This window comes from Fundicoccus sp. Sow4_F4 (assembly GCF_052116145.1).
In the GTDB taxonomy this organism is placed as follows: domain Bacteria; phylum Bacillota; class Bacilli; order Lactobacillales; family Aerococcaceae; genus Fundicoccus.
This window is the reverse complement of record NZ_JBQKLQ010000002.1, coordinates 288,357-372,545: the sequence shown is the minus strand read 5'-3', so window position 1 is coordinate 372,545 and position 84,189 is coordinate 288,357. Positions and strand designations below refer to the sequence as shown.

Genomic DNA, 84,189 nt, shown 5'->3' with positions numbered 1-84,189 from the left:
GACACATTAAAGCTGGATTTACCAGTAAGATTAAAAACTCGAGTGAAAACAAGTCACCCTAACTAATTTTCACCATTCAATTCTCATACAAGTCAAAATTCTGATTTTTATATGCCGACTGACGCGTTGAGTCGACAGTCTCCCCCCTCTATTGTGCCGACTGGCGCGTCGAGTCGACACATTAAAGCTGGATTTACCAGTAAGATTAAAAACTCGCGTGAAAACAAGTCACCCTAACTATTTTTCACCATTCAATTCTCATACAAGTCAAAATTCTGATTTTTATATGCCGACTGACGCGTTGAGTCGACAGTCTCCCCCATCTATTGTGCCGACTGACGCGTCGAGTCGACAGTCTCCTCCATCTATTGTGCCGACTGACGCGTTGAGTCGACACATTAAACCTAAATCGACTACTCCACTCATCTGCCCCTCCAACAATAATCTTTAAATAAATTTACAGGCTCAGTTTAAGCACTACCAAAGCCCGTCCTATCAGTCGTAAGACCAATTGACCACAAGGTAGTCAACTTGTCATCCGCTGCTCAAAATGGTATGTTAGAGGTACTGTTTACAAGAAAATTCATATTAGAAAGTGGATATTATGCAAGTCAAAACGATAGATAACATACAATTAAACACACCAGAATTAATTCGTACAGATCAACTGAGCTTTTCTATTTTAGCAAGTGGAAGTAGCGGTAACTGTACCTATATTGAGACCAGCGGCCAGAAAATTATAGTTGATGCAGGCCTCAGCGGTAAAAAAGTTCAAGGTCTGTTAGCGCAAATTGATCGTAAGATGGATGACATTGATGCGATTTTTGTCACGCATGAACATTCCGACCACGTGCAAGGTGTTGGCATCTTGTCGCGCAAATTTAACCTACCGGTTTATGCCAACAAAGAAACGTGGCTAGCAATGGACAAAAACATCGGAATCGTTAAAGAGGAGAATCGACGTTATGTTCAACCAGATGAGATGTTGAGTTTAGGTGATTTAGACATCATGACTTATAGCGTTAGTCACGACGCCATTTCGCCTCAGTTTTATGCCTTTCAGAAAGGTAAAAAGCAATTCGTCATGTTGACGGACACAGGTTATGTTAGCCAAAAGCTCCGTAGTTTACTCGTGAATGCGAATGCTTACTTGATCGAAAGTAACCATGAAATCGAAATGCTTCGCTACGGCAAATACCCGTGGTCGCTTAAGCAAAGAATACTCAGCGACAAAGGTCACTTGAGCAACGAGGACGGCGCCTTGGCGATGATTGATTTAATCGGTGAGAACACGAGCGATGTCTATTTGGGGCATTTAAGCCGCGATAATAACACCAAGCAGCTTGCCATGCATGCCATGGAGGATATCTTGAACCAGCACGATATCGATATTCAAAAGCAAATTAAATTACACATGACCGATCCAGAAATCGCAAGCCCGTTGAAACATCTCTAATTTAACAAAATATGACTAATCGCCGTCTGCTTGAAATAAACAAGCAGATGGCGATTCTTGCTATTTTGTCCAAAAAGAATAAAAACGGTTGCATTTTAAAAAAAGTGTCGCTATAAGGATTGTTACTGGTCAAGCAGGCAAAACCTAAATATACGTAAGTGAGCTAGGGAAATTGCGCCCGTTTATTTATGTATGTTTAGGTTTTTTATTATTTTTAAGGAGGCGGACCATGCTTATTCAAAAAGTTCTCAATAATAATGTCGTTCAAGCTACAAATGAGAACGGTGAAGAAATGGTAGTTATGGGACGAGGCATTGGTTTTCAAAAAGGAACCGGCGATGCGATTGACTCGAGTAAAATTAATAAAACATTTGTACTCAAAGCAGATGACGCGATGTTTGATGACATTTACCAACAGTTGACGACAGAGGAAATTGATACTGTCTTTGCGATTGTCAAACTGGCCGAGGATCGTTTAGAACAAGAGTTTCAAAGTCATGTTTATATCACTTTGGGCGATCACTTGCGTTTCGCCTTAGAACGCCACCGCAATAATTTGCCGCTAACGAATCCTTTAGCTTGGGAAGTCCGCCGTGTTTACAAGGCTGAATATAAAGTTGGCCTCGAAGCGCTCGATCTAGTCGAAGAAAAAACCGGCACCCGTCTGGAAGAAAGCGAAGCCTCATCAATTGCTTTGCATTTGATTAATGCTCAAAAAGAAGGACAGATGATTGAACAAACCATGCGGATGTTGAAAATTGTCCAAGACATTCTACATATTCTGCGATTGCATTATGGAGTGAACTTTGATGAAGACTCGATTTCTTATCAACGGTTTGTGACCCATTTACAGTATTTCTCCCAGAGAGTGACTAATAAATTACAACAAGGATCGAATGATTCCTTCCTATATGAACAAGTGAAAGAGACGTATCCGAAGGCTTTTGCCTGTTCAGATAAAATTAAACAATATATCGAAACAACCTACGATTTTCCAGTAGGACGTGAAGAACAAGTGTATCTAACCATTCACATTCAAAGGTTAGCAACAACTAAATAACCCATCCATTATAGGATTGTTACTGGTCAAGCAGGCAAAACCTAAATAGATTGTATGAAACGATAACTTTTTAGAAAAAGGTATATTTGCGTTCGTCTAATCTATTTAGGTTTTTTCTTTTGATCAAATAAAAAAAGAAGGAGGGAGTTGCCAAGGGATTAAGCAGATAGTTGATGGCCAAGAAATAAATAAAAGCTTAAGAGAAGGGAAGAAATAAAATGGCGAAAAATTATGATGAATTAGCAAGAGATATTGTAGCACACGTAGGTGGCGAAGATAATGTGAGTGATTTAAGACACTGTGTCACACGTTTGAGATTTAAATTAAAAGACGAAAGTAAGGCAGATACGGATTACTTGAAGAAACGTGATGGCATTGTCACGGTTGTTCAAAGTGGTGGTCAATATCAAGTGGTTATCGGAAACCATGTACCAGACGTTTACAACACAATTGTTGAGCAAACCTCAATCAGTGGAGAAACAAGTGGATCGCAAGATGACGGACCAAAGGGGAATATCTTTGAACAATTCATCGATTTAATGTCAGGTTTGTTCCAACCTTTCCTAGGTGTTTTATCAGCAGCCGGTATTCTTAAAGGGGTTGTTGCTTTACTAGGTGCGGTAGGTATGACGTCAACCAATGGATTTTATGCCATCTTAAACGCAGCCGGCGATGGTCTGTTCCAATTTTTACCATTCATGATTGGTTTGGCAGCAGCGAAACGCTTTAAGATGAATCAGTATACAGCAATGGGTGTAATTGCCGCGATGTTGTATCCAGCATTAAATACTTTAGGTGAATTACCAGTACTTTATACTTTATTCGAAGGGACAATTTTTGAATCAGCGATTACATCAACCTTCCTAGGCATTCCAATTATTATGCCACCGGGCGGCTATTATTCATCCGTTATTCCGGCAATTTTTGCAGTTTACATAGCCTCTTTACTCGAAAAATGGTTCTCAAAACGATTGCCAGATTCAGTTAAAGTTTTCTTCACCCCATTCTTTACTTTATTACTGGGTGTGCCATTAGCGATGTTAGTGTTTGGTCCAGTTGCGACTTGGTTATCGAGTTTAATCGGTGCAGCTTTCATTGCCTTGAATGGTTTCAGCCCAATTCTATTTGGTTTAGTGCTGGGTGGGTCTTGGCAACTATTGGTATTATTAGGACTTCACTGGGGTCTCGTACCAATTATGATTTTACAAGTAACGACCAATGGCATGTCAAACATCTTAGCGGTGATTAGTGCGGTAAGTTTTGCTCAAATGGGTGCAATGATTGCGATTTACTTGAAAACAAAAGAACCTAAGGTAAAAACATTAGCAATTCCAGCGATTATTTCGTCATTGTTCGGAGTGACTGAACCAGCCATTTATGGTTTCTCTTTACCGATGCGTACACCATTTATCATGTCATGTATTGCTGGAGCGATTCAAGGTGCTTTTGTTGGAATCACAGGAACAATCGGTTACAACATGGCAGGATTAGGAATTTTCTCAATCCCAGCCTTTATTGATCCAAGTGGACAAGATACAAGAAGTGTTTGGATGTTCTTATTGACGATTGTGATTGCGACAGCAGCAGGCTTCTTCTTAACAATGCTTGTTAAAATTCCAAATTTATACGGTGAGGCAGTCTCAGTAACGACAGATAATGGTACAGCTTACACTGAGCCAACGACTAGCCAAGTAGTCGTCGAAACTGACGGGATAGCCATGCAAGAAATCGTGGCAAGTCCATTAACAGGTCGTGCAATGCCATTATCGCAAGCACCAGATGAAGTATTTGCTAGTGGAGCAATGGGTAAAGGGATTGCGATTGAGCCAACTGAAGGCGTGGTGAAAGCCCCAGTCAACGCAACAGTAGCTACACTTTTCCCGACAGGTCATGCGATTGGTTTAATTACAGAAAACGGAGCAGAAATTTTAATTCATATTGGTTTAGATACAGTAAACTTAGAAGGCCGTGGCTTTGAGAAATTAGTCGAAACAGGCGATGTCGTCGAAGCAGGTCAAGAACTTGTTCGTTTTGATATTGCTTTGATTAAAGAAGCGGGTTACCAAACAGTGACACCAATTATCGTTACGAATTCCGCGGACTACGCAGATATTCTAGTGAGCAGTGAAAGTGATATCCAACAAGGTGATTACTTATTTACAATTGTTAAATAAAGCTTAGATAAAATAGCAAGCATCTAGCGACTGAAAGCTATTTAAAAGCCGAAGCGCTAGAAGCTTACGGTTTAATGGAATCGTTTCGGTTGGAGAATTAGAGTAAGAGACGGTACACTGAAGTAAAGTACTTGTCAAAAATTTGAGGAGGCAGAAGAAGTATGGGATTTAGAGAAGATTTCTTATGGGGTGGCGCAACAGCAGCCAATCAATGTGAAGGTGGCTATGATGAAGGCGGACGTGGTTTAGCAAACGTAGATGTGGTGCCAATTGGCGAGGACCGTGAACAAATTATTATCGGTCAAATGACACACTTAGCCTTCGATGAGGACCATTTTTATCCTGCTAAGAAAGCCATCGATATGTATCACCGCTTTAAAGAGGATATCGCTTTATTTGCTGAGATGGGCATGAAAACTTATCGCTTCAGTATTGCTTGGACGCGTATTTTTCCTAAAGGGGATGAAACCGAGCCAAATGAAGAAGGCTTGAAGTTTTACGATGCCTTAATTGATGAATTATTACGCTACGACATCGAGCCTTTGGTGACGATTACTCACTTTGACATGCCGATGCATTTAATTACTGAATACGGTGGTTGGAGAAACCGTCAAGTAGTTGGTTTTTATGAACGTCTATGTACGGTTTTATTCAACCGTTACAAAGGGAGAGTCAAATACTGGTTGACCTTTAACGAGATTAACATGATTTTACACGCACCATTTATGGGCGCAGGTATCGTCTTTGAAGAAGGGGAAAACCAAGAACAAGCGATGTATGTGGCAGCTCATCATGAGTTAGTAGCAAGTGCTTTAGCAACTAAAATCGCGCATGAAGTGGATCCAGAGAATATGGTTGGATGCATGGTGGCGGCAGGACAATATTATCCAAATACGCCAAACCCAGTCGATGTGCGTCAAGCGCAAATCGATAACCAACAAAACTACTTCTTTATCGATGTGCAATCTCGTGGAGAGTATCCAACTTATGCCTTGAAACAATTAGAGCGTAAAGGGATTGAGATTCCATTTGAAGACGGCGACAAAGAATTATTGAAAGCACACACAGTTGATTTTATTTCCTTCTCATATTATTCCTCGCGCGTTTCATCTGGCGATCCGGCTGTAAACGAGAAGACAGAAGGCAATATCTTTGCCTCAGTTAAGAACCCTTATTTAGAAGCAAGCGAGTGGGGCTGGCAAATTGACCCACTTGGTTTCCGTATTACGATGAATGAATTGTACGACCGTTACCAAAAACCGTTATTCGTTGTTGAAAATGGTCTAGGAGCAATCGATACACCAGACGAAAACGGAGCGATTATTGATGATTACCGTATTGATTATCTGAAACAACACGTGGAAACAATGAAAGATGCAGTGGAATTAGATGGTGTGGACTTACTTGGTTATACCACTTGGGGTGTGATTGATTTAGTGTCAGCAGGAACAGGCGAGATGAAGAAACGCTATGGCTTCATTTACGTTGACCGAGACAACGAAGGTAACGGAACGCTTGAACGTTCGAAGAAAAAATCCTTTAACTGGTACAAGCAAGTCATTGACTCAAACGGAGAGAACTTAGATTATACCAAAGGTTAATTTAATAAAATAGAAGAGCTACGCCGAAGGGTGTGGCTTTTTCTATATTCATCACACGAAAATAGATTATTGCATGCGTTTGATTTTCTCCAGCATCCAGCCGAGTGTCTAGTAGAGTCGGCACACTCACAGGTCTCTCCAGCCGAGTGTCTAGTAGAGTCGGCACGCTCTCGGGTCTCTCCAGCCGAGTGTCTAGTAGAGTCGGCACACTCACAGGTCTCTCCAGCCGAGTGTCTAGTAGAGTCGGCACGCTCTCGGGTCTCACCAGTCGAATGTCTAGTAGAGTCGGCACGCTCTCGGGTCTCTCCAGCCGAGTGTCTAGTAGAGTCGGCACACTCACAGGTCTCTCCAGTCGAGTGTCTAGTAGAGTCGGCACACTCACAGGTCTCTCCAGCCGAGTGTCTAGTAGAGTCGGCACACTCACAGGTCTCTCCAGCCGAGTGTCTAGGAGAGTCGGCACGCTCACAGGTCTCTCCAGCCGAGTGTCTAGTAGAGTCGGCACACTCACAGGTCTCTCCAGCCGAGTGTCTAGTAGAGTCGGCACACTCACAGGTCTCTCCAGCCGAGTGTCTAGTAGAGTCGGCACGCTCTCGGGTCTCACCAGTCGAGTGTCTAGTAGAGTCGGCACACTCTCGGGTTTCTCTAGTCGATTGTCACAATCGCTATCCAATCCAGCCGAGTCTAAACTAGTTGTGATAGTCGAGTGTGAAGATTTCTGTGGTGATTTTTTGCATTTCTAAGCAATCGATTAAATGTCAGAACAAATTTAACACTTCGCTAACCCCTAGTTATTAAGAGGTTAGCGAAGTGCTTATCTCTTCATCATTCAATTAAAGCGCTATTTTACTCTAAAAATTGTCCACAAGTCATAGGCCTCTACGCACAGGTGGCGCCCATCCCCTAAGTCTCACATAAAATCTTCACAAATACCAAGCCAATAAGCATTTCGTTAAAAAAATCAACAAGCAAAATTCATAATTCGTTCAAATTTTGATGATACAATAAAGACATTGCAAGAGATAAAACTCAAACTAAGGAAAGGATGATTTTGATTGACAAACGAAATGAAACACACTAAACAAACAGACACACACGCACCAGTATCCACGCGCGACTACTCAAGCACTCGCCCTCAAACACCTAGCTTCTGGAAAGGTGTATTCGGCGGAATCGTCGGCAGTGTAGTCGTCATCGTCTTGACCGTCTTTACAGTCTTTGGCGGTGCGAGCCACCTGACGACGGCCTTTACACAAGAAGATACAACAAGTCAAACAGCACCACTTACTGACTTTGAAAATACTATAATTAGCGCAGTCGACCAAACAAAAGACGGCGTCGTTTCAGTAGGCAATATGCAAAGCGTTGCCATGCAAGGCACAAATCCCTTTGAAGCAATGTATGGCGCCCAACACGGCATCGAATTGCCAGGCGCAGAAGAAGACAACCTACAAATGGTCTCACAAGGATCAGGCGTTATTTATAAAATCGACGGCGACACTGCCTATATAGTGACTAACCATCACGTAGTCGACGGCGCACAAGCCCTAGAAATCCGCCTAACAGACGGAACAACCGTCGAGGGGACACTTGTTGGCTCAGACGAACTAAGTGACCTAGCAGTCATTAAAATGGACGCAGCCAACGTAACAACAACCGTTGAATTTGCAGACTCAGATAAATTACAAGTCGGTAGCCAAGCGATTGCGATTGGCTCGCCATTAAGTAGCGACTTTGCGACATCTGTAACCCAAGGGATTGTCTCAGGCTTGAACCGTTCAGTGGCAGTGGACTTAGACGGCGACCAAGTCGAAGACTGGAACATGACCCTCCTGCAAACAGATGCGGCCATCAACCCAGGTAACTCTGGTGGGGCCTTGATTAACTCAGCCGGCCAACTAATCGGCATTAACTCAAGTAAATTTGCAGCAACCGGTGTCGAAGGTATGGGCTTTGCGATTCCAGCCAATGACGTCCAAGACATCGCCAACCAACTGGAAACAAACGGCGAAGTCACACGACCCGTCCTAGGCGTTAGCACATATGACGTGAGCGTACTCACAGAAAACTCACGCGTCAATATCTTGAAACTAGACCCAGAAATGATGGACGGAGTAGCGGTTGTGGAAATCGCACCAAACTCAGCTGCAGCAAAAGCTGACATCCAAGAATACGACGTCATCACAGCAATAAACGGCGAAGCAATCGCCAACAACACAGAACTACGCCAACAACTCTACCGCTATAAAATTGGAGACCAAATCGAGGTCACTGTGCTAAGAAACGGCGAAGAAACAACTATTACCGCCGAACTGACCGAAGTAGCCGAAACAACAGAACTAGAAATCATCGGTGAATAAAGAACAATAAGTATCCATATCGTTTCCATAAGACCAAAGGCATTTTCCTAGCCTTTGGTTTTTTTGTGTATAACCGCGCCTCTGGAAGAAACAATTTGACAACTCTATCCTCTGAAAGCATGAGTTATTAACATTTCCAACAGTTGTACACAGAAAACCTGTTCATAACTGTGGATAACCAGCTTAAAACAGTGCACAAGTCTCGAAAACTTATCCTTTTAGCAAAAAAATAATAACTCTCAAAAAACGTAAACGCTTTCTGTTGAATTGCTCGCTAATAACTGTCAAAAACCATCAACTTATCCACAGAATTTGTGGATATCCACAGAATTTGTGGATATCCACAGACTTATGCACAATCATTTCCACGATTATGACTGAAAACGAAAAAGACACATCAAAAAACAGCCACTTTCGTAGCTGTAGCGAATCGTTCATCTATTCAAAATGCCCTAAATAATCATGTCTTTCAAAAACATGGGAAGCGGCCATCGCGACCAAAATCGTATCGGCTTCAAAAGGCTTGTCAATAACTAGTGGAGTTAAGGGCTCGCCTCGTTCTTCTCTCATGCCGAGCAAGTTTAAGTCATATTTTCGACGGATATCTAATTCAATTAAACTCTTGCCCACCCATTTTATTGGCGTTTCAAATTCAATAATGGACGTATCATCATCCAACCTCAGGACTTCATCAATGTTGTTGCGAAGGATTTTAGAAGCAAGCCGCATGCCCGAATCCCTTTCCGGCGCGACAACGGCACTGACACCCACCTCGTACAGGACTTCCCTATAGGTCATACTGCGGGCCTTGGCAATAATTTGTGGCACGCCTAATTTCTTGCTGTGCATCACAGCTAAAACCGAACTTTCGAGATTCGTCCCTGTCGCAACCACCACAATATCACAGTTACCTAAGCCGACACTTTTCAACAAGTCAAGATCCGTGAAATCTCCAATCGCCGAGTAGGTCACTACATCCGCAACAGCATCCACATTCGCCTCGAGACCATCAATCGCAATCACATCACAGCCATACTTACTTAATTCTCGGGCAACCGTTCGCCCAAAAACTCCCAAGCCAAGCACTGCCACAGTTTTATTCTGCATATTTTTTTCCTTTCTATCTCAAGCACTAACCAATCAACACATTGGTTTTTGCATAATGAATGTCTGGACTTTTACGCTGTAAAATCGCCAGCAAGAGAGTAATAGGGCCTACACGTCCAGCAATCGTCAAAATCATAATGACAATTCGCCCAAATAAATTCAATTGTGAAGTCACATTCAGCGACACCCCTAAAGTTCCCAAGCTACTCATCGTCTCAAACAATAAATCAATCGAGCGAAGGTGAGGATGCGTCAACAATAAACTCCCATAACCGAGGGATGCAATCACCACAAAGAATAAGGCAATCATCACTGCTTGACGGACTAGACTCGACGGAAAGACACGACGATTATAGACGACTTCTGAATAACTCTTTAATTCCGAGCGAAACAAGAAATACAGAATCGCAACGGTCGTCACCTTAATCCCACCAGCCGTTCCACCAGGAGCACCACCAATAATCGTTAAAATCATATAAATAAATTTTGTAAAAGGCTGCGTATCCTGATAACTAAAGGTCGCATAGCCAGCTGTTCGGGTACTTGCCGATTTGAAAAAACTCGCGAGTAACTGCTCACCCAACGGAGCATTCCCAATAGTTGCTGGATTACTCTGTTCTGAAATCCAAATCAACACCGTTCCCGCTACTAAGAAAAAGCAGGTCGCCTGTAAGACTAATTGCGTATGAGTGCTCAAATTTCTAAAGGCTAATTTAAAGTTTTTCGGCCGCTGTTTATAATAACGAAGCGTGCGTTCCCACAACTCAAACCAAACCGAAAAACCCAAACCACCCGCAATAATCAATACTGCCAAAGTCAGCAGAATCAAAGGGTTTCTAGCAAAAGCCTGCATATCATTGACCCCAACATTATCAAAACCAGAATTCGTAAAAGCAGACACCGACAGGAAAATCGCATTAAACGCTCCATTCAAGAAGCCATAACGCGGCCAAAAATCAATCATAATAACCGCGGCCGCCGCCAACTCGAAATAAATTGTAAAACGATAAATCGAAAAAAGAAAACCAAGAAAATTAGTATTCGTATCACGATTCAACGCCGCCTGCAGAATATACTGATCCTTCAACGGAATCCGACGATGCAAATAATACAGCCCCGTGTTGATAATCGTAATCACCCCAAGCCCACCGACCTGAATCATCAAAAGCGCCACCATCTGCCCCCAAATATTATACGTTTCCCCAATCGGCAAGGACGCCATCCCCGACACACAAACCAAAGAAACCGCCGTCAACAAATGGTCAAAATAGGACGCTTCTATTTCTGGTTGATGCATGATAGGTAGCGCCAATACAAAGCTCCCAATAAAAGCGAACAAAATAAAACTCGAAACCAGACGAAAAGATGTCGACCAATTTTCTGGCTTCAACCGCTCAAACATAAAAGTCTCCTTCCTATCTCATATCGTGGCATGTTCCGCATGTTAACTGGTCTAACGTCTCGACTCAGATCATCAGTCAGTACATTAGATTTTTTGCCGCGAGTCAATTTCTAACAATAACCTTAGTGAACGAGTTTGTGCCAATACTATTATTCAAGGTGTCAAAAAAATAGTCTTTGAGCCAGCTCGCTTCTTTCATAAAATCGTCATGCAATCGTGCCAACTCCACATCCACACTAGGTACGATGGACACGCTATCGAGACGACTTTACTCTAAATCATATGATTTCTTTGAAACATTGTCAGCCGTCACCCGCCACAAGCAAATAAACCTAAACCAGCTCATCATTAGCCGCCAACAACTTGCAATGATAGCTCAATGCCATGCCATAAGCAATCAGATTGCGTTTCGTTAAAGCACTGGCATACTTGAACCCTACAATTATAATACAAAACAATCCCATAAAGTGCTATGATTAAACAGAAAAATCAGGGAGGGCGCAAGATGAATATAGAAATAATCTGTGTAGGAAAATTAAAGGAAAAGTACTTAAAGCAGGGCATAGCGGAATATTTGAAGCGGCTAGGTGCTTACGCGACAGTCAAAGTCATCGAAGTGGCTGACGAAGCCACCGGCGATAACATGTCAGAGACAGAAATCGACCAAGTCCTAGCCAAAGAAGCTGAGCGAATCAATGCCCGACTGGCCCCAGGGCGAAAAGTAATTGTCCTAGCCATTGAAGGCAAGATCATCAGCTCAGAGGAACTGGCGGCACAATTAGATCAATTCGCGACATACGGAGACAGCAAAGTCAGCTTCATTATCGGCGGCTCACTCGGCCTAGCCGATGAATTAAAAAAACGCTCAGACCTGTCGATCAGCTTTGGCCGTATCACGCTGCCACACCAATTAATGCGACTTGTACTCGTCGAACAAATTTACCGAGCATTTCGAATCAAATCTGGACATGCGTACCATAAATGATGATAAAAATAGCCTCTGATTCTATTAACAATATGGTCTGTCCAATGTTTACATCTCTCTAAAATTGTCGGGGAATCGGGGAATCACTAGATTTTCTTGAGCTAAAACAATACTCGAATGTATAGGTAAAATTTCAAATTACCATCAATCACATCAAAAAAATAAAGCAGAGTTTACAGGAAAACCTGTAAGCTCTGCTTTAGTATGACGGAATCTAATCATTCATAGTTATTTAGTAAGTATGATTACTCTGGGCTTGTTCAATTTTCCAGTGAAAGGATATTTCTTGCCGTCAAGTTCGGTGTAGTACTCCCATCAGAATAAGTATTTGATAATCAAATTAAAAAGTAATAATAAAAGTACTTTTTTCACTTAGAGGGCTATTAGTAAGGTTGACATTTAAAAATATCTTTCATTCTACCTCGTAAACACTCCACCACCGCCAGACTTGCTTTTGGCATGCACCACTTCCCCATCTGGTGTCGTTGCTGTTACAAAGACCCATTCGTGAACTTGGAGGCCGTCAACTTGGGTGGTCCAGTTTCCTTGTGCGTCGCTTTCCACAATGACATTTGAATTGTTGTTGGTAACTTCTACAGTAGAAAATGGTGTGGCCGTACCGGATATTTGTTGTTCGCCAAAGTTTCCGACTAAAACTGTGACATAGGCACCGGATTGCTCATCAGGTGTTGAAGGTTGAGCGACGACTGAATCATCCACCATGCGGCGGTAGCTAACATCATTCCAAGTCATGCCGTCCCAGTTTGTTCCAGTGGATAAGGTAGCGATTTCTTTTAGTTGGTCACCGTTGAGAAGTTTAGATGCCACTACTGTCCTGTCCTCGTTCAATTCGTAGTGAACGGGCATCTCGTATATATACCAATTGGTGGAGCCTGTTTTCTCAACTAATAAGTTGTAATGACCTAGGGCTTCTGGTGAAAAAGTTTCGATGGTTCCTAAATCGAAATGACGCATATTTAATTCCATCGGGCTAATCGCATAAACCTTGTTAAAATCAAAAATCATCGCATTCAAATTATCATCTGCTAAATAACCTGCACTTTGTCGTGGATATTTTCTTAAGGTTTTCACGTCGATGGTGTAAGTTTGTTCACCACCATCGATGATCATATCCTTGTCGAGTGTTTTCAAAGTGTAGTAAATGACTCCTTCAACTGGTTGACTTGAAATAACGCTGGGTTGTAAAACATCTTGGTCGCCAAATTGATAGGCAGCTTGTTCCAAAGGATTGTCCCGTTGCAAGACCTTCACCTTGTTCAACCAAGTGACTTGGTCATTCTCTACAGAGGCAGAACCTGTGTGCGAATATTGATACTCAATTCCCAACATATAATCATTGTTACCTTGGTTACCGGCTTCGTTTGGTTGTAAGAGGAAAATTTTTTGAATATCATATTTTCCTTCCGAAAAAGTAAAACTAGGATATTCATTTACTAATGTAGATATCGTCTCTTCGAGCTCCTCGGGGGATGTTGTTGGCACTGAAGTCGTAGGTGGTTCCGAAATAGTGGCTAATTCAGGATAAACTTCGTACAAGAACATCATAGTTGTCCCTGGATCCCCACCCGTAGATAAATTCATCTTATGATGAACCAATACTTGATAAGCTGCATCTTCCGGTAACCAATCGTATTGTGCTTGCGTTAAGGCATAAGGTTGTGGATCAGAACTCCCAATAAATTGTTGGAAAATCCCCCAATAATTTGAAACAATTTCAGGGTGAGTATCCGCATAAGCAACCGCCTCATCGTAGGATAAGGTTCGAAGAATATTATCTCCTAATGTTTCAGCGGTTGGAGTTGTTATATTGATAAAGCACATATAAAAATAATTTTCTGCTAGTGAGAGGGCATAATCACTTAGAATATAATTATCTCCAAAATAATATTGAACATTTACAGCTTGCCCAGTGCCGGTGTGCTTTATACCATTCTCAATAACAAAAATTATTGAATCCGCATCATAGTAATCAATATACCTTCCGTGTTCATCAGGTTGACTTACAATTTCATTTAATAAAGAACTTCTAAGAGCTGACATTTCTTCTTCAGAATATACCTGAGCTTGAACACTCAGAGGAAACAGAAATAACACCATGCAAGTCAGAAATAACCTTTTTATGAACCCTTTCATTTCAAACACTCCTATCCAGTTTCAAATTGAAATACTAGATACACTATATCACCATTTCTAAAAAAGGGGAGGCGTGAGTTCTCTAGTTAGTAAGCTTTGAATTTCTTCGACAGACAATGCTTCGAACGAGGTAGCTATAGCAGTGATTTCTCAAGTATCAATGGGTGAGGAGGGGGCATAGCTGTTAAAGTTAGAAGGTAGATGGCTTTATGAACCAGGGTTCAATGGCTGTACCTCATCAGGCTCAGAGCTAATGCGATACCATCGGTTCGAGCGCTCAAAGTCAATCATCCCCTCACCCAAGACGTCAAGTTCATCTGAGCGATAATCATAACGATAGTTACTGGTCCACCAGACGAAGTCTTGGAAAGTAGTCTCGATGAGATAATGAGCGGCTGATGGGCTAGTTGCTTCAATGAGAGTATAGCTATAAGCTTCAGGCGCCAGACCTGTTCGTTTTGCCAGTTTGAAAATAATATCCTGCTCGTATTGACTTCCATTAACATTGTAAAAACGTTCAATGTTAGATAGCCATTGGTTTTTAATATGCGGTCCTAATCGGGATGATGTCATATGATAGTCTATGGTACGTATAATGTTCAAAGCCACTTGTTCCTCAGAAGAAACGCTATCAATTTGACGACTAAGAATAAAGCTATCGTTATATGCCTTAGTGCGGCTGCCCGATGGCACTGCAATCAAAAGACCATCAAGAATGATTTGAAATTCAGCAGCTAAGTGTGAAAAATCTAATTGCCGAGCTTCTTGAAGCATGATTTCGGTATTGTAGTTTGGTTGGGCGTCAAAGTTTGAAAGTAAATCTTTCCAAGGTTGCTGCATATTATAACCCATAAAACTGTTAAGATCTTGAGCATAAATTGAGTTTGAGAAAGAGGAAACAAATAGTATCAGGTCTTGACCGGGCCCAGCTAAAGCTAAAACAGTCAGTAGTAATTTCCAAAAAGGCTTGGCTATCATCGTAACACTCCCTTATTTTATTACTTAGATTATAGCATTATATTTTCATTAATCATCTTTTTAATGACACATTCATAAGCATTTTATAAGCTAGTTTAAGAAAGCATGGATGTACCCATTGAAAAATTTATATATAATAGTTTTGAAAGTGATGGTTGTTTATTAATTTTGATGTGTATTAGATATGTTAATAGAATAAACTTAAGCCTTTTTAAGTTTATATCATTAATAGGAGGCAGTTATTATGAGGAAAACTTACTTTATAGACTTTTATAAGCAAAAAAAATGGCTAGTGGCTTTGCTGCTTAGCTTAATCGTTAATCCGCTTACCTTAACTTTAGTTAAGCGAGGATGGATGGTCGAATCCCATGTACAAGCTCAGGAAATGATTGACCCTTTGATTGACGTACATGAAAAGAATACTGACAAGAATCCGTTTAATCAAATTGATGCGGAAATAAATTTAACGATTGAAGTTATCCGCAATTTACCGGCACTCGATTTTTCACAAAATGAATTACCCATTATCGAAGTCATGTATAACTCTTTCTTAGAATATGTCCATGCATACGATCCCGACCAACATTATATGGGACTCATGAGAGAAGTCATGACAATGTTTGGACACACCTTCATTATCGAAGAGATGCAACCTGACAGGTCGGATTGGGATCGAGCCTTGCTGGATGAACTTCAGATTCGTATAGCTTACTATATCCTCTTGGCGGAGGATGTTCGTTATCAGGAGATGGCGGACCTAGGTATGACAGATAACTATCGATCCCAGTTAGAAATCATTTCTGAAAGAATCGATCAATTAGAAAATTTAAAAGCTGACAATTATAAGCATTGGAAGTTGGGGCAAGCAGTTGCCATTGCGACAGGTCATGCCCTTCAAATATTTGAAGACCATCAGGAAACAAACCCCTATGAATATAATTTGCGCCCTTATTATGCTATTCAGTGGGGCTCAGCCGACTTTTGGTATCGAGTGGATGACCTTTATCAAGTGATATCACTTGGAATGAGCGGCGATGGTCAACCCATTCCACAAACTTTTGATTGGATAAGTTCTTATGGGGTCAATGTGGAAAATCATTTTCCCTATGAGGATAATCATAGAGAGCTCGATGGATCGGACCATTCGTCAATGTCTGAGGAGAACCCCTTTGTTGGCAACTTTGATATTCAAGCTTTTGTCGATAAATTGAATAGTATCGAATTGGGTTACAATACGGAATACTATTTTGACTACGAAGAGGCCTATACCTTTATTTCAGAAGCACTGTATTTTATCGATTCAATCTATTTGAAACAATATTCTGAGATGGTATTTAACAATCTAATCAGTCCGTTCTATCCTGACCTCGGTACCTTTGTGCAAGAGGATTGGTTTACTGTGTACATGTATGATTACTATCTCCATTTAAACCGGCTGTACGCAGATGACGAATCCTATATCTTTGAAGGGGAACGCTATCCGATTCCACAAGATTTGTACCCTGGATTAGAAACTTATGTTGATATCAATGAACTGGCCTATGGGACCATGTATTTCTCACATCCCCACCATTATTTTAGGCAAGTGCAAATTGAGACAGAGGAAAACAGAGTCACTGGTTTATTTATCAATAATCAGTCCAGTCCTTCCCACTACTTAATTCCTACCCAGCTTGAGCAGCCTAAACACATCTTAACATTAACTGAAGAAGGACAAATGAGATTGGTGGAAGCGTCCATTGAATATGCATTTACCGGGTTGCATGACTTACCCTATCGTGCCTACCTTATTCGCAATGAAGAAAATACTTTATCTTTATTAGTGCCAAGTACAGGTGATGCTCAAACTTCCGTACCTTATTGGAATGAAATGCGGCAAGAAAACCTTGCAAAAACTCTTCCTAACTCGATTTATGTCTATGATGACTTCTTGCCATTTAATCAAGTCATGGGCTACCAGGTGACCTCTCCATATACGGGTGCGGTGGATTGGTTAGAAGATAACTGGCATCATCTCTCTCCCTCAAGGGAAGCCAGTATTCCACCCATCGCTTGGCAACTGCTGTCCCTTCAATCAACACAAGGACAACTGTTAGTCGAACCGATTTTTTTTCAAGATAGCAGAGTTTCCGGCTATGCACTGCCAAATTCATCAATTACCATTATTCGAGGTAACTACAGTTTTTATACAGATGCATTTGATGAACTTTTAAGAGTAACAGTGCCAACGGATCAAAATGGATACTTTCAAGCTAACTTTCAGCCTCATTTGAGAAACTCTGTATTTAAAATAATTTCAGATGTGGATGGCAGTGAAGTCAATCTTCAGCGGCTGAATCTATTTAAACCGACGGCTCTGGAATCCGAAAATGCTAATTTTACATTGGAGCGTTATTTTGATCAGCAAGGATATATTGAAGGACATACTTATCCCAATGCTCCCATAGTGTTAAATCTTCATAATCACGGCTTTTCTGGACCGACTTACTTTGAAGGGATGGCGGATAGCAAGGGTTATTTCTACATCGAATTTTATCCTTATGGTCCAGAAGAAGTATATATCAGTCCAAAGTTGCAAATAGAGGTGACTGATCCAACAAGTGGAACGCAATATTGCCTGTATCCTCTACCCTGGACTCAGGAAGCCTTGGACCATGTTCGTTGGTGACAAGCTAGAAAGAGTGGGGCACCGGTTAAACTTCTTAAAATGTTTGACTTGATGAATTCAATCTTAAAATGCTAAGAGTTGCTCTGAAGTTTAAAGTCGACCCATAATTTTTAAAGTTTTCAGAAAGTGATACGCCTATGCTAGTTGAAAAAATCTAACATTACTTTCCTAACGTGACTGTTGTATAGACTTGAGCCAAATTATAGAGGTGGGATGGAAGATGAGTCTCTACTGGAGTGGAAGCTATGAAAGCAATCAAAGGCTTCACCTGCAAATTCTTGTTACCGCCGGGTATCAGGGTTGGACAACTAGATAAAATCTAGCTGACTGTCACGCAAGCGGAGTGCTATAACAATGGCAAACATTCCCTATGCGTGCTTTGTAAAAAGCGACGGTGGAAATATCCATCGGCTTTCCTTGGTCGGCGTAGAAATTTAAAATCTCTGAGAACTGCGAGTGTCCCTTTTGGGTAAACATTTGAAGTATGAGGTCATAGGGAGTGGTTTTGCGTTTTCGCGTAAAAGCGGTGGGGTTGCCTTATCGAATATCTTCCAGATAAATAGGTTGGGCTTCTTCAATCAATTCCTGAAATGAAATCATCTGTTCCAACATTTAAGGTCCCTTCCTTACTAAAAGTGAGGCAGTGTCTCTTATCTGTATTATACGCTGAATCAAAAAAGTGAGAACTCATTAAATAATGAATTCTCACTTTTTTTGTCAAGCCTCTTAAGTTAATAACATTGCTGATAGTCCCAATGAACTTTTTTTGAAATAAATTTCAGTTTCCTTCCAACAGAATTCTAAAATCACCTGCAACTGATTGAGATTTCAAATGCTTTCTCCGCCTTTTCCTTCAGCAATCATCCCATTAATTCCCGATACTGTTAAGACACTCATTTCTTTAGCCATCTTTTTTAAGGTTATGTCTTGAGGGTCTGAAAGCCATAATTTGTAAACTTCCATGATTCCGCTAATGGTGTAGCTTATAACAAGGTCGACCGTAAAGTTGTCAGCGAAAAGTTCCTGTGGAATTATCAGCTTAACGCGCTGTTTAAGCGCCTCTGTGATCTTAGAGATTAAATTGATATCTCCTACTTTTTGGGCTTGAATCAAATTGCTATAAAACTCAAACTCCTCTTGGATAATACTGGTTAACTCTTCGAAAATATGGATGGGATTCTTCAATATTTCATTGATATTTAGGTCACACAGTACGTTATCAAAAGAACTAACGATATCATTTTCGATCTCTTCAATGACTTGATAGGGAGTATCGTAGTAATTGTAGAAGGTTTTACGGTTAACGTCGGCTTCTTCCGCAATCTCCTTAATAGTAATCTTTTCAAGCAGTTTGTTAGATAATATTTTGACGAGTGCTTGGCGAATGGCTCTTTTAGATTTTAAGACTCTGCGATCCCTTTTGCTTGGCTCCATGGTTTCCTCCTTTTTTTGCATCAATCAACATTCAGTTTGCCTTAAGAAAGCTCCTACACAGCCTAAACCTGTATGGCTGGCAATGGTGGGTCCAATTTCACAAAAGATAATTTCTTGAGGCTGGGCTTGTTCTAAAATGAGCGCCTCCAATTGTTTAGCTGTTTCAAAATCCCCACTATGGGCAATCACTACCGTTTGGGTTTCGCCCTGTGGGCTAGCTTGCATTGTGTTAATCACCTTATTTGCTATAAATCGTAAGGCCTTCTTTTGCGTACGTACTTTAGTAGACATTCTTAATTGTCCTTCTTCATTTATGGACAGAATGGGCTTAACTTTCAATACCTCCCCAATAATCGCGGAACTGCGATTGAGGCGTCCACCACGATACAAATGATTGAGGTCATTGAAAACAACCCAAAGGTCATATGTTGCTTGGTATGTCCACACTAAACTGAACAATTATGTTAAGAATAATAACTGTATTGAGCACTCAAAAAGAGATCCCACTCTACAGAGTCATTACTGGATGCTCATCTTTGAGAGTGTGAATCGATGCTTGTAGGCGTAGGGCGATAAATAATCGAGGGAACCATGGATACGGATAGTATTAAACCAGTTCACGTAATCAAATAAGTGTAAGTCTAATTCCTGTTGGCTGGCAAATACTTTGCCTTTAATGATCTTACCCGTCATAGGATCAATCCACTGTGGTTGTTTACCCGTCCAGTCCACTTGGACTTGTTCACCCGCTTTATGGTGAAGGACATGACTAAAACTATTTTTATATAATTAGTCACTAGTGGTGCATAAAAATTAATAAAAGTATATGTGATTCGAATTCGAGATTGTTTTCCAGTTGTTAAGGAAAAATTTCAACGCTCACGCAAGTGGATGACTCAACCAGAAATTTTTCTTATTCAGTTAACTTAGCCGCAACCGAAACCCTTCATTTTTTACCCTCAAGTGGGTCTTAATAAGGCCAGTAGCCGCTCGTAGGGTTCAAACAGTAAGGCTCGTAAGCGCCGTAACACTTGAAAGTGGCCCCAGCGGGTCTGGGTTCTCTGCCGCAGTAAAAAGGTGAGTAAATAAGCAATCATCGCTAAAATCAGCTGATTGGTGACCCCTTGTTCCGACCGGGAAAAGTAGGTCTTAATGGTTAGGTGCTGCTTGATATGTTTAAAAAACAACTCAATCTCCCAGCGTGAACGGTAAATCGCACTGATGGCATCAGCGGATAAATCGTGCCGGTTGGTAACCAGCCTTAAAGGGTCTTTTCCCTTACGCTTGACGGTAATCACCCGAAAACGTTCGGTCACGCCTAAACACGCTAGGATGTCAGACTCAATCGGTTCTTGACAGTGAGCCACTTCCGCTGAAGGAAGCAGATCGACCAGTTTGGCATCCTTCTTCAAGCGGGTCACGAAATAGTAGCCCTCTCGGTTCATCCGGTCCAATCGAAGATAATCATCGTATCCCCGGTCAAAGACATAAGTGGCTTGCCGGTCGTTCACCAAGCAGTCCAAGTGACTGTTATCGTGTTCCGCTGCCGACGTGACCTTGAATTCAGTCGGGTACACCTGATCCTTTTCCATGAAGCAGACTTTCAGATGTAACTTGACACCGGACTTCGTCTTGCGGAACTTAGCCCAGGGATAGCGCTGTTTATTCAAGGAGAAGGTGGTCGAATCCACTATAAACACTTTGTGTGGGTGGGTTCGGCTGTCCAAGGCCTCCGCTTGGCCAACCAGCTGAAGAAAAATCTCCCAGAGTACTGCAGGAGTCAATTTCGTTAAGGTACGTGACAGCTGGGTATGACTGATGGAGTCCAAACCAAGTTCTCGCTGTAAATCGGGCGAAACCATCGAGGTATCAAGATGCCGTAGACTTTCTTTTTCAGTATTAATCCCATGCAGGAAGAGCTTCAACGCCGTCTCAAAATGAAACTTTTTGACGTAGCGATTAAAGCCAGCGATGTGCTGTTTAGCTTCTTTTGATAACACTTTTAACTTAATGGAAGAAAACCATTTATTAAATGAGGTTTTTGTGTTATACTTATCCATGTGTAGGTCCTTTGTATTGGATAAGTCATCCATCTCTAGTATAAAGGATTTTTTTATGGTTATAAGTAGTTTGTGTCAATTTAAGCCGAAATTGTTTTTATTAATTTTTATGCACCACTAGTGACTAAAAATATAAAAGAAAATTAAAAAATTTCGCTAGATGGAACAAACTTTGGCAGTTTACACTTAAATAGCATATAATAATACTCGTATCTTTGGTCATTGAATGTTAGAAAGGGGAGAGTCAAATATAATTATAACTTAATAGTTTCTCTAGTTAAATTTTTGAAAAGTTGATTTAAACCAAATATCATAAGAGCTTTAAAACAATTATCTAGTATCTATTATATTATAGCACTATTAGAATGTTATTAGTTGAAGAATAGCCTAATAATAGTAAAATGGGAAAAAACTAAATATATAGAATAAATTAGATTATAAGATGATTAGAAGTGTTTTAATCTTTTAATGCAAACGTTTCTGTAAGAATCTTGATTTGGTAATATCTAATATGAAAAAGTTTGAATGTTAGAATTTTAAATATCATGAAAAGTGTTGCTTTTATAATTAAGCCAAAAAATTCTCATTGTAATTTTAGTTGAATTATTCACATGAAATGTTAAAATAGTGTAAAGATGTTGTAAGAACAGAGTTTAAATATAAGTTGTGAAAAAAGTACATAGCGACTAGCTTTATGTAAGCGCTTTATAACCTATAGCATATTATTATATAAATTCGTTTAAGAGATTAAAATAAAAAATGAGTAAGAAAAAGAAGGAGGAATAAAAGTGAAAAAAATTAGTAAATATATCTTAGCGTCTATGGTAGTTTTAGGAGCAGCAATTGCACCGATGGTAAGTGGCGTTGGGGTTGGGGCGACAGAAAATCCGAATGAAGCAAGTACTGAAATTAATGTAACCATTAACAATGGTGGTGTGTTGAAGTTTGATGATAATGTGACAGATCCATTAGAATTTGCAACTGAATATACATTTAAGGAGTATTTAAATTTTGCAGAAAGTGGTACTAGTACTTTGAAACCGGATAGCAAAAATAACAGTTTTGAATTAAAATTTACTGACGATAGATTTAGTGCAAAAGGATATGAAATTTCAGCAAAAATTACGAAATCTAATCTTACTAGCCCTGTACTGAACTTAAAACATGTAACAATAAATCAGACTAAGGATGCAGATAAGATTAAATATGAATACGCCCCTAAAAGAGCCACTGTAGCCACTGAAGAAATTAAAATTAATAGTACTGCTGCAGCACCTGTTATCAATGCCACAAGAAATAATGATGATGAGAAATACTTTGGTGCTGGTTCATGGATAGCATCAATTACTGCTGAAGAATTTTCATTTATAAGTAACTCATTAACGCCGAAGGAGAATGATTATTCAGCTACTATTACTTGGACAATTGGAGATGTAACAATTGAGGGTGACACTCCGTAATAATAAATAAAGTAAACAAACATCTCTAGTTCCCTTAGAGATGTTTTCTTTATCGACATGAATACGAAAGGAAGTAATTATGAAAAGAATTTTATTAATCGTATTATCAACGTTATTTTTAACTTTATATACTACAGACATGGCAGAAATTAGCGCTTCAAGCTACAGCATTCAAACCATCTTACCTGAAAATCAAGTCAGCGAGGCTTCTTACTTCGATATTGAAATTGAAACCGGACAAGAACAGATACTAGAAGTCCGTGTTTTCAATGAAGGTGATGAAGATATTGTGGTTCTAGTCGAAGCCAACCCAGGCGTAACCAATCCAAATGGTCTAGTGGTTTATGACGGCAGTGTAGAGGCTATTAGTTCGAATGACCCAATCAAATTTGACTCAGTTGTGGAAGTGTTAGATCAAGAAGTGACTGTTCCAGCCAATGGCGAAGCTATTGCTCGTATTAAGGTCACAGCGCCAGAAACTCCTTTTGATGGCCGCATTCTTGGCGGTCTTCATTTTAGCTTAGCTCCAGACGAAACTGAAGAAGAAGGCGGTGTCCACCATGTTTTTGCTTATGTGACGGGTTTGAATATTGTTAATAAGGGCAATGACACTAAGGTCACACCCGAAATTAGCCTTGAGAAAGCTGAAAGTATGATATACTATTCACGTCCAAGTCTTATGCTGACTTTTGAAAATCATACCCCAACTTTTATAACCCAAGTTGAGTTAACAGCCAATATTTATGGCAAAGACGATCTTGAAAATCCGGTCTTAACGCATGACTTATCCAATATTGGAATTGCACCCAATTACCAATTCCAACTTCCGGTAAGCTTTGAAGAAGAGACCCTAAAAGTGGGAGATTATGTTGTTAAAGTAACATTAGAAAATGAATACTATAACTGGGAATTTGAAGAAGACTTTACTATAACGGACTTAGAGTAGTTTAGGCAGACTATTGAAATGAGTGATTAGGATGAAGAAATTAATTAAAAACTTAGTATTAGTAACGACTTTATTTACTATAGCTTCTTTTATCATGCCTATTTTTGCGACTGAAAGTGAAGAAATAATAATTGAAAGTGTTATTGAAGAAACCGTTAACCAAAATGAAGAAGTAGTTGTTGGAACTGAAGAACTAATTCAAGATATACCAATTGAAAGTGGGGCCTTTAATCTCTCATCTTATGAAGAAGAGAGTGTGGAAGTGAGTTCGGTAGAGAAAGTTGAAACTCCTGAACAGAAAACTATCTCCCTGCAAGTTAGCGACTGGTTAGAGATTGATAATCCCATTAAAGTGGATGAAGATAACAAAGCTATAACTGGGAAAATTAATATAAATCAGATCATTCAACATTTGGATGATTCGAGTGAATTATCTCAAGAAGATATTATTGTAGCTTTAGACAATCACATTAGTAAACAGCCCTTAATAGTTACTGCTTATAGCTCAGATGGTCAGTATTTGACAGAGACAAGTGTGGATAGTAGTTATCATTTTAATTTCAGTGATTTAGATCTTAGTGATATGCAGGAAGTCAGATTGAAATTGAATGGATCAAAAATTCATCTTAGTGATAATTTAATAGCAAATATCGGCTATAAAGAAATTTATATTGATATCATCAGTACTAAGGCAGAGGAGACTACAAATCTTACAAGCCAAAATAATGTAAACCCTGATTATGATGTACTATCCGCAGCTTCTATAATAGCTACAATTGATAATTGGTATACTTTAGATCAAGATGTAATAAACGAATCAACCACTACGATAAGTGGAAGTATTAATTTTGAAAATATATTAGTTCAAGTAGAACAACAAAATAATAATTGGGAGTACGGGGTTACTTCGACTACTAAAGGTATAATTTATGACTTATTTCCTGGAAAAATAATTTATATTAGTATTAAGGATCAAATGAATTATTTTGATTTTAATAGTGAAGATATTAAGCAGTTCAGCAAATTAGTTTTTAAATTTGAAAATTTAAATTTAGAAAATATTAATGAAGTAAAAATTTGGATGGATGACTTAGAATTTGAGGGACAATATGAAGGTGCTAAATTAATTTTAAATGATAAAATTGAAAATGTTCAGAATACAGAGTCATTAAAATTTTTGGAAACACCTTCAGAAATTAATTTCACTCCCCTCGAACTCACCTTCGGGATGGGAGAAACTACTCTCAAACAGGAATCTACATTTAATGTAGTGATAGAGGATAGTCGTCAAGATAAAAACTGGGATTTATTAGTTAGCTATACGGGTGATTTTGTAGATGGAACTATGGAGTTAACACATAATTTGTATTTTAATAAGTTACAATTATCACCAACGCTTCTATCACCAACGCCTCAAAAAATTATGGATTCAGCCAAAATCCAGAGCGATGGAAATCAATATACACTCACCTTCGGCAAAGGTAATAACTTCTATCTCAATATACCCAATCCACAAAACATAACTCTAAACGGAACCGGATCCAACTACAGCTCAACCCTGACTTGGACTCTTTCCGACACACCATAAGAATAACACCTCCAAGTAGACTGACATTCAGTCTACTCGGAGGCTTTTTATTTTGTTAGAATGGTTATACGACAAATAACTAAGAAACTAGAGGTCTAGCACATGACAGAAAATATCAATTATCAAGATTTTAACTCAGATACCTTTGACCGTTGGGTCGAGGAAGGTTGGCAGTGGGGGATTCCTCTTAGCCAGGAGGCCTATCAAGAAGCCTTAAAGGGGCACTGGGGCGTTTTACTCACGCCTAACAAAATGGTTCCCCATGAATGGTTTGGTGAAATGAAGGGCAAAAAAGTTTTAGGTTTGGCTTCAGGCGGTGGGCAACAAATGCCAGTATTTGCGGCTTTGGGGGCTGAATGTACTGTCTTTGACTATTCATTGAAGCAATTGGAATCGGAGAAGATGGTAGCGGACCGAGAAGGCTATGGTATTAATATTGTGCGAGGCGATATGACCCAGCCTTTGCCATTCGAGGATGAGTCCTTTGACCTTATCTTTCATCCGGTTAGTAATTCTTATATCGAGAAGGTCGAGCCTGTTTTCCAAGAATGTTATCGACTACTTGGCAAGGGAGGTATCCTTTTATCAGGCTTGGATATTGGGACAAATTATATTGTCGACGAATCCGAGCAAAAAATTATCCATTCACTGCCTTTTAACCCTTTAACAAACCCAGACCAGAAGCAATTTCTAATGGACTTGGATGCTGGTTATCAATTTTCACATACTTTAGCCGAACAAATTGGTGAGCAACTAAAGGCAGGTTTCCACTTGACTCATTTGGAAGAAGATACTAACAGTGAAGGGCACTTACATGACTTGAATATCCCTTCCTTTATCATGACACGGGCTGTGAAATTATAATCCCATATAAAATACGACTGGTAACTCTCAAGCTGAGGAGAGTTACCAACTAATAATTATGTAAAAAACAAAAAAGAAAGAATGAAATTATGACCTAACGAATGTTCGTGGCCTAATTTCAATCTTCCTTCTTTTTCCTTAAATCCTAAACATTAAACAAATCATTAAAGGACTCAGCCATGGTCGGATGGGTGTAAATGTTGTCCCTTACCATAGCACATGGAATGGGAAGCAATGCATTCAAGGGTTTGAGGATGAATTAAATGTAATTCCTCTTCAGAAATATCAATCAATACACGGTTATTCGGCAAGGACTGGTAGCTCCCTAAAGGAAGGGAATAACGATTACTTTGATAGACCACCGTATTGTCCTTGCGGATATTTCTTGATATACTAGCAGTGTGAGTGCTTTCGAAAGAAGGCAAGGGAAAGACCGGAATTAAGTATTGTTTTTCAAGGGCAAATACTTCTTCGGGTCTTTTTTTAGTGCTTTCATGAACCCGATGGTTCCCAGTTCGTTTTAACCAAGCTAGAGCACGCTCATTCCAATTCTCAAGGTTGACATAAACGCGACTGTCTGCGAAATTCTGTTTGATGTATTTCACCACATTTTCAATTTTTCCTTTGGTTTCGGGATCGGCTTTGCGGCATAAAACAACCCGAAATTGGCGCTCGTTCACATAATCTTGAAAGGCTTGCGTTAAAATTAAATCTCCCGCATTGTCATCCACAGCGATTAAGCGGTCTTGGTCATACACGATTTCTTCCGTTCTCCCCCCAAAATAATGGAACGCACGTTCATGACCTTCCATCACATCCGGAATTTGAAAGGGACGATCTAACCAATACATATATTTTTGACGCGAACGGGCTAAGACAAAACACATCACATAGAGTTTAACCCACCGCCCATCCGGAGTCTTCTGTTTCGTTTCTCCCCAATCAACCTGAAGTTGTTGCCCCATGGGTAGCTCTGGAACGGCTTCATATTGACGCGTAAATTTCTGCTTTGGAATCTGATACTTCTCCCGTAATTGCGCCACATAGAGCCTCACTCACCGTACTATCACCCACTTTGACTTCTGGAAAACGTTCGAGAAGCCAATCCTTAATCTGAGCGGCACTGAGATGGGGGTATTCTTTCAACCAAGCCACTAGCCATTCTTCATAAGCGTCCAATTTTTTAACACGCTGATTTAATCCCATGACCCAAGCTTGAGCCTCTTCGTAAGACATCGACAAATACTCATAAACCGTCGGCCGTGAAATTTTTAACTGCCGGGCGATTTGGGAAGGGTTCAAACCCCTTTCTTTGAGTTGTTTTATTTCAATATATAACACTAACTTTTCCTCCAAACTGCTTCACCTCATACAATATTGATAATAATATTGTATAAAATAGCTCAGCTAATTGATAGCAGAAGTGTAAAATGTTAGTTAGCAGAAAGTGTTAAGTATAGTTTAGCAGTTACACTCTACTTAATTACTATAGTCGTTACTTCCAAGATGTACCGAAACGTATGTCAGAGTACAATGCTGATATGTATCTTACTAAAGGTGCTGGGTGGATTCAAAGTGTGCTAATTGTAGAAGATCAAATGATTGAGAATCAGTCATTAACAGGAGACTTTGAAGTGGTAGCAGGAGCGTCGAATTCATTTAACCAATCGTTCCTACCGCTTGCAGAGCAATTAGAAGAAGAATTGGATCAACCATCTACTGCTAAGTACTACAGCATTGCCGAGGAAATCGTAGAAGGTGTGACTGCCTACCTAAAAGTAGTAATGGAAGATGGGGAAATCACTAAAGTAAGTTATGATGAAATCTTCGCCAGCTCACCTGATGAGATTGAAAGTGAAGCTTTAAAATCATTATTCAGACAATTAAAATATCATAGTATAGAATATGATGAGCCATCACGCATCGGCTTCAACATTCAAATGGATGCATTAAATGAAAAAGTTGTAGAAACACAAGATTTACTGGATATCGAAGGACTACCAGCGACAGGTGAGACAGGAGACTATGCAAGCAGTGGATTCACTACTCGCAACCCATCCTGGGATACTTACTTAGACCTAGCAGAAATACTGTTAGAAGAAATTTACGCTGACCTGGATGCAGAATAAGTTACTACAGAATATATAACTAAAACAACTAAAGACTCTCTAAATCTGTCATAACAAACGGATTTAAAGAGTCTTTTTTTATGAATGAAAAATGTTTTGAGTGCGTGGGAAATATAAAAAAATAGGATAGTGTAAAAGGAGTTCTTGTTAAAGCTCTAAGAAGAGTAATAATGAGGTTCTTTTTTGTACCGTATCAAACAGCTAATAGAATTTATTACCTATCGATGATACGGACATGCGTACCATAAATGATGATAAAAATTACATCTGTTTGGTAGATGAGAGTGCTTACTCAATGCCTCTCTACCCTCTAAAATCATCGGGGTTTCGGGGGATTACTAGATAGTCCTTAGTTGAAGTGAGTTCGAGCAAGTAGATAGGAAAATCCAAATCGATCATTAATTTAATCCTTAAGGATTGGCTCTGATACGGCTAATAAAACACTAGCATTTATGCTATAATTCAATAAGAAATATTTATTCTGCGGTGAGTTCGCCTAATCGTAGTATAAATACTATTAGAATAAGAAGGGATTGATTTAATTGGCAAAAACAAAAGAAGAGTTATTGAAACAATTAGAACAAGAACAATTATTACCTTTATATACAGCGACAGACTTAGATATCTTACCCGTGGTTGAGGAAGTTTTAACAAGCAATGGTTTAAACTTCATCGAGGTAACTTATCGTAGTGATTTAGCCTCAGCAGCTATTAAGCAATTATCGCAATCCGGCAAATTAATTGTAGGTGCAGGAACAGTTAGAGACCTAGCAACTGCTAAAGATGCGATTGAAAATGGAGCAACTTTCATTGTTACTCCAGGCTTCTCTCCAGAAGTAGTGGACTATTGTAATGAAAATGATGTATTAGTAGTACCTGGTACTGTAACACCTTCAGAAATTATCCAAGCTATGGACAAAGGAATTTCAACAGTTAAATTCTTCCCAGCAGATGTTTATGGTGGCTTAAAAGCTATTAAAGCATTGAGTGGTCCTTTCTTCGATATTAAATTTGTTCCAACCGGTGGCGTGAATTTAGATAACTGTAAAGAATTCTTATCGAATGATGCTATAGCCGCAGTAGGGGGTTCTTTCATTATTTCTGAGAAATTAGTTCAAGAAGATAATGGTGTATCTGCAGACAAAAATATTAAAGAAATTTTGGAGAAAATTAAATAATAACGAGGTGAAAGGAATGAAGTGGACTTTTAGATGGTATGGTAGCGATGATCCAGTAACCCTAGATAATATTCGTCAAATACCTAATATGTACGGGGTAGTAGGGACCTTAACCCATAAATTACCTGGTGATGTATGGGAAATCCATGAAATCGAAGCGTTAAAGAAAGAAGTCGAAGCCAAAGGTTTAACCTTAGCAGGGATTGAAAGTGTATCTGTTCATGATTCTATCAAAGCGGGAACAGCTGACCGAGATAAATATATTGAAAACTACAAGCAAACCATCCGAAATTTAGGGGCTTGTGATGTGAAGGTAATTTGTTATAGTTTCAAGCCAATTTTCGGTTGGGCTAAGACAAACCTTAACTATGAACTAGCCGACGGATCTCATACTTTAGAGTATGATGATGCGGTGGTTCAACAAATTGAACCTAAACAAATGTATGGTTTAATCAAGGGACAAACTTCAGGCTTTGAATTATCTGGTTGGGAACCTGAACGTCTAGAGAAATTTCATGAATTAGAAGCTATGTACGAGGGCTTAACTGAAGAAGGGCTCTTCCAAAACTTTAAATATTTCTTGGAAGCTATTATTCCAGTTTGTGAGGAAGCTGATGTTAAGATGGCGGTTCATCCTGATGATCCTCCTTTCAATATGTTTGAATACCCACGTATTACGAAAAATAAGGAAGATATCTTACGCATTGTGAATGCTGTAGATTCTCCATATAATGGGGTTACATTCTGTACAGGTTCTTATGGTGCTAATCCTGAAAACGACCTGGTTGACATGATTCATGCCTTAAAAGGTAAAATCAATTTTGTTCACTTCCGTAATGTGAAAATTTTAGGCCACAGACATTTCTTAGAATCTGCCCACTTAAGTAGTGAGGGTTCCTTAGATATGTATGCGATTATGGAAGCCTTAGTTGAAACAGGTTTTGATGGATTGGTTCGTCCAGACCATGGCCGAGCTATCTGGGACGAAGTTGCTCGCCCAGGTTACGGACTGTATGACCGCGCTCTTGGCCTATCTTACTTGCAAGGTTTAGAAGAAGCTGCGGTTAAGAATAGCAAGAAGTAAAATTTACTTTTTTGGAACATTTGGTAAATAACTCGCTTTTATAAGCAATCCTATTAATGAACGAGCAAATTTAATTATGGCGAACCGCTTTTCAAAGCACCAAGCCGTAATTAAATTTGCTCTTTTTTAAGAGACTTCTGTCCAGTAATAGAAATGAAAATCCCTAGTAAGGAGAGTTTTATGTTAAATAATGAGTCGGCCCGTCAATTAATTGAAGAAATTATTAAACTTTATCCAGATGCCAAACCGACCATGCGGTACGAGAATCCATTTCAATTAATGTTAGTGGTGATTTTAAGTGCTCAAGCAACGGATGCCAGTGTTGAAAAGGTGACAGACAAGCTTTTCGAACGTTATCCTAATCCAGAAGCGGTCGTTCAGTCATCGCCAGAAGAAATTGAAGGCTATATTAATAGCATTGGCCTCTACCGTAATAAAGCCAAGTATATTTATAAGAGTAGCCAGCAATTACTGGATAATTTTCAAGGTCAAGTCCCCCAAAATCGTAGAGTAAAATGGACCCTATAGAATGGACAGTGATTTTTACGGCCTCATAAAAATATAGACAGCGTGGAATAAGATAGATATATTATCTGTACACTAATAAAAAGGCTAGCTTGTTTGAATAGACACAAACGAATAAGGTGCTTGTTTTTTACAGACACTACTAACTCGTCCAGTTTTTCTAACAGACACGTTCGACAAGGCCACATATTTAGCTAGACAGCTAAATAAAGGCTTAGCGTGTACTTTATTCAGTATTTCATTATGAAGCATTTTAAACAAAGGAGTCCATACTATGGCCAAACACATTTTAACTCAAGAACACATCGATCAATTAAGAGTATCGCCTTATATTTTATCAGTCACACAGTCACAGATTCGTTACACTGACGAGTTAAAAGCACTCTATTATCAACAAAAAGACCAATTTGAATCGGGAATGGACTGGTTACGCTCTATTGGTTTAGGTCCAGAATTAATTGGGAGAAAACGTGCTGCCAGCCTGATTACTCTCTTAAATCATTACCCTAATTACCAAGCCTATTTAGAGGCTAAAAAAGCCAAAAATGATCCAATGAAAATAAGTGATAAGGAACGAATAAAACGATTAGAACATCAACTCAAGTATGTTGAACAAGAGAATCGATTCTTAAAAAAAAACATTTGGATCGATCAGATGCAGGACACGCCTTAAGCAACACGCAGGTTAAGTATAGTTTAATTGAAGCAACGCTAAATGAAGCAGGTAACCTGTTATCTTTATATTGGCTCTGCAAGGTTGCGGGCGTGTCTCGCTCTGGCTATTATAATTGTCTGAACGTGACAAGACCTAATCAGCAACAACGAGATCAAGCGGATCAAGAAGATTTCAAAACCATCTTAAAAGCGTTTTTTAAGCACCGTTATCAAAAAGGAAGTCGCAGTATTCACATGACTTTATTGCATGAACAAACGGTCATGAATCGTAAAAAGATTTTACGCTTAATGCGCAAGTATGGGCTCTACTGCAAGCATCGTAGACCCCGTACCCGTAAACGAATTATTCGAGAAACTCAAGAATATTCCATCAAACCGAATCTCGTTCAACGACAGTTCAAAGCCTTTGGTCCACGAACTGTTTTATTAACAGACATTACTTATTGCTTATATGGTCAGGATAAGCGAGCTTATTTATCCACCATCAAGGATGCTTATACAAATGAAATCTTAGCGTACCAACTCAGCGCTTCTTTAGAAGTTGAATTCGTCCTCGCCACGATTAATCAGTTAATTGAAGAAGAAGGCATGACGTTGAATCATGAGACGATTATCCATTCAGATCAAGGTTCACACTACACGAGTATGAGATTCCAAGAACTACTTGAGGATCATGACCTGATTCAATCGATGTCTCGACGTGGTAACTGTTGGGATAATGCCCCTCAAGAATCATTCTATGGTCATATGAAAGACGAAGTAGATATCGCAGGATGCCAGACATTTGAAGCATTACAAGCAGCTATCGATCACTATATGAACTATTACAACCATGATCGCTACCAATGGGGCTTAGCTAAATTAGCTCCTCGTCAATACTATGAATTTGTGACAACAGGCTATTATCCATTAGCTGATTTAATTGAAACACCAGAAATTCCAGCAGTCAGAACTTGTGATGTGAATGAAAGTGCAATGTAAATTGAAGGTTAAACCTTATAAAAGGGAGGTTTTTAAAAAAGAGAGGCCGTTTTGAAAAATGTCCTTGACTAAGGGTCCAATTTACACAGAATAAAAGCCATTTAATCTCTTTTGGAGGAGGAAACTATGTCAAATTACAATGTTAATAATTATACGATCAGTACTTTACTGGGTTGGATAAGAGATGGTCAAGTAGCCATCCCTGAAATCCAAAGACCATTTGTGTGGAAAAAATCTAAGGTTAGGGACTTAATAGATTCTTTATTTAAAAACTACCCTGTAGGATATATTATTACTTGGAAAAATCCTGATGTAAGATTAAAGGACGGCTCCTTATCACAGGGAAAAAACATTTTAATTGATGGTCAACAAAGAGTAACAGCTTTAATGGCTGCAATTTCAGGCGAACCAGTTATTGATCATAACTATAGTAAAGGACGCATTACTATCGCTTTTAATCCAAAAACCAGAGTATTTGAAGTTTCTAATGCTGCAATTATTAAAGATGAAGCGTGGATACCTGATATTTCAGCACTATTCAAACCAGACTTTAGTCAATACCAATTCATTATGGACTACTGTGAAAAACATCCAGACGTAAATCCTGATAAATTAAATCAAAGAATTCAAAAATTGATAAATATTAAGAATAATCAAATTGGGATTATTGAATTAAACTCTGAGCTAGGGATTGATACCGTTAACCAAATATTTGTTAGGATAAATTCACAAGGAACCTCTTTAAGTCAATCTGATTTTGTGATGTCTAAAATTGCAGTAAACAATGTATATAACGGTCCTCTAATTAGAAAAACAATTGATTACTTTGCAAATGTTATTCAGACACCTTCTAACCTGCAAACGATTCTGAACAACGATAGTGAATTTACTCAATCTGATTATTTTCACTTAATCAAGTGGGTAACAAATTATGAATCTAGCGTATTTTTACCAAAATATAACGATATCATTCGAGTTATCTTTGCTGTTAAATTTAAACGGGGAAGAATGTCTGATTTAGTTAGCTTACTTTCAGGACGTAATTTTGAAACAAGAGGCTATGAAGATCGAATTATTCAAGAAACTTTTACTCTCCTTGATGAAGGGTTAAAGCAATTTTTAAATGAGATAAACTTTAAACGTTTTTGTATGATTATTAAATCTATTGGTGTAGTAGATAAAAAAATGATTACATCACAAAATAATATTAACTTTGCTTATGCATTATTTTTATTATTACGGGAAAAAGGATATGCAGACCATATTGTACAGAAAGTTGTCAGAAAGTGGTATGTGTTAGCGACACTAACTGGAAAATATTCCTCATCACCTGAATCTCAAATTGATTTCGATATAAAACGTTTTAATGAACAAGATCCTGAAGTTTATTTACATAGAACGGAACAAGGTGAATTAGGAGACTCTTACTGGGAAACGATACTGCCGGATAACTATAATACAAACAGTATAAGAAGTCCTTATTTCAATGTGTTCTTAATGGCACAAGTATTCAATAAAACAAAAGCCTTTCTATCAGATAAGATTACAGTTCAGCAGTTATTAGAGGAAAGAGGGGATCTTCACCATATTTTCCCTAAAAATTACTTAGTTAAGAATGGTTTTAAGCAGAACCAATACAATCAACTTTCAAACTATGTATATGCGGAACAGCCAATTAATATTCGAATTAGTAATCACGCACCTAAGGAATATCTCGGTCGGATTATGGAACAAATTAAAAGCGGACAACTAGAATTAGGTGAAATACAATCGATACAAAAATTGGAACAGAATTTTAAAGAGAATGCGATCCCTTTAAATCTTATAGGGATGGATATTGCTTCATATAACGACTTTCTAAATGATAGAAGACAATTAATGTCAGAAGTAGTACGTTTATACTATAATGAGTTATAATTTTTGGTAATAATTATAGAAATGATATCAAGTAAAACATGAGTTCAAAGTATTAATCACAAAACACCAAAAGGCTTGTATAAAAAAAGCAATAAAACTAACAAAAGTAAATAAAAAAATGATAATTAACATAGTATCCATTTTATAAGAATCTCAAGCCCATTCAAGTAAATCTACGGTGGCTACTTGAGGTTTTTTTGAATCGTACCAAATAGCTAATAGATTTTATTACCTATCGATGATACGGACATTCGTACCATAAATGATGATAAAATTGAAAACAATTTACAGACAAATGTTAGCGAGACCTTTACGAATCTAGCTTTTTTGTCTTCCGGTTAGGAGCAGACAAGATAGTTGCCTGGAACACAAAATTAACGTCATGTTTAGTAACAAAACTAAACAGAAAAAGTGAAATGGATCGACATGAGGGGGGGTAACATGGCCTTTGATTATGAACTGGATTTCGCTCAGATAAACTTCCGGGACCAGCCTGAATTGTATCGAGTGGGCCGAGGAGAACAAGGGGTGCTTCTGGTAGAACCTTATAAAAGCGAGATACTACCACATTGGCGTTTTAAGACTCCAGAAATTGCTAAAGTATCTTCTGACAAAATCTACCAGCTGTTTTTGGATTACCAGGCAGCCGGTGATTTTGTGGGTATGGATATGAGTCGGAAGTTTCTTCAAATGGGCTACACTAGATCTAGACGTTACGCCAATTACAAAGGTGGTCGCAAATATGATGAAAATGGCGACATAAAAGAAAGAATAATAGACGAAGAAAAAGCAAAGTCAGCTACCATTTTTGAAGAGAAGTGGAAAATTGTGAGGGAAAATGAAGCGTATTTAAAGTTGAAGAAAGAACATCAGAAAAAGTACGGCTGAAAAGAAGTCATTCCTAATGAGCGAGTGGTATAATAGAGAAAATAATTCTATCAAAGGAGGGGTTATAGAACATGGTCAAGGCATTTGGCTTATTTTTTGAAGATAAACGTATTTGGCTTATTCTAGGAGGGAGCGTGCTCTTTTCTTTCATTTTAGCGATTGGTGTTATCTTGCTCGACACCAGAATGATAAATGTGGTGGACTATTTCCCGACTGTTTTTCTAACGAGCGTCAATCTGGCCAAATCAATCTTGAGCCTGCTAGCGGGTTCCCTTTTTTCAGTGGCAACCTTCACGTTTGGGACGATGTTATCGGTCATTTCGTTCTATTCTTCTAATTTCAGCCCCCGGACGGTCGAGAATTTTCTCTTGCAGAAAACATCTATGCAAACTTTGGGGATTTTTCTTGGTGGTTTTATTTACTGTCTTTCCTCTTTGTTTTTTATGCGCAATTCAGAGGATGAATATTTAGTTATTTCGGCCTCCATTGCCTTATTGTATGCCCTTGCCTGCGTTTTTTACTTTATAAAGTTTGTTTATAATGTGGCGATATCCGTACAATTGGACCATCTTGTGACGAAATTGTACAAGGAGGCCGAGTCAGTTGCGGATGAAACGATTGATTACTTTCAAGAAATGCCTTTGTTTGATCATCTTCCTCAAATAGACACGCTACACATCTTCACAGTAAAGGCTAACGAGAGTGGTTATGTTGAATATATTAATTTTAATCGACTAGTTGAACTGAGCAAGGAATTCAAAGGCACCATGGTACTACATTTAAGAATAGGAGAGTTTATTTCCACAAATCAGCCGGTCGTCGATTTATACACTAACCGAAAAGTTGAAGATGAATCACAGCTCCAAGCGGCAATAAACCGCACCCTAACTTATGAAGAAAAACCTTCTTCTATGTACGATCCAAATTTTGCTCGAGCTAAATTGATTGAAGTAGCTCTGAGGGCGGTTTCGCCAGGCATTAATGATCCTAATACAGCCATTCATATCTTAAACTACAAGGCTTTGTTGGATTCAAAATTTGCCAGTATACCAGGAAGGTTTGTGTTGATGGGCGAAGACACTGATGAGACATTGTCTTCGGGAGGTAGCGTGATTTATGATTTCAATAATTTTCCAAAAGACTTATATGAAAGTTATTGGCAATTAATTCACTATATGAAGCAAGATATTTCTGGAGTGGTGGCACTGTTTGACTCTTTGTTGACAGTTGCTTATGCTGCACATCCTAAGAAGCTAAACTATATTAAGGATTACAGTAATTATCTGTTTAATCTAACGAGTCCCAATTTCACTGAAAGACTCGATATTCAAAATATCGAGGAACGCCAACATCGGATTCTAGGGATTAACCATCCTGAGCAGGAGCAATGAGCTTGAAACCGAAAACTAGCTGTGTTATTTTTCACTAAGACCTTTACATTTTGGCTGAAAGGTTTATTATATTCTTTGTAGTTCAAAACACAAAGAATGCCGGTTTAGCTCAGTTGGTAGAGCATCGCACTCGTAACGCGGAGGCCGTAGGTTCGATCCCTATAGCCGGCATCACATTAATTTAGAAGGTACATCGAGGTTTAAAACCTGAGATGTACCTTTTTCTGTCTAGTATTTCCCAAAACCAAATCGTCACACATCCATCAGTAAACTTGCAGGAGAAGAAGATGTCGCATTATAATGGAACAACCGTAAAGTAAATCCTAGTCAAAAAAAGAAAGTGAAAAATTGGAAGCAATAGTACAGAAAATCTTAGAGAAACTGAATCATCAAACATATGCTGCCAAAATGACAGCTTGTCACCCGCAAGCCCACCATTTGCCAGCTTTAAAACGAGACATTCAAATGATTCGAAATGGACTAGATTTTTATACCATCGAAACGGAGTATATGGCTAGCTCTTTAATTTCATCAAGCTATCCAATTAGTTTCATCGAGGGCATGAGCATTACATTTTTAGAGTTAGGCTTATTTGATCTATCGATTTATCTATACTGTGATAGCGAAACAGAGCTCAGAAGAAGGGAAAATCGTGATGTCATAGAGCGGGGCGTCAAACTGACTGATTTAAAAGAGTTCCACCCACAGCGGCGAATTCAGTATGAACGGTTTATGCACCCTTACAGCGAACACTTTGATGTCGTGATAAACACGTCTAACAACAATTTTGTGTTAGAAAAATTTGAGGTCTAGTGGTCAAGGTCATATGGTTGTGAAAAGGCAATTCCAACGCGCGATAAAACGTTACGGTGTCTGACACTATACTTTGAGTTAAAGGAATAGAATCAGAATGAATTTTTGCAGTCAAATAAAGTTGGGAGGATAAGCATGATGAGCAATAAAAGTGAGAAAATCAATCCAAAAAGCATCAAGCAAAAGAAAATAGAAGTAGTGGATGGCTACACAATCAAGTACCATGCAAGTGGCGAGACCATCTGGTCAAAAGGCAAAATAGTTGACGACCAACCAGAAGGCTATTGGGAATGGTACCGCATTGATGGCACCATTAAGCGTTCAGGCTACTTTGAAAAAGGAGACCCGGTGGGCGAATGGATTACCTATGATAGCAAAGGTGAACCATATAAAATCACCCAACGTGAAAAAAAGCGAGGCTGAAAGTTTATTCCAGCTCTCTTTCTATGTAAGACAATCTGTCTAATTGTGCTATTAACCTTACTTTATAGAAATCTAAATAACCTATGATTAGCTTAATGAATATGTTGCAATACTACATGTAGTGTTAATGGGCTTAAAATATAGTGTTACAATACAATATATAGTGCCTAATTATTTGGCGGCATCGCAATGCCTTAAAAGGGAATCCAGTTGAAAGCTGGAGCTGCCCCCGCAACTGTTAGTGTGGACGAATCAGTAAACCACTGTATCACCTAGCTGTAGGTTAGGAATACGGGAAGGGCTGTAGTAGGACGAAGCATGAGCCAGGAGACCTGCCAAATAATTTAGTTTCTATTTTTCGGGGATGGAAAAGAAGAAACGATGGAATTCTAATACAGACTCTCTATCGTTTTTTTGCCGTTCATCCATAGATGAGCGGTTTTTATTTGTAAGTAAATGCAGTATTTAGAGGAGGTACATATGTGATTGAATTACGTGATATAGATGTGATTTTTCATGACGATGATCGTGTCGTCACAGCGGTGAAAGATGTTTCGATGGCAGTCGAACAAGGCGAGATCTTTGGAATTGTTGGTTATAGTGGTGCGGGGAAAAGTACGTTAGTGCGGACGATTAACTTGTTACAAAGACCAACTAAAGGAACAGTCAATGTCAATGGACAGAATTTAATGGAGTTAGCACCTAAAGATTTAAGGGAAGCTCGTAAGAAAATTGGGATGATTTTTCAACATTTTAACTTAATGGAATCACGCACGATTTTTGAAAATGTCGCTTTCCCATTAAAAGGCAGCGGATTGAATAAGAAAGAAGTGGCTGCGAAAGTAGCTGAATTGCTCAGCTTAGTTGGTTTGAAAGAAAAAACCGATAATTTCCCTAGCCAATTATCAGGAGGTCAAAAGCAACGGGTTGCGATAGCGCGTGCCCTCGCCAATGATCCAGATGTCCTGTTGTGTGATGAAGCAACAAGCGCCTTGGACCCTGTAATAAAATAAAATTTAAGCTGCAACCTGATTCCGAAACTCCAATGGTGTCAGGTTGTTTAATTTAGATTGGAATCGTGTTTCGTTATAAAACCTGATGTAACTATCGATAGCTTCTACTAATTTTTCATAAGTCAGAAACTTTTTTAAATGGTAACATTCACATTTAAAATGGCTAAAGAAGCTTTCAATAGGCGCATTATCTAACACTTCACCTGTACGCGACATACTCCTAATATATCCTTGTTGTGTCGTAAATTGACGATATTCACCAGAAGTATATTGACTACCGCGATCGCTATGAATTAAAATGCCTGTTTCAGGTGCAACCTGAATTGCTTGATTTAAGGTATCCATCACTAAAACGGTATCATTTTTTAAGCTCACTTGATAGGCAATAATTGAGCCATCATAAAGGTCCTTTATTACACTTAGATACGCTTTCTGACTCATACCAAAGAAGAGATGAGTAATATCTGTGACCCATTTTTCATTGGGTCTATCTGCGCTAAATTCACGATTCAGTCGGTTGGGTTCTATATTACGATAACTCGCTTGAGCACTATACCCCTTTGCGCGGCGAATATGGGACTTCAAGCCCATTAATTGCATTAAGCGGCGAATCCTTTTCAAACTATAATTTCTTGAGTGATAACGATTAATATGTATCTGTACACGACGATAGCCAAAAATCCCCTCATATAATTGGAAGACCCATTCGATTTCAGCCATTAGCCAGGCATTTTCTTGATCTAGTACGGTTTCTTCACGATTTAGCCACTTATAGTAGCCGGACCGTGACACCTCTAATAAATTGCATAATAGGGTAATGGTACAGCCTGTTTCTTCGTGATGCATCTGAATCGCTTTAAACTTAGAATCGTTTCTTACTGCTGTGGCGGTTACCGCCTCCTTTCGATTTCTTTCAACTTTTTTATTAGACCATTCTCTGCTTCTAAATAGGTATTACGACGCTCCAACTCTTTGATTCTCAGTTGAAGAATCTCTTGTTCACTCAGCTTGGATTTCGACTCTAACGTACGGCCACGTCGATCAATTAATGCATCGGGGCCATGCGCTTGATATTTGCGAACCCATTGATAAACTTGTGAATAAGAAACGTTGTACAAATCAGCCATCTTCTGATAATTTTTATCTTCTGCCAGACAGTGTTGTGCAATTTCCAATCGTTCCTGGTGTGTTGTTTTACGCGCTTTAGTCATCGTCGATCTCCCTTTACTAATAGATTTTAAATCCTCACCATTAGTATACTGTTTAATCCACGTTCTTAACACTGAACCATCAGAGATGCCATATTTTTCACAGCATGCCTGTGAACTAAGGTGACCGAATAAATAAGCTTGAACAGCAGCATATTTAAGTTCGTTCGAATAATTCTTATGTGATTTAGATACTTTCAACCCTTCTAAGCCATCCAGTTGATATTTTCTAACCCAAGCTTCTATCGTTAAGGGATCGACTAAGTAGTCTCGTGCGACTTGACTGTAACTATGATATTCTTCAGTAACACGTCGAACTGCACTAACACGCTCCTCCAATGTATGTTTAGTTGTTCTTCCTGACATAGAAATAGCCCCCTATAAAAGTAGTAGAGTTTTTTTATTTCTCTGTCTACTTTATAGAGAGCATAGCAAAAACAATCAGTTCGATTCTCGATTTATTGAGAGAATTAAACGAAAAACTAGGTCTAACGATTGTCATTATTACGCATGAAATGTCAGTAGTAAAAGACTTATGCCATAAAGTGGCGGTCATGGAAGATGGTCGTATTCTGGAGCAAGGTACCATTATTGATATTTTCACCCAGCCAAAAGAACAACTAACAAAAGAGTTTATTGATACTGCAACCCATTTTGACCAAGAATTGGCTACCGTTTTACAACATCCAGAAACGCAGCAATTAAATCGCGATGGGATTCTCGCTCGCTTGAGTTATGTTGGGGTTAGCACAACCCAACCCTTAATCGCTACCTTGGTGAAAGACTTCGATGTGACGGTCAACATTATTTATGGTCATGTTGAAATTTTACAAAATACACCGGTTGGAAATTTACTAGTAGCTTTCTCCGGTGACAGCAATAATATCAAGCGGAGTGTCGCTTACTTACGTGAAAATAGCGTAACGGTCGATTCAGTCAGCGAACTGCTTGAAGAATACGTGACAAAGGAGGGATAACATGACACAACTCATTTTAAGTTTTAATAGTTTCATGGAAGAATGGCTGCCACACGCTTGGCCGCTACGTGATGGTTTTATCGAAGCGACCTGGGAAACATTGTATATGCTCGGTTTGACTATTGTGGCTGGGGGTACACTCGGCTTGATCTTAGGGGTGATTATTACAGTTACGGGACCTAATGGTATTTTACCCAATCAGGCGGTTTTTAAAATATTGGATGCTTTAATCAACGTCTTTCGTTCGATTCCATTCATCATTCTCTTAGCCTTATTAGTTAACGTGACTCGGCTCATAGTCGGCACGACCATTGGAGCAACAGCTGCTACGGTCCCGATTGTCATCGGAACGATTCCTTTCTTCGCCCGCCAAGTGGAGATTGCCCTCTTGGAAGTGGATCCCGGTGTGGTCGAAGCAGCTCAAGCAATGGGTTCAAGCCCATTTGATATCATTTACCGCGTTTATTTACGCGAAGGTTTGCCAGCACTTTTACGGGTGAGCGCCTCAACGGTAATCAACGTAATTGGTTTAACGGCCATGGCTGGTGCAGTTGGCGGGGGCGGCTTGGGAACGATGGCAATTGCCAGAGGATACCAACGTAGTCGAATGGACGTCATACTTGTTTCCACGGTTTTAATTTTAATTATTGTTTTCGTTAGTCAACTGATTTTTAACTGGTTGATTCGTAAAGTTGAACACTGACCATCAGCAATGCTATTGATTAATAACACTAAAACAACTAAAAAGGGGAAATTATAATGAAAAACTGGATTAAAAAATTAGGCGTAACGACATTAGCAGCAGGATTATTAGCAGGCTTCGGTGCAACGAGCGCTTTAGCACAAGAAACCGTAACCGTCGGAATCGTATCTGGACCAGCTGAAGAAATTTGGCAAATTGTGGTCGATGCAGCCGCTAAAGAAGATATCACGGTTGAATTAGAACTGTTCACCGACTATAACCAACCCAACGTTGCCTTACAAAATGGCTCATTAGACTTGAACGCGTTCCAACACGTAGCCTTTTTAGAAGACTGGAATGCTTCTAATGATGGTACATTGGCACCTTTAGGGTTCACCTTTGTATCGCCGATGGGTACTTACTCTGAAAAAATCAGCTCATTGGACGAGTTGCAAGATGGCGATGTAGTCGCGATTCCCAATGACCCAACTAATGGCGGTCGTGCGATTCTAGCGTTAGAAATCGCCGGTGTGATTGAAGTGGATGATGCAGTGGGCGCTCTAGCGACTACTGAAGACATTACTGATAACCCATTAAACTTACAATTTGAAGAATTAGATGCGGCTCAATTAGCAGTTGTCTTACCAGACGTGGCTGCTGCTATCATCAACACCAACTTCGCAACTGATGCTGGTCTTTCATTGAAAGAAGCTATTTTCGTTGATGCAGATTATCCAGACCAATTAAATGAATTGTACAAAAATGTCATTGCTGCAACTGAAGAAACAAAAGACAACGAAACCTTGATCCGGATTGTAGAACTTTACCAAACAGAGGAAGTCGCTCAAGCTATTTATGACTTATCAAACGGTGGAGACAAGCCAATCTGGGAAGGCGCACCTGTTTTTGGTGATGACGCAGAAGAGTCTGATGCTAACGCTGAGGATGCAGAATCAGAAGAAGATGCTGAATAATTAACTGTAACTCAAAAGCAAAGCGGTCGGTCAACTTATGTGTTGACCGACTTTGCTTTTCTTATTGAATGGACGACGTGATAAGAGAAAGAAGGGTATCGAATGAAGCACCTTTTACCTGACATTTTAGCTTTGACTCCCCAACTAAGCGAGTGGCGACGCCATTTCCATCAAAATCCTGAACCGAGTCTTAAAGAATATGAAACAGCTGCCACGATTCAATCGATTCTTAACAAACTGGATATTTCGTTTGAAACAATAGGTGAGACAGGGACTTTAGCCAAAATCATTGGCACTCAAGTTGATGCTAATGAAACGCAACGCCAACGCAGTCTACTCTTACGGGCAGATATCGATGCGCTCGAAGTGCCGGATTTAAAAGAAACAGACTATTCTTCAAAGAAAGCCGGCCTTAATCATGCTTGTGGCCACGATGCTCACACGGCAGCACTATTAGGCGCCGCCAAGTATTTAAAGGATAACCGTCATACCTTTGGAGGTACGGTGCTACTAGCCTTTCAACAAGCAGAAGAAATTGGTGCCGGGGCACGCCAATTCGTTGACAGTGGCTTAATCGATGGAGTCGACGAAGTAGTCGGACTTCACGTCGATCCCAATGTTCCTCTGGGGAAAATTGAAGCCATCGCGGGCCCGCAAAATGCTTCCTGTGATATTTTTACGATTGAAGTTGCAGGGGTAAATGCTCATGCGGCTCAACCCCACCGCGGTGTCGATGCTTTAGTAGTGGGAGCAAATATTGTCACTGAAATCCAACATATTGTTTCCCGCCAAGTGGATCCTTTAGATCCTGTTGTAATTGGTATCGGCCGTTTTGAAGCGGGGACACGCTACAATGTTGTGGCTGATCGTGCCTATATTCAAGGCACAATCCGAGCGATGACTCACGACACACGAAACCGCATGATTGCGAAAGTAGAAGCAGTTGCCTGTTTGACTGCCCAAATTCACGGTGCGACGGTGACGTTCGAGAATTATTCGGCAGCCTTGCCCGTCATTAACAACGAAGTCCAAGCAAAACGCGGTGCAAGAGTTGCAGCAGAATTTCTTGGCGGTAGTCAACACGTGATTACCTCTAAATTGCCAAGCATGGTAGCCGATGATTTCGCTGATTTATTGACCCTAGCTCCAGGACTATATGGTCGCGTAGGGGTGAACAGTTCCCAGGAAACCTCTTACGGCTTGCATCACAATCAATTTGACCTCGATGAGCGTGCCTTACCGATCATGGTCAACTTCCATGTAGCTTATGCACTGGATTACTTGAATTCTTAAGATATGAAATATGAGAAAGAGGCCGGACAAATTGTCCTGGCCTCTTTTAGTTCAATCTTAGGTGAAGCAGAAAATCACTCTTTCACAATGAGACATGCTTCAAGCAAGAAGTAGAATCCCCAAAATTCGTGATAAAACCTTCCAAGTAGGCCAAGTAAAAGCCAAGTGAAAGTAAATCAGCCGTTCCACCAGGACTTAAATGACGGTCCCTCATCACTTGATCGTAATTGACTAACTCAGCATGTAAAGTTTCCGTGTCAAAGTTGGCCTGATGAAGCTCTTTTGTCTCGCCTTTTACTTGCAGCCAAGCATCGTAACCGCCTCGGTGAAGGATATTACCATCTTCTACTTCACTCATCAGTAAAAGCATCCCACGTAAAAACTGCGTCTCAACCGCTTCATCAGTTGTTTTTTGCTCGCGCAAAAAGGGCATTAAAACTTCACGTAGCGCTGGATAACCAGCGGAAGCTTCCCCGCGTATACCGGTGAGTCCTTTTTCCAAGAATAACTTTTCGCCGTAGGAGAGTTTTGTTTTCAGATGTAAGTTTGAGAAATCCTTGTCCACTAAATTGCGCGTCATCTGCTGGACAATTTGAAAAATGCCATCAATGTCTTGTAGAGAAAAAACTAAGCCCGGTTCTTGATTTAAATAGTAACCCGTAGCTCCCAAAATAACTGCGAAAGAAAAATTAGCCCCCTTATGTGTGTTAATCCCTTTAGTTGCTAACAGCATCGCTTTTTCGGCACATACTCCAACATCGCGGACTTGTATGAACAGTTCTTCTAAGTCTCCCTGATGTTCAAAACCTAATGTTACATAGTCTGAAAAGAAGGGAGTTAAAGCAACGATACTATCGCAGAATGTTTGATAGTTCATGTCATGGTGCGAGCCACTGTTATAGCGGTCGACTAGACCAGGTTTAGGGGATAAGTTTAATTCACAATAAAGTGCTTGGATAGCAGCATCTGCAACGTATTTGATTAATGTTTGAGAATTTCTAGTCAATATGACGTTGCTCCATTTCTTGGATAATAAATTGGAGCGAACGATCGAGGTGATCATGAACCATCAAGGTAATAGATTCGATGTCGTTATTTCTCATACCTTTCAATATGAGCCAATGTTCTTCTAAGGCGATGTGGCGTCTAGCTGAGGAGCGAATTGCGACATCACGAAAATAAACGAGATAGGTTTGCAGCTCCGTTACAATTTGTCTTAAGCGTAGCATTTCTGATTTATCGTAAATAAAAGAATTAAAATCAGAGAAATTTTGCAACACTTCATCGACGCGGTCCTCTTTATTTAGTTTTTCGCCGTAAGTCAATAAAGTTTCGAGTGCTTGATAGTCATCTGCCGTCATATTTTGCATCGCTTTTACTGTGGCTAATGTATCGAGCGATTTGCGGATGTCATAAATTTCATAGGCATCTTTCATCTTGATTCCTTTAACGACCGTTCCAATTCCTAGTTGATGTTCAACCAAATTTTCTTGCGTCAGTTCTTTTAAAGCATAACGAATGGGGGTACGGCTAATATTTAAGACATCAGCTAATTCCATTTCATTTATACGCATACCTGCCGGAATATCACCTAAAATGATTGTTTTTCTTAGGGCTTGGTAGACGGATTCTTTCAACGATTTGTTCTGACTCAAGTCTAAATTATTTTTGATACTTTCAAATATATTAGTCATTATCATAAACGCTCCTTTATTGCTGGCCTAACTAATTGACGACTAAATCAGTTTCTTTAATAACTACGTGAACAGTTTCAACTAAGTGACGAAGTAGGAATATAGGGAGAAAGGGGGATTTAAAGGACGGTAATGTCCAGTCGCCTTTGTATTTTTCCGAGCTCGGGATGGGTAGATACGGTGATTAAATAAAACAAGCGAAATATACTTGCATTTATTATAACGTAATTATTGTGGCTTAGATATAGCAATGAACCACTCTTCAGTCATTGGAAAGAAGGTCTCACTAGCAAAAAAATCAGTCTAATCAGTTATAAAAGAAATAAAAAAATCGATAAGAATAGGTTGATGAAAAGCATTTGCTTTTCATCAACCTATTCTGTCGAATGCTATCTATGGATTGTTATTTTACATGAACTGAGATCAATTAGAACTGGACAACACCTAATAAAGTAGCTAAGACAAGCGTTACAATACTTGAAGCCCACATAATAGGTAGGTTAGCTTTAATATGCTCACCAATCGTTGTACCCGCTAAGGAAACCCCAACATAGTTAGCTGCCACAGTTGGGCTGATGTAAGTACCGTAAGTACCTGTAATCAAGAAGGTTGCTGCTACTACTTCTGGTGAAATGCCAAATGGTTCTACAATTCCGATTACAATCGGTAATAAGGCGAAGTAGAAAGCATCAGTTCCAAGAACCATCATTAATGGTACTGAGAATAGAGCTAGGAACCAGTGGGTATGTGGTGCGATAGCTTCAGGTAAAGCGTTGATGACCATCGTTGCCATTGCTTCAACCATGCCTGAGTTTTCGATTACCCCGATAAAGATTCCGACAGCGAATAAGGTCATTGTCATAACAATTGCGTTGGTACCGTATTCTTTGATTTTACCGTTTTGTTCTTTAACAGATTTAAAGTTACCTAAAATCGCGAAAGCATAAGCAACCATGAAGATAAAGTGCATTGGTAAACCAATGTCGATGAATAAGAGTGCTAACATTACAAGAGTAACTGCTAAGTTATACATGAAAAGGCCTTTACTTGTTTTAGGCTCTTGTGTTACATCGCCCGCAATATCTGCAAGGTTAAGTTCACTACCTAAAGTAGTACCACCAATTCTTTTGCGTTTAGAACTAATCACAGCAATTACAATCGCTATGATGAACATCACGGCAACAGCTGGAAAGATGAAAGCGTATAAATCAAACACTTCTACTTGAGCAACTGATGCTGCACGAATGGTAGGTCCACCCCAAGGAATGATATTCATCGCAGCCATTAAACCAACAATAGTTCCTAAAAAGACTTCCGGTCTTACGCCTAAACGATCCATAATTGGTTTGAAAGCTGGAATTGCAATAAGGTAAGTAGAAGCTCCACTACCATCTAAGTGGGCCACAGCTGCAACGGCAATGACTGCAAGGAAAATTGCTGTAATTTTATTTCCGACTTTACTGATAACAAAATCGACTAAAGGGTCAAATAATCCTTGTTCAGACATTAAAGTAAAGAATGAAATTGAGAAAAGGAACAGAACCGCTGTATTTAAAATGGAACCTAATCCTTCACTGACATACAGACTAATATCCGCAATGTTTGCACCAGTGAGAATGGCGGCAATCAATGGTAAAACAATAAAAGCCATCGGTGGAGACATCTTCTCGGCGATCAACACATACATTAAAATAATAATTAACACAAAACCTATAATAGCTATATTCATAATATCCTCCTAATTTTACATACATTCTAGTTATCTTATATAATAAATACATTTTGTCAGACTAAATAGCTGAAACGGTTTACTTTCAAATACAACCCTACCCTCACTTTCTAAAAACTGATTTATTTTCAATTTCATCTGTTCAAAAAATCACACAATAAACAACGTAAGCATACTCAATAATGTCACAACTTGCCATATGTAAATTGAAAAAAACAGTAAAAAAACCACGCGAGCATTGCTCATAAAATAGTAATATTGAACAATTCCAAGATTACGCAATAAAGTAACCGATTACAATAGAAATTTATAAAAGTACAGCAAAAGAACACCGACCAATACCTTACCAAACTAATATCCTCATCTTTTAGAGCTTAGACCCGTCTTATTTCTATTAAGGTACATCTCCATGAAGTTTGAGTTGATGTGTTTTTAAGGTGTTTTTCCATCGAGTTTCATTGACTATCTTTGAATCATTCAAGTATGATGACTAAAGAGATTATATTTATCAATACGAGAATTTGGAGGTAAATAAAAACATATGAATTCACAAAAGAAAATCCAGATGACAGAAACTGTTTTAAGAGATGGGCATCAAAGTTTAATGGCTACGAGAATGTCGACAAGTGATATGTTGCCAATCATTGAACAAATGGATCTGGTAGGTTATGAAGCTCTAGAGTGTTGGGGTGGCGCAACTTATGATGCAGCCATTCGTTTTTTGAAAGAAGATCCATGGGAACGACTCCGTGAAATCAAAAAACGGGCCAAACATACTAAGTTACAAATGTTATTGCGTGGTCAAAATTTAATTGGTTACCGCCATTATGCTGATGATGTAGTAGAGTCCTTTGTAGCAAAAGCGGCTGAAGCAGGTATTGATGTATTTAGAATTTTCGATGCGTTAAACGATGTGCGTAACCTCGAAACATCAGTGAAAGCTGTTAAAAAAGCTGGCAAACATGCTCAATTAGCGATTTGTTACACAATCAGCCCAGTTCATACGATGGAATATTTTCAAGAACTTGCTTTAACGCTAATCGATATGGGGGCCGACTCTATTTGTATTAAAGACATGGCCGGTATTATGACACCTAAAGTAGCAAAGGATTTAGTGACGAACTTAAAGAAAGTTATCACGGTGCCCTTGAATATCCATACACATGCGACAAGTGGAACGGCAGAAATGACTTATTTAGCCGCTGCAGAAGCAGGAGCAGACATTATCGATTGTGCGATTTCACCTTTCTCGGGTGGAACGAGTCAACCAGCTTCCGAAACGATGGCCTTTGTATTGAATGAATACGGTTATGAGTTGTCCGTCGACCTTAAAAAAATGGAAGATATTGCCGACTACTTTAAACCAATTCGTGATAAATATGTGGCATCAGACGTCTTTGACCGCAAAATGCTCGAGACAGAACCAAAAACACTACTTTATCAAGTGCCAGGTGGCATGTTGTCTAACTTATATTCACAGTTAAAACAAGCAAATGCAGTTGACAAGTATGAAAGTGTTTTAAGAGAAGTACCAAAAGTACGCCAAGATTTAGGCTACCCACCACTGGTGACACCTTTAAGTCAAATGGTCGGAACACAAGCTTCCTTTAATATTTTGGTCAATGAACGTTACAAAATCGTTCCAAATGAAATCAAAGATTACGTACATGGCAAATATGGAACGCCTCCAGGAACGATTGATCCTGAGGTTCAACAAAAAATCATTGGTGATGATGAAGTACTAACAGTTCGTCCGGCTGATTTACTAGAAGCAGAGATGCCAAGCTTGAAAGCAGAGTTAGGCGATTTAGCGAAGACCGAAGAAGATATTTTAACATATGCTTTATTCCCTCAAGTTGGTTTAACTTATCTGAAAGAAAAGTATGCGCCAAAAGAAACTAAACCCACAAATGGAATTACTAGAATCTCAGTAAGAACGTTATGAGAAAGGAGAGCCCAATTTGACAGATTTCACAATTATCGACGGTGTCTATCTGATGATTGTCGCGATGACGACCGTCTTTCTGATACTAGCCAGCTTAGGAGTATTACTTACCCTCATAGGCAAGCTAGTCGACAAGTATATACCCGTACCTGCCAAAACACCCTTGCCAGCAGCACCCGTAGCTAGTGCACCCGTAACACAAACAGAAGCGCAAGGTTTACCACCAGAAAAAGTGGCTTTGCTCATGAGTATTATTTTTGAAAAAAAAGCACAAGAAATTAAAACAAAGAAAATATAATTGGAGGCTTTAACAAATGAAGAATCAATACGAAGTAGAAATCGATGGAACATTATACCGTGTCACAGTAGAAGAAATTAGTCAGTCCGAAAAAAGTCAAGTTGCACCTGCCCCTGCAGCCGTACCTGCTCCAGCAGCTCCAGCTTCAACAAGTGGCTTACAGGTCAACTCGCCAATGGCAGGTAACATCTTTAAAGTGCTTGCAAGACCAGGTCAACAAGTTAAAAAAGGTGAGGCGGTTATTATTTTAGAAGCCATGAAGATGGAAAATGAAATCATTGCACCAGAAGACGGTACCATTAGCGAGATTCTTGTTACCGAAGGACAAGCTGTCGAATCTGATGATGTCCTTTTCAGCTTATAATTATGAGGGGGCATTAAAATATGCTACAAGTTTTTAATGAATTAATCCAATCGTCTGGGATTGCCAATATAACATTTGGTGAAATCACTATGATTGGAATTGCACTTGTTTTCTTATATTTGTCAATCAAAAAAGGCTATGAGCCTTATCTGCTAATCCCAATTGCCTTTGGAATGTTATTAGTTAACTTACCTTTAGGTGGGTTAATGAGCGAACCTACGAGTGCTTCAGATGGTGGCTTACTCTACTACTTATACCAAGGAGTAGACTTAGGGATTTATCCGCCCTTAATTTTCCTCTGTTTAGGTGCATCGACTGATTTTGGTCCTTTACTAGCCAATCCTAAAACTCTTTTATTAGGTGGAGCGGCGCAATTTGGTATCTTCTTTGCATTTTTTGGTGCGATTGCTTTAGGGATGACACCAGAAGAAGCCTCATCCATTGGTATTATTGGGGGAGCGGATGGTCCGACGGCGATTTATACGACCACTCAACTAGCTCCGCATCTATTACCGGCGATTGCTCTAGCAGCCTATTCTTATATGGCGCTAGTGCCGATTATCCAACCGCCCATTATGCGTTTCTTAACGACAGATGAAGAACGTCGTGTAGTAATGAAACAAGTACGTGTCGTGTCTAAAGTCGAAAAGATTTTATTCCCAATTGTAACGACACTGTTTGTTAGTTTGCTCATTCCATCAGCCACCACTTTGATCGGGATGTTGATGTTAGGTAACTTAATCAAAGAAAGTGGTCAAGTCCCTAAAATTACAGAAACCTTGCAAAATTCCTTTATGTATACGATAACGATTATTTTAGGCATTACGGTAGGAGCTAAAGCAACGGCAGAGATCCTTTTATCTACGACTACGTTGACCATTATTGTTTTAGGATTGGTTGCTTTTGCAGTTGGAACGGCTTCAGGTGTCTTACTGGGTAAAGTTATGTACAAATTAACGAACGGAAAAATCAACCCATTAATTGGTGCAGCCGGCGTTTCAGCGGTCCCAATGGCGGCTCGTGTCGTACAAAAAGAAGGCTCGAAATATAATCCAAACAATTATCTTTTAATGCATGCTATGGGACCAAACGTTGCTGGAGTAATCGGTTCAGCAGTAGCGGCAGGTGTCTTGCTTTCTTTCTTCGGTTAACCTATTTTTGATCATTTTAATACCTCTTTCTTGTAGGCCAAGCTACGAGCAAAGAGGTATTTTTTTTATCAAATCATTCTGCCGATTAAGTTTAATCATTAAGCCCAACACACTAAAGGAACAATCACTTCATAGATAATCATGAAAGCGTATGCTAGGATATTAACAACTAGAGAAATTTGAATTAACGTTATAGCTAAACTGTTCAAAAGGAGTGGATTTATGAGTGTTTTTAACTTAGGCAAAGATAGAAAGAAAAAACCAGAAATAAGCCAAACTAGTATTTACCGACTCTTTATTTTAATGGCGTGTTACTTAGGATTAGTAGCTTTGTTGTTTAATTCTCCCAGTGAAATCTTAAATGGTCAATTGAAAATTTTAACGTCACCTTCTAACTTAATTACGGATTATTTTGCGCTAGTTGGAGTTGGACCAACTTTATTCAACTCAGCTTTAATGTTGATCCATGCCTTAATCGTTGTGAAACTAACTCGCGCAGAAATCAACGGCCCAATTTTGGCCGCCATTCTTACGGTAGCTGGTTTTTCGCTGTTTGGAAAGAATTTATATAATTCAATGCCGATTGTCATAGGAGCGTTTGCTTATGCCAAACTGACTCTAATACCGTCTAAACGCTCCTTATTGGCAGCTTTATTTGGAACGGCGCTCGGACCATTGGTCAGTGAGATTACATTTAACATGAATTTGCCGATTTTCTTTGGTATTTTCTTTGGGTGTTTGGCTGGTTTTTTGGCTGGCTTTATGTTGCCACCCATAGCCCAACATGCGATTAGCTTTACGAAAGGCTTCAGCTTGTACAATGTTGGCTTCACATGTGGCTTAATCGGGACACTTTTCACTTCAGTTTTACGCGCAATGGGAAATGAAATCGAACCAGTCACCCTTTATTCATCGGGATATAACTTACATTTCGGGTTCATCTTATGTTTTCTGTTTTCTCTGATGCTGTTGTACGGATTATCGCTTAATTCATGGAGCTTTCAAGGTTACGGTAAGTTATTACAACATTCAGGGCAGTTAACGGACGATTTTATGGAAGAGGAGGGCTTTAGTTTGGCGCTCATCAATATGTCGCTGCTCGGTTTCATAAGCGTTGCCTATCCGATTGCTTTAGGCGGTCAATTGAATGGTCCAGTAATTGGTGGCATTTTGACTGTTGTCGGCTTTGGTGCTTTCGGCAAACACCCTCGAAATGTTATACCAGTTTTAATGGGAGTGACTTTAATGGGCTACGTAAATAGCTTTGATATGTCGTTGACTAGTGTTATTATTGCCGGTTTGTTTGGGACAACGGTTGCCCCGATCGCTGGTCGATATGGTGTGTGGGTAGGTGTTTTGGCGGGGGCAATACATTTTACCATTGTCGGTAATACTTCTTATTTACATGGTGGTATTAACTTATACAATAATGGCTTTGCCGGTGGTATCGTGGCTGCAATTATGATACCTCTATTAGAAGCGGTGGATTACCATCATAAACTCAAGAAAGTGCGAGAAGGAGTCAATCCAGCTGATGTAATCCAAACGGAAGATTAAGAGCGGTTTGTAAGTAAGTACCATTGGCAAAACAGTAAAAGAACATAGAGATTGTCCAAATAGGCTACAATTTTTGCTATTTGTCTTTATAATAATAGTCAGAAGCGATTGAAGAGTAATTCTTGCGTCTTAGTACAGGGAGGTGAAAGTTATCTATACATTAAAAAGAATGTGGCTTGATCGCGACAAACAGGCTTATGAAAAATGGCTTAGTTTGATGCATCGATCGGATTTAGTTGAAGGAGAAGAAGTGGATTACACTGTCGGAATTTTTGATGGTGACACTTTGGCCGCCACCGGTTCTTACCACCGCAACATCATTAAATACCTTGTCGTGTGCGAACCTTATCAAGCCGAAAACTTGCTAGCAAAGATTTTGAACCATTTATTGGAGCAGATGCGATCAGATGGGTATTCACAATTTTTCGTTTATACAAAACCGACTAATGCGATTATCTTTAAGTCCTTAGGCTTCAAAAGCGTAATCGAAATCGACGAGCTTCTTTTTATGGAACTAGGTACCCCTAATTTCAGTCATTATTTGGAACTTCTTCAAGACCATAAGCAATCAGGTCGAGGGAGTGCCATCGTGATGAATGCGAATCCCTTTACTAAAGGACACCAATATTTAGTCGAAATTGCGGCACAAAGTAGTGACCAAGTTTACGTCTTCGTTTTATCTGAAGATCGATCTGAATTTTCAACTGCTGATCGGATGGCAATGGTTAAACTGGGGATAAACCATTTAGAAAATGTCACTGTTTTACCGACTAGAGACTATATGGTATCTTCAGCAACTTTTCCTTCCTATTTTCTAAAAGAAAAAGCCCAGATGACACTTGCTAAAACTCAAGCTACCTTAGATGCGACCTTATTCAAAATGAGAATTGCGCCGGTCTTAGATATTAAGACGCGTTTTGTAGGAGAAGAACCATTTTCTCCGGTGACCGATGTGTACAATCAAGCGATGCAAACTGTGTTCGCTGATGAACTTGCATTGAAAATCATACCGAGACTGGCTGTCAATGACCAAACGATTAGTGCAACTAGAGTAAGAGAAGCTATCGAGGAGCAAAATAAATCGCTACTGTTAGAATTTTTGCCAGAAACAACGTATCAATATTTAAAAAAACTACAGAGAATATCATAAATAATATGGGGTGAAATGAGTGGAACTTATCAAACATGCAGTAGCAGGTACGGTTGAATCAAGCGATATTATGGTTACCGTAGAACCAACGAATCAGCAAGCAATTACCATTGATTTAGATAGTAGCGTTGAAAAACAATTCGGTAAGCAAATTCGTGCTGTGATTCAAGAAACACTTAATAAATTAGGTGTTCAAGCCGCCAAAATTACAGCCATCGACAAAGGTGCCTTAGATTGTACCATCCAAGCGCGTGTCATTACAGCGGTCTATCGCTCAGCAGGTAAAGAAAATTACGATTGGAAGGAGATCAGTTCATGGAACGCTTAAGAAGAACAATGATGTTTGTGCCGGGTGCTAATCCAGCTATGCTTCGCGACGCCCCTTTATACGGAGCTGACTCCATTATGTTTGACTTGGAAGATGCTGTATCCTTAAAAGAAAAGGATTCCGCACGTCTTTTAGTTCATAACGCGTTAAAAACGGTCGACTTCAGTGCCACCGAAACGGTTGTCCGTATTAATGCCTTAGAAGATGGTGGTGACCAAGATATCGAAGCGGTTGTAACGGCCGGTGTGAACGTGGTCCGCTTACCAAAAACGGAACGTGCGGAAGACATCGTCGAAGTAGCAAAAGTCATCACCGACGTGGAAGAAAGATACGGTATCGAAGTGGGTCGGACGAAAATGATGGCTGCTATTGAGTCGGCTGAAGGGGTGATGAATGCCCGCGAAATCGCTCTAGCATCTGACCGTTTAATCGGGATTGCATTAGGAGCCGAAGACTATGTGACTAACATGAAAACCAGACGTTACCCCAATGGCCAAGAGCTGTTTTTTGCTCGGAACATGATCTTGCATGCAGCTCGCATTGCAGGCATTGCGGCAATCGACACAGTTTACTCAGACGTTGAGAATACTGAAGGTTTCCAAGCGGAAGTAACTTTAATTAAACAACTAGGTTTCGATGGCAAGTCTGTCATTAACCCGCGTCAAATTCCATTAGTTAATGCAATCTATGCACCAACTGAAAAAGAAATTCAAAATGCGAAAGAAGTTATTTGGGGCATTCGTGAAGCAGAAGCAAAAGGTTCAGGCGTTATTTCAGTCAACGGTAAAATGGTTGATAAGCCAATTGTTGAACGAGCCGAACGCGTGATTGCTTTAGCTAAGGCAGCTAAGTTAATAACAGAGGAGGATATTTAAGTATGGTTAAAAATAATGTAGGACGCGATATCCCTCAAGAACATGCTGATCAATACGGGGTTTATGACGATTTATTTACGAATGTTAAACCTTACACAGAATCAAGCCGTCAATTGAAACCAATTAAACCAGGCGAAACAAAATTATTAGGCAGTCTACGTGAAGCGATTGAAAAAACAGGCTTAAAAGACGGCATGACCATTTCCTTCCACCATCACTTTCGTGAAGGAGACTATGTAATTAACATGGTAATGGAAGAAATAGCAAATATGGGTATCAAAAACTTAAAAATTGCACCGAGTTCGATTGCCAATGTGCATGAACCATTGATTGAACACATCAAAAATGGTGTTGTAACTGACATCACGTCAAGTGGCTTACGTGATAAATTAGGTGCAGCTATTTCGGAAGGAATCATGGAGAATCCGGTAGTCATTCGCTCACACGGTGGACGTGCCCGCGCAATAGCAGCCGACGATATTCACATTGACGTAGCATTTTTGGGAGCACCAAGCTCAGATGAATACGGCAATGCTAATGGAACCCGCGGTAAAGCAGTTTGTGGTTCTCTAGGTTACGCTATGATTGATGCAAAATATGCTGACCAAGTGGTGATTATTACTGATACATTAGTGTCATATCCAAACTCACCCATTAGTATTCCCCAAACTGATGTCGACTATGTAGTCGAAGTAGATGCCATCGGCGATCCCGCCGGTATTGCTAAAGGAGCCACTCGTTTCACGACGAATCCGAAAGAATTGTTAATCGCTGAATATGCCAATGAAGTGATTACTAAGTCTCCTTATTACAAAGAAGGTTTCTCTGTTCAAACGGGTACAGGTGGGGCAGCTCTAGCCGTTGCACGTTACTTACGTGAGTCCATGTTGAAAGACGACATCAAAGCAAGTTTTGCTTTAGGTGGGATTACAAATCAAATGGTAGAACTACTCGAAGCTGGTCTCGTTGAGAAATTACTCGATGTTCAAGACTTTGATGCCTTATCAGGTCAATCATTAGGTCGAAATGAAAATCACATCGAAATCGATGCTAATTTCTATGCATCGCCATTAAGCAAAGGGTCAGCAATCAACCAATTAGACATGGTAATCTTATCTGCCTTGGAAATCGACACAAATTATAACGTCAATGTCATGACCGGTTCTGACGGAGTCATCCGTGGTGCTTCCGGCGGACATAGTGATACCAGTGCCGCCAGCAAAATGAGTTTAGTCATCTCACCGCTGATTCGTGGACGTATCCCGACAATCGTCGACGAAGTAAATACGATTATCACACCTGGAGCCAGTGTGGACGTCGTTGTAACAGAAATTGGCATCGCGATTAACCCGAACCGTCAGGATTTACTAGAGCATTTTAAATCAATCGATATTCCGCAATTCACCATTCAAGAATTGAAAGAAAGAGCTTACGCCGTGGTGGGAACGCCAGAACCAATTGAGTATGGTGATAAGGTTGTTGCCTTAATCGAATACCGTGATGGTACGATTATCGATGTGGTACGTAATGTCTAATTCTGTTTTTGATGGACCAGCCGTCGAATTAATGAGTCTGTTAGATGCCCGCGAAGCTCGCGTTGCCATGCAGCGAACACTGCTACACGAACATCCAACCGATGTGATGTTGTCAGCTACGATGAACATTCCTGGAGCAGTCAAAACATCCGAAGTGATTCTGGAAGTGTTTGCGACTGTGATTGAAGCAGTTGAAAGAGCACTGTCGGATATAACCGTCACCGCTCAGGTATATCGTGATTTACCGACGGGTCCTGAATATTACTTAACTTTGCCCTTGACGTCAGTTGAATTGAAACAGCGCATGATTCAACTCGAACAAAACCATCCATGGGGACGACTGCTTGATTTAGACGTCCTCTGGTTAAAGGATGGGGAGTTGACTAGTGTCAGCCGTAAAACTTTAGCTTTACCGCCGCGAACTTGCTTTATATGCGACGAAAATGCCAAAGAATGTGGACGCTCGAGACGTCACAGCATCCCCGCCATGCGCCAAGCTATCGGCGACTTAATCGACCGGGGACGGGCAGTATAATGAATATCAACCTTATTTTCACCCAAACAGAACCCCCTCACTTTTTACTAGAGTGAGGGGGTTCTGTTTTTGGGGTTGATTTAGGATGACCAGGATTTAGTTCATTAGAAATAAGGGTGAGAGGATAGGTTGGCCAAACAATGCAAGACCAGTTGTAATGGTTTGAAAGGCTTCAATAATTTCATTAGGAAGAAGTTCAGTTGGATGTGTTTTATTGTAATTCACAATAAATTCAAGCCGGCCAGCCATTCTTTCGCGTAAAAATGTGAGGTAATCTGGATCCTCGAAAGGAAAATACTTGTCATTGAACCAAAGGAAGCTAAAGTAGTTAAACTTATATTTCAGAAGTACTTGGGCGGGGACGGGTATCGTGCTATAGCTAACAGTTTAAACAAAATGGGCTACAGAACGATTAAAGGTAATCCGTTTAGCATTACGGCAGTTAAAGACATTCTTTACAATCCTACTTATTCAGGAAAGATACGTTATAATCGACACGTAGATTGGGAATGAAAACGACGAAAGGGTTATAATCCTAACTACATTCTTGTTGATGGACCACATGAGCCTATCATAGATAAAGAGTTTTTTCAAAAGGTACAAGATCGACTTAAACTAGAAAGTAAACAACCTAAGTGGAACCACAGAGGGGAAAATTTACTAACTGGCTTACTGAAATGCCCAGAATGCGAGGCGGCTATGAGTGCATCTAACACAACAAACACATTAAAAGATGGAACGAAGAAAGGATACGTTACTATTCTTGTGGAAAATTCCGTCAGCAAGGATCAAGTGTATGTCATGCAAACTCCATACGTGCTGACAAGGCTGAACCTTTTGTTTTGGAGAGACTCAGTGAGGTGATACAGGTACCAGAGATACTAAGTAACGTTGTAAGTGAGTTAAATAAACAAATACAGACACAGAGAAAACCATGGGAAAGAGAACTACAGCAACTTGGTGCTGATCTAGTGGAGACGCAGAAAAAACTCGAAAAGTGGGAAGATTTAATTAAAGTTTCACCAGAGTTGAGGGTTGACTTAAACGATAGAATCCATCAGCTTGAGATGGAGTGTGTGAATAATAGAAAACGTACACAAGAGCTAGTGCAAATTTTACATACAGAGGGCTATAGCATTAAACTAAGTGATGCTAAAAAAGTTATGGGATTAGTCACTCAGCTGCTTGAAGATTCAGACTCTAAAGCAGCTAAAAAAGCTATTTTAAGGACTTTTGTTGATAAGATAACCGCTGATAAAGATTCTAAGTCCAATTATAAAATTTATATGAAGTTCGATGATGCTGTAATAGCTAAGTTAAATGAACAGATGAAAAAGAGCCAACAGCTGGAAATGCTGTTGGCTCTTTTTCTGTAGCCACGCCACTTGAAATTGTAATCTGAATACATTAAATAACGACTCTAATGTTGAGTTAGACCGAAAAGAAGTAACAGAACTCGTCCCAACATATAAGTCACTTAGCTAGAATTAAGAACAAGATTCGATGGATGGATCTTGTTCTTTTTCTTATGTTACTGTAGCTAGTGCTGATTTTACAATTTCTGTTATGATATAGGTATCACGAATGTAGCGATTAATAAACCGCAGTGACCAGTGATACGCACATGCGTACCATAAATGATGATAAAAATTTCATATGTTTAGTAAATAAGAGTGTCTATTCAATCTCCTATATCCTCTAAACTCATCGGGGGTTCGGGGGTCATTAGATAGTCGTATTCAAAGTTTATGAGCCAGTAGATGGGAATTCGAGACAAGTTCATCAATCTAAAAATAAATTAGAGTGTTATAGGGAAATCTATGAGCTCTGCTTTAGTTGCTTTAATGCCAATATTTGGGGGTTATTGTTTGTAAATGATTATCGTAATTACAGTCATTTTAGAGATCGTATCTTACTCGCAAGTTGCTTATAAGAATCTGAACCCAAGAAAAAAAGATCAAGCAACCAGTATAGTCGCTTGATCTTGATAATATTCTTCTTCAACCTTATTTGACAATGAGGTATTTATTTAAAATCCTATTTTGGCATGGGGATGTTTCTTACTTTAACTCATCACTGCTGTAAAGATTTTCTTGGCGAGGGTTGCAATAGAACTATCTGACCAGTAATCTGATAGGACCGTCAATATGTATGGGCGCGAGCTTTCAACAATGGCTGTTGAGTGGTTATAATACGGCCACCAAGCCCCAATTTTCTGGAAGACATTGGCTGCTACTGTGTCTAACTTCGTTTTATCATAATCTGTACTATCTAAAGACAGCATCGCCTGTTGTTGTGGATGTTCATAAATATAGGCCATCACTTTATTGATTTCGCGTGGTGTCATATTACGTGTATAGCTTGGCGCACCATATACTTCTTTCGTAAAGCGGTTGAAATCAGCTTTATCACGGTAACCTACATAATGCAGTAACATGTTACTACCTAAGTTATCTGAATTGACAATCGTACGATTCAAGACATCCCGCAAGGTATACGTTTTATTCTGATAGTTCTCATATTGAATCGTTCCACTACCGCCCCAAGCGTATGACTCCGTATAATTATAAATACTTGATGTATACTTCAAGGGCATATCCCAAGATAGATTGCCCTTTTCAACTTGCTCCAGAGTATAAGCAACTAGAACAATTTTCGGTATGGAGGCCCCGTACATGGCTGTATCACCGTTTAAAGACGCCGTTCTCAAGTCATCTTCGACTAAACTTTCATAGAAGAAATGAATTGGCGAATTTTTATATTGGTTTAATACTGCTTGAACTGCCATATGAGTTCCCGTTAACGTCCCTTCTGGTAAATTAGGATCGGTTGGATTTGTTGGCGACGTTGGGACCGTTTTAGTTGGATCCGTGACAATTAAACGATCACCAGAATAAATATAATTTGAAGTCAAATTATTCCATGATTTTAATTGATTGACTGTGATATTGTTCTGATTAGCAATTAACCATAAGTATTCACCTGATTTAACCGTGTGATATTTGGCTGCTGGCTTTGTGGGTTCAACAGGTTTTTCTGGCTCTTCGGGCTTAGTTGGTTCAGTTCGCTCTTTGGGCTCTTCAGGCTTAACAGTTTTTTCAGGTTCTGGCTTTACTGGTTGTTCAGGTTCAGGCTTAACTGGTTGTTCAGGTTGCTCTGGTTTTTCAGGTTCTGGCTTTACTGGAGTGGTTACTTGAGCTGGATCTGTTACGGCTAATTTATCACCTGCGTAAATATAATTGCTAGTTAACTGGTTCCAAGATTTTAATTGATTCACTGTAATCCCGTGTTGAGTTGCAATTTTCCATAAATAGTCTCCAGACTTCACGGTGTAATAAGTTGTTTTCGGTGCTGGAGTGGATGGATTAGGCGACGGTGTCTCGGGTTTTGTTTCGACTGGTTGCTCAGGCTGTGTCGATGACGGTGTCGTACTCGTTTTCGATACAATAAAGCGATCGCCTGAGTAAATGTAGTTCGACGTTAGGATATTCCAAGTTTTTAATTGCGCTACTGTAATGCCGTATTGATTTACAATTTTCCAGAGATAATCTCCCGGACGTACCGTGTAATAGGAATTGGTTGTTGTCTCCGTGTTCTCGTTTTCTGTTGGTTGACTTGTATTTGGGTCACTAGGTTTTGTAGCCACTGGACCGGCTGATACTTTTAGTTGGTCGCCTGAATAAATATAGTTGGAAGTTAAATTGTTCCATTGCTTGAGTTAAGCAACCGTAATCCCGTATCGCCCAGCAATCAGGTATAGATATTCTCCTGATTTAACGGTGTGCGTCTTGGCAGCAGCTTCAGCTGTGGTAGTCATTGTACGCACTTTTAATGGAGCTACTTCTTGTGTTACCGATTCTGATTTTGCTTCTAATTGAGAATCCGCTTCTGAAGTTGCTTTCTTGCTTGGGATCTCTTGTGCTACTTCCGTTTCTACATTATCTGTACCTTCTATTAGTGTGTCGTCAACCGTCTCATCAAAAGCTTGAATTGGCTTGCTTAAGTTATCTGATAGAGTGTCTGATAATAAGTTGGTTGGTGAGGCCTCGCTTGATGTATCGGTCATTGCTTCTGTGAAGGATTCTTCACTCAAAGTCTCTGTTGCTTTCTCTAATTCTTCAGCAATATTCGTTTCTGGCTTCACTGTTGCTTCAATTGTTGCATTATTCCCTGCCGAGTTTACTATTTCTTCAGCATTTGCTGTTGGGACGCTTAAAGCTATCATGGCCGCTCCAAGGCTAACGATTATCCAGCTTACTTTTGATTTACGCATGATTTACTTCATTTTTAGACTCCTTTACTCCAATTGATGTATTCGCTTACATATATATTTAGATTATAACGTTTTTATAGTGTGATGTGTTGAGTTTCTAGGTCTGTTTGCTTTATTTTAAACGAAGTAATGACGACATTAAGATAAAAGCATTTGTTCATTTTCTTGAATAACACCAAAAGCCACCAGCTCTCATTAAAATGCTAATGAGTACTGGTGACTTTTTTAGTGTTTTTTAATCTTAATTAGACCTTTATTCAATTACATGGATTCTTCACAGAATTTCCTTCCACAAAAAGCAATTAGCTTCTTACCTCGACATAACTCCAAAAATTTCAGTCGAAGCTTGACTAAATTGATACGCTCCGACGCTGTTAAACAGCCTAAGCTAAATGTGATTGAAATATCGGATGTGGACAAACTCGAAGAGTAAAGTTATTTATTTGAGTTGTTCCATCAATAAATGCCCACCCACTTCCAACTCAGTCAATGAACAACTTTTCAATTGAGCCACATAGGCTTGAATTCGTAAGATTTCATCAGGCCAAGAAGGCGTACCATTGACCCACTCTAGGGCAGTAGGGCCATCGGTTTCAAATAATAACTGCTGTGTTGGAATAAGATTAATCAGCTGATCGGTCAAGGTTGAATGCCCTGCATCGACAGAAATCGTAAAGAAACAGCCTAGCTCCAAATAATCAGTCACCAAGTCCAAAGGCCCACTATACCAGTGGATAATTTGACCATGTAATTGGTGCTTTTGTAGCAAGGCAAGTACTTCTTTTTCAGCTCCTTTTGTGTGGATATTGCAAATTTTTTGGTGCTTTTTTGCCTCCGCTAGAAAATATTCAAAAACTTCCAATTGACGCGGGTAAGCCGTTGTATCTTCTGCCCAGTGGAAGTCTAAACCAATTTCACCGATGAAATCACAATCCTGAATGTAAGGTTCAATATTGTCTAAAGATGTAGTTGGCGTCACCTTCCAAGGATGAATTCCGAATCCCTTTAAGATGAGTGGATGGTCTGGAATGGATTGATAGTCAGACACAGACTCACTAACCGCTAAAGTTGTCATGTTTAAGACTTCAAAGTCCGCCAATGCCTTCTCCAGCGATGGATAATGACTGAGGTGATCATGGGCATTTATTATCATGCCAATTCACCGACAAATAAATGCCGAGCTTGCCGGTACAGAAGCAATAAAACTAGACCAGCAATTACTGTTGTGATAATGACAGATCCTCCATTAAATACAAAGGAATAAAAGCCAACAGACCAACCTTCTGGAGCAAACCGGCCCCAATAATAAACCCCAGTAATAAAGTGCCAGAAGTAACGAGCTAGAGTCCCGATAAAAGTACTCAAAAAGATATAATAAGTTGCTTTCTTCTGATTTACCGAAGCGGTTGCCTGTTGAAGTGCCGGAGCCACAATTCCTGCTAGCCCATTAAAAGCAAAAGCTACTGGATAATCTAGCACCACTTGTATAGGGTGGATAATTGAAGCTCCGCCTAGAATAATCGTCAGTAGGCCCCATAAAAGCCCAGTAAATATCCCTGCTTTCCACCCTCGACGTAAACAAAACAATGTAATGGGAATCGAGCCCAAAGCGATATCGAAGCCTGTTCCTTCGATAGGAAACAGTGAGATAATAAAGGCCAAAGTCGCAATCAGCCCAGCCTCTATATAAACAGTTAACGAATTTTTTTGCATAAAAATACCCCCTTTGATACACAAAGGAGGCTTAAGTCTTCTTAAGTCTGCAATCCCTCCGCACGTACTAACGTGATCAGGTAATAAGAGTCCCGGCATACATCCAGTCTCAATCACTCTAGTGATTCCCCTTTGCTTAGATGATATCATAGCTCATAAAAAAAACGTTGTCAATCTCGATGTTTTATAACCCTTCCTTCAGATGATACATCTAAAGATTGTGGCGTTTTCTATGGATAAATTAGTAAGATCCTTTTCTTTTATGATGAGATATTTAATTTGATGGATGATATGAATTTAAATGATGCCTACTTCTGGACAATTAATGAATCAATGGGGTTTACTGATATTGAACACTATTTGCTAAATAAGGGTGGGTACACAAGCTGATTGCATTCAAACCAGAGTCAACACTTGGGCGTCTGATAGAATTGGAACCTATGGTGTTATAGGATTTGTGACTCCAAATTCTATTAATGATAAAGGTAGTATGGCTGGCTTTAGGAAGGTTATTAATGAAGAGTTTAATCATATATATACATATAACCTGACTGGAGCTATCAAAGGGAAAATAGGAGATGATGCATTAAAAGAAGGTGGAAGTGTTTTCGATATTATGATAGGAACGGCAATAACGATATTAGTAAAAGATAATACAGATGAAAATACAGTTAATTATTTTGAGGTTGCTCCATATCAGAGTAAAGAAGAGAAATTAGAAAGTATTAAAACTTTACAATCAATTAATAATCTTAAATTTAAAAAAATAACTCTTGATAAAAATAATGATTGGATAAATCAAAGAGATGATAGTTTTGATGCTTTTTATAAATTAGATAACGAAATATTTAATGACAGAGCAACTGGGTTAAGTACTAGTCGTGATAGCTGGGTTTATGGGTTTAATTCTAAAAAAGTTATAAATAATACTAATTTCATGATTAAAAACTACAATGATGAAGTAAAAAAATAATTTCAAATTATACTGAAGTTAATAGTGTAGATATGGATCCGACAAGAATCAAATGGAGCACAGATTTACTGAAAAATGTTGAGAAGAAAAATATTATAAAACCAACTAATAATATCATTCAAAGTATGTATAGACCTTTTGTAAAAAAGAACCTCTACTATCAGAGAGATATACTTGAAAGACCGGTAGATTTGAGTATTTTTTTGGTGAGAAAAATCTTTCAATAGTAATAACAGGTAAAGGAGCAAGAAGAAAATTTGTCTACTTTTGTAACAGATTTGATACCCAATCAGGACTTAATGGAAAAAACATAAGTCTACTATTTCTTGAAAAATTCTAATAATATTCTTGAGGAAAAGTATAATATAAATAATATTTTTGAAAAATTAGGATAGTCAAAAGAAGATTTATTTTCATATATATACTCAGTTTTAAACCATAAGGAGTACATCGAGAAATACTCCGCTAATTTAAATAAGTCTCCCAGCGTTCCGCGCTTGCAACATAGCCGCCAACCAACAAGTAAGCAGTGAATATATGATACAATAGAAGCAAGCGAAGATAATGAGGGGTGCAAGATGGATCAAGCAATGGAACTGGCATTTGAACAATCAAAAACGGGGGATAAGGACGAACGGTATCAATCTTATCAGACGATTATCGCAGCAACGGATCAAGAAGTATCTTGGGCGTATGAAGTGTGGGACCAGCTAATAGAAGACTTGAGTCACAAGGATAATCATCAAAGATCGCGTGCTAGTCAATATTTGGCTGGGCTGGCTAAAAGCGACCCAGACAAGCGAATGCTGGCGGATTTTCCGGAAATATGGCAGGTGACTTATGATGAAAAGTTTGTGACCGCTAGACATACACTGCAAGCTTTATGGAAAATTGGGATAGCTGGGAGCGAACAAAAAGACATGTTGCTGACGTATTTAAGCGACCGTTTTAAAGTCTGCGAGAACGAAAAAAACTATACGTTGATACGCAACGATATCATTCAAAACATGAGAAATCTATATGACTATTTTGCTAGTGAGGGGATTAAAGATCTTGCTTTGGAGCTGATTGAAACGGTGGACGACGTTAAATATCAGAAAAAATATCTAAAAATCTGGAAGTAAGCAAAAAAGGTAGGCAAGTTGAGCGAACTCAACCGGCCTACCTTTTAGTTTGAATTATTTAGCGCGCTTGACTTCGATACGGTAGCCATCTGGGTCCGTCACGAAGAAATAAGACGGTGTCCCACCTGAAAGGCCTCTTAATTCGCCTGTTTCATAAGCGGAATCCTTGCAGATGCGATGCATCTTCTCCAAGTCGCTAACTGTCACGCCTAGGTGACTGAAGCCATCGCCGATGGTGTAAGGCTCGGCGTCATAATTGTAAGTTAATTCAATCTGTACAGAAGAACCCGGGGAATTTAAATAAATTAAATCAAATTTATCCTCAGGGAACTCACGACGACTCGCCACTTCAAAATCGAATAGCTTCGTATAAAAGTCTAACGTCGCCTCAATATCTCTGACACGCAAGCAAATCTCAACTAATACTTGATCCATAAAATCATCCTCCAATAGTTTCTTATCTATATACTAACACGAAACGAATTTAGACGCATTGGATACACTCCAACTAGCATCATTTTTAATAGGCAATATCTCGATAAGGCACCAAAGTACAACAAAGCCTAGGCGGAGCGGTCAAATAAATCGGATTTGACCGCCAGAAAGGCAATCACCAGACCCATCAGGGCGGTTAAATATAAACCAGGGGCGACAGAAGCAGCTGACATGGCCAAGGAGCCAAAGGGATTATCTGCTAAACTAGCTTTCGTATCGGACAAAGTGCTTTGGAAATTGAAGAAGACGAACATTGGGAAACTGGTCGCAAGCAGTCCAAAGATAAGCACCGTCCGTTTCAAGCCAGTGCTTAATAGCTGCCTTTTGTTGCCAATAAACACCAACACTAAAATCACGACAAAAGCGATTACCGAAAACAAACCATCGCCTTCAATCCCAGGGATTCCTTGATTCAAGACCTTGAGCCAGGGCAATGTGCAAGCAAACAAACCTACGAGCGCAGCCAAGGCAATGACAAGTCTTTGTGTATGCATGAAAAGCCTCCTTTTGTTAATTCTAACACTAACAAACCAAGTGACAACAACCGAAAGATTGATACAGCTTGAATTTACCATGCCGATGTATTTATGACAAGTAATTCACCGCTAGACAGGCGTCTTGATTGCATGCCAACAGCCTTCGTGGTATGTTTAGACTACTCATGACCAGCAAGAAATTTAGGAGAGATAGATTGGAAATTACACTTATCATCCAAGTCATGGTGGCCGTTTTTCTCGGCTCGCTCATGCGCTCAATCTTCGGCTTCGGTGACTCCGTCATCAGCATGCCCTTATTAGCCCTTTTACCCATACCGTTTTCAACCTCGGTCGCCCTGATTGGCCTGACTGGCCTGACCTCGGCCTTTTTTTACGCCGTCTCAAGTTGGCAAGACAAGGATACCGTTATCTTAAAAAAATTATCCCTCGCCACCCTAGTCGGCATCCCTTGCGGCCTGTTACTCGTGCGCTTTGCCAGCGAAGAATGGATTAGTTTCCTGCTAGGCATCCTATTAGTGGCCTATTCGATTTTTTCCCTGACCGGCTCACGCGCCAGACAAGTCGCCTTGCAAAAGAAATTTGCCCACCCGCACGCCTCCTATCCCTTTGGCTTTGCCGCGGGCATGCTCGGCAGCGCCTATAACATGAATGGCATTCCGGTCGTCTTATATGCAGCCGGGCGCGACTGGACACCTAAACAATACTCCAGCAACGTCCAGGCGCACTTTTTCGTCTCAAGCGCCCTAGTTATCCTCAGCCATATTATCGGAGGCTTCTACACGACCTCACTCGCCATCCTATACCTGGCCTCGATTCCAGCCGTCTTACTCGCGATTTTAATCGGCAACCAGCTCTATGCCCGCATCCCGATGGACAACATCAAACGCTACATCTTTTACTTAATCTTCCTCCTCGGGCTCCTCAACCTCATAAAAATCTTTTAACCCATGGCAAAATAGGACTCACAACGTTACAAAAAACAATTAACGCCGCCTCAATCGAGGCGGCGTCAGTTGATGTAGCTTAACTTAGATAAGTTTCCATGATACTCACAAAGGTTGGGATGAAAGCTAAATAATCATCCACTTCAATATATTCATCAATTTGGTGAGCAATATTGACATCACCCGGACCGTAAATAGCCACATCCATGTTTGGATTGTTTCTTTGGAATTGTGCCGTATCGGTAGTGCCAGGTAAGGCTAATAACTCAATGTTGTCTTGATGAGAGACTTGATGAATGACTTGAATTAAGTCAGAATTTGGATCCGAAACGACGGTCGGCATATCGGCCAAGAGTTCAAATTCGAAGTGGTAGCCTTTATCTAGGGCATTCATCTCGTCGACGGTAGTTTGTAGTAAGTGCGTTAATTGATCATTATCGAATTCAGGAATCGTGCGGGCGTTCGCTTGATACTCAGCGTATTCAGGGATGGAATTTAATTGAACGCCGCCGTCAATCAACGTAATGCTATGAATGGTGCGACCGAGTTTGGCGTTTTCATATTGCGCGATGACTGGGTCAATTTTTTCTTGAATCACAAGCATGAAATCCCGTAAATGTTGAATCGCATTCTGACCCTTTTGTGGGGGCGAAGAATGAGCTGAAAGGCCATAAGATTTAATCTTGTAATTGTATGAGCCACCATGCATATAAAGAATACGGTTATTAAATGGTTCTGCCACTAGAAGACCATTCAAGTCATCGGCGTAGCCTAAATCACTCAGTTGGCGTGCGCCTGGTTCACCAGTTTCTTCACCGACGGTCGCAAGTAGACGAATGCGACCATTAAATTGTTGCTTTTCTTTCGCGTGAATCATCGCAATGACTAAGGCCATCAGGCCACCTTTCATATCCGTGCTGCCACGGCCATATAATTTGCCAGCCACAATTTCGGCGGCATAAGGTGCGTGTTGCCATAAGTCATGATTGCCTGCTTTGACAACATCCATGTGGCCGGAAATACCTAAGGTTTTTTCAGAGCTACCGCATTGAATCTCAGCCACTAAGTTTGAGCGGCCAGGCTCCAATTCGATTAATTCAGAGTCGATGCCATGTTCTGTCAACAAAGCTTGTAAATAGTTGGCGACTTCTGTTTCGTGATCATTTTCTGTGCGTATACGGATAATATCTTGTAACAATTCAACGGCTTGTTCATTTTGAATCATTCTTCCGCCTCCTTTATCTATTGACTTAATACTACTCCTTTTTAATCGTTCAAGCTAATTTGCTTTCTTTTTTTAGGCCGTAAAGTTATTTGTCCTATTTTGCCAGGGTAATCATTGGGGTCAAGTTATTTATTTTTTTTAGGGGCTATACTTGGCTTATCAAAACAAAAGGAGCTAAGAAAAATGAAATTAACGAAAAAGACATTGTTTGCGGCAAGTACTGTGTTGACGCTGGGGGTTGGTTTGTTATTTCCAACGAGCGCTCAAGCTCACTGTGACACGCCAGACGGACCGGTTGCGGCGGCCTTGACTTTAGCCTTAGAGGAAGACAACTTCAACTATATTGCTAATTGGGTGCTCGAAGAGGATGAAGCGGAATTATTAGAAGTCTTCAACTTATCAACTAGCGTGATGGACGCGTCCGAGAGCGAGGACGCGAGTCATTTAGCCGAACGGTATTTATTGGAAAACTTGGTGAGAATCCACCGTGCGGGTGAAGGGGCACCTTATACGGGCATTAGCCATGAGCCGATTGCCAAAGAGGTTGCGGCGGCCGATGCGAGTATTGAAGCCGGGAGTTTAGCTCCCTTAGAAGAAGCGGGCTTAATCACGGAAGACAACCGCGCCCATGCTGAAGAAGTGTTTGAAAAAGTGATGGCCACTAAAGATTACGATCCCAATGATGTGGCAGCAAGCCGTGAATTTGTCGAAAACTATGTAACATTTACACATTTATTTGAAGTCGAACATGCTGAGCACCATGAAGCGCATGAAGAAGACGCACACGAATAAATTTAATTAGGTTAGTGAAGTATAGTGGGTTCGTCTTGTTAGGAGGCGAACCTATTTGTGTGCCTGCGGCGAGGTGTCGGCGGGGGCTTGAGGGAGTTTGTCTGGCGGATTGTGGCGAAAAAGTGTGGCTTAAGGAAGATTAGTTGACTTATTCAGGTTACGAGTGTAAACTATAATTAATGAGTTGGGTTACAGATGTAAACTTAAACGACATATAGGAGGAGTTCTCATGGATAAACAACATACACAGCAGACTAAAACGCAGCACGGTGGGCATGACGGCCATAATGGGCATGACCACGGCGAGCATGAACACCATCACCACGCGCATCACTCACATGACCATCACTCGCATGGGGCTCATGAACATAGCGGTCACGATGGGCACAGCGATCACAATCACAGTCACGGCGGCCATGATCATAGCGGCCACAGCGGGCACGACCACGACCATGGTCACGGCGGTCATGATCATCACGCTCACGATCATCACGGGGATTTCAAAACGATTTTTATTCGCTCACTTTTCTTAGGGGTTCCTATCTTACTGTTATCACCATTCTTTGGTTTAACAGAGACAGGTTTAATTCATTTTACCTATTCAGATATCGTGGTTGCGATTTTATCAACCATTCTCTTAGTTTATGGAGGAAAACCCTTCTTCCAAGGTGGCTGGCAAGAAATTAAAAGTAAAGCGCCGAGCATGATGGCCTTAGTGTCATTAGGTTTAGGCGTGTCCTATCTCTACAGTATGTATGCGGTCATTTCGACCTATCTTTTGGATCGGCCAATGATGGATTTCTTCTTTGAATTCGCCTCATTAGTGTTAATCATGTTGCTCGGTCATTGGATCGAAATGGAAGCTTTAGGTGATGCGGGGGACGCCCAAGCTGCCTTAGCAGCCCTTTTGCCTAAAGAAGTTCATGTGGTGAAAGAGGATGAGTCGATTGAAACGAAAGCATTGTCAGCGTTAACCATTGGTGAAGTCGTGCGTGTGCAAGCCGGTGAGAACATTCCGGCCGATGGCGTGATTGTCCGTGGGGAATCGCGGGTCAATGAAGCGCTCCTAACGGGCGAGGCCGTCCCAGTTGAAAAAGCCGTGGGTGATCAAGCCATTGGTGGGTCAACAAATGGTCAAGGTGTACTCTATATTGAAACGCAAGAAGTCGGCGAAAGCTCATTTATATCTCAAGTGCAAGCCCTTGTCAGTCAAGCCCAGAGTCACCCCTCGCGAGCAGAAGATTTAGCCAATCGGGTGGCGAGTTGGTTGTTTTGGATTGCCTTAGGGGTAGCCTTGCTTGCTTTTATTATCTGGTTTAATCTAGAAGGTCTAGAAAGTGCCGTATCCTTTGCGGTTGCCACCCTAATCATTGCCTGTCCGCATGCGTTAGGTTTGGCCATCCCATTGGTCGTTTCAAGAAGTACAAGTCTTGGGGCGCAACGAGGTCTTTTAGTCAAAAACCGTGAAGTCTATGAATTAACCAGTAAAGCCACGCACATTGTCTTAGATAAAACTGGCACCTTAACAACGGGCGAATTCAAAGTGCTCGACACTCAAGTCTTTGGGACAGATTATACGGAGGAAGAATTCATTGCCTTATTGGCTGGCCTTGAAGCGGGGTCGAGTCATCCAATTGCCCAGTCGATTATCACACATGCTGAAGCGGCCTCGATTCAAGCCAGTCATTTCGAACAAGTTGAAGTCCTCGCTGGTAAAGGGGTTAGCGGTCAACTGAATGGCAAAGACTATCAACTGCTTAGTCAAAAAGCCTACGGGCAACCGCTTGACGTCCAAGTGCCTACAGGTGCTACCTTGAGTATTCTAACGGAAAACGGCCAAGCGATTGGAACAGTTGCCCTAGGAGATGAACTCAAAGCGACCAGTAAAGCCTTGATAGATTTCCTGAAAGCTCAAGGTATCCAACCGATGATTGCAACGGGCGACAATGAATCAGCCGCCAAAGCTGTTGCGGATCTCTTGGAGGTCGACTACCGGGCCTCGATGTCACCTCAGGATAAATACGCGCTGATTGAAAGTTATAAAAATGCAGGTCAAACAGTGATTATGGTCGGCGATGGTGTCAATGATGCGCCGTCACTCGCTCTGGCAGATGTGGGTGTTGCGGTAGGTGCCGGTACTCAAGTTGCTCTTGATTCTGCCGATGTCATCTTAACGCAGTCGGATCCAGGTGATATTGAGGCCTTTGTCGAACTCTCTATTAATACCGACCGAAAAATGAAGCAAAACTTGGCTTGGGGAGCAGGCTACAATTTCTTGGCAATTCCAATAGCTGCTGGGATCTTAGCCCCCATTGGCCTTACGTTGGCACCTGCTGTTGGCGCAATTTTGATGTCCGCCTCAACCGTCATCGTGGCCTTTAACGCCATGACTCTAAACTTAAATGAGTCAGAATAAGCCCGTTCTTTCAAGCAACTTCTTGAAAAGGTAGTGGCGGGGTAAATCCAGCAGGCCTGCAGACGCTTCACAAAAATCTAAACAAAAACATAGTGAGACTCCTTCCTTTTGAAAGAGCACTCACTATGTTTTTTTCTGACCAAAGCTTCCAACAAAGCAAGCGTGATCTTATCTGATGAATTAGTGGAGAAACGCAAGGACAGCCAACGGCCCATCAATTAAAAGCGTTTCAACCAAGTGTTTGGTGCAAATAAAATTATCATAGGGAATATTTCTAGACGGCCCATGATCATGATAAATGAGAGGACTATTTTGACTATGGGGCTAAAATGCGCAAAGTTTTGTGACGGACCGACGATGCCAAGCCCAGGCCCAATATTATTAAAGGTAGCTGCGACAGCACTAAAAGAGGACAGCAGATTTGGTGTTTCTAAACTGACGACTAAAACAGCCACGACAAAAATCAGCACATAGACCACGAAGTAACTCAACACTGTATTGACCAATTTAGCATCAATTCGGCGGCCTTCATATTCAATGGTTACCACTCGGTTTGGGCGAATGGTCCGTTTAATTTCCGCCCAAGCCGCTTTAATCAGTAACATAATCCGAGAGACTTTCAAACCACCAGCCGTTGAGCCAGCCATACCTCCGACAAACATCAACAGAATTAACATCAGTTGCGAGAATAAAGGCCAATGATCAAAGAGGGCGGTTGAATAACCCGTTGTCGAAATAATGGAAGCAACCGTAAAGAAGCTATCGCGAAAGGCGCTGGTGACACCATAAGACGTCGAAATTAAATTCAGCGCAATCAAGCACACACTGCCGGCAATGATTGCCAGAAACCAGCGGAGTTCTTCACTTTTAAGGGCGCGTTTAGCGTGACCAATGAAGGCCAGATAAAATAAATTGAAATTAATACTGAAGACAATCATGCCGATACTTAAAATCATTTCAACGGTAAAACTATCATAAGGTGCGACACTGCCATTTAAAACCCCGAAACCACCGGTACCGGCTGTCCCAAAAGCCAACAACATCGAGTCAAAGAAAGGCACACCAGCTAGCCAAAGTAAGCCCAGCGTTATCATCATAAAGACGAAATAAATCACATACAAAATGCGGGCCGTAGAAGACAATTTTGAAACGAGCTTGCCAAAGGTTGGCCCAGTCATTTCAGCCTTCATAATATGAACAGAGGCCGATTCAGCTTTAGGTAAAATCGCCAAGGCAAAGACCAAGACGCCCATCCCACCAACAAAATGAGTAAAACTACGCCAGAATAACATCGAATGCGAGAGCGCCTCGACATCATTTAAAATGCTGGCACCCGTTGTAGTAAAACCACTCGACATTTCAAAAAAGGCATCGACAAAGGATGGAATCTGCTGGCTGACCACAAAAGGAATCGCGCTAAAAAATGAAATCGCAATCCAAGAAAGTGAGACAATCGTAAAGCCCTCCGTTGCATAGAAATTACGACGATGGAGTTTGGTGCGCGATAAGAAAAAACCAATCGCGAATGTGACTAAAGCCGTACCAAGAAAACTAGCAATATTGACCCAGCTTTCTTGATAAATCAGACTGACAATTAGAGGTAATATCATTAAGCCCGCAAGAATCATAAGGATATTGCCAAGCGTATAGCGGATAATTTGTTTATTCATTAGGCACTCCTTACCTTAAGATGTCGTCAATATCGCTAAATGATTTATGCTTGGTCACAATTAGCACATGATCATTGGCTAAGATCACATCTTCACCAGAAGGATAAATTAATTGGTCGTCACGCATAATGTAGGCAATCAATAAATTGTCTTTGGTGTTTAAATCTTTCAGCTTGATATTCAAGACGCGACTATTTTCTTTCACGAAGAATTGCAAGGTTTCGACTTCGTCATCAGCAATTCGAATCAAAGCCTCCACATTGGACGCGGTCGCATTACCTAAAGAGCGGACATAGCGTAAAATCTTGTTCGTAATTAAGCGTTTAGGCGTCACAATCGCTTGTAAGTCTGAGTCGCCTAATATTTTTAGTAAGCCCGTTCGACTGACTTTCGTCATGACTTTCTTAATGCCTAGAGAGAGGGCGTACATTGAGTTGATAATATTTTCCTCATCGATACCGGTTAAACTTAAGACCGCATCAAAGCCTTCAATCCGCTCTTCCAATAACAGTTCTTGGTCCATCCCATCGCCCTTAATCACCACGACTTGTGGAAAACGGTGACTGAGATCTAATGCTCTTTCTTCATTTAATTCGATAACTTTCAGGTCGATATCCATTTTACTCAACAGATGAAGCACGTAATAGGTTACTCGTCCGCCACCGATAATTAAAACCGAGCGAATTTTCTCTTCCCGGTAACCGGCTTTCAAGTAGAAGTTTGCTAAATCCTCCCGTGAACCGGTCACATATAAACGGTCCCCAACCCTTAGGACAGTTTGTCCACTAGGAATAATCGTTTGTTTCGCATGGGTTAAGGCACAGATCAAGACCTCGCCATATTCTTGTCTAAACTGGCTTAAGGACTGGTCGGCTAGAGGACTGCCAGCTTTAATCTCCAGCTCTACCATATTCACGCGGCCCTTACCGAACTGCTCAATGCTGAGGGAATGCGGAAATTCAATACTTTTAGTAATATAGCGCGCCGCCACCATTTCCGGATTAATGACCAGGTTGATGCCTAGGCTTTCGCGAACAAATTCAATATGGTTGGTATACTTAGGATTTCTAACACGAGCAATCGTGTATTTAGCTCCTAATTGCTTGGCGATAATGGAACTAATAATATTTGTTTCGTCTTCGGGCGTGACAGCAATGAACATATCACAGGTCTCAACACCCGCTTCGACTAAATTATCATAATCTGCCCCGTCGCCCACTAAACCTGTAATATCGGTTTTATTGATAATTTTTTCCAATCTTTCTGGAACAGCTTCGATGAGGACGATATTATTATTTTCTAAAGCAAGTTCATGACATAGAATCTCGCCTACTTTTCCCCCACCTATAATGACAATATCCATTTGAGGATTCACCTTCGTTTTCTTAAATATTTGGTACAAATTAGCTCTATATTACCAGAGTTTTCCCACTTTTGACATCCTATCTGTTTGAATTAAAGCATTTTTAGATAAATTTATAATTAAAGAAAATTTGCCCTGCGTGACCAAAGGGGTTTAATGCGAATAAGTTGTGTTTAATTTAAAAGATTTCAAGTAAAAAACTTCTTCTTGAATAGTATAGTTGAAGACCCGGTGGAGGATAGAATCCTCTGGATGATTCTATCACTTGTTGAAGGACACAACAAACTAAAAAGAAGCAGCCGAAGGCTACTTCTTTTAACTGATCGTTGAACTATCTGTCGCAACCTGTAAGTGAGTGAAGAGCTTCAGTCACCCGACTTAAAGTAATTGTTTTGCTGACTCAACGGTAATTTCTAGTAATTTATTCATGAAAGGATACTCAGCTTTCATTTGGTCAAATTCTTCGCCAGAGTCTGTAAAACGAGCGCGTCCTTCAATTAAAAAGCCGGTTCCTTGATAGCCATTAAAACCTTCAACTTCGCGACTACCTAATGTCATGATGACGCGGTCATTGACAGCTACATCTTGTTGAACACTTGTAAAACCGGCGATTGGCGCTAAGAGACGATGGTCTTGTGTGATGCGTAAATAAGAATTCCACGTACAACGAACGCTTGGTTGAGCGTCGCTGCCCCAAGACGTGATCGAAACAACCCCTTCATTTTTGGTTACTTCATAGAACTTTTCGCTTAACATCTAATTTCTCCTCCTAGTTTTTAATGGTCAACGAGTTGGCTAAAGGCTTATAAATAATCAACTATTATCAATAGAAGAATAATTATACACCTATGAGAACGTATGTTCAAGCTTGTTGTGAAATATATTTACTAATTACTTTAAGACTGAAAAGATGAACTATATCGTAAAGACTAAGTGTATAAACTTAAACATATTTACTGCAATAAAGAAATAGTAAATCAATTGAAACTATGATTTCTATCAAGTATTCTGAAAAAAATAAGGCGTATACTAAATTTATAAACCAAGAGGAGGAAAACAAAAATGAAATTGAACAAAAGAACAATCTTCGCAGCCAGCTCAGCATTAGCCTTAGGAATCGGCCTATTATTTCCAACAAGTGCCGAGGCGCATTGTGATACACCGGACGGACCAGTCGCAGCAGCTTTAGAACAGGCCTTAGCTGAAGATAATTTCAGTTATATCGCGTCATGGGTACTTGAGGAAGACGAAGCAGAATTGTTAGAAGTTTACGAGTTATCAACTAGCGTGATGGAAACAACTGACAATGAGGATGCAGCTCATTTAGCGGAACGTTATTTGCTAGAAAACTTAGTCCGTATCCACCGTGCGGGTGAAGGCGCACCTTACACAGGCATCAGCAACGACCCCATCGCACCAGAAATCGCTGCTGCCGATGCAAGTATTGAAGAAGGAACACTAGCACCGCTAGAAGCAGCCGGACTAATTACCGATGAAAATCGTGCCCATGCTGAAGAGGTCTTTGCGCAAGTACTTGCCACTAAAGAATACGATCATGATGATGTCGCAGCTGGACGTGCCTTTGTAGAAAATTATGTTGTCTTCACTCACTTATTTGAAGTTGGGCATGATGAAGAACATGGTGACGAACACGGTGACGAACACGCAGACGAACATGAAGAAGAACATGAAGAAAGCGAAACATCACACGACTAAGCCAATAAATGGGTGACTTTAATGTCGTAGATGATCTAGCAACTTGTTAGATCACTTCATTTCAGAAAAATAACAACGAGGAGCTTTAAAAGTAGGTTAAACTAGCATATGTTAGCGAAATCGCGTGATAATAAACCAGAAATTTAAGATGTAATTTCTGACTTTCTACCATTTTAAATACAGAACGTGCTGAAAGCTTTGCTAAAGAGATGACAGAATTATACGGAGAGAAGTATCAAACGAAGATTGAAGCAGCTCATGATTTAGAAGCAGCGATTAAAGAATCAGATATTATCACAGCTGTGACGACGTCACCAGTCAAAACCTTTGATGGTAAGTGGGTAAAACCAGGCGCTCATATCAATGGGGTAGGCTCTTATACGCCACAAATGGCCGAAGTAGATGCGCTTGTTTTACAAAGAGCAAGTAAGGTTTACTGTGATACGACGGATGCTTTAGTTGAAAGTGGTGACTTTACTCAAGCAGTCGAACAAGGCGTGTTTGATCTAGCTTCAGTAACAGGTGAGCTAGGGGACTTATTAATTGGTAAGACAGCTGGTAGAGAATCTGACGAAGAAATTACTTACTTCAACACAACAGGAAATGCGGTATTAGACATTGTGACAGCTCAAAGAATTTATGAAGCAGCCATCGCAAAAGGGATCGGTTCAACACTAGAATTTTAAAAACCTTAAATAACTCAACGCAAACACAACCTCCAGTCTTTCTCACAAGAGAGACTGGAGGTTTTTAGAGTCAATAATAGATTAAAGTAAATCAAAAATTGGTAGATCAGGCGTCACAAACGTGAAGTAGATAAACATCGCGTATTACCGATCTTTATCATATGATGAGGAAACAATAAACTGAAACCAAGTAATAAGACTTGAGGCACTATTTAATTATAAACGATAACAAAATAGATAACTTCCCACCCTAAAAGTTTTCAACAAAATCCCACCATAATATTTGGGAAAAAGCTCAATTAGTAGTAAGATGAAAATATCAAAAACATTATTAGGAGTGTTAGAATGACAGAATATAAATTACCCGAAGTTTGGCAGTGGAACGAAGAAAATCCCAGCAAAAGTGGCAACCGCCCAACTGCAGGTAGCCGCTTTGAACAAAAGCTTCCAGTTGGAGATGCACCCTTACAACTGTATTCTTTAGGCACCCCCAACGGTATTAAAGTCACCATCATGTTGGAAGAACTAAAAGAGCTAGGCGTAGAGGACGCTGACTACGATTTATATTTAATTAACATCGGTGAGGGCGACCAGTTTGGTTCAGATTTTGTCGCGATCAATCCTAACTCAAAAATCCCAGCCCTCGTGGACCAAAGCCAAGAACCACGCTTAGAGATCTTTGAATCAGGATCGATACTCTTATACCTAGCTGAAAAATACGGCCAACTGATTCCACAAGATATTCACGGCCGCACAGAAACCCTCAACTGGGTATTCTGGCAAATCGGCGCTGGTCCATATGTCGGAGGCGGTTTTGGCCACTTCTATGCTTACGCACCAGAAAAACAAGCATACCCAATCAACCGCTTCTCGATGGAAACCAAACGCCAACTAGACCTACTCGACAAAACCCTAGCCCAACGCCCATACATCGCTGGCGACGAATACACCATTGCTGACATCCTTATTTGGTCATGGTACGGCCGCCTAGCCTTAGGCAAACTTTACGAAGGCTCAGACAAATTTTTAGATATCGCTTCATACACTCACTTAATGGCATGGTCAAAACGTATCGCGGAGCGCCCAGGTGTAAGAAAAGGCCTCGAAGTTGAATATAAAGAGTTAAAGCAATCATAATATTACTGACGCTTCTTAAGTAAAGAGTTCTTTTAAGGTGACTGATTTGCTTAAAAACAATGAATATAATCATGCCATTAATCCCCAAAAATTAGAAATATTTGAACAAAATATTTTGTAAAGTGGATAAGAAGAATGGCAATTAAAAGTCGTCATTATAAAAAGGTCATGAGAAGATGAGTTCTCATGACCTTTTGTATATAGTAGCTTTTTAGAAAGAGCTAATAACATTTTAAAAGTATTTTGCCTAAAGCAAAGAAGGGAAGGTCGAAGCTCAATGGAAGTATTCGAAGCCATACGTCAACGAAAAAGTATCCGACAATTTAGCAAAAACGCTGTTAAAAAGGAAGACTTGTTAAAGATTGCTGAAGCTGCCCGTATGAGTGCAACATCAGTTAATCAAAAAAGTCGTAAATTAAATCTTGTTCACACGCAAGCTTTAATTAAAAAACTGGACCGAGCCTTAAGCAGTTATGGAGACAGTTTTTATAAAGCTCAAGCGATCCTTTTAATCAGCTCGCCTAGAGACAATACTTATAGCCAGATTGAACTGGCTTAGCAGTACAGAATGCTTATTTAGCCGCAACTGCCCTCGGCTTAGCGATCGTTTGGACGGATTAAATACGTAATCGCTGTGATGAACCAATCATTCGAAAGATATTAAATGAACTAGCTATTCCAATTGACCATATTTGTTGGTGTGTGTTGTCGATTGGTGTGCCGGCAGAAGAACCAGACGCAAAGGAAAGAACAGAAACCATTCATTATATTGATGAGTCGATTAATCAGCTGAAAAAGAGTGATTAAAAAAGGAAAGATTCAGACCGGTAAAATTAAAATGAAAACCTTTGCAAAAAAAGCTTGACTTACGAAAAGTTTGTCCTATAATAAAAATATGAAACGTTTCAAATCCCAAGGAGGTTTTTAAATGCTGTATGGTGCTATTGAAGCTGGAGGTACAAAATTTGTATGTTCAGTTGGAAATAAAGACTATCAAACTTTAGATAAAATAAGTATCGAAACGACGAATCCTGTGGAAACATTAGAGCAAGTGATTCATTTTTTCAATAAGTATAAAGAACAATTATCAAGTTTTGGTATTGGTTCCTTTGGTCCAATTGATTGTGATAAACACTCACCAACCTATGGATTTATTACAAATACCCCTAAATTGTTATGGAAAGATTTTGATGTCTTAGGTACATTAAAATCAGAGTTTAATGTACCGATGTATTGGACGACAGATGTTAATGCGTCAGCCTATGGCGAATATCACTTTGGCCATGGCGAAGACCTATCAAGTTTAGTTTATGTAACGATTGGTACTGGAGTTGGTGGTGGAGCGATTCAGAATGGTGAATTCATTGGAGGAGCATCGCATCCTGAGATGGGACATATGATTGTTCATCCTCATAGCAGTGCGACTCAAGGCGGGATTTGCCCATATCACGATTTTTGTTTAGAAGGCTTAGCATGTGGACCAGCCATAGAGCATCGAGCAGGGATAAAAGGCAATGACTTAGATCCCCAGAGTGTTGAGTGGGATATTGAAGCATACTATATTGCTCAAGCAGTCTATAATATCACGTATCTCTTAAGACCGGAGCGTATCATTCTTGGTGGTGGAGTGATGAATAAAGACTCACTTTTAGAGAAAGTACAAGAGAGCTATCAAAAGTTAGCAGGCGACTATTTAAACATTGACGATATTAAGCGTTATATCCTATTACCTAAATTAGGCGGAGAAGCAGCCATTAAGGGCTGTTATAAATTAGCAGAAAAAGTCAAAAATAAGGAATGAAAGGAGTCTAAACATGGCAACGATGAAAGATGTAGCCAAACTAGCAGGCGTTAGCGTAGGTAGTGTTAGCAATGTATTTAACGGACTAAACGTTAAGAAATCAACCTATGACAAGGTGATAAGAGCGGTAAAAGAATTAGATTACGAAACGAATAATTTAGCGAGAAGTTTTAAGCTAAGTCATACAAATACCATTGCGTTAATAGTCCCAACGATATGGCATCCGTTTTTTTCATCAATTGCCTTTTATCTAGAAGAAGTTGCCGAAGCACGAGGGTATCATGTCTTTTTATGTAATTCAAATAATAATGAAGAAAATGAATTGAATTACATCAAAATGTTGAGAAAGAATAAAGTTGATGGCATTATAGCGATTACTTATCGAGATATCGATTCCTATATGGAAGGATCATTACCATTTGTGAGTATTGATCGTCACTTCAATAAAGATATTAGTATTGTATCGAGTGATAACTTTAATGGAGGAAGATTAGCTGCTCAAATCTTGAACGAAAAAGGCGCAAAGAAATTGTTATTTGTGGGCACTCATAATGTCGTCTATAACGAAACGATGAAAAGAAAACAAGGCTTTGAATCGTATTGCATCGAACATAAGCTTGATTATCATATCATTGATTTATTAGAACCAAATGTCGATTTTACAGAGGATTTGAAAGAATTTATGAACGAACATCCAGATACTGACGGTATATTCGCCATTAATGACTTTGTGGGCTTAAATATCATTGAGACCCTAAAAAGTATCAATAAAGAAGTGCTTAAGGACTATCAACTAATCGGATTTGACGGAATTAAAATGAGTAATGAACGAGAGTACCTAGTATCAACCATTGTTCAACCCGTTAAACAACTGGCTTACGATGCGTTTGAAATTTTAATGAAGCAGATAAAAGACTTAGACTATAAAGAACAAAGAATTATACCCGGCAAGTTCATGGAAGGTGGAACAACTTATTAAAAGTTAGTTCTCGAACTAAAAATAAAACGTTTCAAATAAAGGAGTGAATAATGTGACACAAGTAAATAAAGTGAAGAATCCAAACAATTTTTTTAGGAAACTCAATAACCAAAAATACTTACTAATGTTGATGATCCCTGCAGTATTGATCACATTAATTTTCAAGTATTTCCCTATGTACGGCATTCTTTTAGCATTTAAAGATTATAATCCGATGCTAGGAATTACTGGAAGTCAGTGGGTGGGGCTTGATCATTTCAGAGATTTTCTATCATCTCCCAATTTTTCAAGATTACTAGAAAACACCTTAAAATTAGCTATCTATGGATTATTATTGGGTTTTTTCCCACCAATTATCATTGCATTGATGCTTAATCAGATCATGTCACAAAAGATAAAAAGTACCTTACAGACGATTCTTTATATGCCGAACTTTATTTCGACGGTTATCATCGTCGGAATTATATTCCTATTGTTTTCTTCATCAGGACCGATTATTTCGATTCTAGACTCAATGGGCATAAATGTACCAAATTTCCTAACTAATCCGGATTCGTTTAGACCTTTGTATATTTTCTCAGGCATTTGGCAAGGAATGGGATGGGCTTCATTACTTTATACGGCTGTTTTATCAGGAGTCCCACCAGAGCTATACGAAGCAGCCGAAATTGATGGCGCAACGATTCTTCAGAAAATTATGCACATTGAATTACCAACAATGAAACCATTGATTATCATTAACTTAATTTTATCAGTGGGTGGCATTATGAATATTGGTTATGAAAAAGCATTCTTAATGCAAACGAGCCTTAACCTTCCGAAGTCTGAAATAATTGATACGTATGTTTATAAAGTTGGACTTCAGTCTGGAGATTATTCATATTCAACGGCAGTAGGATTATTCAATACAGTGATTAATCTCATCTTGCTGTTAACGACAACACTTATTGTAAACCGAATAAATAATAGAGAGGGGTCTGCAAAATGAAAACGGTAGCTTTTGATGGAAGAGATCGATTCTTTAAGTTAATCAATTCATTATTACTCGTCTTAGTTATTGCATCAATCTTATTACCCGTTCTTTATATCTTGGCAGCAAGTTTTATGGACCCGACAGTTCTAATAAATCAAGGGATAAGTTTAGATGTCAGTGATTGGACATTAGATGGCTATATGAGAGTTTTATCGGATTCTTCAATATTAAGAGGATTCATTAATTCATTTATTTACTCACTTGGTTTTGGGGTAATGAATGTCTTAATTACGATGACAGCAGCCTACCCAATGAGTCGACCAGATTTGATGTTTAGAAAACCACTGATGATTTTCTTTGGTATAACCATGTTCTTCGGAGGAGGCTTAGTCCCTACTTACTTATTAATTAGGAATATTGGCTTGCTAAACTCGCCCTGGGCTTTAATACTGCCAGGATGTTTATCTGTAGGTCACCTATTACTGGCCACTGTTTTTGTTAGAGGCTTGCCAGATGAAATGTTAGAAGCTGCTAAAATTGATGGGGCAAATGACATTCAAGTATTTATTAAACTGATTTTACCATTAAGTAAGCCAATCATGTTTGTCGTGTTTTTATATTCTTTCGTTGCCATGTGGAATAGTTATTTCGAAGCGATGATTTATATTAGTAATCCGGATTTGGAACCACTCCAACTCGTATTACGAAGAATATTAGTCCAAAATCAACCGCAAACCAATATGATTGGGTCTCAAACTGCAATGGCAGAAATGCAGAAAATTGCAGAACTGATTAAATATTCAACGATTGTCATTTCAAGTGCACCGTTACTGATTATGTTTCCTTTCTTTCAAAAATACTTTGAAGAAGGTGTCGTTCAAGGAGCTATTAAAGGTTAATTCAAATAAACAAAAGAAATTTAATTCGATATTCGAAAGGAAAATTAATATGAAAAAGAAACCATTTGTTTTAGGAACAACGTTATTGACGGCAACGTTATTATTAGCAGGATGTGGGAATAATGGCGGCTCAGGAACATCAGCAGCAGATTACGAATTAGAAAATGTTGAATTTCCACTAAAAGAAAAAGTCACATTACATTTAATGACGAGTTCATCACCTTTAGCACCATCAGATCCTAATGAAAAACTGATTTTCAGTCGTTTGGAAGAAGAAACGGGTGTTCATATTGAATGGAATAATATTGCGGATGATTATGCAGAAAAACGTAACTTAGCCATTGCAGCAGGGGACCTACCGGATGCCATGTTCAATGCTGAAGCAAGTGATAAAGAGCTATTAGCTTGGGCTGAAGATGGAGTCATTGTTCCAGTGAATGATTTAGTAGACAAATACATGCCTAACTTAAAGGCCATTTATGAAAAGTATCCTGAGTATAAAGAACTAGCAACAGCACCTGATGGAAATATGTATTCATTCCCATGGATTGAAGAGTTGGGTGAAGGAAAAGAGTCAATCCATACAGTCAATGGGATGGCTTGGATTAACGTTGAATGGTTAGACAATCTTGGTCTTGAGATGCCTGAAACAACGGATGATTTAATGGTTGTATTAGAAGCGTTCAAGAATGAAGATCCAAATGGAAACGGTGAAGCAGATGAAATCCCAATGTCTTTCATTGATGGTAATGGCAATGAAGACTTCAAGATGCTATTAGCAGCATTCGGTGGAGATGGGGATAACGATAATCATTTAGTAGTCAATAATGATCGTTCACTTAACTATACTGCCGATGACGACAGTTACCGTGAAGGAATTGAGTACATCAGTGAATTATATCAAAAA

The 84,189-nt window shown here is 39.7% G+C and carries 75 protein-coding genes, 1 tRNA gene, 5 pseudogenes and 2 riboswitches (1 of these 83 cut by a window edge); of the genes and pseudogenes, 57 read left to right on the top strand and 24 right to left on the bottom strand.

The window, feature by feature from the left end:
- Positions 1 to 282 precede the first annotated feature (282 nt).
- Positions 283 to 426 carry a hypothetical protein gene (locus ACTQ5J_RS05670; protein WP_441751312.1) on the bottom strand — a complete coding sequence of 48 codons (144 nt, stop codon included), beginning with the start codon at positions 424 to 426 and terminating at the stop codon, positions 283 to 285.
- Positions 427 to 604: 178 nt separating this feature from the next.
- Between ACTQ5J_RS05670 and ACTQ5J_RS05665 the strand changes: the two genes are divergently transcribed.
- The 5 genes from ACTQ5J_RS05665 to ACTQ5J_RS05645 all read left to right on the top strand — a co-directional run bounded on the left by ACTQ5J_RS05665 (position 605) and on the right by ACTQ5J_RS05645 (position 8,648).
- Positions 605 to 1,456: an MBL fold metallo-hydrolase gene (locus ACTQ5J_RS05665; protein WP_441751310.1), complete on the top strand. Its 852-nt coding sequence runs from the start codon at positions 605 to 607 to the stop codon at positions 1,454 to 1,456.
- Positions 1,457 to 1,685: 229 nt separating this feature from the next.
- Positions 1,686 to 2,516, top strand: coding sequence for a BglG family transcription antiterminator LicT (gene licT, locus ACTQ5J_RS05660; protein WP_441751309.1), 831 nt, complete (start codon positions 1,686 to 1,688; stop codon positions 2,514 to 2,516).
- A 218-nt stretch (positions 2,517 to 2,734) separates the two neighbouring features.
- Positions 2,735 to 4,690, top strand: coding sequence for a beta-glucoside-specific PTS transporter subunit IIABC (locus ACTQ5J_RS05655; protein WP_441751307.1), 1,956 nt, complete (start codon positions 2,735 to 2,737; stop codon positions 4,688 to 4,690).
- Positions 4,691 to 4,851: 161 nt separating this feature from the next.
- On the top strand, positions 4,852 to 6,291 hold the full coding sequence (locus tag ACTQ5J_RS05650; protein ID WP_441751305.1) for a 6-phospho-beta-glucosidase: 1,440 nt from the start codon (positions 4,852 to 4,854) through the stop codon (positions 6,289 to 6,291).
- A 1,052-nt stretch (positions 6,292 to 7,343) separates the two neighbouring features.
- Positions 7,344 to 8,648 (top strand): S1C family serine protease, encoded by a 1,305-nt coding sequence (locus ACTQ5J_RS05645; protein ID WP_441751303.1) that lies wholly within the window; start codon positions 7,344 to 7,346, stop codon positions 8,646 to 8,648.
- A gap of 438 nt (positions 8,649 to 9,086) precedes the next feature.
- Here the strand turns inward: ACTQ5J_RS05645 and ACTQ5J_RS05640 are convergent, their stop codons facing one another.
- Both ACTQ5J_RS05640 and ACTQ5J_RS05635 read right to left on the bottom strand, forming a co-directional pair.
- Entirely contained in the window at positions 9,087 to 9,755 is a 669-nt protein-coding gene (locus tag ACTQ5J_RS05640; protein WP_441751301.1) for a potassium channel family protein, read from the bottom strand.
- 25 nt (positions 9,756 to 9,780) lie between these two features.
- Positions 9,781 to 11,157, bottom strand: coding sequence for a TrkH family potassium uptake protein (locus tag ACTQ5J_RS05635; protein WP_441751300.1), 1,377 nt, complete (start codon positions 11,155 to 11,157; stop codon positions 9,781 to 9,783).
- A 505-nt stretch (positions 11,158 to 11,662) separates the two neighbouring features.
- On the opposite strand from ACTQ5J_RS05635, the gene rlmH reads away from it, so the two are divergent.
- The gene (gene rlmH / locus ACTQ5J_RS05630; RefSeq protein WP_441751298.1) at positions 11,663 to 12,142 is read left to right on the top strand and encodes a 23S rRNA (pseudouridine(1915)-N(3))-methyltransferase RlmH; all 480 of its coding nucleotides are present in this window, start codon (positions 11,663 to 11,665) and stop codon (positions 12,140 to 12,142) included.
- Positions 12,143 to 12,559: 417 nt separating this feature from the next.
- Here the strand turns inward: rlmH and ACTQ5J_RS05625 are convergent, their stop codons facing one another.
- A complete protein-coding gene (locus tag ACTQ5J_RS05625) occupies positions 12,560 to 14,296 on the bottom strand; it encodes a hypothetical protein (RefSeq protein ID WP_441751296.1) in 1,737 nt (578 codons plus the stop codon).
- 207 nt (positions 14,297 to 14,503) lie between these two features.
- A complete protein-coding gene (locus ACTQ5J_RS05620) occupies positions 14,504 to 15,274 on the bottom strand; it encodes a hypothetical protein (protein WP_441751294.1) in 771 nt (256 codons plus the stop codon).
- 244 nt (positions 15,275 to 15,518) lie between these two features.
- On the opposite strand from ACTQ5J_RS05620, the gene ACTQ5J_RS05615 reads away from it, so the two are divergent.
- Positions 15,519 to 17,942 (top strand): hypothetical protein, encoded by a 2,424-nt coding sequence (locus tag ACTQ5J_RS05615; protein WP_441751292.1) that lies wholly within the window; start codon positions 15,519 to 15,521, stop codon positions 17,940 to 17,942.
- Between the two features lie 828 nt (positions 17,943 to 18,770).
- On the opposite strand, the gene ACTQ5J_RS05610 is transcribed toward ACTQ5J_RS05615, so the two are convergent.
- From ACTQ5J_RS05610 to ACTQ5J_RS05595, 4 genes and pseudogenes are all read right to left on the bottom strand, one after another.
- The gene (locus ACTQ5J_RS05610) at positions 18,771 to 19,376 is read right to left on the bottom strand and encodes a TetR/AcrR family transcriptional regulator (RefSeq protein WP_441751291.1); all 606 of its coding nucleotides are present in this window, start codon (positions 19,374 to 19,376) and stop codon (positions 18,771 to 18,773) included.
- Between the two features lie 24 nt (positions 19,377 to 19,400).
- Positions 19,401 to 19,823, bottom strand: coding sequence for a DegV family protein (locus ACTQ5J_RS05605; RefSeq protein WP_441751289.1), 423 nt, complete (start codon positions 19,821 to 19,823; stop codon positions 19,401 to 19,403).
- Positions 19,824 to 19,895: 72 nt separating this feature from the next.
- Positions 19,896 to 20,048, bottom strand: a pseudogene (locus ACTQ5J_RS05600) (IS3 family transposase); the annotation flags it as partial.
- A gap of 287 nt (positions 20,049 to 20,335) precedes the next feature.
- Complete coding sequence (locus ACTQ5J_RS05595; protein ID WP_441751287.1) at positions 20,336 to 21,436, bottom strand: IS4 family transposase; 1,101 nt, start codon at positions 21,434 to 21,436, stop codon at positions 20,336 to 20,338.
- Positions 21,437 to 22,224: 788 nt separating this feature from the next.
- Between ACTQ5J_RS05595 and ACTQ5J_RS05590 the strand changes: the two genes are divergently transcribed.
- The 4 genes from ACTQ5J_RS05590 to ACTQ5J_RS05575 all read left to right on the top strand — a co-directional run bounded on the left by ACTQ5J_RS05590 (position 22,225) and on the right by ACTQ5J_RS05575 (position 26,294).
- Positions 22,225 to 22,896 (top strand): WxL domain-containing protein, encoded by a 672-nt coding sequence (locus ACTQ5J_RS05590; RefSeq protein WP_441751286.1) that lies wholly within the window; start codon positions 22,225 to 22,227, stop codon positions 22,894 to 22,896.
- Positions 22,897 to 22,975: 79 nt separating this feature from the next.
- Complete coding sequence (locus ACTQ5J_RS05585; protein WP_441751284.1) at positions 22,976 to 23,842, top strand: DUF916 and DUF3324 domain-containing protein; 867 nt, start codon at positions 22,976 to 22,978, stop codon at positions 23,840 to 23,842.
- Positions 23,843 to 23,873: 31 nt separating this feature from the next.
- Positions 23,874 to 25,430 carry a hypothetical protein gene (locus tag ACTQ5J_RS05580; protein WP_441751282.1) on the top strand — a complete coding sequence of 519 codons (1,557 nt, stop codon included), beginning with the start codon at positions 23,874 to 23,876 and terminating at the stop codon, positions 25,428 to 25,430.
- A 102-nt stretch (positions 25,431 to 25,532) separates the two neighbouring features.
- Complete coding sequence (locus ACTQ5J_RS05575) at positions 25,533 to 26,294, top strand: class I SAM-dependent methyltransferase (RefSeq protein WP_441751280.1); 762 nt, start codon at positions 25,533 to 25,535, stop codon at positions 26,292 to 26,294.
- 179 nt (positions 26,295 to 26,473) lie between these two features.
- On the opposite strand, the pseudogene istA reads toward ACTQ5J_RS05575, so the two are convergent.
- A pseudogene (gene istA / locus ACTQ5J_RS05570) lies at positions 26,474 to 27,635 on the bottom strand (IS21 family transposase); the annotation flags it as partial.
- Positions 27,636 to 27,814: 179 nt separating this feature from the next.
- On the opposite strand from istA, the gene ACTQ5J_RS05565 reads away from it, so the two are divergent.
- From ACTQ5J_RS05565 to ACTQ5J_RS05505, 13 genes and pseudogenes are all read left to right on the top strand, one after another.
- Complete coding sequence (locus tag ACTQ5J_RS05565) at positions 27,815 to 28,423, top strand: hypothetical protein (RefSeq protein ID WP_441751278.1); 609 nt, start codon at positions 27,815 to 27,817, stop codon at positions 28,421 to 28,423.
- Positions 28,424 to 28,965: 542 nt separating this feature from the next.
- The gene (locus ACTQ5J_RS05560) at positions 28,966 to 29,601 is read left to right on the top strand and encodes a bifunctional 4-hydroxy-2-oxoglutarate aldolase/2-dehydro-3-deoxy-phosphogluconate aldolase (protein WP_153833534.1); all 636 of its coding nucleotides are present in this window, start codon (positions 28,966 to 28,968) and stop codon (positions 29,599 to 29,601) included.
- A 16-nt stretch (positions 29,602 to 29,617) separates the two neighbouring features.
- Positions 29,618 to 30,685 (top strand): mannonate dehydratase, encoded by a 1,068-nt coding sequence (gene uxuA, locus ACTQ5J_RS05555; protein WP_153833533.1) that lies wholly within the window; start codon positions 29,618 to 29,620, stop codon positions 30,683 to 30,685.
- Positions 30,686 to 30,865: 180 nt separating this feature from the next.
- Positions 30,866 to 31,213 carry an endonuclease III domain-containing protein gene (locus tag ACTQ5J_RS05550; protein WP_441751275.1) on the top strand — a complete coding sequence of 116 codons (348 nt, stop codon included), beginning with the start codon at positions 30,866 to 30,868 and terminating at the stop codon, positions 31,211 to 31,213.
- A gap of 271 nt (positions 31,214 to 31,484) precedes the next feature.
- Positions 31,485 to 31,883: an HTH domain-containing protein gene (locus ACTQ5J_RS05545; protein ID WP_153862753.1), complete on the top strand. Its 399-nt coding sequence runs from the start codon at positions 31,485 to 31,487 to the stop codon at positions 31,881 to 31,883.
- Positions 31,853 to 32,866: an IS3 family transposase gene (locus tag ACTQ5J_RS05540; protein WP_153862752.1), complete on the top strand. Its 1,014-nt coding sequence runs from the start codon at positions 31,853 to 31,855 to the stop codon at positions 32,864 to 32,866. Before ACTQ5J_RS05545 ends, ACTQ5J_RS05540 begins: the two co-directional genes overlap by 31 nt.
- 126 nt (positions 32,867 to 32,992) lie before the next feature.
- On the top strand, positions 32,993 to 34,783 hold the full coding sequence (locus ACTQ5J_RS05535; protein ID WP_153862751.1) for a GmrSD restriction endonuclease domain-containing protein: 1,791 nt from the start codon (positions 32,993 to 32,995) through the stop codon (positions 34,781 to 34,783).
- Positions 34,784 to 35,224: 441 nt separating this feature from the next.
- Positions 35,225 to 35,671, top strand: a complete 447-nt coding sequence (locus ACTQ5J_RS05530; RefSeq protein WP_138404456.1) for a DUF4385 domain-containing protein — start codon at positions 35,225 to 35,227, stop codon at positions 35,669 to 35,671.
- A gap of 71 nt (positions 35,672 to 35,742) precedes the next feature.
- The gene (locus tag ACTQ5J_RS05525) at positions 35,743 to 37,062 is read left to right on the top strand and encodes a DUF2254 domain-containing protein (RefSeq protein WP_441751272.1); all 1,320 of its coding nucleotides are present in this window, start codon (positions 35,743 to 35,745) and stop codon (positions 37,060 to 37,062) included.
- Between the two features lie 98 nt (positions 37,063 to 37,160).
- Positions 37,161 to 37,233: transfer RNA gene (locus ACTQ5J_RS05520), tRNA-Thr, on the top strand.
- 177 nt (positions 37,234 to 37,410) lie between these two features.
- The gene (locus ACTQ5J_RS05515; RefSeq protein WP_441751270.1) at positions 37,411 to 37,875 is read left to right on the top strand and encodes a phosphoribulokinase; all 465 of its coding nucleotides are present in this window, start codon (positions 37,411 to 37,413) and stop codon (positions 37,873 to 37,875) included.
- A gap of 135 nt (positions 37,876 to 38,010) precedes the next feature.
- Positions 38,011 to 38,298, top strand: coding sequence for a hypothetical protein (locus ACTQ5J_RS05510; RefSeq protein WP_441751268.1), 288 nt, complete (start codon positions 38,011 to 38,013; stop codon positions 38,296 to 38,298).
- Positions 38,299 to 38,457: 159 nt separating this feature from the next.
- A riboswitch (cobalamin riboswitch) is annotated at positions 38,458 to 38,652 on the top strand.
- Positions 38,653 to 38,780: 128 nt separating this feature from the next.
- A pseudogene (locus tag ACTQ5J_RS05505) lies at positions 38,781 to 39,299 on the top strand (methionine ABC transporter ATP-binding protein); the annotation flags it as partial.
- A gap of 15 nt (positions 39,300 to 39,314) precedes the next feature.
- On the opposite strand, the gene ACTQ5J_RS05500 reads toward ACTQ5J_RS05505, so the two are convergent.
- A protein-coding gene (locus tag ACTQ5J_RS05500; protein WP_441751266.1) for an IS3 family transposase occupies positions 39,315 to 40,885 on the bottom strand; the annotation gives its coding sequence in 2 pieces (ribosomal slippage) (positions 39,315 to 40,237 and positions 40,237 to 40,885; 1,572 coding nt in all).
- Between the two features lie 95 nt (positions 40,886 to 40,980).
- Between ACTQ5J_RS05500 and ACTQ5J_RS05495 the strand changes: the two genes are divergently transcribed.
- From ACTQ5J_RS05495 to ACTQ5J_RS05480, 4 genes are all read left to right on the top strand, one after another.
- Positions 40,981 to 41,496, top strand: coding sequence for an NIL domain-containing protein (locus tag ACTQ5J_RS05495; RefSeq protein WP_441751265.1), 516 nt, complete (start codon positions 40,981 to 40,983; stop codon positions 41,494 to 41,496).
- 1 nt (position 41,497) lies between these two features.
- Positions 41,498 to 42,199, top strand: coding sequence for a methionine ABC transporter permease (locus tag ACTQ5J_RS05490; protein ID WP_441751263.1), 702 nt, complete (start codon positions 41,498 to 41,500; stop codon positions 42,197 to 42,199).
- 56 nt (positions 42,200 to 42,255) lie between these two features.
- Complete coding sequence (locus ACTQ5J_RS05485; protein ID WP_441751261.1) at positions 42,256 to 43,152, top strand: MetQ/NlpA family ABC transporter substrate-binding protein; 897 nt, start codon at positions 42,256 to 42,258, stop codon at positions 43,150 to 43,152.
- Between the two features lie 102 nt (positions 43,153 to 43,254).
- Positions 43,255 to 44,445, top strand: a complete 1,191-nt coding sequence (locus ACTQ5J_RS05480; RefSeq protein ID WP_441751259.1) for a M20 metallopeptidase family protein — start codon at positions 43,255 to 43,257, stop codon at positions 44,443 to 44,445.
- Positions 44,446 to 44,527: 82 nt separating this feature from the next.
- Here the strand turns inward: ACTQ5J_RS05480 and citG are convergent, their stop codons facing one another.
- The 3 genes from citG to ACTQ5J_RS05465 all read right to left on the bottom strand — a co-directional run bounded on the left by citG (position 44,528) and on the right by ACTQ5J_RS05465 (position 47,868).
- On the bottom strand, positions 44,528 to 45,451 hold the full coding sequence (gene citG / locus ACTQ5J_RS05475) for a triphosphoribosyl-dephospho-CoA synthase CitG (RefSeq protein ID WP_441751257.1): 924 nt from the start codon (positions 45,449 to 45,451) through the stop codon (positions 44,528 to 44,530).
- Complete coding sequence (locus ACTQ5J_RS05470; protein WP_441751255.1) at positions 45,444 to 46,139, bottom strand: GntR family transcriptional regulator; 696 nt, start codon at positions 46,137 to 46,139, stop codon at positions 45,444 to 45,446. Before ACTQ5J_RS05470 ends, citG begins: the two co-directional genes overlap by 8 nt.
- A gap of 427 nt (positions 46,140 to 46,566) precedes the next feature.
- Positions 46,567 to 47,868: an SLC13 family permease gene (locus ACTQ5J_RS05465; protein WP_441751253.1), complete on the bottom strand. Its 1,302-nt coding sequence runs from the start codon at positions 47,866 to 47,868 to the stop codon at positions 46,567 to 46,569.
- A 541-nt stretch (positions 47,869 to 48,409) separates the two neighbouring features.
- On the opposite strand from ACTQ5J_RS05465, the gene ACTQ5J_RS05460 reads away from it, so the two are divergent.
- The 13 genes and pseudogenes from ACTQ5J_RS05460 (at position 48,410) to ACTQ5J_RS05400 (ending at position 58,982) form a co-directional block, all read left to right on the top strand.
- The gene (locus tag ACTQ5J_RS05460; RefSeq protein WP_441751252.1) at positions 48,410 to 49,813 is read left to right on the top strand and encodes an oxaloacetate decarboxylase subunit alpha; all 1,404 of its coding nucleotides are present in this window, start codon (positions 48,410 to 48,412) and stop codon (positions 49,811 to 49,813) included.
- Positions 49,814 to 49,829: 16 nt separating this feature from the next.
- Entirely contained in the window at positions 49,830 to 50,111 is a 282-nt protein-coding gene (locus ACTQ5J_RS05455; RefSeq protein ID WP_441751250.1) for an OadG family protein, read from the top strand.
- 16 nt (positions 50,112 to 50,127) lie between these two features.
- A complete protein-coding gene (locus ACTQ5J_RS05450) occupies positions 50,128 to 50,475 on the top strand; it encodes a biotin/lipoyl-containing protein (RefSeq protein ID WP_441751248.1) in 348 nt (115 codons plus the stop codon).
- Between the two features lie 20 nt (positions 50,476 to 50,495).
- Positions 50,496 to 51,626 carry a sodium ion-translocating decarboxylase subunit beta gene (locus tag ACTQ5J_RS05445; protein ID WP_441751246.1) on the top strand — a complete coding sequence of 377 codons (1,131 nt, stop codon included), beginning with the start codon at positions 50,496 to 50,498 and terminating at the stop codon, positions 51,624 to 51,626.
- A gap of 222 nt (positions 51,627 to 51,848) precedes the next feature.
- Positions 51,849 to 53,183, top strand: coding sequence for a DUF1576 domain-containing protein (locus tag ACTQ5J_RS05440; protein WP_441751244.1), 1,335 nt, complete (start codon positions 51,849 to 51,851; stop codon positions 53,181 to 53,183).
- Positions 53,184 to 53,352: 169 nt separating this feature from the next.
- Positions 53,353 to 54,333 carry a [citrate (pro-3S)-lyase] ligase gene (gene citC, locus ACTQ5J_RS05435; RefSeq protein ID WP_441751341.1) on the top strand — a complete coding sequence of 327 codons (981 nt, stop codon included), beginning with the start codon at positions 53,353 to 53,355 and terminating at the stop codon, positions 54,331 to 54,333.
- Between the two features lie 19 nt (positions 54,334 to 54,352).
- Entirely contained in the window at positions 54,353 to 54,661 is a 309-nt protein-coding gene (gene citD, locus ACTQ5J_RS05430) for a citrate lyase acyl carrier protein (protein ID WP_441751242.1), read from the top strand.
- A complete protein-coding gene (gene citE / locus ACTQ5J_RS05425; protein ID WP_441751240.1) occupies positions 54,649 to 55,536 on the top strand; it encodes a citrate (pro-3S)-lyase subunit beta in 888 nt (295 codons plus the stop codon). Before citD ends, citE begins: the two co-directional genes overlap by 13 nt.
- A 2-nt stretch (positions 55,537 to 55,538) precedes the next feature.
- Entirely contained in the window at positions 55,539 to 57,071 is a 1,533-nt protein-coding gene (gene citF / locus ACTQ5J_RS05420; RefSeq protein WP_441751238.1) for a citrate lyase subunit alpha, read from the top strand.
- On the top strand, positions 57,064 to 57,606 hold the full coding sequence (citX, locus tag ACTQ5J_RS05415) for a citrate lyase holo-[acyl-carrier protein] synthase (RefSeq protein ID WP_441751236.1): 543 nt from the start codon (positions 57,064 to 57,066) through the stop codon (positions 57,604 to 57,606). Before citF ends, citX begins: the two co-directional genes overlap by 8 nt.
- Positions 57,607 to 57,879: 273 nt before the next feature.
- Complete coding sequence (locus ACTQ5J_RS05410) at positions 57,880 to 58,119, top strand: recombinase family protein (protein ID WP_441751339.1); 240 nt, start codon at positions 57,880 to 57,882, stop codon at positions 58,117 to 58,119.
- 212 nt (positions 58,120 to 58,331) lie between these two features.
- A pseudogene (locus ACTQ5J_RS05405) lies at positions 58,332 to 58,448 on the top strand (hypothetical protein); the annotation flags it as partial.
- 18 nt (positions 58,449 to 58,466) lie between these two features.
- The gene (locus tag ACTQ5J_RS05400; protein ID WP_441751234.1) at positions 58,467 to 58,982 is read left to right on the top strand and encodes a hypothetical protein; all 516 of its coding nucleotides are present in this window, start codon (positions 58,467 to 58,469) and stop codon (positions 58,980 to 58,982) included.
- Between the two features lie 689 nt (positions 58,983 to 59,671).
- Here the strand turns inward: ACTQ5J_RS05400 and ACTQ5J_RS05395 are convergent.
- The 4 genes from ACTQ5J_RS05395 to thiT all read right to left on the bottom strand — a co-directional run bounded on the left by ACTQ5J_RS05395 (position 59,672) and on the right by thiT (position 63,592).
- Positions 59,672 to 61,252 carry a LysM peptidoglycan-binding domain-containing protein gene (locus tag ACTQ5J_RS05395; protein WP_441751232.1) on the bottom strand — a complete coding sequence of 527 codons (1,581 nt, stop codon included), beginning with the start codon at positions 61,250 to 61,252 and terminating at the stop codon, positions 59,672 to 59,674.
- A gap of 72 nt (positions 61,253 to 61,324) precedes the next feature.
- Positions 61,325 to 61,879 (bottom strand): LysM peptidoglycan-binding domain-containing protein, encoded by a 555-nt coding sequence (locus ACTQ5J_RS05390; protein ID WP_441751230.1) that lies wholly within the window; start codon positions 61,877 to 61,879, stop codon positions 61,325 to 61,327.
- A 439-nt stretch (positions 61,880 to 62,318) separates the two neighbouring features.
- Positions 62,319 to 63,032, bottom strand: a complete 714-nt coding sequence (locus ACTQ5J_RS05385) for a TatD family hydrolase (RefSeq protein ID WP_153832341.1) — start codon at positions 63,030 to 63,032, stop codon at positions 62,319 to 62,321.
- Entirely contained in the window at positions 63,029 to 63,592 is a 564-nt protein-coding gene (gene thiT / locus ACTQ5J_RS05380; RefSeq protein ID WP_441751228.1) for an energy-coupled thiamine transporter ThiT, read from the bottom strand. Before thiT ends, ACTQ5J_RS05385 begins: the two co-directional genes overlap by 4 nt.
- A 36-nt stretch (positions 63,593 to 63,628) precedes the next feature.
- Positions 63,629 to 63,734: riboswitch (TPP riboswitch) on the bottom strand.
- A gap of 231 nt (positions 63,735 to 63,965) precedes the next feature.
- On the opposite strand from thiT, the gene ACTQ5J_RS05375 reads away from it, so the two are divergent.
- The 4 genes and pseudogenes from ACTQ5J_RS05375 to ACTQ5J_RS05360 all read left to right on the top strand — a co-directional run bounded on the left by ACTQ5J_RS05375 (position 63,966) and on the right by ACTQ5J_RS05360 (position 65,689).
- On the top strand, positions 63,966 to 64,565 hold the full coding sequence (locus tag ACTQ5J_RS05375) for a type ISP restriction/modification enzyme (protein ID WP_441751226.1): 600 nt from the start codon (positions 63,966 to 63,968) through the stop codon (positions 64,563 to 64,565).
- On the top strand, positions 64,562 to 64,792 hold the full coding sequence (locus tag ACTQ5J_RS05370) for a type ISP restriction/modification enzyme (protein ID WP_441751337.1): 231 nt from the start codon (positions 64,562 to 64,564) through the stop codon (positions 64,790 to 64,792). Before ACTQ5J_RS05375 ends, ACTQ5J_RS05370 begins: the two co-directional genes overlap by 4 nt.
- A 180-nt stretch (positions 64,793 to 64,972) precedes the next feature.
- Positions 64,973 to 65,098, top strand: a pseudogene (locus ACTQ5J_RS05365) (hypothetical protein); the annotation flags it as partial.
- A gap of 45 nt (positions 65,099 to 65,143) precedes the next feature.
- A complete protein-coding gene (locus tag ACTQ5J_RS05360) occupies positions 65,144 to 65,689 on the top strand; it encodes a hypothetical protein (RefSeq protein WP_441751224.1) in 546 nt (181 codons plus the stop codon).
- A gap of 54 nt (positions 65,690 to 65,743) precedes the next feature.
- Here ACTQ5J_RS05360 and gloA read toward each other — a convergent pair whose 3' ends face one another.
- Both gloA and ACTQ5J_RS05350 read right to left on the bottom strand, forming a co-directional pair.
- Entirely contained in the window at positions 65,744 to 66,124 is a 381-nt protein-coding gene (gene gloA / locus ACTQ5J_RS05355; protein ID WP_441751222.1) for a lactoylglutathione lyase, read from the bottom strand.
- A 128-nt stretch (positions 66,125 to 66,252) separates the two neighbouring features.
- Positions 66,253 to 66,678: a hypothetical protein gene (locus ACTQ5J_RS05350; protein WP_441751221.1), complete on the bottom strand. Its 426-nt coding sequence runs from the start codon at positions 66,676 to 66,678 to the stop codon at positions 66,253 to 66,255.
- Between the two features lie 197 nt (positions 66,679 to 66,875).
- On the opposite strand from ACTQ5J_RS05350, the gene ACTQ5J_RS05345 reads away from it, so the two are divergent.
- Positions 66,876 to 67,625 (top strand): sulfite exporter TauE/SafE family protein, encoded by a 750-nt coding sequence (locus tag ACTQ5J_RS05345; protein WP_441751219.1) that lies wholly within the window; start codon positions 66,876 to 66,878, stop codon positions 67,623 to 67,625.
- Positions 67,626 to 67,704: 79 nt separating this feature from the next.
- Here the strand turns inward: ACTQ5J_RS05345 and ACTQ5J_RS05340 are convergent, their stop codons facing one another.
- Positions 67,705 to 68,850: an ArgE/DapE family deacylase gene (locus ACTQ5J_RS05340; RefSeq protein ID WP_441751217.1), complete on the bottom strand. Its 1,146-nt coding sequence runs from the start codon at positions 68,848 to 68,850 to the stop codon at positions 67,705 to 67,707.
- 183 nt (positions 68,851 to 69,033) lie between these two features.
- Here ACTQ5J_RS05340 and ACTQ5J_RS05335 point away from each other — a divergent pair, with 183 nt between their 5' ends.
- Both ACTQ5J_RS05335 and ACTQ5J_RS05330 read left to right on the top strand, forming a co-directional pair.
- On the top strand, positions 69,034 to 69,642 hold the full coding sequence (locus ACTQ5J_RS05335; RefSeq protein WP_441751215.1) for a DUF6448 family protein: 609 nt from the start codon (positions 69,034 to 69,036) through the stop codon (positions 69,640 to 69,642).
- Positions 69,643 to 69,871: 229 nt separating this feature from the next.
- On the top strand, positions 69,872 to 72,058 hold the full coding sequence (locus ACTQ5J_RS05330; RefSeq protein WP_441751213.1) for a copper-translocating P-type ATPase: 2,187 nt from the start codon (positions 69,872 to 69,874) through the stop codon (positions 72,056 to 72,058).
- Positions 72,059 to 72,276: 218 nt separating this feature from the next.
- Here ACTQ5J_RS05330 and ACTQ5J_RS05325 read toward each other — a convergent pair whose 3' ends face one another.
- The 3 genes from ACTQ5J_RS05325 to ACTQ5J_RS05315 all read right to left on the bottom strand — a co-directional run bounded on the left by ACTQ5J_RS05325 (position 72,277) and on the right by ACTQ5J_RS05315 (position 75,847).
- Positions 72,277 to 73,728, bottom strand: coding sequence for a TrkH family potassium uptake protein (locus ACTQ5J_RS05325; protein WP_441751211.1), 1,452 nt, complete (start codon positions 73,726 to 73,728; stop codon positions 72,277 to 72,279).
- Positions 73,729 to 73,738: 10 nt separating this feature from the next.
- A complete protein-coding gene (gene trkA / locus ACTQ5J_RS05320; protein ID WP_441751209.1) occupies positions 73,739 to 75,091 on the bottom strand; it encodes a Trk system potassium transporter TrkA in 1,353 nt (450 codons plus the stop codon).
- 378 nt (positions 75,092 to 75,469) lie between these two features.
- Positions 75,470 to 75,847 carry a pyridoxamine 5'-phosphate oxidase family protein gene (locus tag ACTQ5J_RS05315; RefSeq protein ID WP_441751207.1) on the bottom strand — a complete coding sequence of 126 codons (378 nt, stop codon included), beginning with the start codon at positions 75,845 to 75,847 and terminating at the stop codon, positions 75,470 to 75,472.
- A gap of 306 nt (positions 75,848 to 76,153) precedes the next feature.
- Here ACTQ5J_RS05315 and ACTQ5J_RS05310 point away from each other — a divergent pair, with 306 nt between their 5' ends.
- The 9 genes from ACTQ5J_RS05310 to ACTQ5J_RS05270 all read left to right on the top strand — a co-directional run.
- Positions 76,154 to 76,807 carry a DUF6448 family protein gene (locus ACTQ5J_RS05310; protein ID WP_441751206.1) on the top strand — a complete coding sequence of 218 codons (654 nt, stop codon included), beginning with the start codon at positions 76,154 to 76,156 and terminating at the stop codon, positions 76,805 to 76,807.
- 209 nt (positions 76,808 to 77,016) lie between these two features.
- Positions 77,017 to 77,493, top strand: a complete 477-nt coding sequence (locus tag ACTQ5J_RS05305) for an ornithine cyclodeaminase family protein (RefSeq protein WP_441751204.1) — start codon at positions 77,017 to 77,019, stop codon at positions 77,491 to 77,493.
- Between the two features lie 345 nt (positions 77,494 to 77,838).
- Complete coding sequence (gene yghU / locus ACTQ5J_RS05300) at positions 77,839 to 78,630, top strand: glutathione-dependent disulfide-bond oxidoreductase (RefSeq protein WP_441751202.1); 792 nt, start codon at positions 77,839 to 77,841, stop codon at positions 78,628 to 78,630.
- Positions 78,631 to 78,907: 277 nt separating this feature from the next.
- Positions 78,908 to 79,189, top strand: coding sequence for a nitroreductase family protein (locus tag ACTQ5J_RS05295; RefSeq protein WP_441751201.1), 282 nt, complete (start codon positions 78,908 to 78,910; stop codon positions 79,187 to 79,189).
- 369 nt (positions 79,190 to 79,558) lie between these two features.
- Positions 79,559 to 80,431 (top strand): ROK family protein, encoded by an 873-nt coding sequence (locus ACTQ5J_RS05290; RefSeq protein ID WP_441751199.1) that lies wholly within the window; start codon positions 79,559 to 79,561, stop codon positions 80,429 to 80,431.
- Between the two features lie 13 nt (positions 80,432 to 80,444).
- Positions 80,445 to 81,410 (top strand): LacI family DNA-binding transcriptional regulator, encoded by a 966-nt coding sequence (locus ACTQ5J_RS05285; protein ID WP_441751197.1) that lies wholly within the window; start codon positions 80,445 to 80,447, stop codon positions 81,408 to 81,410.
- 52 nt (positions 81,411 to 81,462) lie between these two features.
- Positions 81,463 to 82,398, top strand: a complete 936-nt coding sequence (locus tag ACTQ5J_RS05280; protein ID WP_441751195.1) for an ABC transporter permease — start codon at positions 81,463 to 81,465, stop codon at positions 82,396 to 82,398.
- Complete coding sequence (locus ACTQ5J_RS05275; protein WP_441751194.1) at positions 82,395 to 83,282, top strand: carbohydrate ABC transporter permease; 888 nt, start codon at positions 82,395 to 82,397, stop codon at positions 83,280 to 83,282. Before ACTQ5J_RS05280 ends, ACTQ5J_RS05275 begins: the two co-directional genes overlap by 4 nt.
- A gap of 49 nt (positions 83,283 to 83,331) precedes the next feature.
- On the top strand, positions 83,332 to 84,189 hold the 5' portion of the coding sequence (locus ACTQ5J_RS05270) for an extracellular solute-binding protein (protein ID WP_441751192.1). The gene runs 777 nt beyond the window's last position; only the first 858 of its 1,635 coding nucleotides appear in the window; it begins with the start codon at positions 83,332 to 83,334; its stop codon lies beyond the right edge, outside the window.

Excerpts from the sequence above, each read along its gene's own strand:
- ACTQ5J_RS05670 (WP_441751312.1), bottom strand. The coding sequence starts at position 426 with ATGAGTGGAGTAGTCGATTTAGGTTTAATGTGTCGACTCAACGCGTCA.
- ACTQ5J_RS05665 (WP_441751310.1), top strand. The coding sequence starts at position 605 with ATGCAAGTCAAAACGATAGATAACATACAATTAAACACACCAGAATTA.
- licT (WP_441751309.1), top strand. The coding sequence starts at position 1,686 with ATGCTTATTCAAAAAGTTCTCAATAATAATGTCGTTCAAGCTACAAAT.
- ACTQ5J_RS05655 (WP_441751307.1), top strand. The coding sequence starts at position 2,735 with ATGGCGAAAAATTATGATGAATTAGCAAGAGATATTGTAGCACACGTA.
- ACTQ5J_RS05650 (WP_441751305.1), top strand. The coding sequence starts at position 4,852 with ATGGGATTTAGAGAAGATTTCTTATGGGGTGGCGCAACAGCAGCCAAT.
- ACTQ5J_RS05640 (WP_441751301.1), bottom strand. The coding sequence starts at position 9,755 with ATGCAGAATAAAACTGTGGCAGTGCTTGGCTTGGGAGTTTTTGGGCGA.
- ACTQ5J_RS05635 (WP_441751300.1), bottom strand. The coding sequence starts at position 11,157 with ATGTTTGAGCGGTTGAAGCCAGAAAATTGGTCGACATCTTTTCGTCTG.
- rlmH (WP_441751298.1), top strand. The coding sequence starts at position 11,663 with ATGAATATAGAAATAATCTGTGTAGGAAAATTAAAGGAAAAGTACTTA.
- ACTQ5J_RS05625 (WP_441751296.1), bottom strand. The coding sequence starts at position 14,296 with ATGAAAGGGTTCATAAAAAGGTTATTTCTGACTTGCATGGTGTTATTT.
- ACTQ5J_RS05620 (WP_441751294.1), bottom strand. The coding sequence starts at position 15,274 with ATGATAGCCAAGCCTTTTTGGAAATTACTACTGACTGTTTTAGCTTTA.
- ACTQ5J_RS05615 (WP_441751292.1), top strand. The coding sequence starts at position 15,519 with ATGAGGAAAACTTACTTTATAGACTTTTATAAGCAAAAAAAATGGCTA.
- ACTQ5J_RS05610 (WP_441751291.1), bottom strand. The coding sequence starts at position 19,376 with ATGGAGCCAAGCAAAAGGGATCGCAGAGTCTTAAAATCTAAAAGAGCC.
- ACTQ5J_RS05595 (WP_441751287.1), bottom strand. The coding sequence starts at position 21,436 with ATGGATAAGTATAACACAAAAACCTCATTTAATAAATGGTTTTCTTCC.
- ACTQ5J_RS05585 (WP_441751284.1), top strand. The coding sequence starts at position 22,976 with ATGAAAAGAATTTTATTAATCGTATTATCAACGTTATTTTTAACTTTA.
- ACTQ5J_RS05580 (WP_441751282.1), top strand. The coding sequence starts at position 23,874 with ATGAAGAAATTAATTAAAAACTTAGTATTAGTAACGACTTTATTTACT.
- ACTQ5J_RS05575 (WP_441751280.1), top strand. The coding sequence starts at position 25,533 with ATGACAGAAAATATCAATTATCAAGATTTTAACTCAGATACCTTTGAC.
- ACTQ5J_RS05565 (WP_441751278.1), top strand. The coding sequence starts at position 27,815 with ATGTCAGAGTACAATGCTGATATGTATCTTACTAAAGGTGCTGGGTGG.
- uxuA (WP_153833533.1), top strand. The coding sequence starts at position 29,618 with ATGAAGTGGACTTTTAGATGGTATGGTAGCGATGATCCAGTAACCCTA.
- ACTQ5J_RS05550 (WP_441751275.1), top strand. The coding sequence starts at position 30,866 with ATGTTAAATAATGAGTCGGCCCGTCAATTAATTGAAGAAATTATTAAA.
- ACTQ5J_RS05545 (WP_153862753.1), top strand. The coding sequence starts at position 31,485 with ATGGCCAAACACATTTTAACTCAAGAACACATCGATCAATTAAGAGTA.
- ACTQ5J_RS05535 (WP_153862751.1), top strand. The coding sequence starts at position 32,993 with ATGTCAAATTACAATGTTAATAATTATACGATCAGTACTTTACTGGGT.
- ACTQ5J_RS05530 (WP_138404456.1), top strand. The coding sequence starts at position 35,225 with ATGGCCTTTGATTATGAACTGGATTTCGCTCAGATAAACTTCCGGGAC.
- ACTQ5J_RS05525 (WP_441751272.1), top strand. The coding sequence starts at position 35,743 with ATGGTCAAGGCATTTGGCTTATTTTTTGAAGATAAACGTATTTGGCTT.
- ACTQ5J_RS05510 (WP_441751268.1), top strand. The coding sequence starts at position 38,011 with ATGATGAGCAATAAAAGTGAGAAAATCAATCCAAAAAGCATCAAGCAA.
- ACTQ5J_RS05490 (WP_441751263.1), top strand. The coding sequence starts at position 41,498 with ATGACACAACTCATTTTAAGTTTTAATAGTTTCATGGAAGAATGGCTG.
- ACTQ5J_RS05485 (WP_441751261.1), top strand. The coding sequence starts at position 42,256 with ATGAAAAACTGGATTAAAAAATTAGGCGTAACGACATTAGCAGCAGGA.
- ACTQ5J_RS05480 (WP_441751259.1), top strand. The coding sequence starts at position 43,255 with ATGAAGCACCTTTTACCTGACATTTTAGCTTTGACTCCCCAACTAAGC.
- ACTQ5J_RS05470 (WP_441751255.1), bottom strand. The coding sequence starts at position 46,139 with ATGACTAATATATTTGAAAGTATCAAAAATAATTTAGACTTGAGTCAG.
- ACTQ5J_RS05465 (WP_441751253.1), bottom strand. The coding sequence starts at position 47,868 with ATGAATATAGCTATTATAGGTTTTGTGTTAATTATTATTTTAATGTAT.
- ACTQ5J_RS05460 (WP_441751252.1), top strand. The coding sequence starts at position 48,410 with ATGAATTCACAAAAGAAAATCCAGATGACAGAAACTGTTTTAAGAGAT.
- ACTQ5J_RS05450 (WP_441751248.1), top strand. The coding sequence starts at position 50,128 with ATGAAGAATCAATACGAAGTAGAAATCGATGGAACATTATACCGTGTC.
- ACTQ5J_RS05445 (WP_441751246.1), top strand. The coding sequence starts at position 50,496 with ATGCTACAAGTTTTTAATGAATTAATCCAATCGTCTGGGATTGCCAAT.
- ACTQ5J_RS05440 (WP_441751244.1), top strand. The coding sequence starts at position 51,849 with ATGAGTGTTTTTAACTTAGGCAAAGATAGAAAGAAAAAACCAGAAATA.
- citC (WP_441751341.1), top strand. The coding sequence starts at position 53,353 with ATGTGGCTTGATCGCGACAAACAGGCTTATGAAAAATGGCTTAGTTTG.
- citE (WP_441751240.1), top strand. The coding sequence starts at position 54,649 with ATGGAACGCTTAAGAAGAACAATGATGTTTGTGCCGGGTGCTAATCCA.
- citF (WP_441751238.1), top strand. The coding sequence starts at position 55,539 with ATGGTTAAAAATAATGTAGGACGCGATATCCCTCAAGAACATGCTGAT.
- citX (WP_441751236.1), top strand. The coding sequence starts at position 57,064 with ATGTCTAATTCTGTTTTTGATGGACCAGCCGTCGAATTAATGAGTCTG.
- ACTQ5J_RS05390 (WP_441751230.1), bottom strand. The coding sequence starts at position 61,879 with ATGCGTAAATCAAAAGTAAGCTGGATAATCGTTAGCCTTGGAGCGGCC.
- ACTQ5J_RS05385 (WP_153832341.1), bottom strand. The coding sequence starts at position 63,032 with ATGATAATAAATGCCCATGATCACCTCAGTCATTATCCATCGCTGGAG.
- thiT (WP_441751228.1), bottom strand. The coding sequence starts at position 63,592 with ATGCAAAAAAATTCGTTAACTGTTTATATAGAGGCTGGGCTGATTGCG.
- ACTQ5J_RS05360 (WP_441751224.1), top strand. The coding sequence starts at position 65,144 with ATGGATCAAGCAATGGAACTGGCATTTGAACAATCAAAAACGGGGGAT.
- gloA (WP_441751222.1), bottom strand. The coding sequence starts at position 66,124 with ATGGATCAAGTATTAGTTGAGATTTGCTTGCGTGTCAGAGATATTGAG.
- ACTQ5J_RS05350 (WP_441751221.1), bottom strand. The coding sequence starts at position 66,678 with ATGCATACACAAAGACTTGTCATTGCCTTGGCTGCGCTCGTAGGTTTG.
- ACTQ5J_RS05340 (WP_441751217.1), bottom strand. The coding sequence starts at position 68,850 with ATGATTCAAAATGAACAAGCCGTTGAATTGTTACAAGATATTATCCGT.
- ACTQ5J_RS05335 (WP_441751215.1), top strand. The coding sequence starts at position 69,034 with ATGAAATTAACGAAAAAGACATTGTTTGCGGCAAGTACTGTGTTGACG.
- ACTQ5J_RS05330 (WP_441751213.1), top strand. The coding sequence starts at position 69,872 with ATGGATAAACAACATACACAGCAGACTAAAACGCAGCACGGTGGGCAT.
- ACTQ5J_RS05325 (WP_441751211.1), bottom strand. The coding sequence starts at position 73,728 with ATGAATAAACAAATTATCCGCTATACGCTTGGCAATATCCTTATGATT.
- trkA (WP_441751209.1), bottom strand. The coding sequence starts at position 75,091 with ATGGATATTGTCATTATAGGTGGGGGAAAAGTAGGCGAGATTCTATGT.
- ACTQ5J_RS05315 (WP_441751207.1), bottom strand. The coding sequence starts at position 75,847 with ATGTTAAGCGAAAAGTTCTATGAAGTAACCAAAAATGAAGGGGTTGTT.
- ACTQ5J_RS05310 (WP_441751206.1), top strand. The coding sequence starts at position 76,154 with ATGAAATTGAACAAAAGAACAATCTTCGCAGCCAGCTCAGCATTAGCC.
- ACTQ5J_RS05305 (WP_441751204.1), top strand. The coding sequence starts at position 77,017 with ATGACAGAATTATACGGAGAGAAGTATCAAACGAAGATTGAAGCAGCT.
- yghU (WP_441751202.1), top strand. The coding sequence starts at position 77,839 with ATGACAGAATATAAATTACCCGAAGTTTGGCAGTGGAACGAAGAAAAT.
- ACTQ5J_RS05295 (WP_441751201.1), top strand. The coding sequence starts at position 78,908 with ATGGAAGTATTCGAAGCCATACGTCAACGAAAAAGTATCCGACAATTT.
- ACTQ5J_RS05290 (WP_441751199.1), top strand. The coding sequence starts at position 79,559 with ATGCTGTATGGTGCTATTGAAGCTGGAGGTACAAAATTTGTATGTTCA.
- ACTQ5J_RS05285 (WP_441751197.1), top strand. The coding sequence starts at position 80,445 with ATGGCAACGATGAAAGATGTAGCCAAACTAGCAGGCGTTAGCGTAGGT.
- ACTQ5J_RS05275 (WP_441751194.1), top strand. The coding sequence starts at position 82,395 with ATGAAAACGGTAGCTTTTGATGGAAGAGATCGATTCTTTAAGTTAATC.